Source organism: Mycobacterium gordonae, assembly GCF_017086405.1.
GTDB lineage: Bacteria > Actinomycetota > Actinomycetes > Mycobacteriales > Mycobacteriaceae > Mycobacterium > Mycobacterium gordonae_D.
The window spans coordinates 1037152-1151102 of record NZ_CP070973.1 but is presented as its reverse complement, the minus strand read 5'-3'; the positions used below and the strand labels follow the sequence as shown (position 1 = coordinate 1151102).

115 protein-coding genes and 5 pseudogenes (2 of these 120 only partly in view) are annotated in these 113951 nt (G+C 67.2%); 50 read left to right on the top strand and 70 right to left on the bottom strand.

The features are described from left to right. Positions 1-907 carry the 3' portion of a SulP family inorganic anion transporter gene (locus tag JX552_RS05015; RefSeq protein WP_205876365.1) on the top strand. The gene continues 623 nt to the left of window position 1, outside the view, so 907 of the gene's 1530 nt are visible here — the last part of the coding sequence; the start codon falls outside the window, past its left edge; its stop codon occupies positions 905-907. A gap of 19 nt (positions 908-926) precedes the next feature. On the opposite strand, the gene htpX is transcribed toward JX552_RS05015, so the two are convergent. Beyond that, complete coding sequence (htpX, locus tag JX552_RS05010; RefSeq protein ID WP_205876364.1) at positions 927-1790, bottom strand: zinc metalloprotease HtpX; 864 nt, start codon at positions 1788-1790, stop codon at positions 927-929. Between the two features lie 79 nt (positions 1791-1869). After that, entirely contained in the window at positions 1870-2877 is a 1008-nt protein-coding gene (grcC1, locus tag JX552_RS05005) for a nonaprenyl/(2E,6E)-farnesyl/geranylgeranyl diphosphat synthase (protein WP_205876363.1), read from the bottom strand. A 45-nt stretch (positions 2878-2922) separates the two neighbouring features. On the opposite strand from grcC1, the gene menJ reads away from it, so the two are divergent. The 3 genes from menJ to JX552_RS04990 all read left to right on the top strand — a co-directional run bounded on the left by menJ (position 2923) and on the right by JX552_RS04990 (position 5273). Further along, entirely contained in the window at positions 2923-4137 is a 1215-nt protein-coding gene (gene menJ / locus JX552_RS05000) for a menaquinone reductase MenJ (protein ID WP_241011084.1), read from the top strand. A gap of 79 nt (positions 4138-4216) precedes the next feature. After that, positions 4217-4903 (top strand): class I SAM-dependent methyltransferase, encoded by a 687-nt coding sequence (locus JX552_RS04995; RefSeq protein ID WP_205876362.1) that lies wholly within the window; start codon positions 4217-4219, stop codon positions 4901-4903. A 34-nt stretch (positions 4904-4937) separates the two neighbouring features. Next, positions 4938-5273 carry a DUF732 domain-containing protein gene (locus JX552_RS04990; protein ID WP_205876361.1) on the top strand — a complete coding sequence of 112 codons (336 nt, stop codon included), beginning with the start codon at positions 4938-4940 and terminating at the stop codon, positions 5271-5273. A gap of 97 nt (positions 5274-5370) precedes the next feature. Here the strand turns inward: JX552_RS04990 and JX552_RS04985 are convergent, their stop codons facing one another. Next, positions 5371-6060, bottom strand: coding sequence for a demethylmenaquinone methyltransferase (locus JX552_RS04985; protein ID WP_205876360.1), 690 nt, complete (start codon positions 6058-6060; stop codon positions 5371-5373). A gap of 86 nt (positions 6061-6146) precedes the next feature. On the opposite strand from JX552_RS04985, the pseudogene JX552_RS04980 reads away from it, so the two are divergent. Then, a pseudogene (locus JX552_RS04980) lies at positions 6147-6728 on the top strand (SDR family NAD(P)-dependent oxidoreductase). 4 nt (positions 6729-6732) lie between these two features. Here the strand turns inward: JX552_RS04980 and JX552_RS04975 are convergent. After that, a complete protein-coding gene (locus JX552_RS04975) occupies positions 6733-7869 on the bottom strand; it encodes a glycosyltransferase family 4 protein (protein WP_205876359.1) in 1137 nt (378 codons plus the stop codon). A gap of 82 nt (positions 7870-7951) precedes the next feature. Between JX552_RS04975 and JX552_RS04970 the strand changes: the two genes are divergently transcribed. Beyond that, a complete protein-coding gene (locus tag JX552_RS04970; RefSeq protein WP_205876358.1) occupies positions 7952-8440 on the top strand; it encodes a hypothetical protein in 489 nt (162 codons plus the stop codon). Here JX552_RS04970 and JX552_RS04965 read toward each other — a convergent pair. From JX552_RS04965 to JX552_RS04945, 5 genes are all read right to left on the bottom strand, one after another. After that, positions 8425-8904 (bottom strand): DUF3592 domain-containing protein, encoded by a 480-nt coding sequence (locus JX552_RS04965; protein WP_431195961.1) that lies wholly within the window; start codon positions 8902-8904, stop codon positions 8425-8427. The two genes, JX552_RS04970 and JX552_RS04965, sit on opposite strands and share 16 nt — an antisense overlap. Before the next feature lie 26 nt (positions 8905-8930). Continuing rightward, complete coding sequence (gene menD / locus JX552_RS04960; protein WP_205876357.1) at positions 8931-10580, bottom strand: 2-succinyl-5-enolpyruvyl-6-hydroxy-3-cyclohexene-1-carboxylic-acid synthase; 1650 nt, start codon at positions 10578-10580, stop codon at positions 8931-8933. Positions 10581-10699: 119 nt separating this feature from the next. Next, entirely contained in the window at positions 10700-11488 is a 789-nt protein-coding gene (locus tag JX552_RS04955; RefSeq protein WP_205876356.1) for an alpha/beta fold hydrolase, read from the bottom strand. Continuing rightward, complete coding sequence (locus JX552_RS04950) at positions 11485-12402, bottom strand: o-succinylbenzoate synthase (RefSeq protein WP_241011082.1); 918 nt, start codon at positions 12400-12402, stop codon at positions 11485-11487. The genes JX552_RS04955 and JX552_RS04950 overlap by 4 nt, the downstream gene beginning before the upstream one ends. 50 nt (positions 12403-12452) lie before the next feature. After that, a complete protein-coding gene (locus JX552_RS04945) occupies positions 12453-14057 on the bottom strand; it encodes an amidohydrolase (RefSeq protein WP_205876354.1) in 1605 nt (534 codons plus the stop codon). Positions 14058-14122: 65 nt separating this feature from the next. Between JX552_RS04945 and fadD8 the strand changes: the two genes are divergently transcribed. From fadD8 to JX552_RS04880, 13 genes are all read left to right on the top strand, one after another. Further along, positions 14123-15724 (top strand): fatty-acid--CoA ligase FadD8, encoded by a 1602-nt coding sequence (gene fadD8, locus JX552_RS04940; protein ID WP_205876353.1) that lies wholly within the window; start codon positions 14123-14125, stop codon positions 15722-15724. Positions 15725-15738: 14 nt separating this feature from the next. Next, positions 15739-16185 carry a nitroreductase family deazaflavin-dependent oxidoreductase gene (locus JX552_RS04935; RefSeq protein ID WP_205876352.1) on the top strand — a complete coding sequence of 149 codons (447 nt, stop codon included), beginning with the start codon at positions 15739-15741 and terminating at the stop codon, positions 16183-16185. Then, positions 16185-16868: a hypothetical protein gene (locus JX552_RS04930; RefSeq protein WP_241011081.1), complete on the top strand. Its 684-nt coding sequence runs from the start codon at positions 16185-16187 to the stop codon at positions 16866-16868. Before JX552_RS04935 ends, JX552_RS04930 begins: the two co-directional genes overlap by 1 nt. Next, positions 16865-17767, top strand: coding sequence for a 1,4-dihydroxy-2-naphthoyl-CoA synthase (locus tag JX552_RS04925; protein ID WP_205876350.1), 903 nt, complete (start codon positions 16865-16867; stop codon positions 17765-17767). The genes JX552_RS04930 and JX552_RS04925 overlap by 4 nt, the downstream gene beginning before the upstream one ends. A gap of 95 nt (positions 17768-17862) precedes the next feature. Next, positions 17863-18555, top strand: coding sequence for a DUF4352 domain-containing protein (locus tag JX552_RS04920; RefSeq protein WP_205876349.1), 693 nt, complete (start codon positions 17863-17865; stop codon positions 18553-18555). Positions 18556-18618: 63 nt separating this feature from the next. Then, positions 18619-19500: an SDR family oxidoreductase gene (locus JX552_RS04915; protein ID WP_205876348.1), complete on the top strand. Its 882-nt coding sequence runs from the start codon at positions 18619-18621 to the stop codon at positions 19498-19500. Between the two features lie 13 nt (positions 19501-19513). Further along, positions 19514-20134: a maleylpyruvate isomerase family mycothiol-dependent enzyme gene (locus JX552_RS04910; protein WP_205876347.1), complete on the top strand. Its 621-nt coding sequence runs from the start codon at positions 19514-19516 to the stop codon at positions 20132-20134. 10 nt (positions 20135-20144) lie between these two features. Then, complete coding sequence (locus tag JX552_RS04905) at positions 20145-20531, top strand: VOC family protein (RefSeq protein WP_205876346.1); 387 nt, start codon at positions 20145-20147, stop codon at positions 20529-20531. Positions 20532-20649: 118 nt separating this feature from the next. Beyond that, complete coding sequence (locus JX552_RS04900) at positions 20650-21912, top strand: inorganic phosphate transporter (RefSeq protein WP_205876345.1); 1263 nt, start codon at positions 20650-20652, stop codon at positions 21910-21912. Further along, positions 21909-22196: a hypothetical protein gene (locus JX552_RS04895; RefSeq protein WP_205876344.1), complete on the top strand. Its 288-nt coding sequence runs from the start codon at positions 21909-21911 to the stop codon at positions 22194-22196. The genes JX552_RS04900 and JX552_RS04895 overlap by 4 nt, the downstream gene beginning before the upstream one ends. Positions 22197-22255: 59 nt before the next feature. Continuing rightward, complete coding sequence (locus JX552_RS04890; protein WP_205876343.1) at positions 22256-22564, top strand: DUF3349 domain-containing protein; 309 nt, start codon at positions 22256-22258, stop codon at positions 22562-22564. Positions 22565-22632: 68 nt separating this feature from the next. After that, positions 22633-23703 carry an o-succinylbenzoate--CoA ligase gene (gene menE, locus JX552_RS04885; RefSeq protein ID WP_241010883.1) on the top strand — a complete coding sequence of 357 codons (1071 nt, stop codon included), beginning with the start codon at positions 22633-22635 and terminating at the stop codon, positions 23701-23703. 9 nt (positions 23704-23712) lie between these two features. Beyond that, positions 23713-25065: a hypothetical protein gene (locus tag JX552_RS04880; RefSeq protein WP_205876342.1), complete on the top strand. Its 1353-nt coding sequence runs from the start codon at positions 23713-23715 to the stop codon at positions 25063-25065. Positions 25066-25069: 4 nt separating this feature from the next. Here the strand turns inward: JX552_RS04880 and JX552_RS04875 are convergent, their stop codons facing one another. From JX552_RS04875 to JX552_RS33950, 4 genes are read right to left on the bottom strand one after another with little or no spacing between them, the layout of a single operon-like run. Then, positions 25070-25723 carry a TIGR04282 family arsenosugar biosynthesis glycosyltransferase gene (locus JX552_RS04875; protein WP_205878243.1) on the bottom strand — a complete coding sequence of 218 codons (654 nt, stop codon included), beginning with the start codon at positions 25721-25723 and terminating at the stop codon, positions 25070-25072. Between the two features lie 2 nt (positions 25724-25725). After that, a complete protein-coding gene (locus JX552_RS04870) occupies positions 25726-26376 on the bottom strand; it encodes a glycosyltransferase family 2 protein (RefSeq protein WP_205876341.1) in 651 nt (216 codons plus the stop codon). Positions 26377-26403: 27 nt separating this feature from the next. Further along, positions 26404-27867, bottom strand: coding sequence for a hypothetical protein (locus JX552_RS31845; protein ID WP_241010882.1), 1464 nt, complete (start codon positions 27865-27867; stop codon positions 26404-26406). Continuing rightward, positions 27792-28433, bottom strand: coding sequence for a DUF7159 family protein (locus JX552_RS33950; protein WP_205876340.1), 642 nt, complete (start codon positions 28431-28433; stop codon positions 27792-27794). Before JX552_RS33950 ends, JX552_RS31845 begins: the two co-directional genes overlap by 76 nt. A gap of 308 nt (positions 28434-28741) precedes the next feature. On the opposite strand from JX552_RS33950, the pseudogene JX552_RS04855 reads away from it, so the two are divergent. Beyond that, positions 28742-30401 (top strand): annotated as a pseudogene (locus JX552_RS04855) (DUF7937 domain-containing protein). A 5-nt stretch (positions 30402-30406) separates the two neighbouring features. Here JX552_RS04855 and JX552_RS04850 read toward each other — a convergent pair. Further along, positions 30407-31438 (bottom strand): NAD-dependent epimerase/dehydratase family protein, encoded by a 1032-nt coding sequence (locus JX552_RS04850; protein WP_205876339.1) that lies wholly within the window; start codon positions 31436-31438, stop codon positions 30407-30409. Further along, entirely contained in the window at positions 31435-32229 is a 795-nt protein-coding gene (locus JX552_RS04845) for an S-methyl-5'-thioadenosine phosphorylase (protein ID WP_205876338.1), read from the bottom strand. The genes JX552_RS04850 and JX552_RS04845 overlap by 4 nt, the downstream gene beginning before the upstream one ends. 16 nt (positions 32230-32245) lie before the next feature. Between JX552_RS04845 and JX552_RS04840 the strand changes: the two genes are divergently transcribed. The 3 genes and pseudogenes from JX552_RS04840 to JX552_RS04830 all read left to right on the top strand — a co-directional run. Next, a complete protein-coding gene (locus JX552_RS04840; RefSeq protein WP_205876337.1) occupies positions 32246-33124 on the top strand; it encodes a 1,4-dihydroxy-2-naphthoate polyprenyltransferase in 879 nt (292 codons plus the stop codon). A gap of 60 nt (positions 33125-33184) precedes the next feature. Then, positions 33185-34198 carry a beta-ketoacyl-ACP synthase III gene (fabH, locus tag JX552_RS04835; RefSeq protein WP_205876336.1) on the top strand — a complete coding sequence of 338 codons (1014 nt, stop codon included), beginning with the start codon at positions 33185-33187 and terminating at the stop codon, positions 34196-34198. Positions 34199-35081: 883 nt separating this feature from the next. After that, positions 35082-36245: pseudogene (locus JX552_RS04830) on the top strand (PE family protein); the annotation flags it as partial. A 144-nt stretch (positions 36246-36389) separates the two neighbouring features. On the opposite strand, the gene JX552_RS04825 reads toward JX552_RS04830, so the two are convergent. Next, positions 36390-36734 (bottom strand): DUF4229 domain-containing protein, encoded by a 345-nt coding sequence (locus JX552_RS04825; RefSeq protein ID WP_205876334.1) that lies wholly within the window; start codon positions 36732-36734, stop codon positions 36390-36392. Between the two features lie 46 nt (positions 36735-36780). Between JX552_RS04825 and JX552_RS04820 the strand changes: the two genes are divergently transcribed. Then, the gene (locus tag JX552_RS04820) at positions 36781-36936 is read left to right on the top strand and encodes a hypothetical protein (RefSeq protein WP_205876333.1); all 156 of its coding nucleotides are present in this window, start codon (positions 36781-36783) and stop codon (positions 36934-36936) included. A gap of 7 nt (positions 36937-36943) precedes the next feature. Here the strand turns inward: JX552_RS04820 and JX552_RS04815 are convergent, their stop codons facing one another. From JX552_RS04815 to hemL, 7 genes are read right to left on the bottom strand one after another with little or no spacing between them, the layout of a single operon-like run. Continuing rightward, entirely contained in the window at positions 36944-38263 is a 1320-nt protein-coding gene (locus JX552_RS04815) for a MinD/ParA family ATP-binding protein (RefSeq protein ID WP_431195920.1), read from the bottom strand. A gap of 46 nt (positions 38264-38309) precedes the next feature. After that, positions 38310-39284 carry a c-type cytochrome biogenesis protein CcsB gene (gene ccsB / locus JX552_RS04810; RefSeq protein WP_205876332.1) on the bottom strand — a complete coding sequence of 325 codons (975 nt, stop codon included), beginning with the start codon at positions 39282-39284 and terminating at the stop codon, positions 38310-38312. Next, positions 39281-40900, bottom strand: coding sequence for a cytochrome c biogenesis protein ResB (resB, locus tag JX552_RS04805; RefSeq protein WP_205876331.1), 1620 nt, complete (start codon positions 40898-40900; stop codon positions 39281-39283). The genes ccsB and resB overlap by 4 nt, the downstream gene beginning before the upstream one ends. Then, on the bottom strand, positions 40900-41679 hold the full coding sequence (locus JX552_RS04800; protein ID WP_205876330.1) for a cytochrome c biogenesis CcdA family protein: 780 nt from the start codon (positions 41677-41679) through the stop codon (positions 40900-40902). Before JX552_RS04800 ends, resB begins: the two co-directional genes overlap by 1 nt. Next, positions 41676-42290, bottom strand: a complete 615-nt coding sequence (locus JX552_RS04795; RefSeq protein WP_205876329.1) for a TlpA disulfide reductase family protein — start codon at positions 42288-42290, stop codon at positions 41676-41678. The genes JX552_RS04800 and JX552_RS04795 overlap by 4 nt, the downstream gene beginning before the upstream one ends. Beyond that, entirely contained in the window at positions 42287-42895 is a 609-nt protein-coding gene (locus JX552_RS04790; protein ID WP_205876328.1) for a histidine phosphatase family protein, read from the bottom strand. The genes JX552_RS04795 and JX552_RS04790 overlap by 4 nt, the downstream gene beginning before the upstream one ends. Next, positions 42895-44226 (bottom strand): glutamate-1-semialdehyde 2,1-aminomutase, encoded by a 1332-nt coding sequence (gene hemL / locus JX552_RS04785; protein ID WP_205878240.1) that lies wholly within the window; start codon positions 44224-44226, stop codon positions 42895-42897. The genes JX552_RS04790 and hemL overlap by 1 nt, the downstream gene beginning before the upstream one ends. Positions 44227-44285: 59 nt before the next feature. On the opposite strand from hemL, the gene JX552_RS04780 reads away from it, so the two are divergent. From JX552_RS04780 to JX552_RS04770, 3 genes are read left to right on the top strand one after another with little or no spacing between them, the layout of a single operon-like run. Further along, a complete protein-coding gene (locus JX552_RS04780; RefSeq protein WP_205876327.1) occupies positions 44286-44678 on the top strand; it encodes a nitroreductase family deazaflavin-dependent oxidoreductase in 393 nt (130 codons plus the stop codon). After that, positions 44675-45832, top strand: coding sequence for an enolase C-terminal domain-like protein (locus JX552_RS04775; RefSeq protein ID WP_205876326.1), 1158 nt, complete (start codon positions 44675-44677; stop codon positions 45830-45832). Before JX552_RS04780 ends, JX552_RS04775 begins: the two co-directional genes overlap by 4 nt. Positions 45833-45840: 8 nt before the next feature. Further along, entirely contained in the window at positions 45841-46764 is a 924-nt protein-coding gene (locus JX552_RS04770) for a ketopantoate reductase family protein (RefSeq protein WP_205876325.1), read from the top strand. A gap of 1 nt (position 46765) precedes the next feature. Here JX552_RS04770 and JX552_RS04765 read toward each other — a convergent pair whose 3' ends face one another. Continuing rightward, positions 46766-47605, bottom strand: a complete 840-nt coding sequence (locus JX552_RS04765; protein WP_205876324.1) for a glucose 1-dehydrogenase — start codon at positions 47603-47605, stop codon at positions 46766-46768. A gap of 159 nt (positions 47606-47764) precedes the next feature. On the opposite strand from JX552_RS04765, the pseudogene JX552_RS04760 reads away from it, so the two are divergent. Then, positions 47765-48706, top strand: a pseudogene (locus tag JX552_RS04760) (glycosyltransferase family protein); the annotation flags it as partial. Then, a pseudogene (locus JX552_RS33640) lies at positions 48613-48960 on the top strand (hypothetical protein); the annotation flags it as partial. The pseudogenes JX552_RS04760 and JX552_RS33640, both read left to right, overlap by 94 nt. Before the next feature lie 123 nt (positions 48961-49083). On the opposite strand, the gene JX552_RS04750 reads toward JX552_RS33640, so the two are convergent. Beyond that, complete coding sequence (locus JX552_RS04750) at positions 49084-50619, bottom strand: FAD-dependent oxidoreductase (protein WP_205876323.1); 1536 nt, start codon at positions 50617-50619, stop codon at positions 49084-49086. A 262-nt stretch (positions 50620-50881) separates the two neighbouring features. Here JX552_RS04750 and JX552_RS04745 point away from each other — a divergent pair, with 262 nt between their 5' ends. Beyond that, entirely contained in the window at positions 50882-51151 is a 270-nt protein-coding gene (locus JX552_RS04745) for a WGxxGxxG family protein (RefSeq protein WP_205876322.1), read from the top strand. Positions 51152-51410: 259 nt separating this feature from the next. Here the strand turns inward: JX552_RS04745 and JX552_RS04740 are convergent, their stop codons facing one another. Beyond that, on the bottom strand, positions 51411-52817 hold the full coding sequence (locus tag JX552_RS04740) for an amino acid permease (protein ID WP_205876321.1): 1407 nt from the start codon (positions 52815-52817) through the stop codon (positions 51411-51413). 145 nt (positions 52818-52962) lie between these two features. On the opposite strand from JX552_RS04740, the gene JX552_RS04735 reads away from it, so the two are divergent. Both JX552_RS04735 and JX552_RS04730 read left to right on the top strand, forming a co-directional pair. Continuing rightward, a complete protein-coding gene (locus tag JX552_RS04735; RefSeq protein WP_241011079.1) occupies positions 52963-53790 on the top strand; it encodes an alpha/beta hydrolase in 828 nt (275 codons plus the stop codon). Positions 53791-53793: 3 nt separating this feature from the next. Continuing rightward, a complete protein-coding gene (locus JX552_RS04730; RefSeq protein WP_205876319.1) occupies positions 53794-55935 on the top strand; it encodes an acyltransferase family protein in 2142 nt (713 codons plus the stop codon). A gap of 256 nt (positions 55936-56191) precedes the next feature. On the opposite strand, the gene JX552_RS04725 is transcribed toward JX552_RS04730, so the two are convergent. Then, complete coding sequence (locus JX552_RS04725; RefSeq protein ID WP_205878238.1) at positions 56192-56887, bottom strand: Rv0518 family GDSL lipase; 696 nt, start codon at positions 56885-56887, stop codon at positions 56192-56194. Between the two features lie 108 nt (positions 56888-56995). Next, positions 56996-58225 carry an acyltransferase family protein gene (locus JX552_RS04720; RefSeq protein WP_205878236.1) on the bottom strand — a complete coding sequence of 410 codons (1230 nt, stop codon included), beginning with the start codon at positions 58223-58225 and terminating at the stop codon, positions 56996-56998. A gap of 244 nt (positions 58226-58469) precedes the next feature. Here JX552_RS04720 and JX552_RS04715 point away from each other — a divergent pair, with 244 nt between their 5' ends. After that, positions 58470-58901: an STAS domain-containing protein gene (locus JX552_RS04715; protein WP_205876318.1), complete on the top strand. Its 432-nt coding sequence runs from the start codon at positions 58470-58472 to the stop codon at positions 58899-58901. Here the strand turns inward: JX552_RS04715 and JX552_RS04710 are convergent. The 7 genes from JX552_RS04710 to JX552_RS04680 form a co-directional block, all read right to left on the bottom strand. Next, positions 58885-59127, bottom strand: a complete 243-nt coding sequence (locus tag JX552_RS04710; RefSeq protein ID WP_205876317.1) for a hypothetical protein — start codon at positions 59125-59127, stop codon at positions 58885-58887. The genes JX552_RS04715 and JX552_RS04710 overlap by 17 nt on opposite strands. Beyond that, positions 59124-59678 carry a DUF3093 domain-containing protein gene (locus JX552_RS04705; RefSeq protein WP_205878235.1) on the bottom strand — a complete coding sequence of 185 codons (555 nt, stop codon included), beginning with the start codon at positions 59676-59678 and terminating at the stop codon, positions 59124-59126. The genes JX552_RS04710 and JX552_RS04705 overlap by 4 nt, the downstream gene beginning before the upstream one ends. An 11-nt stretch (positions 59679-59689) precedes the next feature. After that, positions 59690-60670, bottom strand: coding sequence for a porphobilinogen synthase (hemB, locus tag JX552_RS04700; protein ID WP_205876316.1), 981 nt, complete (start codon positions 60668-60670; stop codon positions 59690-59692). Between the two features lie 91 nt (positions 60671-60761). After that, positions 60762-62426, bottom strand: a complete 1665-nt coding sequence (locus JX552_RS04695) for a bifunctional uroporphyrinogen-III C-methyltransferase/uroporphyrinogen-III synthase (RefSeq protein ID WP_205876315.1) — start codon at positions 62424-62426, stop codon at positions 60762-60764. A 22-nt stretch (positions 62427-62448) separates the two neighbouring features. Next, a complete protein-coding gene (gene hemC / locus JX552_RS04690) occupies positions 62449-63396 on the bottom strand; it encodes a hydroxymethylbilane synthase (RefSeq protein ID WP_205878233.1) in 948 nt (315 codons plus the stop codon). Between the two features lie 13 nt (positions 63397-63409). Then, the gene (locus JX552_RS04685) at positions 63410-64771 is read right to left on the bottom strand and encodes a glutamyl-tRNA reductase (RefSeq protein ID WP_205876314.1); all 1362 of its coding nucleotides are present in this window, start codon (positions 64769-64771) and stop codon (positions 63410-63412) included. A 94-nt stretch (positions 64772-64865) separates the two neighbouring features. Next, positions 64866-65144 (bottom strand): glutaredoxin family protein, encoded by a 279-nt coding sequence (locus JX552_RS04680; RefSeq protein ID WP_205876313.1) that lies wholly within the window; start codon positions 65142-65144, stop codon positions 64866-64868. Between the two features lie 84 nt (positions 65145-65228). Between JX552_RS04680 and JX552_RS04675 the strand changes: the two genes are divergently transcribed. Genes JX552_RS04675 through JX552_RS04665 form a run of 3 tightly spaced genes read left to right on the top strand, consistent with a single transcriptional unit; the run spans position 65229 to position 67602 of the window. After that, positions 65229-66122 carry an HAD family hydrolase gene (locus tag JX552_RS04675; protein ID WP_205876312.1) on the top strand — a complete coding sequence of 298 codons (894 nt, stop codon included), beginning with the start codon at positions 65229-65231 and terminating at the stop codon, positions 66120-66122. Between the two features lie 44 nt (positions 66123-66166). Beyond that, positions 66167-66670 carry an FAS1-like dehydratase domain-containing protein gene (locus JX552_RS04670; protein ID WP_205876311.1) on the top strand — a complete coding sequence of 168 codons (504 nt, stop codon included), beginning with the start codon at positions 66167-66169 and terminating at the stop codon, positions 66668-66670. A 20-nt stretch (positions 66671-66690) separates the two neighbouring features. Beyond that, a complete protein-coding gene (locus JX552_RS04665; protein ID WP_205876310.1) occupies positions 66691-67602 on the top strand; it encodes a cyclopropane mycolic acid synthase family methyltransferase in 912 nt (303 codons plus the stop codon). Between the two features lie 118 nt (positions 67603-67720). Here JX552_RS04665 and JX552_RS04660 read toward each other — a convergent pair whose 3' ends face one another. The 10 genes from JX552_RS04660 to JX552_RS04615 all read right to left on the bottom strand — a co-directional run bounded on the left by JX552_RS04660 (position 67721) and on the right by JX552_RS04615 (position 76866). After that, positions 67721-69013 carry an IS110 family RNA-guided transposase gene (locus tag JX552_RS04660; protein ID WP_205876309.1) on the bottom strand — a complete coding sequence of 431 codons (1293 nt, stop codon included), beginning with the start codon at positions 69011-69013 and terminating at the stop codon, positions 67721-67723. Between the two features lie 304 nt (positions 69014-69317). Beyond that, a complete protein-coding gene (locus tag JX552_RS04655) occupies positions 69318-70400 on the bottom strand; it encodes a lysophospholipid acyltransferase family protein (RefSeq protein ID WP_205878231.1) in 1083 nt (360 codons plus the stop codon). A gap of 5 nt (positions 70401-70405) precedes the next feature. Beyond that, a complete protein-coding gene (locus tag JX552_RS04650) occupies positions 70406-71539 on the bottom strand; it encodes an SDR family oxidoreductase (RefSeq protein ID WP_205876308.1) in 1134 nt (377 codons plus the stop codon). Positions 71540-71606: 67 nt separating this feature from the next. Beyond that, positions 71607-71708: a 30S ribosomal protein bS22 gene (locus JX552_RS04645; RefSeq protein ID WP_003402602.1), complete on the bottom strand. Its 102-nt coding sequence runs from the start codon at positions 71706-71708 to the stop codon at positions 71607-71609. Positions 71709-71864: 156 nt separating this feature from the next. Further along, a complete protein-coding gene (locus JX552_RS04640; RefSeq protein ID WP_065044559.1) occupies positions 71865-72116 on the bottom strand; it encodes a cell division/environmental response transcriptional regulator in 252 nt (83 codons plus the stop codon). Between the two features lie 140 nt (positions 72117-72256). Continuing rightward, positions 72257-73135: a pyrroline-5-carboxylate reductase gene (gene proC, locus JX552_RS04635; protein WP_205876307.1), complete on the bottom strand. Its 879-nt coding sequence runs from the start codon at positions 73133-73135 to the stop codon at positions 72257-72259. Between the two features lie 31 nt (positions 73136-73166). Further along, positions 73167-74000 carry a thioesterase family protein gene (locus JX552_RS04630; protein WP_205876306.1) on the bottom strand — a complete coding sequence of 278 codons (834 nt, stop codon included), beginning with the start codon at positions 73998-74000 and terminating at the stop codon, positions 73167-73169. Position 74001: 1 nt separating this feature from the next. Beyond that, positions 74002-74844, bottom strand: coding sequence for a sugar phosphate isomerase/epimerase family protein (locus JX552_RS04625; RefSeq protein WP_205876305.1), 843 nt, complete (start codon positions 74842-74844; stop codon positions 74002-74004). Positions 74845-74860: 16 nt separating this feature from the next. Continuing rightward, entirely contained in the window at positions 74861-75850 is a 990-nt protein-coding gene (locus JX552_RS04620) for a hypothetical protein (RefSeq protein WP_205876304.1), read from the bottom strand. Continuing rightward, positions 75847-76866 (bottom strand): Ppx/GppA family phosphatase, encoded by a 1020-nt coding sequence (locus tag JX552_RS04615; RefSeq protein ID WP_205876303.1) that lies wholly within the window; start codon positions 76864-76866, stop codon positions 75847-75849. Before JX552_RS04615 ends, JX552_RS04620 begins: the two co-directional genes overlap by 4 nt. Before the next feature lie 129 nt (positions 76867-76995). Between JX552_RS04615 and JX552_RS04610 the strand changes: the two genes are divergently transcribed. Together JX552_RS04610 and JX552_RS04605 are read left to right on the top strand one after the other, a co-directional pair. After that, positions 76996-77775 (top strand): DUF3109 family protein, encoded by a 780-nt coding sequence (locus JX552_RS04610; protein WP_205876302.1) that lies wholly within the window; start codon positions 76996-76998, stop codon positions 77773-77775. 122 nt (positions 77776-77897) lie between these two features. After that, positions 77898-79700 carry a PE family protein gene (locus JX552_RS04605; RefSeq protein WP_205876301.1) on the top strand — a complete coding sequence of 601 codons (1803 nt, stop codon included), beginning with the start codon at positions 77898-77900 and terminating at the stop codon, positions 79698-79700. Positions 79701-79724: 24 nt separating this feature from the next. Here the strand turns inward: JX552_RS04605 and JX552_RS04600 are convergent, their stop codons facing one another. Further along, positions 79725-80438 carry a FadR/GntR family transcriptional regulator gene (locus JX552_RS04600; RefSeq protein ID WP_205876300.1) on the bottom strand — a complete coding sequence of 238 codons (714 nt, stop codon included), beginning with the start codon at positions 80436-80438 and terminating at the stop codon, positions 79725-79727. A 74-nt stretch (positions 80439-80512) separates the two neighbouring features. Here JX552_RS04600 and JX552_RS04595 point away from each other — a divergent pair, with 74 nt between their 5' ends. From JX552_RS04595 to JX552_RS04585, 3 genes are read left to right on the top strand one after another with little or no spacing between them, the layout of a single operon-like run. Then, positions 80513-81499, top strand: a complete 987-nt coding sequence (locus tag JX552_RS04595; protein WP_205876299.1) for a tocopherol cyclase family protein — start codon at positions 80513-80515, stop codon at positions 81497-81499. Continuing rightward, positions 81496-81837, top strand: a complete 342-nt coding sequence (locus JX552_RS04590; RefSeq protein WP_205876298.1) for a hypothetical protein — start codon at positions 81496-81498, stop codon at positions 81835-81837. The genes JX552_RS04595 and JX552_RS04590 overlap by 4 nt, the downstream gene beginning before the upstream one ends. Beyond that, positions 81834-83711 carry a GMC family oxidoreductase N-terminal domain-containing protein gene (locus JX552_RS04585; RefSeq protein ID WP_205876297.1) on the top strand — a complete coding sequence of 626 codons (1878 nt, stop codon included), beginning with the start codon at positions 81834-81836 and terminating at the stop codon, positions 83709-83711. Before JX552_RS04590 ends, JX552_RS04585 begins: the two co-directional genes overlap by 4 nt. On the opposite strand, the gene regX is transcribed toward JX552_RS04585, so the two are convergent. The 6 genes from regX to JX552_RS04555 form a co-directional block, all read right to left on the bottom strand. Further along, on the bottom strand, positions 83708-84391 hold the full coding sequence (gene regX / locus JX552_RS04580; RefSeq protein ID WP_055578713.1) for a two-component sensory transduction protein RegX: 684 nt from the start codon (positions 84389-84391) through the stop codon (positions 83708-83710). The two genes, JX552_RS04585 and regX, sit on opposite strands and share 4 nt — an antisense overlap. A 52-nt stretch (positions 84392-84443) precedes the next feature. Further along, complete coding sequence (locus JX552_RS04575) at positions 84444-85679, bottom strand: sensor histidine kinase (RefSeq protein WP_205876296.1); 1236 nt, start codon at positions 85677-85679, stop codon at positions 84444-84446. A 134-nt stretch (positions 85680-85813) separates the two neighbouring features. Next, positions 85814-86569: a phosphoglyceromutase gene (locus JX552_RS04570; RefSeq protein WP_205876295.1), complete on the bottom strand. Its 756-nt coding sequence runs from the start codon at positions 86567-86569 to the stop codon at positions 85814-85816. Positions 86570-86582: 13 nt separating this feature from the next. Then, positions 86583-87092 (bottom strand): type III secretion system chaperone family protein, encoded by a 510-nt coding sequence (locus JX552_RS04565; protein ID WP_205876294.1) that lies wholly within the window; start codon positions 87090-87092, stop codon positions 86583-86585. Next, positions 87089-88408 carry a D-inositol-3-phosphate glycosyltransferase gene (gene mshA / locus JX552_RS04560; protein ID WP_431195919.1) on the bottom strand — a complete coding sequence of 440 codons (1320 nt, stop codon included), beginning with the start codon at positions 88406-88408 and terminating at the stop codon, positions 87089-87091. Before mshA ends, JX552_RS04565 begins: the two co-directional genes overlap by 4 nt. Positions 88409-88474: 66 nt before the next feature. Beyond that, complete coding sequence (locus tag JX552_RS04555; RefSeq protein WP_205876292.1) at positions 88475-89791, bottom strand: ROK family transcriptional regulator; 1317 nt, start codon at positions 89789-89791, stop codon at positions 88475-88477. A 181-nt stretch (positions 89792-89972) separates the two neighbouring features. On the opposite strand from JX552_RS04555, the gene JX552_RS04550 reads away from it, so the two are divergent. After that, a complete protein-coding gene (locus JX552_RS04550) occupies positions 89973-90731 on the top strand; it encodes an SDR family NAD(P)-dependent oxidoreductase (protein ID WP_205876291.1) in 759 nt (252 codons plus the stop codon). Here JX552_RS04550 and JX552_RS04545 read toward each other — a convergent pair. Further along, positions 90709-92010, bottom strand: a complete 1302-nt coding sequence (locus JX552_RS04545) for a L,D-transpeptidase (RefSeq protein WP_205876290.1) — start codon at positions 92008-92010, stop codon at positions 90709-90711. The genes JX552_RS04550 and JX552_RS04545 overlap by 23 nt on opposite strands. A gap of 118 nt (positions 92011-92128) precedes the next feature. Then, positions 92129-93223 (bottom strand): UDP-N-acetylmuramate dehydrogenase, encoded by a 1095-nt coding sequence (locus JX552_RS04540; RefSeq protein WP_205876289.1) that lies wholly within the window; start codon positions 93221-93223, stop codon positions 92129-92131. A 40-nt stretch (positions 93224-93263) separates the two neighbouring features. On the opposite strand from JX552_RS04540, the gene JX552_RS04535 reads away from it, so the two are divergent. Genes JX552_RS04535 through JX552_RS04525 form a run of 3 tightly spaced genes read left to right on the top strand, consistent with a single transcriptional unit; the run spans position 93264 to position 95723 of the window. Continuing rightward, positions 93264-93815 carry a DUF2505 domain-containing protein gene (locus tag JX552_RS04535; RefSeq protein ID WP_205876288.1) on the top strand — a complete coding sequence of 184 codons (552 nt, stop codon included), beginning with the start codon at positions 93264-93266 and terminating at the stop codon, positions 93813-93815. Between the two features lie 28 nt (positions 93816-93843). Beyond that, the gene (locus JX552_RS04530) at positions 93844-94674 is read left to right on the top strand and encodes a carbon-nitrogen hydrolase family protein (RefSeq protein ID WP_205876287.1); all 831 of its coding nucleotides are present in this window, start codon (positions 93844-93846) and stop codon (positions 94672-94674) included. Further along, positions 94671-95723, top strand: coding sequence for an LmeA family phospholipid-binding protein (locus tag JX552_RS04525; RefSeq protein WP_205876286.1), 1053 nt, complete (start codon positions 94671-94673; stop codon positions 95721-95723). The genes JX552_RS04530 and JX552_RS04525 overlap by 4 nt, the downstream gene beginning before the upstream one ends. A gap of 12 nt (positions 95724-95735) precedes the next feature. On the opposite strand, the gene deoC is transcribed toward JX552_RS04525, so the two are convergent. The 6 genes from deoC to JX552_RS04495 all read right to left on the bottom strand — a co-directional run bounded on the left by deoC (position 95736) and on the right by JX552_RS04495 (position 99982). Continuing rightward, entirely contained in the window at positions 95736-96422 is a 687-nt protein-coding gene (deoC, locus tag JX552_RS04520; RefSeq protein ID WP_431195918.1) for a deoxyribose-phosphate aldolase, read from the bottom strand. Beyond that, entirely contained in the window at positions 96422-96859 is a 438-nt protein-coding gene (locus JX552_RS04515) for a DUF2599 domain-containing protein (protein ID WP_205876285.1), read from the bottom strand. The genes deoC and JX552_RS04515 overlap by 1 nt, the downstream gene beginning before the upstream one ends. Positions 96860-96862: 3 nt before the next feature. Then, a complete protein-coding gene (locus JX552_RS04510; protein WP_205876284.1) occupies positions 96863-97153 on the bottom strand; it encodes a DUF2516 family protein in 291 nt (96 codons plus the stop codon). Positions 97154-97290: 137 nt separating this feature from the next. After that, a complete protein-coding gene (gene hbhA, locus JX552_RS04505; protein WP_205876283.1) occupies positions 97291-97929 on the bottom strand; it encodes a heparin-binding hemagglutinin HbhA in 639 nt (212 codons plus the stop codon). A gap of 186 nt (positions 97930-98115) precedes the next feature. Next, on the bottom strand, positions 98116-98532 hold the full coding sequence (locus JX552_RS04500; RefSeq protein WP_205876282.1) for a helix-turn-helix domain-containing protein: 417 nt from the start codon (positions 98530-98532) through the stop codon (positions 98116-98118). Between the two features lie 88 nt (positions 98533-98620). Then, positions 98621-99982 (bottom strand): DUF445 domain-containing protein, encoded by a 1362-nt coding sequence (locus JX552_RS04495; protein WP_205876281.1) that lies wholly within the window; start codon positions 99980-99982, stop codon positions 98621-98623. 139 nt (positions 99983-100121) lie between these two features. On the opposite strand from JX552_RS04495, the gene JX552_RS04490 reads away from it, so the two are divergent. Together JX552_RS04490 and pcaA are read left to right on the top strand one after the other, a co-directional pair. Then, entirely contained in the window at positions 100122-100835 is a 714-nt protein-coding gene (locus tag JX552_RS04490) for a TetR/AcrR family transcriptional regulator (RefSeq protein WP_205876280.1), read from the top strand. Between the two features lie 163 nt (positions 100836-100998). Further along, complete coding sequence (gene pcaA, locus JX552_RS04485) at positions 100999-101862, top strand: cyclopropane mycolic acid synthase PcaA (protein ID WP_205876279.1); 864 nt, start codon at positions 100999-101001, stop codon at positions 101860-101862. Between the two features lie 181 nt (positions 101863-102043). On the opposite strand, the gene JX552_RS04480 is transcribed toward pcaA, so the two are convergent. The 3 genes from JX552_RS04480 to JX552_RS04470 form a co-directional block, all read right to left on the bottom strand. Further along, positions 102044-102907: a 3-hydroxybutyryl-CoA dehydrogenase gene (locus JX552_RS04480; protein ID WP_205876278.1), complete on the bottom strand. Its 864-nt coding sequence runs from the start codon at positions 102905-102907 to the stop codon at positions 102044-102046. Positions 102908-103095: 188 nt separating this feature from the next. Then, entirely contained in the window at positions 103096-104382 is a 1287-nt protein-coding gene (gene aceA, locus JX552_RS04475) for an isocitrate lyase (protein WP_205876277.1), read from the bottom strand. Between the two features lie 294 nt (positions 104383-104676). Continuing rightward, on the bottom strand, positions 104677-105471 hold the full coding sequence (locus JX552_RS04470; protein ID WP_205876276.1) for an acyl-[acyl-carrier-protein] thioesterase: 795 nt from the start codon (positions 105469-105471) through the stop codon (positions 104677-104679). A gap of 163 nt (positions 105472-105634) precedes the next feature. Between JX552_RS04470 and ramB the strand changes: the two genes are divergently transcribed. Beyond that, positions 105635-107062, top strand: coding sequence for an acetate metabolism transcriptional regulator RamB (gene ramB, locus JX552_RS04465; protein ID WP_205876275.1), 1428 nt, complete (start codon positions 105635-105637; stop codon positions 107060-107062). Further along, positions 107059-107625, top strand: a complete 567-nt coding sequence (locus tag JX552_RS04460) for a carboxymuconolactone decarboxylase family protein (RefSeq protein ID WP_205876274.1) — start codon at positions 107059-107061, stop codon at positions 107623-107625. Before ramB ends, JX552_RS04460 begins: the two co-directional genes overlap by 4 nt. Before the next feature lie 2 nt (positions 107626-107627). On the opposite strand, the gene JX552_RS04455 is transcribed toward JX552_RS04460, so the two are convergent. The 3 genes from JX552_RS04455 to lpdA form a co-directional block, all read right to left on the bottom strand. After that, positions 107628-107921, bottom strand: a complete 294-nt coding sequence (locus tag JX552_RS04455; RefSeq protein WP_205878227.1) for a hypothetical protein — start codon at positions 107919-107921, stop codon at positions 107628-107630. A gap of 58 nt (positions 107922-107979) precedes the next feature. Further along, positions 107980-108429 carry a hypothetical protein gene (locus tag JX552_RS04450; protein WP_205876273.1) on the bottom strand — a complete coding sequence of 150 codons (450 nt, stop codon included), beginning with the start codon at positions 108427-108429 and terminating at the stop codon, positions 107980-107982. A 180-nt stretch (positions 108430-108609) separates the two neighbouring features. After that, complete coding sequence (gene lpdA, locus JX552_RS04445; RefSeq protein ID WP_205876272.1) at positions 108610-110004, bottom strand: dihydrolipoyl dehydrogenase; 1395 nt, start codon at positions 110002-110004, stop codon at positions 108610-108612. Between the two features lie 363 nt (positions 110005-110367). On the opposite strand from lpdA, the gene JX552_RS04440 reads away from it, so the two are divergent. Further along, positions 110368-111096 carry a hypothetical protein gene (locus tag JX552_RS04440; protein WP_205876271.1) on the top strand — a complete coding sequence of 243 codons (729 nt, stop codon included), beginning with the start codon at positions 110368-110370 and terminating at the stop codon, positions 111094-111096. A gap of 24 nt (positions 111097-111120) precedes the next feature. Here JX552_RS04440 and JX552_RS04435 read toward each other — a convergent pair whose 3' ends face one another. The 4 genes in view from JX552_RS04435 to exaC are tightly spaced (at most 19 nt apart) and all read right to left on the bottom strand, a layout consistent with a single transcriptional unit that may run on beyond the window. Further along, entirely contained in the window at positions 111121-111750 is a 630-nt protein-coding gene (locus tag JX552_RS04435; RefSeq protein WP_205876270.1) for a hypothetical protein, read from the bottom strand. Continuing rightward, complete coding sequence (locus JX552_RS04430; RefSeq protein WP_205876269.1) at positions 111743-112021, bottom strand: putative holin; 279 nt, start codon at positions 112019-112021, stop codon at positions 111743-111745. The genes JX552_RS04435 and JX552_RS04430 overlap by 8 nt, the downstream gene beginning before the upstream one ends. Positions 112022-112040: 19 nt before the next feature. After that, positions 112041-112514, bottom strand: coding sequence for a DUF779 domain-containing protein (locus JX552_RS04425; protein WP_205876268.1), 474 nt, complete (start codon positions 112512-112514; stop codon positions 112041-112043). Next, positions 112514-113951: the 3' portion of an acetaldehyde dehydrogenase ExaC gene (gene exaC / locus JX552_RS04420; protein ID WP_205876267.1), read on the bottom strand. Its footprint extends 86 nt past the window's final position; 1438 of the gene's 1524 nt are visible here — the last part of the coding sequence; its start codon lies beyond the right edge, outside the window; it ends in the stop codon at positions 112514-112516. The genes JX552_RS04425 and exaC overlap by 1 nt, the downstream gene beginning before the upstream one ends.

Here is a 113951-nt window from a genome sequence, read left to right as displayed (position 1 = left end):
GGCCATCTCGGTGGTGTTCCCGTTCACCGTTTCGCGTATCGCGTTGCAAGGCTCGGTGATCGACGCCTTGCAGTTGCCGGCGATACCGCACGGAAATTGGGGAGCGGTGGTGGTCGGCATCGTCACCGTCACACTGATCACCAGCGTGCAGAGCCTGTTGACGGCGGTCGCCACCGACCGCATGCACACTGGGCCGCGCACCAATCTCGACCGCGAGTTGATCGGGCAGGGCGCCTCCAACATCGTCTCGGGCGCCATCGGTGGGCTCCCTATCGCCGGTGTGATCGTGCGCAGCTCGGCAAATATCAAGGCCGGCGCCAAGACCAGCGCCTCGACAATCCTGCACGGATTCTGGATCCTGCTGTTCGCCCTGCCCTTCGCGGGCCTGATCGAACAGATCCCCAGCGCCGCGCTGGCCGGGCTGCTGATCGTGATCGGAATTCAGCTGCTGCAGCCCGCGCACATCGAAACCGCGGTCAAAACCGGCGATTTCGCCATCTACCTGGTAACCATCGTCGCCGTCGTCTTCCTCAACCTGCTGCACGGCGTCCTGATCGGGCTGGCCCTGGCCATCGCGATGACCGGATGGCGCGTGATCCGGGCCAAGGTCGAAGCTATTGCCGACGGCGATGAGTGGCGAGTACGGATCGAAGGCGCGTGCACCTTCCTCAGCCTGCCGCGCCTGACCCGCGTGCTGGCCGAGGTGCCCCACGGCGCCACGGTCACCCTGCACATCGCCGTCACCTACCTCGATCACGCTGCCCACCAATCGATTACCGACTGGCAGCACCAACATCAGTCCGCCGGCGGAACCGTTCACATCGACGGGCTGCTCGAGCGTGGGCACCCACCACGCACACCCATGGTGTCGCTGGTCAGAACCGAAGCGCCCGAAGCGGCGGCCTAGTCAGCCCGTCATCGCTCAGTCAGCCGCGCGCCATCTGCTCCAACCGGCGGATCCGGTCTTCGATCGGCGGGTGCGTCGAGAACAGCGACCCGATGCGCTCACCGGCCCGGAACGGGTTGGCGATCATCAAGTGGGCCTGGCTGGCCAGCTGCGGCTCGGGCGGCAACGGGGCCATCTGCACGCCGCCGGAGATCTTGCGCAACGCGGACGCCAGGGCGAGCGGGTCGCCGGTCAGCATCGCCCCTGACTCGTCGGCCTGGTACTCCCGAGATCGCGACACCGCCAGCCGCACGACCGTCGCGGCGATTGGTCCGAGCAACGAAACCAGCAGCATCGCAAAGGGGTTGACTCCACCCTCGCGGTTGCCACCGAAAGCGCCGAACCACATAGCCATGTTGGCCAGGGCGGTGACCACCGAGGCGAGCGCGCCTGCCACACAGGAGATCAAAATGTCGCGGTTGTAGACATGCGAGAGCTCATGCCCCAGAACGGCGCGCAGCTCGCGCTCGTTGAGGATCTGCAGAATGCCGGTGGTGCAACAGACCGCGGCATTGCGGGGATTGCGACCGGTGGCGAATGCGTTCGGCGCGTTAGTGTCGCTGATGAACAGCCGCGGCATGGGCTGGTGGGCGGCGGTGGCCAACTCGCGCACGATCCGGTACATGGCGGGGTACTGCAACTCCGATACCGGTACGGCGTGCATGGCCCGCAGTGCCAGCTTGTCGCTGTTGTAGTAGGTGTAGACGTTGATCCCGACGGCGAACAGGGTCGCCAGGAGCAGAGCGGTTCTTCCGAACAGCGCGCCGACGAACACGATCATCGCGGACATACCGACCAACAGCAGGAATGTCTTCAGCCTGTTGGCATGCGGATGCCAGGTCATGGGTGTGTCCTCCTACGACTTGATTACAGTCGGACAACGCCTGGGAGGACGGCTCAGGTTCCGATTTTCCGGGACCTGTTCAGCCGTGCCGGCTGACGGTGTAGTCGACCAGCGCCTGCAACGCGTCGCGACCGGGAGATTGGGGCAGCAGGCTCACCTCCTGATGCGCCCGCTCGGCATATTCCGCCAGCGTCTGCTTGGCCTGGGCCATGCCCGGCGACGCCCGCAACAGGGCCAGCGCCTCCAGTACCTCGTCGTCATCGTGGATGGGTCCGGCCAGTAGCTCGCGCAGCCGCGCGCCTTCGGGATCCGTTTGTTGCAGGACGTACAGCATCGGCAACGTACGCACACCCTCGCGCAGATCGGTTCCGGGCACCTTGCCCGACTCATCGGACTCACTGTCGATGTCGATGATGTCGTCGGCGATCTGGAACGCGGTGCCGACGATAGCGCCCAACCGGCTCAGCCGTTCGACCTGATCGTCGTCGGCGCCGGAGAACATGCCGCCGAATCGGCCGGCCGCGCCGATCAGGCTGCCGGTCTTCTCGTGAACCACCCGCAGGTACTGCTCGATGCGGTCCACCTCCTCGGGAGTCCCGCGGGTCTCCCGCATCTGACCGGTAACCAGCTCGGCAAACGTCTCGGCGACGATCCGCACCGCGTCGGGCCCGAGGCGCGACACCAGGCGCGACGCCGTCGCGAGCAGATAGTCGCCGGCCAGGATGGCGACGTTGTTGCCCCACCGGGCGTTGGCGCTGGCCGCACCGCGGCGGACTTCGGCCTCGTCCATCACGTCGTCGTGGTACAGCGTCGCGAGGTGGATGAGCTCGACCACCGCACCGGCCAGGGTCACATCCGCGTTGTCCGGGTCCGGCCCGGTCTGCGCGGCCAACACCGTGAACAGCGGACGGAACCGCTTGCCGCCGGCCTGGAACAGGTGCAGCAGGGACTCGGTCATCACCTCGTCGGAACCCCGCAGCTCAGCGTCCATCAGCCGCTCGATCCGAGCGACACCATCTCGCACAGTCGCGGCGAATCCGGCGTCGCCGAAGTCAACGCCCGCCACCACCGTCGCCGGAGTACTCATTCGACCAACATACTGGTGGGCGTGAAGAACGAAGTCCCCAGAGCCCTGCGCGCCCAGGTGGTGGTGGTAGGCGCCGGACCTGCCGGGTCTGCGGCGGCCGCCTGGGCCGCCCGGGCGGGCCGGGACGTCCTCGTCATCGATTCCGCCAGTTTCCCCCGCGACAAGGCGTGCGGTGACGGGCTGACACCGCGGGCCATCCTCGAGCTGGAGCGACTGGGGCTGGGCGATTGGCTATCCGGCCACATCCGGCACCGGGGCCTGCGGATGAGCGGCTTCGGCGGTGAGGTGGAGATCCAGTGGCCGGGCCCGTCGTTTCCGTCGCACAGCAGCGCGGTGGCCCGCCTCGAGCTCGACGACCGCATTCGCAAGGCGGCCGAAGAGTCCGGGGCGCGCATGCTGTTGGGCACGAAAGTAGTCAAGGCACATCATGATTCGTCGCGACGTGTGACGTCGCTGACGTTGGCCGACCACACCGAGGTGAGGTGCGATCAGCTGATCGTCGCCGACGGCGCACGCTCCCCGCTGGGCCGCAAGCTGGGCCGGCGCTGGCATCAGGAGACCGTGTACGGCGTGGCCGCCCGCGGGTACCTCGCCACGCCGCGCAGTGACGACCCCTGGCTGACGTCGCATCTGGAACTGCGTTCGCCCGACGGCGCCGTGCTACCGGGCTACGGCTGGATCTTCCCGCTGGGCAACGGCGAAGTGAACATCGGCGTGGGCGCGTTGTCCACCACCAAGCGGCCGGCAGACCTGGCCCTGCGGCCGCTGATTTCCTACTACACCGACCTGCGGCGCGACGAGTGGGGGTTCGAGGGACCGCCGCGGGCGGTGGCCTCTGCATTGCTGCCGATGGGTGGCGCGGTGTCAGGTGTGGCCGGGCCGAACTGGGTGCTGATCGGTGACGCCGCGGCCTGTGTCAACCCGCTCAACGGCGAAGGCATCGACTACGGGCTGGAGACGGGACGACTGGCCGCCGAGGTGCTGGGGGCGCGTGACCTGTCGCGGCTGTGGCCGGCGTTGCTCACCGACCACTACGCCCGCGGTTTCTCGGTGGCGCGCCGGCTGGCGTTGCTGTTGACCTTCCAGCGATTCCTGCCGGCGACGGGGCCGATCGCGATGCGCTCGACGACATTGATGCGCATCGCGGTGCGGGTCATGGCGAATCTGGTCACCGACGAGGACGCCGATTGGGCGGCGCGGGCGTGGCGTGGCGGCGGTTGGGCGTCGCGATTGATCGACCGCCGCCCGCCCTTCAGCTAGGAGTGCCGAGCAGACGGGACGGTCGCGCTCTCATATCAACTTCATTGACATATATCAGCCCGGTTGATATTCTGCAGGCATGACTTCACCCGTGGATTTTCAGTTCGAGCAGGCTTACCGCGGCGAATCGGAGCAACTTGGCCAGGGTGCACGACCGCCGTGGAGCATCGGCGAACCCCAGCCCGAATTGGCGGCACTCATCGAGCAGGGCCGCTTTCACGGTGACGTTCTCGACGCCGGCTGCGGCGAGGGCGCCATCTCGCTGGCGCTGGCCGAGCGCGGGCACACCACCGTCGGCCTGGACGCCTCCCCCACCGCCGTCAAGCTGGCAACGGCCGAGGCGCAGCGGCGTGGATTGACCGACGCGAGCTTCGCGGTCGCCGATATCAGCGACTTCGGCAGCTATCCCGCCGGGTTGACCGGCCGGTTCCAGACGATCGTCGACTCCACCCTTTTCCACTCGATGCCCGTCGAGCTGCGCGAGGGCTATCAGCAGTCCATCGTGCGCGCGGCAGCACCGGGCGCGTCGTACTTCGTGCTGGTTTTCGACCGCGCCGCGCTACCCGACGGGCCGGTCAACGCCGTGACCGAGCACGAACTGCGCGAGGTGGTCTCCAAGCACTGGGCGATCGACGACATCCGGCCCGCGCGCATCTACGCACAGGTCCCGGCGGACGCGCCGGCGATGCCCGGCTTCGTGGCTCGCGACGAACCCGATGGCCGCAAATCGGTCGGCGCGTGGCTGCTGTCGGCCCATCTGGGCTGATAGCGGGCCCGGCCCCAGGTGTATAGTCCGCCTAATGAAGGCATTTAGGCTGGGTGCTTTCGCGGCCATGGCGGTCGCCGCTATCGGGTTGGCGGCACCCGCCCAGGCCGACGACTACGACGCCCCGTTCAACGCTCAACTGCACACCTACGGCATTTACGGCCCGCAAGACTACAACGCCTGGTTGGGCAAGATCAGCTGTCAGCGCATCGAGCGGGGCGTGGACACCGACCCGTACAAGTCGGCCGCGTTCCTGCAGCGCAACCTCCCGCTGCACACCACTCAGGGGCAGGCGTTTCAGTTCCTCGGCGCGGCGCTCGACCACTACTGCCCCGAGCAGGTCGGCTTCCTGCAGCGGGCGGGCACTTAAGCCGCGCCGGAGTAGAGCCCCTGCGACAACGCAGCGTCGGCGAATACCATGGCGCACCCGCTCACCGGCGAAAACCCAGCAGGGGTGAAGCCTCGAATCAGAGCGGCTTGTACGCCGCGTGCAGCGCCACGATTCCCCCGCTCAGGTTGCGCCACCGGACCGCTGACCATCCCGCTCGCGTGATCTCCTGCGCCAGTGCCGCCTGGTCGGGCCAAGCCCTGATCGACTCGGCCAGGTAGACGTAGGCGTCGGGATTACTGGACACCGCGCGCGCCACCCGCGGCAGCGCCTGCATCAGGTACTCCTTATACGCGGTGGCGAACAAAGGGCTTGTGGGAGTGGAAAATTCGCAGACCACCAACCGGCCACCCGGCTTGGTGACCCGCGCCATTTCGCGCAGCCCGGCGGGGAAGTCGGCCACGTTGCGCAACCCGAAGCTGATGGTGACGGCGTCGAACACGTCGTCGGCGAACGGCAGCCGGGTTGCGTCGCCGGCCACCTTGGGCACGTCGCGGGCGCTGCCCGCCGAGAGCATGCCGACCGAGAAATCGGCTGCCACACACCACGCCCCGGACTTAGCCAACTCGACGGTCGACACCGCCGTGCCGGCGGCCAGATCCAGCACCTTCTGACCCGGGCCGATCTTCAGAGCAGAGCGCGTGGCGCGCCGCCAGAACCGGTCCTGGCCCAGCGAGAGCACCGTATTGGTGATGTCGTATCGGCGGGCGACCCCGTCGAACATCGACGCGACGTCCCGGGGATCCTTGTCGAGGTCGGCGCGGCTCACCTCTGAGACGCTACCCGGCGTCCGGATGGGGGAATTCGTCGCCGGTCGCTGCGTTGCACAACCTCGTGAGCGAAAAAGTTTGATTCATCACCGGGACATCGCACGGCTTCGGACGCCAGTGGGCGGCAGCCGCTTTGAAACGTGGCGACAAGGTGGCCGCCACGGCACGCGACACCACATCGCTGGACGACCTGGTCAGCCACTACGGCGCCGGGTTGTTGCCGATCCAGCCCGACGTGGTCGACCGGGCGGCGGACTTCGCGGCGGTCAAGCAGGCCCAGGACCGCTTCGGGCGCCTGGACATCGTCGTCAACGACGCCGGCTACGGGCAGTTCGGGTTCATCGAGGAGGTCTCCGAGCAGCACGCCCGCGACCAGATCGAGACCAACGTGTTCGGCGCGCTGCGGCTCACCCAGGCCGTGTTGCCGTACCTGCGGGCGCAGCGCAGCGGGCACATCATCTAAGGCGAGTGGCGTAAGCAGCGGTGGGCGAGCCCCGGTGATCCGTCGGCGTCGGCACAAGCGCTGTTGAAGGTCGTGGATGCCGACGAGCCGCCACCGTGGGTGTTCTTCGGCGCATCGCCGCTGCAGACGGCCAAGTCCGACCACGAGAACCGGTTGCGCACCTGGGAGCGGCGGCAGCCGGTGGCCGAGTTGGCTCAGGGCTAGATCTTCAGGCGTACCGACGCGCCGGCCGGGCCGGGCCGGCGAGTACCGCCTCGTAGTGCCCGATCAGCTCGTCACAGATCACCGACCAGCTGCGGCCCAGCACGCTTCGCCGCGCCGCCTGCGAATACCGTTGTCGTTCCGCCAGCAGGTGCCCGACGGCCGCGGGCAGCCGCGCCTCGAACTCAGCCACCGGCAGCAGCAGACCGGTGCGGCAGGGGGCAACCAGATCGCGCGGGCCGCCGGCGTCGGGGGCGATGACCGGCAACCCCGACGCCAGCGCTTCCTGCACGACCTGACAAAACGTCTCATGCTCGCCGGGATGAACGAAGACGTCCATGCTCGCGTATGCGGCCGCCAGTTCGGCGCCATACAGCGCCCCGGTGAAAACGGCTGTGGGCATGAGCTTTTCCAGTTTCGCCCGGTCCACTCCATCGCCGACGATGACCAGACGCACGGCGTCGGCGGCCGCCAGCCCGGCCAGCCGTTCGACGTGCTTCTCGGGGGCCAGCCGGCCGACGAATCCGACGATCGGCCGGCCGTCTGCAGACCATCGCCGACGCAGCGCGTCATCGCGGGCAGACGGGGCGAACCGAATCAGGTCGACGCCGCGCGCCCAGCGGTGGACTCGCGGGAAGCCTCGTGCGGCAAGGACTTCCATCGTCGGCGTAGAGGGCGCCAGGGTGCGGTCGGCGCGGCTGTGCAGGTGCCGGAACCAGACCCACGCCGCCCGGGTGGTCATCGGAATGCCGTAGCTCGCCGCGAAACCCGGAACGTCGGTCTGGTACACGGCCACCGTCGGGACGCCGAGTCGGCGCGCAGCCAGCAGGCCACCGTAACCGAGCAGCGCCGGCGAGGCCAGGTGCACCACGTCGGGGTCGAATCCCCGCAGCACGCGCACGAGTCGGGGGGTGGGTACGCCCAGGGGAAGCGTGGTCACTTTGGGGAACATCCGCGACGGCGTCCGATGGATCCGGACACCGTCGTACACGCGGTCGGCAGGGGCCTCATCGGGCGGGTTGTCCGGGGCGATGACAAGGACTTCGTGACCGGTGCGACGCAGGTGCTCGAGAACCCGAACGACCGAGTTACTCACACCGTTGACCTGTGGGAGGAACGATTCGGCGACGATTGCAACGCGCACGCCACCACAGTGGCAGCACCGACTGTCGGCCAGGTAGCCGCCGGGCATACGCGACGCGAAATCTGTTCGCGCTACTGACGAGGTGGCCCTGACCAGCAGAGAACGCTGCTGGTGGCGGCCCGCCAGATCGCCTAACTCAACTCGCCATGAGTCACCTGACCGGAGTGGTCTGCGGGGCTGGGCCCAATGGATCGCGGCCGTCGGCGTTCTCGTCTTCACCGGCATCGGCTTGTGCGCGATCGGATACGGCGGCTACGCGCTGTGGGTTCAGCACTCGGGCACATCTGCTCAGGTCAAGCTCGACCACTGCAAGAAAAACGGTCGCAGGTCGGGCGACTTCAGAACATGCACCGCGGTCTGGCAGCCAAGCGGTGAAACCCCAAGAACCGTAACGGTCCACGGCCGGCGAATCAGCACCCGCCAGACGGTCAACGTCCGTATTCGTGGCAATGGGGCCTTCACAGGCTCCTACAACAGTTGGCCGATCATTGCTGTCGGCATCGTCATGGTCGCCCTGTGGCCTGTTACTTGGTTGATCAGTCGTCGGCGCAAGCGCTACAACCCGGCTTGATTGAGCCGCTTGTCCAGCAACGCAAGCAGGATTAATGCCGCGGCACCGATCAACCAGGCCGCCACCGCGATAGACCCCGCCGGGATGATCGCCAAACCGGCATTGCGGTGCTGTACCCGCACCAGGTTGGGGTCCTTCTTGTTGTATTCCACATAGATCCGCATGCCAGTGGCCAGTTCCGAGGGGTACAGCACGCCGAGTTCCGGCCGGTAGGTGACGCGGTCCGGGGTGACGAACTCGATGGTCGAGCGACGCGGACCGGCGCTCAGCACCTCGGCCTGCGCGACTCCCATGTTGCGTTTGATCGCCAGGTCGTTGCGCCACGCCCCAGCCACCAACAGCACTGACTGCAGTGTGACGAGAAAGATGATGACCAGCACGGCTATCCGCGCCCACCGCACCATCATCCTGGCCCGGGTGTCCGGCAGTTCATCGCCGGTGCCGTGAATCAGCGTGCGCAGCAGCTCTTTCGGCGATCTGGTCAGTCCGGTCACAGAGCGGCCTTGATCGCCGCATGCAGTCGCCGCAGCGACGACCGGTCCGCCTTGACCTCCAAGACCCGCAGGCCGGTCGCGGGCTCGTCGAGAGCGTCGGCCAATTGGTCGACCTCGATCTGCCGGCTGTCCACGTGATACGCGCGGCATAGCGCGCCCACGTCCACGTCGTGCGGGGTGCCGAAGACCCGTGCGGACACGTCGGAGAATCTCGGGTCACCCTGCTCGAGCAGTTCGAAGATCCCGCCGCCGTTGTCGTTGGACACGACGATGGTGAGGTGCCGCGGAATCGGCTCGGTCGGCCCGATCAGCAGCCCCGAACTGTCGTGGACGAAGGTGAGGTCCCCGATCAGGGCAACCGTGCGCGGGGGATTGTCGGGATCGCCGATGCGCTCGAATGCCAGCGCGGCGCCGATGATGGTGGATACGGTGCCGTCGATTCCGGCGACCCCGCGGTTGGACCGCACCTGGATGCCGTCGGCTCTCAGCCCGACCAGTGCGGCGTCGCGCACCGGGTTGGACGCGCCCAACACCAGCTGGTCGCCGGATCTCAGCGCGGCGGCGACCACGGCGGCAACGTGCAGACCGGTGGTGAGCGGGTGCTCGGCCAGCTGGCCACGCACCGCGGCCATGGCCTGCTCGTTCACTTCGCTGCAGCGACGAAGCCAACTGGGGTCGGGGGCGCCGGTGGTGACCGCCCGGGTACCGGTGGCCTGCGAGTTGCCCGAGACGTCGGGCCAGCGCGGCCCCGTTGTCAGCGCGAACACCGGCACCGCCGCGTCGGCCAGCAGCGCCGACACCGGACGGTGCAGGGTGGGGCGGCCCAACATGATGACCTGCTGGGGACGCAGCAGCGGCAACGCCAGCGGATGCAGCGGGTTGGCCGCCGGCGGCGCCGTCGGCTCCGCGACGGTCGGCAACGCCGCGAGGTTGGAGTGCACGCCGGCCCCGTGGCCGGCGATGACGACGGTGTCGGGCGTGAGGTCGATGTCCAGCGGTTGATCGAAGGTGACCGGCGGCGTGTAGGTCCACGGCCTACCGTCGGGGCGCCCGGCCGCCGCGACCGCGTTCAAGGGCTCGGCATCGGGCACCAGCGGTTCGCGCAGCGGGATGTCGAAATGCACCGGGCCGGCGTTGGCGGTGCGAGAACCCGTGGCGGCGGCCAGTACTCGGCACGTCGCCGAACGCCAGGTGGCATTGAGGGCGGGCAACCGTTCGGCCCCGTCCTCCGCCAGCCCCAGGCTGATGGTGGCCCGCACCTGCGAGCCGAAGTAGCCGAGTTGCTCCATGGTCTGGTTGGCGCCGGTGCCCAGCAGCTCATAGGGCCGGTTGGCGGACAGTACGACCAGCGGCACTCGGGCGTAATTCGCCTCGACCACCGCCGGGCCGAGGTTGGCCACCGCGGTGCCGGACGTCATCGCGATGCACACCGGCGCATTCGCCCCGATCGCCAGACCGATCGCGAGGTAGCCGGCGGTGCGTTCGTCGATGCGTACGTGCAGCCGCAGCCGACCTGCCCGGTCGGCATCCTGCAGCGCAAACGCCAGGGGGGCGTTGCGGGAGCCGGGACACAACACCACGTCGCGGACGCCGCCCCGAATCAGCTCGTCGACGACGACGTGCGCCTGGGTCGTCGAGGGGTTCACCTCTACAGGGTGTCACAAACCGGCTCGGGGAACCTGAGCCTGAGCCGGCGGCATCGAGTCTGGGCGGACGGTATCGGCACACCGCGCACGCATGTCTTACCCGCAGAGTCGGCGCCGGATCAGGCCCTTACCCCGGCGAAGAACTTCAGCATCGCGGCGTTGACCGCCTCCGGGCGCTCCAGGAACCCGAGGTGCCCGGTGTCGGGGATCTGCAGGTACCGGCCGTTGGGCAGCGCGTCGGCCACCTCGCGCCCGAGGTAGGGCGGCGTGATTACGTCGTCGGAAAACCCGATCACCAGTACCGGGGCGGCGATGTTGCGATAGGCCGGAAGCCGGTTGCTCTGCGGGGCGATGTCGAGCTGGCAACGGTAACCGGGTGTGAGCTTGGTCGGCCACATGCTGAACATTGCGATCCAGTCGGCGATGGCCGCGTCGTCGTTGAGCGTCTTGCGGGAGAAGTTCTCCAGCAACCGGGTCTTCGCGTCGTAGGTCGCAGGCAGCCCGACACCGGCCGCGTCGAGGTCGGCCTCGGCCTGATGGAAGAACTGGCGGGTGCGGTCGAGTCGGCCGCGGGTGGCCATCAGCACCGCCGAGCTGACCAGTTCGGACCGCACCACCATGAGTTCCTGCGCGATGTAGGAACCCATCGACACCGCAACGATCCGCACCCGACCGATGCCCAGCGATTCGATCAGGGCCGCGGTATCGGCGACCACGGTCGCGGTGGTGAAGCCTTCGGCGTTCTCGGTGGCGCCGATCCCGCGATTGTCGAAGGTGACGCAGCGGTATCCCGCCGCCAGGAACGCCGGGACCTGATGCAGGTGCCAGGTGCGTCCGGCACCACCGCGACCGGAGATGAAGACAACCGGCTCACCGGTCCCCTTGTCGTCGTAAGCCAGGTTGATCACGCGATCGACGGTACAAGCAACGGGTAACACGCCCTGACCCGGTCGATCCACCACTGCCGCCGATCCGCCGGCGCCCGCAACGCTGCGAGCCGGTCAGGATCGGGTGTCACCGGGCCCACCGGAAGAAAGCCGCCGACGGGCGCCACCGGGTCGGCGACGTCGTCGACGAACAGCCGCCCGGTGCCCAGTCCGCAGGCATGGCGCAGTTCCGGCAGTGCGGCCGCGCCCGCCAGACCATGGGCGATTCCCACTGCCGAATCCAGCGCGCTGGACACCACGATCGGGATGTCGATCTGTGCGGCGATCCGCAACATCGCTGAAATTCCGCCCAGCGGAGCGATTTTGAGCACCGCGACGTCGGCGGCGCCGGCACGGACCACCGCCAGCGGGTCCTCGGCTTTGCGGATGCTTTCGTCGGCGGCCACGGGCACGTCGACCCTTTGACGCAGCGCGGCCAGCTCGGCAACGGTGGCGCAGGGTTGCTCGATGTATTCCAGCGGACCGTCGGCGGTCAGGGCGGCGGCGGCGGCGACCGCCTCCTCGACGCCCCAGCCGCCGTTGGCGTCCACCCGGACCGTCGCAACCAGCTCCCGGACCGCGTTGACCCGGTCGACGTCATCGGCCAACGTCTGGCCGGGCTCGGCGACCTTGACCTTGGCGGTGCCGGCCCCAGGAAACCGGGCCAGCACCTCGGGCACCTCGGCGGCCCCCACGGCTGGGACGGTGGCGTTGATCGGAATGCGGTCACGCCGGGCCGGCGGCGGCTCGCGGTAGGCGGCCTCGATCGCCGATGCCAGCCAGTGCGCGGCCTCGGGTGGCCCGTATTCGACGAACGCGCCGAATTCGCCCCACCCGGCCGGGCCCTCGATCAGAGCCAGCTCGCGGGTGATGATGCCGCGGAACCGCACCCGCATCGGCAGCGCCACCACATGCAGGCGGTCCAACAGCCCCTGCAGTTGCGGCGTCACTGCCCGTAGACCTGCTTACCGGCCAGGAACGTCGCGCGCACCTGCAGGTCGGCGATCTGCTCGGGCGGCACCGTGCGGGGGTCGGCCGACAGCACCACGAGGTCGGCGTACTTGCCGACCTCCAGCGACCCGATCACATCGTCGGAAAACAACTGCCAGGCGGCGTCGATGGTCTGCGCACGAATCGCCTGCTCGACCGTGAGCCGCTCCTCCGGGGCCAGCACCCGCCCGCTGGGGGCCACCCGCGTCGCGGCCACGCTGATGTTGCGCAGCGGCTCCTCGGGCGTCACCGGCGGGTCGTTGTGCAGCGAGATGCGCATGCCGGTGGCCACGGCGGAGCCGGCCGGCATCCAGCGGGAGCCGCGCTCCGGCCCGAACAGCCCGTCGACGATGACGTCGCCCCAGTAGTGGATCTGGTCGACGAAGATGCTGCAGGTGACCCCAAGCGCGGCGGCGCGCTGCAACTGCTCGGGACGGATGGCGCCGACGTGCTCTAGCCGCAGCCGGTGATCGTCGCGAGGATGCCGCTGCAGGGCTTCTTCATAGACATCGAGGATGGTGTCGACGCCGGCGTCACCCTGCACGTGACAGGCCAGCTGCCAGCCCAGCGGCAGGTAGGCGCCAACGATCTCGGTCAGCTGCTCACGGGTGTAGTTGGCGCAGCCGCACGAGCCGGGGGTGATGCCGGCCGAGCGGGTAGCGGCGGTGTCCAGGTACGGGAACGACAAGGCGATGTTGCCGATCCACGGCGAGCCGTCCACCCAGATTTTGATGCCGACCTGGCGCAGCATGTCGTCGCCCTCGCCCGGGGTGGCGTCGGTGGACATCTGCGCGTTGGAGACCTCGTAGGTGCGCAGCCGCACGGTCAGGTCGTTGCGCAGCCGCTCGACCAGCGGCTTGAACTTGGGGTCGAAGGCCATCTCCGAACAGGTGGTCAATCCGGCGCGGTTCAGGCGCGCACACTCCGCGCGCAGCATGTCCGGATAGGCGCCGGCCTGAATCGCACCGCCCAATAGCGGGAACACGGCGCCGATCTCCTCGGCGGTACCGTCGAGGTCGCCGTTGGCGTCATGGCCGTACTTGGCGCCCTTGGGGTCAGGCGTGTCGCGGGTGAGACCGTTGAGTTGTGCGGCGCGCGAGTTGAAGTAGGCCTTATGGCCGGAGTTGTGGATGATCACCAGCGGGCCGTCGGGGGCGATGCCGTCCAGCCAGCTCAGTGTCGGGTCGGGAAGTCCGGGCTGCAGCAGGGCGTCCCATCCGTTGAGGTAGGCGCCTTCGGCGCCGCGGCGGGCGGCCTCGCTGCGGATGGTCTCGACGACGTCGTCCGGGTCGCGAATGGTGACGGGCCGGATGTCGATGATTCGGTCGGACAGCGCGATCGCCTCCATCAGCGGATGTCCGTGGGCTTCGATGAAACCCGGCATGAGACAGCCGTCGCCGAGGTCGATGGTTCGGGTGTCGGGTCCCGCGTACTGCGCGACGTCGGTCCGGTCGCCGACGGCGATGATCCGACCGTCGGCGATGGCGAGCGCCTCGGCCGTGGGGCGGCTTTCATCGACGGTGAGAACGGTTCCGGTAATGACGATTTCTGCGGCGCTCATGAGTGCAGACTCTACTGATCAAGGGCGCGGCGAAGCCGAATTGCAACACGTTCTAGTCTTGGTTCATGAGTGTCGATTTGTTGCGCAACCCGACCCACAACGGCCATCTGCTCGCGGGCGCACTCAAGCGCCATAAGAACCGGCCGGTGCTGTTCCTCGGCGACACGACGCTGACCGGTGGTCAGCTGGCCGAGCGGATCAGCCAGTACGTGCAGGCATTCGAGGCCCTCGGCGCCGGTTCCGGCGTCATGGTCGGACTGCTATCACTCAACCGCCCCGAAGTGCTGATGATCCTCGGCGCCAGCCAGACACAGGGCTATCGGCGCACCGCCCTGCACCCACTCGGTTCCCTGGACGACCACGCCTACGTGCTCAACGATTCCGGCGCCAGCGCGCTGATCATCGACCCCAACCCGATGTTCATCGAGCGCGCGCTCGGATTGCTGGAAAAGGTGGACTCGCTCAAGCAGATTCTGACCATCGGCCCGGTGCCCGAGGCGTTGGCCGGAGTGGCCGTCGACCTGAATGCCGAGGCGGCCAAGTTCGAGCCCAAGCCGCTGGTGGTCGCCGACCTGCCGCCGGACAACATCGGCGGCATGGCCTACACCGGCGGCACCACCGGCAAACCCAAGGGTGTCATCGGCACCACCGGAAACATCGCCGCCATGACCCAGATCCAGCTGGCGGAATGGGAATGGCCCGAGCACCCGCGATTCTTGATGTGCACACCGCTGTCGCATGCCGGCGCGGCGTTCTTCACCCCCACCGTGGTCAAGGGCGGCGAGATGGTGGTGCTGGCCAAGTTCGACCCGGCCGAGGTGTTGAGAGTCATTGAGGAACAACGCATTACGGCCACCATGCTGGTGCCGTCGATGCTCTATGCGCTGATGGATCACCCGGACTCGCACACCCGGGACCTGTCCTCGCTGGAAACCGTCTACTACGGCGCGTCGGCGATCAACCCGGTGCGGCTGGCCGAAGCCATCCGGCGCTTCGGCCCGATCTTCGCCCAGTATTACGGTCAATCCGAGGCGCCGATGGTGATCACCTACCTGGCCAAGGCCGACCACGACGAGAAACGGCTGACCTCGTGTGGACGTCCCACGCTGTTCGCCCGGGTGGCGCTGCTGGGGGACGACGGCAAGCCGGTGCCCCCGGGCGAGCCGGGCGAAATCTGTGTCAGTGGGCCACTTTTGGCGGCAGGCTACTGGAACAAGCCGGAGGCCACGGCGGAGGCGTTCAAGGACGGCTGGCTACACACCGGCGACATGGCCCGCGAGGACGAGGACGGCTTCTACTTCATCGTCGACCGGGTCAAGGACATGATCGTGACCGGCGGCTTCAACGTCTTCCCCCGCGAAGTCGAGGACGTGATAGCCGAGCATCCGGCCGTCGCACAGACGTGCGTGGTCGGCACCCCCGACGAGAAGTGGGGTGAGGCCGTGACCGCCGTCGTGGTGCTCCGCGCCGATGCCGCCCGCGACGAAGCCGCGATCGAGACGATGACCGCCGAGATCCAGGCCGCGGTCAAAGACCGCAAAGGCTCGGTGCAGTCCCCCAAGCGGGTGGTGGTCGTTGACGCGCTGCCACTGACCGGGCTGGGAAAGCCGGACAAGAAGGCGGTGCGCGCGCAGTTCTGGGAGGGCGCGGGCCGGGCGGTGGGCTAAGTACGCTGGCGGTCATGAGCGAGCAGATCAAGCCGCCCTGGTGGCTCAAGCCGCTGAATAAGGTCTTAATTCAGATGTCGAAGCTGGGCATGAGCTTCGGCGGTGAGGGCCCGGTCGTGCTCACCGTGCCCGGCCGTAAGTCCGGCAAGCCACGCTCGACACCGATCACTCCAATGACCTTGGACGGCAAGCAGTATGTGGTGGCCGGCTTTCCCGGTGCCGACTGGGTCAAGAACATCCGGGCCGCAGACGAAGTCACACTTACCCGCGGCCGCAGGAGTGAGCGCGTCCGGATGGTGGAACTGTCGGCCACCGAGGCCCGGCCGGTACTGCGCGCGTTCCCTGCCGAAGTGCCGACCGGTGTGGGCTTCATGAAGCGTTCCGGCCTCGTCAAGGACGGCCGCCCGGAGGAGTTCGAAGCACTCGCCGGACGCTGTGCGGTCTTTCGCTTCGACACGTGATGCTGCGCCTACTGATCGCCGTGGTGGTCACCGCGGGCTGTTGGCTGGGCATGGCCCCACCCGCCGCGGCCGCACCGGGATGTGCGCCGGGCGGTGACCCTCCCCCACCCGGTGCCGCGACCCGGCAGATCGGTGATGTCGACGGGGACGGGCTGCCCGACACCCTGTGGGTCGGCAAGTGGCAAGGCCCGGACGGCGCCATGATGCGGGCCGTCGGCATCGCCACGGCCAGCGGGGCCGACAGCGACGTACCAGTACTGTCGGCCAGCCCAATACCGTTGCGCGCGTTGGCTGTCGATGTGCAGGCCGGCCATCAGGTGATCGCCAGCCTCGGCCGCAGCGCGCCCCTGTACGCATTCGCGGACTGTCGGCTGCAACCCGTCGTCGACGAACACTACGGCCGGGCGTTCGTGTTCGATCTCGAGAATCTCGCGGGTAACGGCACCGGCGTAGGGTGCAGCGAGATCGGCGGGGAACGTCACCTCGTCGCACTGCTGGCATTGGGCAGCGGCGACCAGTGGACCGTGCGCCGCACCGAGATCGACCTGAACGGGCTCCGGGCCACCACCGGACGATCCGATACCGTGACGGCCACGTCCGCGCACGCCCCCGCGGTGACGAGCGCCCAGACGATCAGTTGCGGCGAGCGCACCATCGACCAGGATGGAGTCCAAGAGCCTTGAGCGACAATCCCTTTGACGCCGCGCAGTGGAGCCGCGTCGACGGCTTCGACGATCTGACCGACATCACCTATCACCGTCACGTGCGTGACGCGACGGTGCGGGTGGCATTCGACCGTCCCGAGGTGCGCAACGCGTTCCGCCCGCACACCGTCGACGAGCTGTACCGGGTACTCGACCACGCCCGGATGGCACCGGATGTGGGTGTGGTGTTGTTGACCGGCAACGGTCCGTCGCCGAAGGACGGCGGCTGGGCCTTCTGCTCCGGCGGGGACCAGCGCATCCGCGGACGTAGCGGCTACCAGTACGCCAGCGGCGAGACCGCTGACACGGTGGACGCGGCGCGCGCCGGCCGGTTGCACATCCTCGAGGTGCAGCGGCTCATCCGGTTCATGCCGAAGGTGGTCATCTGCGTCGTCAACGGATGGGCAGCCGGCGGCGGGCACAGCCTGCACGTGGTCTGTGACCTCACCCTGGCCAGCCGCGAGCACGCGCGTTTCAAGCAGACCGACGCCGACGTCGGCAGCTTCGACGGCGGCTACGGCAGTGCGTACCTGGCGCGACAGGTGGGCCAGAAGTTCGCGCGTGAGATCTTCTTCCTGGGCCGGGCGTACACCGCCGAGCAGATGCATCATATGGGGGCGGTCAACGAGGTGGTCGACCACGCCGAGCTGGAAGCGGTCGCCGTGCAGTGGGCCGCCGAGATCAACGCCAAATCGCCTCAAGCGCAACGGATGCTGAAGTTCGCGTTCAACCTGCTCGACGACGGCCTGGTCGGTCAGCAGCTGTTCGCCGGCGAAGCGACCCGGCTGGCGTACATGACCGACGAGGCCGTCGAGGGTCGCGACGCGTTCCTTCAGAAGCGGCCGCCGGACTGGAGCCCGTTTCCCCGGTACTTCTGAGCCGTTTCGAGTCTTGATAGCGGAACGAAGTTAGCGCTGCCCGACAACTGGGTAACCACCAGCCGAAGTGGGCCGCAGCTGAGGGGGAAAACGGCATGCCTGACGATCAGGAACAGCAGAATCCTGCCCAGACAGGTCCGCAAACGCGGAGCGCAGCACAGCATCCTGAACGACCGGGTGTTCAGGCGCCGACGACTGGGCAGCACCCCGGTTATTACCCGCCCCCAACCGGTTACTACCAACAACCGCCTCGAAAGCGCAAAGTATGGCCGTGGATTCTGCTCGGCATTGTGGTTCTTTTCTTCGGCGGATGCTTTGCGGTCGTAGGCGTTGTCGGCTCGTCAATCGATAGCGCCTCAAAAAACAACGGGTCCAGCGGCAACTCTACGGCCAGTGGCCAGGGCGCAACTGCTCCGGGAATCGGGCAGGAGGTTCGTGACGGCAAATTTGCGTTCACTGTCACCGACGTCCAGCGAGGACAATCGGCGGGCACCGCGACGGCACGCGGCGAATTCATAATCGTGACGATGACCGTAAAGAACACCGGTAGCGAACCACAGTCCTACTTCACTGAGAATCAGACGCTATTCGACAGCGCCGGCAGAAAATACGCGGCGGACTCGACAGCAGGTTTGTCAATGAACCGAGATTCGATGGTCATCAATCTCAACCCAGGCTTCGACCTAGCGGTCCAAGTGCCGTTTGACGTACCTGTCGGCACGCAGCCCGCCGCGATCGAAGTGCATGACTCGGCGTTCTCGGGTGGTTCCAAGATTCGCCTTTCGTAAGTCGGCCTTCGACCGTCGCCCTGGCGTGCCACTTGCCGAAGGCGCCCCGCCTAGACTCGCGCCGTGAGCAAGAATCCGCTGCGCCGGTTGACCGATCAGATCGTGCTGGCCAGCATGCGCCCGCCGGTGGCGCCACAGGTGCTGCTCAACCGCCCGGCGATGAAGCCCGTCGAGCTGCGGGGCAAGCGCATCCTGCTCACCGGCGCATCGTCGGGCATCGGAGCGGCAGCGGCCGAGCAGTTCGCAGCCCGCGGGGCCACCGTCGTCGTCGTCGCACGACGTCGGGACCTGCTGGACGACCTCGCCCACCGGATCACGACCGCGGGCGGAACGGCGATGTCCATCCCCTGCGACTGCTCCGACATGGACGCCATCGACAACCTGGTCGCCGAGGTCGAACGTCGAATCGGCGGGATCGACATCCTGATCAACAACGCCGGCCGGTCCATCCGCCGGCCGCTCGCCGAATCGCTGGAACGCTGGCACGACGTCGAGCGCACGATGGTGCTCAACTACTACGCGCCGCTGCGGCTGATGCGCGGGCTGGCGCCCGGGATGATCGAGCGCGGCGACGGCCACATCATCAATGTCTCCACCTGGGGTGTGCTGAACGAGGCTGCGCCGCTGTTCTCGGTCTACAACGCGTCCAAGGCGGCGTTGACCGCGGTAACCCGCATCGCCGAAACGGAGTGGGGCCCCAAGGGCGTGCACTCCACGGCCCTGTATTACCCGCTGGTCGCCACCCCGATGATCGCGCCGACGAAGGCCTACGACGGAATGCCCGCACTGACGCCGGAAGAGGCGGGCGAGTGGATGATCGCCGCAGCCCGCACCCGCCCGGTACAGATTGCGCCCCGAATGGCGATCGCGGCCAAGGCGCTCAACACGGTCGGGCCCCGCTGGGTCAACACCCTGATGCAGGCCCGCAACAACCACCACGGCTAGCCGGAGGAATGCCATGACAGACATCTGGACCATCGTCGCCGCCGAGCGCGGCGCCCTCGCCGACGACGTGGCCGCCCTGACCGCGGCTCAGTGGGAGACGCCCTCGTTGTGCTCCCACTGGACGGTCCGCGACGTCGTCGCCCACCTGTCGGCGACCGCCTCGATGAGCCCGGTCAAGTTCTTCGCCGGCATGGCAGCGGCCGGGTTCAGCTTCGCCAGGTTCTCGGCAAACCAGATAGCCCGGCACCGCGGCCCCGACCCGGCCGCGACGCTGGCCGACTTCCGCGGCCTGGTGCACTCGACCTCGGCGCCTCCCGGACCCAAGGTCTCCTGGCTGGGTGAGATCGTCATTCACGGCGCCGACATCCGCCGCCCGCTGGGCATTTCACACGCCTACCCGCCGGACGCGGTCCGCCAGGTGGTCGACTTCTACAAGGGGTCCAACATGCTCAGCGGAGCCAAGAAGCGGATCGCCGGCCTGGCGCTGTCCGCCACCGACGACGACTGGCGGCACGGACAGGGCGAGCCGGTCGAGGGTCCGTTGCTGTCTCTGTTGCTGGCCATGACCGGACGGGCCGCGGCGTGCGAGGATCTGTCCGGGCCCGGCGTGGCAACTCTGCGCAACCGGTGCTAGACACGAACACATGGAGATTCTGGCCAGCCGGATGCTGCTCCGACCGGCGGACTATCAGCGCTCGTTGAGCTTTTACCGCGACGAGATCGGGCTGGCGATCGCCCGTGAATACGGTGCGGGCACAGTGTTTTTCGCCGGTCAATCGTTGCTGGAATTGACCGGTTATGACGAACCGGACCATTCCCGGGGACCCTTCCCCGGCGCGCTGTGGCTGCAGGTGCGTGACCTGGCTGCGACCCAGGACGAGCTGCGCGGCCGCGCCGTACCGATCGCCCGCGAGGCGCGTCAGGAACCGTGGGGTCTGCACGAGATGCACGTGACCGATCCGGACGGCGTCACGCTGATCTTCATCGAGGTTCCCCGGGGCCATCCGCTGCGGGCGGATACCCGGCAGTGAGCACGGACGAACCGAGGGTGAACTGACAGGTAACATCTGGCGACGACTCGCGATATTCCTGCATTTCCCCTAGTCATTCGTTCGACAAGGGATACTCCGACCACAAGAATCAGGGCCTGTGAACATCCAGCTGTTCCTCTTGATCATCGTCGTGATCACCGCACTCGCGTTCGACTTCACCAACGGATTCCACGACACCGGCAACGCCATGGCGACCTCCATCGCCAGCGGCGCCCTGGCGCCGAAGGTTGCGGTCGCGCTCTCAGCGGTGCTGAACCTGATCGGCGCCTTCCTGTCCACCGCGGTGGCGGCGACCATCGCCAAGGGGCTGATCGACGCGAACCTGGTCACGCTGGAGCTGGTGTTCGCGGGGCTGGTGGGCGGCATCGTCTGGAATTTGTTGACCTGGCTGCTCGGCATCCCCTCGAGCTCCTCACACGCACTGATCGGTGGCATCGTCGGCGCGACCATCGCCGCCGTCGGCGGACACGGCGTGATCTGGAAGGGCGTCATCTCCAAGGTGCTCATCCCGGCCGTCATCGCGGCACTGCTGGCCATCGTCGTCGGCGCAGCCGCCACCTGGCTGGTCTACCGGATCACCCGCGGCACCTCGCCCGAGCGCACCGAGGCGGGTTTCCGGCGGGGGCAGATCGGATCGGCTTCACTGGTCTCACTCGCCCACGGCACCAACGACGCGCAGAAGACGATGGGCGTCATCTTCCTGGCGCTGATGTCCTACGGGGCGGTCAGCAAGACCGCGGTCATGCCACCGCTGTGGGTCATCGTGAGCTGCGCCGTCGCGATGGCAGCTGGCACCTACCTCGGGGGGTGGCGCATCATCCGTACCCTGGGCAAGGGGCTGGTGGAGATCAGCTCGCCGCAAGGCATGGCCGCCGAATCATCCTCGGCCGCAGTGATTCTGTTGTCGGCCCATTTCGGCTACGCGCTGTCCACCACGCAGGTCTGCACCGGCTCGGTGCTGGGCAGCGGGGTGGGCAAGCCAGCCGCCGAGGTCCGTTGGGGAGTCGCGGGCCGAATGGCGACCGCATGGCTGGTCACGCTGCCGTTGTCAGGGCTCGTCGGCGCCTTCACCTACGGGATCGTGCACTTCATCGGCGGCTACCCGGGCGCGATCATCGGTTTCTCGCTGCTGATTGCCGTCGCGGCCACCATCTACCTGCGGTCGCGGCGCGTGAAGGTCGACCACCGCAACGTCAACGCCGACTGGGAAGGACACCTGACGGCCGGTCTGGACGCCGAGGACGAGTTGCCGTCGCCACCACCCCCGTCGAGCCCTCCCCCGCCGAGCCCGCCCCCGCCGAGCCCGCCGGCACGTCAATACGGCTCCGACGGCCAGATTCCCGCCCGGAACGCCTCATGAACGCCTGGTTCAACTACGAAGCCACGGGCAAGATCCTCATTTTCAGCCTGCTCGCGGGTGCGGCGTTGCCGGGTCTGTTCGCCGTAGGCGTGCGTTTGCAGGCAGTCGGCAGTGGGAGTGTGGACACCAGCGGGCTCGGGGGCAGGCAGCGGCCGTTGCTGACCGCCGTCGCCTGGCTGATCTACGCCGTCGTCCTGGTGGTGGTCATCCTGGGAGTGCTCTACATCGCCAGAGACTTCATCGCCCACCACACTCACTACCCGTTCCTGGGCGCCAAAACGTAAGGCGGAGATCCTCGTCAACCACGTTTGGGCGCTGGACCGGGGGGTAAGTTGATCGCACAATGAACCGGTTTCTCAGTTCGATCGTCTCGTGGCTGCGCGCGGGGTACCCGGACGGCATTCCGCCGACCGATTCCTTTGCCGTGCTGGCGTTGCTGGCCCGCCGCTTGACCAACGACGAGATCGTCACGGTGGCCAACGAGTTGATGCGCCGCGGTGAACTCAACATCGACAACATCGACATCGGGGTCGCGATCACTCAGCTCACCGACGAGCTGCCCGCCCCGGAGGATGTCGAGCGCGTCCGGCGGCGGCTGGCCGCTCAGGGGTGGCCGCTCGATGATGTGCGCGACAACGGAGATCACGCATAGCCATCCTGCGCGCACTGGGTGTCGCACCGGGTTCGGCGACCCGGCAGCTGCTACCCGCGCTGCATCGGGTGCTCGACGGTACGGACTCCGCACTGGTCGCGGCGCCGGAACACAACCTCGACGCCACGGTGCGTGGCCTGCGCGTCGGGGAAGAGATCGACGAAGACGTCGCCCTGGTGGTGACGACGTCGGGAACCACCGGCGCACCCAAGGGTGCGCTGTTGACGGCCGCCGCCCTGCGGGCGAGCGCGGCTGCGACTTATCAGCGCCTCGGCGGCCCGGGACGCTGGCTGCTCGCCATACCGGCGTATCACATCGCCGGCTTACAGGTCCTGATTCGCAGTCTGCTGGCGGGCACGGAGCCGGTCGAGCTGGATGTGTCGGCCGGCTTTGATATCGCCGAATTGCCTAGGGCGGTAGAACTTTTAGGCTCTGGGCGGCGATACACGTCGCTGGTCGCCGCCCAGCTGGCCAAGGCGCTGACCGAGCCGGCCGCGACGGCGGCACTGGCCGAGTTGGATGCCATTCTGCTGGGCGGTGGCCCCGCCCCCGGGCCGGTGCTCGAAGCGGCGACGGCAGCCGGCGTCACGGTGGTACGTACCTACGGAATGAGCGAAACCGCGGGCGGTTGCGTCTATGACGGCGTGCCGCTGGATGGAGTGAAATTGCGGCTGGTTGCCGACAGCCGGATCGCGCTGGGCGGCGCCACACTGGCCAAGGGCTATCGAAACCCGGTCGTTCCGAACCCGTTCGACGCGGGCTGGTTTCTCACCGACGACCTTGGATCGGTCGATGATTCGGGTGCGCTGACGGTGCTGGGTCGTGTCGACGACGCGATCAGCACCGGTGGTCTGACCGTGCTGCCGGGCCCTGTCGAGGCGGCGTTGTTCACCCACCCCGCCGTGAGCGACTGCGCGGTTTTCGGGGTGGACGACGGCCGGCTCGGCCAACGGGTGGTTGCCGCCGTCGTGGTGCGCGCGGGATGTGCGGTGCCGACCCTGCAGGAGCTCCGGGCGCACGTTTCGCGCACCCTCGATGCCACCGCTGCTCCCCGGGAGTTACATCTGGTCGCCGAGCTGCCGCGCCGGGGCATCGGCAAGGTCGACCGCCGGGCGTTGGCGCGACAGTTCGGTCAATAAGCTGCTGCTGTGAAGATCGCGCGCCGGGAAAGCCTCGCCGTCGCTGCCGCGACCGTCCTGTTGGCTGCCGCGTTCCTACTGCCCCGGATGAACCTCGGCGTCAACCCGCGGTCCGATATCGGGTTGGAGCGGTTCGCCATGCGCGCTGGCGCCGCCCCGATCTTCGGCTACTGGGACGTCCACTTCAGTTGGGGCACCGCGGCGGCGATCGTCATCGCGGCGGCCATAGTTATCTGGGGTCCCGTTGTAGCACAACGGATTTCGTGGCGACTGTTGGTCCTCGGGGGCTGGGCGACGGCGGCGGCCTGGGCGTTTGCGCTGGCCATGATCGACGGCTGGCAGCGCGGCTTCGCGGGCCGATTGACCACCCGGGACGAATATCTGTGGGAGGTGCCCGGGATCACCGACATCCCCGCGACGTTGCGCACCTTCGCCGGCCGGATCGTCGACTTCCAGCCGCATTCGTGGACCACACATGTGTCGGGCCATCCGCCGGGTGCACTGCTGACATTTGTATGGCTGGACCGGATCGGGCTGCACGGCGGCGCCTGGGCCGGCTTGTGGTGCCTGCTGGTCGGCTCCAGCGCGACCGCCGCCGTACTGGTGACCGTCCGCGCACTGGCGGACGAGCGCACTGCACGACGCGCGGCCCCGTTCGTCGCGGTGGCTCCCACCGCGATCTGGGTCGCGGTATCGGCCGACGCTTATTTCGCCGGGGTGGCGGCCTGGGGTATCGCGCTGCTGGCGCTGGCTGTACACGGCGGTGTTCGGTATCCGGCGCTGGCCGGTGCCGCGGCGGGGCTGGTGCTGGGCTGGGGCGTTTTCCTCAGTTACGGCCTGGTGCTGATCGGGTTGCCCGCCCTGGCGGTGTTGATCTCGGCCACGGACTGGCGGGCGGCGTTGCGGGCGCTCGGCCCGGCGGCATTGGCCGCGGTGGCGGTGGCGGCGTCGTTCGCGGTCGCCGGGTTCTATTGGTTCGACGGCTATACCCTTGTGCAGCAAAGATATTGGCAGGGCATCGCCAAAGACCGGCCTTTTCAATACTGGAGTTGGGCCAACCTGGCGTGCGTGGTCTGCTCGATCGGTTTCGGCTCGGTAGCCGGTATCAGCCGGGTATTCGACTGGGCCGCGGTCCGACGGCGCAGCGGCCTGCACCTGCTGGTTCTGGCGGCGCTGGCCGCCATCGCCTGCGCCGACCTGAGCATGCTGAGCAAGGCTGAGACCGAACGCATCTGGCTGCCGTTCACGGTGTGGCTCACCGCGGCCCCGGCGCTGCTGCCCGTGCGCTCTCATCGGGTGTGGCTGGCCGTCAACGCCGCGGGGGCCCTGCTGCTGAACAGCATCATCTTCACCAACTGGTAGTCAGTCAGCCCAGCATGCGGGTGAGCCGGGCGAAACGACTGGTCCGCCCACATGCCTGACGCACCGCCGCGACGTCGTCGATGACATCGATGTCGGCCAGCGGCTGCACCAGCGCTACGTCAATGCCGTTTTCTTGCAATGCTTTACGGGTGAGATCACCGGTGTCGGACTGCGACATCGGCACGCCGCGCAGACATTGCGCGGCGTCCGGGGTGTGTACACCGATCAGCCACCAGCCACCGTCGTGCGCCATTCCGAGGACGGCCGGCGTCTCCAGTAGCCGGCGTGCGCAATTCCCGAGCAGTTCGGGACTCACTTGCGGCGTGTCCATCCCGATCTGCAACACCGGATAGCCGGCGCTCGCCGCGTCGGCATGCGCATTGGCCAGACGGTCGGCGAAGTCGTCGCCACGCTGCTCGAAGACGGTGAACGCGCCCAGCCGCTCCCGGATCTCGGCGGACCCGGCGGCGTTGTCCAGAGTTCCGGTCAGAGCGACCACACGCGCGGCCACCGGCGCCGCGGCCACCGCATCCAACGTGTCCAGCAACGCGGCAGCGGCGATCTGCGCGGCGACGTCGTCGCCGAGGGTTGCTGCCAGCCGCGTCTTGGCGCGCCCCGGCTCGGGCGCCTTGGCGACCACCAGGACAGTCACCAGCAGAGTCACGAGATCACCTTCCAGAAGTCCAGGATCGCGGTGACACTGCCGCGCAGCGACCCACTGACCTTGGATTTACCCCCGGTGCGCGGGCCGTAGCTCACATCGAGTTCGACCACCCGCCAGCCCGCGGCCGCCGCGCGCACCAGGAGTTCCAGCGGGTAGCCCGACCGCCGGTCCGCTACGCCTAGATCCAGCAGCGCCTGGCGGCGGGCCACCCGCATGGGCGCGATGTCGTGGACCGGCAGCTGGTGGCGGGTACGCAGCCGCCAACTCATCACGACGGTGCCCACCCGGGCGACCCAAGGCCAGTGCAACCCGGGCACCGGCCGGCGCCGCCCGGTCACCATGTCGGCGCCGCGGTCCAGTTCGGCGACCAGTCTGGGCAGGTCGCCGGGGTCCATCGAGCCGTCGGCGTCGATCACCGCCACGATCGGTGTGGTCGCGGCCACCACACCCGCGTGAACCGCGGCGCCGTAACCGGCTCTCGACTCGGCGACCACCCGGGCACCGTGCCGGGCCGCCACCGCGGCGGTGGCGTCGGTGCTGTTGTTGTCCACCACCAGAACCTGGTAGCCGGCCGGAATGGCCGCCAGCACCGCCGGCAAGGACTCTTCCTCGTTGAGGCAGGGCAGCACCACGGTCACGTCGGACATGCGAAAGCCTAACCCTTTGAGATCAGATCACCGGGGACCGCTGCCGCCGCTGCCACCGCTGCCGCCCGACGGGGCCTTGGGTGCCTGCTGGGTCGGCGCCTTCGGAGCCACAGTCTGCGGGGCCTGAGTCCTCGGCTGCGGCGCCTGGGTCTGCGGCGCCTGGGTCTGCGGCGCCTGCGTCTGCGGCGCCTGCGTCTGCGGCGCCTGCGTCTGCGGCGCCTGCGTCTGCGGCGCCTGCGTCTGCGGCGCCTGGGTCGGAGCCTGGGTGGGCTGCGGCGCCGCCGTAGTCGGTTGGGGTGCGACGGTGGTCGGAGCGACGGTGGTGGGAGCAACCGTCGTCGTATACGGCGCCTGCGTGGTTGGCGGAGTCGTCACAGCAGTCGTCGGCGGCGTCGTCGGCGGGGTGGTCGGCGGCGTGGTGGGCGGGGTGGTCGGCGGCGTGGTGGGCGGGGTGGTCGGCGGCGTTGTAGTCGGCGGCGTGGTGGGCGGGGTCGTCGGCGGCGTGGTGGGCGGGGTGGTCGGCGGAGTCGTGTAAGGCGTGGTCGGTGGCGTCACGATCGGCCAGGACGGCATGCCCGGCACCCAACCCGGGTACGGCGGAATGAAGATCGGCACCGGTACGGGCGCCGGCACGGGCACCGGTTCAGCCGGCACGGGCACGGGTGCCTGCTGCACGGGCGCCTGTCGCGGAATGTTCTGGACGGCGGGGATGCTTCCGCCCTGGAAACCCGCGGTGGGCAGATCCGGCGGTGGCGGCGGCACCGGTGCCTGCTGTTCGGTGGGCAGCAGCGGCATGAACTTGCCCGGCTGGGCGTTCTGGTGTCCTTCGACGGGCAGCGTGGACGCGGTCGGACGGACGGTGACCGCCACCGCGACGGCCAGCGAGGCGAACCCGAGTACGGCAAACCCCATCACCGCATTGCTGATCAGCAGTCGCCTGAGATTGTGCGGTTTTGCCGCGGCCGCCTCGGGGTCGTCCTCGTCGAAGCCGTCGTCGAATTCGTCGTATTGGTCTCCATATTCACCGATGCCGTCGGTGTCCATCGGCAGGATGTCGTACTCACTGGCCTCCGAGTAGGCCAGTTGCTCACCGCCGGTGCCGGGCTGCCCGGCGTCGGGCGAGGACACGTACGCCGTCGCGTCACCCGGAACCTGCGCGGCCATCGTGGCGTCCGGGGAGGCGGTCGGTGCGGCCATCGTCGCGTCGCCGGCAAATCCCTGGTGCGCCATCGTCGCCCCCAGCCCCGACGCATCCGGGGACGACGTAGGACCGCCACCCGGGCCGCCGGCGGACAATCCCGGGGCATCCGGGGACGACGTGGGAGCAGTCCCCGGTCCACCGCCAGCGAATCCCGGTTGCCCCATCGGGGCGTCGAGCGACGAACCGGCGACGCCCGCCGACCCGTCGGCAGGTATCACCGGAGCCGCCATGGTGGCATCGGCCGCCGCGCCCTGAGCCAGCGCGAAGGTGGCGTCCGGCGGAATCTGCACGCCATCGTCGAGGCGGACTGCAGATGGTCGGCGAACATGGCAGTCTGCTCCGGCGAGCTGCCCACCACCAGCACATCGTTCGGGCTGCCGGCCTGCCCGGGGATCTGGGCCATCAACGTATCGAACGTCGCACCCGGATCGCTTTCCACCGGTGTCGACGCCAGCACCGTCGGCGGCGCGTCCGGATCCCCCGACACCGCCAGGCTCGCTGTCTCGTTGCCGATCAGCAACACCGCCGCGGCGCCCCGCCCGGGTCCCAGCAGCGCGCCGGCCGCCTTCGACTCCGAAACCACCTCGACGTTGGGCACGCGGGCGTAGTCCAGCGCCTGGCGCAGTTGGTCGGCCCGGTACGGGTCCGACCAGACCAACCGGGTGGCAACCAGTCGGTGGCCCTCATCAGCCAGCAGTCGATTGGTGCCGACCACCGTCTCGGTCAGGTCAGCAACAGGGTCTGCCGACAGTTCAACCGTAGACTGGTCGACCACCTGGTTACCGCGGGCGGCCGCCTCGACCAGAGCCAGGCGTGCGACTTGGCCAGTGACGGCCACCCCCAACACGACATCCATTTACGGCTTCCCTTCGGCCGGCCACCCCACAACCAGCAATGTCCCGGTATCACTACACTTCGTACCGTCGGCAATATTCGTCATTCGGGCGTTAAGGCAACCCCCATGAGCGCAGCGTAATCGGATTCCCACCCCCACGGACACTCACCAACGATCCCGCCCACGTTCATAACTTGTTCACAGCCACTGCCGCACATCCGAATGGAGAATATGTTCGCAAGGGAACAACGCAGCGGGACTGGCAGGGGGTTCCCGCGCGACGCCGAAAGACCTGTCTCAGCAATACCCGACCTCGATCCCCGGGGGGCATCGTGAGCCTGAACACCGACGACACGCCGACGGGCCCGATCCGGGCGCGCGACAGGGCCCGCCCGGCCGGCCTGGCGCGAACCGGCCCGGCCCGGGTCCACAGCCGTCAGGTTCTCTCACGCAACGGCGCAACGCATTCCGCGACCTCGCCGCGTTCGCCCTGCTGCTGCTTGCCGTGTTGTTTCCATGGAACCTGTACTTCGGCCTGAGAATCCCTGACAGCAGCATGGTGTGGTGGGGGCTGCTGGCGCTGGTGACGCTGCTATCGGTGGCCTCACTCCTGATAGCAAAGAGACAAACCGATCCGGCCGCCGGCGCGCGGCTCCGGCTCCTGCTCAACATTCCCTATCTGCTGCTGGTCGCGGGTTTCGTCGGTTACGACGTGGTCGAATCGATCCTGTTGGGTGGCACCACCCAGGTGCCTGGCGGTGTGGGGCCGGGCGGGTGGCTGGGCACCGCCGGCGCGCTGCTCGCCGCGCAACCGCCGCTCACTAGCCCCACCACCGACGAAGGACACCACGAAAGGACGTTACGCGGCGCCCGGCTGCTCGGTTATGTCTCGATGTTCGGCGCGTCACTGAGCGCCGGATTCAACCTGTGCTGGCGGGTGCGCTACGCGCTGCAGAACGCCGGCGGCTCGGAGTCTTTCGGCACCCATAACACCACCGTCATCCTCAGCGCGGTCGTCTACGGCCTGGTGCCGCTGGTGGCCGTGCTGGTGGCCTCGCGCTGGATCCTGCGCAACACCCCGGCGTCGCGGTTCGCTGTCTTCGCTCTGGGCGTCTCGTCGCTGGCCGCCGGAATGCTGGTGTGGGTGATTCCGGGCGGGCGCGAGATCGACGCGTTCCACGGCATCGCGCAGAACACGTCGACCGCCGGTTGGGCTACGAGGGATACCTGGCCTGGACGGCGGCAGCGGCCCTGTTCGTGCCGCTGACGCTGTTCAGCCCGCCGCAGGTGCGCAATGACCGTGAGGTGTGGCGCAACGCGATCCGCAAATGCCTGACGCTGATCGTCGTCTGGTGTCTGGGTTCGGCGCTGATGCGGGTCACCGACCTTGTTGTCGCGACGCTGCTCAATTACCCCTCCTTCCCGTACAACTCCCTGACGCTGGCCACCTTCGACGTGACGACCGCCGCGCTGGCGCTGTGGCTTCGCGCCAGACTGAGGTCCGGAACGTTGCAGTCGCGGTTGATCACGGCGTTGAGCGGCCTGGTGGTCACCCTGACGATTTCCCGGGTGATCCTCGGCGTCGTGCTTGCCCCGCGCTTTGAACAGGTTTCCCTCGGTCCGGTCTACGGCAACGACCTCGCCCAGCAGATCACCAGCACTTTCGATGTCACCCTGTGCGGTCTGGCCTTGTTCATCTCGGTGGCGGTCGTCATCGCGGCACAGATCCGGCGGCCGCTGCGCCGGAGGCGGGCGGTCAAGCGCCCGGCGGCGCAAACCCGCCCGCCGGTACCCGTGCCCACCCGCCCCGGCACTCCCCCGCCGCCTTCGGAGGCCAGGACAACCCAGTTCGGAGCCGCGCAGACCCAGCACGAGGCGCCCACCACAGTGTTGTCCGCACCGGGACCTGCACCCCGGATCTTCCGCTCCGGCGAGACCACCGGACCGGTGCGGCCCAGGATTTTCCGGCCGCCGAACAGCCGGCCGTAGGCCGGCTACCGCAGCGGAGCGAACGCGAACTCGCGCAATCCCACCGCCGGTTCCACGGCCGCCCGGAATCCCAGCACCTCGGCCGCTCGGGCGGGGTCGGCGACGATGTGTCGCACGTCCCCGCTGCGGTACTGCCCGGTGACCACCGCAGACAGCTCATCGCCGCGCGCCCGGCACAGGGCGGCGGCCACCTCCCGGATCGCGATGGGGCGCCCCGAGCAGACGTTGGCCGCGATGAAACCGCCCCGATCCGCATTTGTCGCGGCCAGGTTGGCGGCGGCTATGTCGTCGACGTGCACGAAGTCACGCATCTGGCCACCGTCTTCAAAGACCCGCGGCGGTTCCCCCTTTTCCAGGGACGAGCGGAAGATGGCCGCCACCCCGGAGTAGGGCGTGTCGCGCGGCATGCCCGGCCCGTACACATTGTGGTAGCGCAGCGCGACCACTGAACCGCCGGTGGCCTCGGACCACGACAGCGCGTAATGCTCCTGCGCGGTCTTGCTGGCCGCGTACAGGCTGCGGGGCCGCAGCGCCGCGTCCTCGTCCACCAGTTGCCAGCCGACCGGTTCGCCACAGTGCGGGCAACGATGTTCGAAAACCCCGGCATCCAGATCGCTGCGCAGCCGCGGCTGCGGGTCGACCACCCCGTGCTCCGGACAGCGGTAGCGACCCTGCCCGTAGACCACCATCGACGACGCCAGCACCAGCCGCGACACACCCGCGGCGAACATCTGCGCCAACAACACCGTCGTGCCGAAATCGTTGTGGCCGCCATACTCGGGCGCGTCGGCGGCGTTCACCCCGGCACCCACCATTGCCGCCTGGTGACAAACCAGGTCCACTCCCGCCAGCAGCGGAGCGAGGGCATCGCCATCGCGCACGTCGACGAGGTGACAGCCATCCGGCAGCACGGCATCCGGTCCGTGCGCGGCGGGTAGCAACACGTCGACACCCACCACCTCGTGGCCGGCCGCACGCAGCGCCGCATCCACTCGCGACCCGATGAAACCCGCCGCTCCCGTCAGCAGCACCCTCATGGCAGCTCGAAGGGCAACGGGACCCCGGCGTGCCGGAGGCAATGCGTGCAGGTGCGCTCGGCCGCGACGCCGCCGATCGCGGTGCGCACCAGTTGCTTGAACTTCTCGATGTTCTGGCCGAACTCAGCGAACACATCGACACCTTTCACACCTTCGCCGACGGCCACGCCCGCATCCACGTCGGTGATCAAAGCTATTGCTGAATAACATAATTCGAGCTCTCTCGCGAGGATCGCCTCCGGATAGCCAGTCATATTGACCAGGCCGAACCCGGCCGCGGCGAACCACTGGCTCTCCGCGCGGGTGGAAAACCGGGGACCCTGGATCACCACCATCGTGCCACCGTTCACGACGCCGGGCTGGGCGGTGACCGCACCGCGCAGCGTCGGGCAGTACGGATCGGCGAAGCTGGTGTGTACCCCGCCGGTATCGAAGTAGGTGTCCGCCCGGCCGCTGGTGCGGTCGACGAGTTGGTCGGGCACCACCACCGCGCCCGGCCCGAGTTCAGGGTCTAGGCTGCCGACCGCGCAGGGGGCAAACACCCGCCGGACACCCAACGCCCGCAACGCCCACATGTTGGCCCGGTAGGGGACGGTGTGGGCCGAATATTCGTGCTTGGCGCCGTGGCGCGGCAGGAAGGCGACCTCATGACCGCCGACGGCGCCGATCGTGACCGGGGCACTGGGCTCACCCCAGGGGGTGTCCGGGTGCACGGTGCGGGTGCCCGAATCGAAGAACGTATAGAAGCCGGTACCGCCAATCACTCCGAGCACCCGCGCAATCTTATGCATAGGGCAGGATGCGGTGGTGGCCAGTTTTGCCCAATGGGTCTCCGGAGCCCGCCCGCGCACGCTGCCGAACGCGGTAGCCCCCGTGATCGCCGGCACCGGCGCGGCGGCGTGGCTGCACGGCGCGGTGTGGTGGAAGGCGCTGTTGGCACTGGCCGTGGCCCTGTCGTTCGTCGTCGGCGTCAACTACGCCAATGACTACTCCGACGGCATCCGCGGCACCGATGACGAGCGGGCCGGCCCGATGCGGTTGGTGGGTTCGCGGCGCGCGGCCCCGCGGGCGGTGCTGACGGCGGCACTGGTGAGCCTTTTCGCTAGTTGTGTGGCGGGCCTGGCGCTGGCGCTGGCCAGCGCGCCCTGGCTGGTCGCGGTCGGGGCGGTGTCGGTGCTGGGGGCCTGGCTCTACACCGGCGGGTCGCGGCCCTACGGCTACTCCGGACTGGGCGAGGTTGCGGTGTTCGTGTTCTTCGGCCTGATCGCGGTACTGGGCACGCAGTACACGCAGGCCCTGCGGGTCGACTGGGTGGGCCTGGTGCTGGCGGTGGGCATCGGAGCACTGTCGGCGGCGGTGCTGGTCGCCAACAACCTGCGTGACATTCCCACTGACGCCCAGTCCGGCAAGATCACCCTGGCGGTTCGCCTGGGCGACGGCCGTACCCGCGTGCTGTACCACACGCTGCTGATCGTCCCGGCGCTGCTGACGTTGGTGTTGCTGCTCGCGACGCCGTGGTGCGCGGCGGGACTGATGGCCGCGCCGTTGGCCCTGCGCGCCGACCGACCGGTCCGATCCGGCCACGGCGGGCCGCAGCTGATCCCGGTGCTGCGTGACACGGGTCTGACCATGGTGGTGTGGTCGGTCGCCGTGGCCGCCGCGCTGGCGCACAGCGGGCACGCCTAGAGTCGATCACGCCCCGGCGGCATCAGGGACGTTGCGGCGGCGGCGGGAAGGAGGCGGTTAATGACGGAGATCGCCACGGCCAATGGCCCCACGAACATCGGGCTACTCAGTGTCGGGGCATACCGTCCCGAACGTGTCGTCACCAACGACGAGATCTGCCAGAACATCGACTCGTCGGACGAATGGATCTACTCACGCACCGGGATCAAGACCCGACGGTTCGCCGCCGACGACGAATCCGCCGCCTCGATGGCGGCCGAGGCCTGCCGACGGGCCCTGAAGAACGCCGACCTGACCGCGGCCGATATCGACGGCGTCATCGTCACCACCAACACCCACTTCCTGCAGACGCCGCCGGCCGCCCCGATGGTTGCCGCGGCGCTGGGCGCCAAAGACGTGCTCGGCTTCGACATCTCGGCGGGGTGCGCCGGGTTCGGCTACGCGCTCAGTACGGCGACCAACATGATCCGTGGCGGGGGCGCCCGCAAGATGTTGGTCGTCGGCACCGAGAAACTGTCCCCCACGATCGACATGCACGACCGCGGCAACTGCTTCATCTTCGCCGACGGCGCCGCCGCGGTGGTGGTCGGAGAGACACCGTTTCAAGGCATCGGTCCGACCATCGCGGGCAGCGACGGCGAACAGTCCAGCGCGATCAGGCAGGACATCGACTGGATCACGTTCGCGCAGAACCCAAGTGGTCCACGCCCGTTCGTGCGGCTGGAAGGCCCGGCGGTATTCCGTTGGGCGGCGTTCAAGATGGGTGACGTCGGTCGGCGCGCGCTGGAGGCCGCCGGCGTCGGGCCCGACCAGATCGACGTGTTCGTACCCCATCAGGCCAATACCCGGATCAACGATCTGCTGGTCAAGAACCTGCAGTTGCGACCGGACACCGTCGTCGCCAACGACATCGAGCAAGCCGGGAACACCTCGGCGGCGTCCATACCGCTGGCGATCGCCGAACTGATGGACACCGGGGCGGCCAAACCGCGCGACCTGGCCCTGCTGATCGGCTACGGCGCGGGTCTCACCTACGCCGCCCAGGTCGTGCGGATGCCGCTGCACAGCGACTGACCCGTCAGTCCCAACGCCGCGCTGGGAGCGTTGGTGTTGTGCTGTCATGCGTCCAGGATCTCGATGGTGACCGGGTCGCTCAGGGGGCACCGCCTGGGGCTACCTGGGCTGGTCGATGTCATTTCTCGCTCGGTCATTTTTCTCTCGGTCATTTCTCATGTTGAGACGGGCGCCAACCATGCTGTCAGTCATTCGAGCAGGTGGCGGCCGGTGTGTTGAGACTAACCGCCCTGCCCAACCAATGCCGGCCAGTTTCTACTTCTCGCCATCCCCTTGACGAGACGGCCGGGAGCAACTGACGATATTGATGTCCGAGCCTGACAAAGTGTGAACTGACCTAAAATAGGCCAACTAAACATATCGCATGGGTTGCTGCGTTTTCCCGGTTATTAGCCGTGGCTAGAACGCCGTTGAAAGCGGGCAACGATATTGATCTCTAGCTATCCATCCATTCATAGGTGACGACGAGTCCGCGGGTAAGATCTGCAAATTGTTGAGTGAGTGACAAGATAAGTGCTCACTCATGGCAAAAATCGGCTTGAACTCGACATTTGTCGGGAGTGACCTTCGGGGCACAAAGCTGCAGTTTGTTTCGGCCCGCGTCTTGAATCATTCTCCGGCTGAGCGCCAGACGGCGCTATCAGCAAATCGCCGTACGTCTGGGAGAGTCTCCACAAAGTAGTTCTATCCGCGTTGCTAAAGTCCGCGGGTGCGCGGCTGGATGAATTTCAAATTAACGCTTGACCAGCTCTTGCGGTAAAGCTAATCTTCCACCTGCTAAATCGAATTCGGCGCCGCGGACTAAATGCATTGACTGCTGGTCGCAATTTATTGCTAAGGCAGCGACCGTCAGTCGGGTTGCCTACCAATGGGAAGGGGTCTCATGTCGTTTGTGATTGCAGTGCCGGAGTTGCTGACCGAAGCGGCTGCGGATTTGACGGGTCTGAATACGGCGCTACGGCAGGCCAACGCGGACGCGGTCGCGTCGACGACGGGGGTGCTGGCCGCGGCGGAGGACGAGGTGTCGGCGGCGATCGCTGCGCTGTTTTCTGCGCACGGCCGCGCTTATCAGTCGCTGAGCGCCCAGGCTGCCGTGTTTCATGCCCAATTCGTGGATCTGATGAACGCCGGCTCCAGGGCCTACGCCAGCGCGGAGGCCGCCAACGCCGGGCCCATGCAGAACCTGCTGGACGCGATCAACGCGCCCGTGCGGACACTGACCGGGCGCCCGCTGATCGGCGACGGTGCGGCCGGAGCCCCTGGCACCGGGCAGGCCGGCGGTGCGGGTGGGTGGCTCTTCGGGAATGGTGGGGCCGGCGGGTCGGGCGCCGCCGGCCTGCCCGGCGGGGCCGGCGGATCCGCCGGTTTGATCGGCAACGGTGGGGCCGGCGGGGCGGGCGGTATCTCGGCCGTCGCTGAGGGCGGCACTGGGGGTGCTGGTGGGGCCGGCGGCTGGCTCTGGGGGAACGGCGGCGCCGGGGGGGCCGGCGGGGCCACCACGGGAGTCGGCCCCTTTGCCGGGTTCGGTGGGGCCGGTGGCAACGCCGTCTCCCTATTTGGCAGCGGTGGTCGCGGCGGGATTGGCGGGGACGGCGGGGCCATCGCAATCGGAGGATGGGGCGGACGGGGGGGTGTGGGTGGTGCGCTGAGTGGGCTGTTCGGCGGCGGCGGTGGAGCCGGTGGTGCGGGCGGGTCCGGCTTAGTTGGGGGCTGGGGCGGTACCGGCGGGGGCATCAGCTTTGCCGGCAACCCCGGGCTCATCGGTCATGGCGGCGCCGGTGGAGCCGGCGGGACTGGTGTGAACCTTGGGGGCTGGGGCGGTGATGGCGCAAATGCTGGTCTGTTCGGTGACGGGGGCGCCGGGGGGGCCGGCGGGTCAAGCGCCACCGACGTCGGTGGGAGGGGCGGACGCGGCGCTCCGGCCGAACTGTTCGGAAATGGCGGCAACGGCGGAAATGCCGGGACGGGGGCTTTGGGCACCTACGGCGGAGGCTTAGGCGGGTTGGCCGGGATCTTGTTCGGACAACCGGGGCGCAACGGAGTGGGATAGACCTCGTTGGTTCAGTCGCCGAGTGTGAAGCTACCCTCACACTCGGCGACTGTCCCGGTGAAGCCACGATGAAGAGCGGGTCAGCGTCCCAAGCGCCGCACATCGCGATGTCCACCGGCATCACCAGCCCGCTAGTTCTCGCTATTCCTTGTCCGACTCCAAGGCCACGGCCTCGCCGCTCAGCCGGGCCCGCAACCGTTCACGCTCCTGACGCCGCCGCTCACCGGCCACCGCGAGCGTGGCAGTCGCGCGCCGGCGTAGCGGGCTGAACACCCACATGCCCAACGGCATGGCGATGATCAGACCGCCCAACGCGGCTACGAACAGCGGGAAGTCGGTCAGCCCGAGAAGGCGCGCAAGCCCGTAGATCACCGCGGTGACGACCACGAACAACAGCAGCCGGGCCGTCACGTACAGCAGGACTGCGACGACGCCCCGGCCCGCAGCAGAACCGTCACTGATCTTGTCGTTAGGCGCTTCTGGCACAGCCTGAGCCTACGGCGCGGGTATATTTGCTCAAAGGAGGTGTCGAGTGCTTTACCTGCTCGTCGTCCTTGTTCTGGGGACGTTGATCTATCTCGGCTGGCGCGCGGCGCGGTCGCAGGCAAGCCCGCCGAAGACCCGCGTTATCGGGCCCGACGACGATCCGGAGTTTCTGCGCCGATTGGGTGACAACAAGCCGCGCTGATACGCAGCTAGACGAAGTTCGGGTTGGCGCGCCGCTGGTCGGCCGGAAACCCGTCGGCGACCACCGCGGCCAGTTCGGCGACGGCCTCACGGGTGTCCCGTTTCAACCGGTCCAAGCTGATTTCGGCGCCCTCTTCGAGGTGCGCGTCGAACGGCACCACCCGCACCGCGCGGCAGCGCCGTGCGAAGTGGTCGATCACCTTGTCCATGTCGACCTTGCCGGAGCGCGACCGCACCGCGTTGACCACCGCAACGGAATTACGCACCAGATCTTCGTGCCCGTGCGCCTCCAGCCAGTCCAGCGTCGCCGACGCCAGGCGGGCACCGTCGATCGAACCGGACGCGACGACGATCAGCACGTCGGCCTTGGCCAGCACTGCAGGGATCGTCGAATGCAGCAGCCCGGTCCCGCAATCGGTGAGCACCAGGCCGTAGAACCGTTCCAGGATGTCCAGGGTGCGGGTGTAGTCGTCACCGCTGAAGGCCTCGGACACCGCTGGATCGCTTTCGGAGGCCAGGATTTCCAGGCCGTCCGCGTTCTGCGAGGTGTAGCCGCGGATGTCGCTGTACCGGTCGATGCTCTCCGCGTCCCGCAGCAGGTGCCGCACCGTCGCGGGCGTTTCGAGCGGCACCTTCTGGCTGAGCGTGCCGCGGTCCGGGTTGGCGTCCACCGCAACGACCCGGTCGCCCCGCACCGAGGCGAAGGTGGAGCCCAGGGAGGCGGTGATGGTGGTCTTGCCCACACCGCCCTTCAACGACAGCACCGCGATGCGGTAGCACCCACGCAACGGCCGGTTGATCTGGGCGACCAGGTTGTTGTGCCGCATGGCGCGCGGACCCTCGCCGAGGTTGATCAGCTGACCGGAGAGGACGTAGAGCGCCCGCCGCCAGCCCTCCGACGGCGGCGGCTTGACCGGCCGCAGCAACACGGTGGTGGACAACTCCGGGTACGGCGCATGCGGCAGCGGCTCCGGGCGGAACTGGGGCCGCTCCTGGGTGCTGGGGGTCTCGGCCGGTCCCGGGTAGTACGCGCCGTAGGCCGTCGGGTCCACCCGCGTGACACCGGTCACCGGGCCGGTCGTCGGGCCCGCATCCCACTGGGGACGCTCGAGTTCGGCGGTTTGGTGCGGTAACGGGCCCGGCTCGGTGGCGGGAGTCCGCCGCTCGGTGCGGAACCCGCTGAACGCCCGGGTAGGCGCCTCGCCGACGGGGTCGGCTGCCGGTTTGAACTCCGCGGTCGGCTGATCCGGACTGACGTTCGGGCCGCCTTCTCCTGTGCCCGGGTGAACCCGCGGCATTCCCCCGCCCGGCGTTGGATGCTCTGACACTCCGACTCCCCCTCTTTGTGCCCTTGGTGCCCTTGGTGCTATCGGGTCAGCCCACGCCCGCGTAGGAGTGCAGGCCGACCGTCACCAGGTTAACGAAGAACAGGTTGAAGACCATGGCGACGAACCCGGCGACGTTGATCCAGGCCGCCTTGCGATCCCGCCATCCCGCGGTCGACCTGGCGTGCAGGTAAGCGGCGTACACCACCCACGCGATGAAAGACACCGTTTCCTTGGGGTCCCATCCCCAGTAACGGCCCCACGCTTCCTCCGCCCAGATCGCCCCGAAGATGACGCCGAAGCCGAATACGGGGAAAGCGAAAATCGTGGTCCGGTAGGCGATCCGATCCAGCGTCTGGGCGTCCGGGAACCGCTGCACCAGCCTCGGCAGTCGCCCCTGGGCATCCGGTTCGCCGAATCGCGATGTGCGCAGCAGGAACAGGATGCTGGCGATGCCGGCGACCATGAACACCCCCGAGCCGAGGCTGACCACCGACACGTGGATGGGCAGCCAGTAGGACTGCAGGGCAGGCATCACCGGTGCGGCGTTGGCGTAAAGCCAACGTCCGGACACGGTCAGCAGAATCAGGATCGGCAGCAACAGAAACACCCACAGTGGCCGGTACTGCGGGCGGCGCAGTACGACCGCGCCGGCGATCAGCCCCGACATGCAAGTCAGGTTGATGAACTCGTACATGTTGCCCCAGGGCACCCGCATGGTGGCCAGGCCGCGCAGCACGATGCAGGCGAACAGCAGACCGATGCCGAGGTAGAGCACTGCGAGGCCGGCGCGCCCGACGCGTTCGTCGAGCGGCCGCTGCGGTGTCTCAGCCACGATGCCGGGGCCGGCACTGTCGGTGGTCACCGTCCCGGCCGGCACGCCGACGGGTTCGAGCTTGCGCGCGCGGACGTAGGCGAGTTCGTAGGCCAACAGCAGCAGCGCCACCACCAGTGCCACCACCGCTGAGGTGAACGCCCAGTCGGAATACCGGGCCAGGCCGATGTTGATGTGCTGGGTGTTCATGTGACATCCACTTTCGTCTCGGCTCGTTCGGCGTCTGGGACTTCGCCGAAACCGGCCAGCAACCGCTCGGTCAGCCGCTCGAACTCGTCGCCCCATCCGGAGTTGTCGGTACGTGCCAGGCCGCCCAATTCGACGTCAACCGTATCTGGAGTGCCGGCCACGGGTGTCAGGCGAACCCACACCCGGCGACGGCGGACGAGCAGCGAGACCAACAGCCCGGCCATCATGGCGATGGCGAAGACCAGCACCCAGATCTGGCCGGGGTCGTGTGAGACCTGCAGGTTGACGAACGGCACGGCGCCGTCGAAACGGACCGTGGTGCCGGCGGCGGGGCCCTGGTCGATACGCACCAGGTCGCCTACTCGCAGGTTGACCCGCTTCTCCTTGGTCAATCGCCCCTGTTCGATCAATCGCGGATCCAGGTTGAACAGCGACTGGGGCCGCCCGGTGTCCAGACCGGTGTCACCGCGGTAGATGTCGATGGCCACGGCCGGGTCGTTGAGCGCCGGGAACCGCGACGACAGCAGCGTGCCGTCGAGCTGCTCGGTGGGCGCCAGCAGGCCCTGAATGGCGATCTCGTGCTGACGGCGCTCCTCGGCGGTGGGATAGCTGCCGGCGGGCGGATCGATGCGCGCCACCCCGGAAGACAGCAGGGTCTGTGGGTTGTCGGGGCGCCACTGCACGGTCGAGGTGCGGGTCTGACCGTTGGGGAACGTCACGGTGAAGGTGGGGGCGTAGCCGTGCCCCTGCAGATACACCCGGTCGCCGCCGACGCGCAGTGGGTGGTTGACCTCGAGGCGGTAGGGCCGCCAGGTGTTGGACGTCAGGTCGTCCCCGGCCTGGTAGGCGATGTCGGCGGCGAACGAGGTGGCCTGCCCGGACGGCAGATAGTTGGCCTGGAAGTTGTTGACCCGCAGGCAGATCGGGTGCAGCGACGTGCCGTCGACGGTGTTGCCGGCGCGGAACGAGTCGAACGCCGCCGGCGAGGCCGAGCAGAATCCCGGCCCGCCGTCGGCGATGACGATCACGTTGCCCTCGTAGCCGAACAGCTTGCCGGCGGCCACCGCGACCAGCAGGCCAAGCAGCGAGAAGTGGAAGACGAGGTTGCCGAATTCGCGCAGGTAACCCTTCTCGGCGGACACTTCGACGGTTGCGCCGCTGCGCCTGGTGGTGGTGCGCCAGCCTCGCAACCGGTCGGTGACGGTGGCGGCCAGGACGTCGGGGGCGCCGGCGGTTCGGGCTTCGGCGTGCTTGGGCAGCCTGGCCAGGTTGCGCGGCGCGGCTACCGGGGTGGCACGCAGGCTGCGCGCGTGCTCAAAGATCCGTGGAGTCAGGCAGCCGACCAGCGACACGAACAGCAGCACGTAGATGGCGGTGAACCAGAAGCTGGAAAACACGTCGAAGGCCTGCAACTCGTTGAGCCACGGCCCGATCAACGGGTGCGCGTGCAAGTACTCCTCGACCTTGCCGGCGTTGAGGCTGCGCTGCGGCAACAGCGCTCCCGGAATCGCGCCCAGTGCCAGCAGGAACAGCAGCACCAGCGCGGTGCCCATCGAGGTCAGCGACCGCCAGGTGTTGCGCACCTTCCCCGCGAGCGTCCGTGGCGTGAGCGCCATCAGATCGGCAGCCTGACGTCCGAGACGAAGGCGTCGCGCAGCCACGACACGAAGTCGTTCCACACCCCGGTGACCAGTGCGGCCCCGACCGCGATCAGCAGCACCCCGCCGAACACCTGGATCGCCCGGGTGTGCCGGCGCAGCCAGCCCAGCCCGGTCACGGCGCTGGCCGAGCCGAACGCCAACAACACGAACGGGATGCCCAATCCCAGGCAGTAAGCGATCACCAACGCGATCCCGCGGGCGACGTTGGCGCCCTCGGTCGCCGAGGCCACCGTGATCACCCCGGTCAGCGTGGGCCCCAGGCATGGCGTCCAGCCGAGCGCGAACACCGCGCCCAGCAGCGGAGCCCCCGCCACCGAGGTCAGCTGACGCGGGCTGAACCGCGCCTGACGCTGCAGCGCCGGGACGAGTCCGACGAACACCAATCCCATGACGATGGTCAGCACGCCGCCGACCCGCTGCAGCAACAACTGGTTGGTGATCAACGTGGTCGTCATTCCCAGTACGACGACGGTGCCCAGCACGAACACCGCGGTGAACCCGGCCACGAACAATGCCGCCGATCCGGCCACCCGCCAGCGCGCGGCCGGCGGCGCCTTGAGCGTGCCGGGGTTGTCCGCGTCGTCAACGCCCACCACCGCGGCCAGATACGACAGATAGCCCGGCACCAGCGGCACCACGCACGGCGACGCGAATGACAACAGCCCGGCCAGCACGCAGGCTCCCAGGGCCACCACCAGTGGCCCGGCGGAGGCGATGTGGGCGAAACCGGTCACTGCGCTGCCGAACTCGCCCTGGCCGGGGACTCAGCGGCGAGCCGCTGCACCACCGGCTGCAGATCCTCGGCGAGCAGCTCGCGCAGGAACACCGCGGCCACCCGGTGCTGGCGGTCCAGCACCAGCGTGGACGGAATGACGGTGGTCGGATACTTTCCGCCGAACGCGATCAGGGTGCGCATCGGCGGGTCGTAGATCGACGGGAAGGTCACGTGCCGGTCGTTGACGAAATCCTGGGCCGCCTCACGGCTGTTGTCGCGGACGTCGATGCCGAGGAACGAGACGCCCGCATCGCGCGTCGCGTCGTAGACCCGCTGCAGTTGGCCGATCTCGGCCCGGCACGGGCCGCACCACTGGCCCCACACGTTGATGACGACGACCTGACCGGGAAAGTCGTTCAGCGAGATGTTCTTGGCTGGTTCGGTCAGGCTGGGCCCGGACAGCGGGCCGGGTCGGCCGCGGCTGTCCGGCGGGTCGTAGAAGATGTCGGTCTTGCCGCCCGGGGAGACGAATTCGAACGTGCCGCCCTGCGCGACGGCGTCGCGCCCGGAGCAACCGGTCAGCAGCCCCGCCAGGATCGTCGCGACGATCAGATGGAACCGCAGCCTCATCCGGCCGCCGGTTCCGCATATTCCACGTCGACCAACCGGTCGCCGTCGTAGACCAGCGATGTCACCGACGCCAGGCCGCACTCCCGGCGCCGCGGGTCATGCCACAAGCGCCGCCCGGTCACGTGCATGCGCAACGTCCACACCGGCAACTGGTGGCTGACGCAGACCGCCTCATGTCCGGCGGCGCGCGACCGCGCCTTGTCCGCCGCGGCCGCCATCCGGGCGGCGATCTGGTTGTACGGCTCTCCCCAGGACGGGGTGAACGGATTGCGCAATTGCCACCACACCCGCGGGTCACGCCAGGCGCCGTCACCCGGGCTCACCTTGCGGCCTTCGAAGAAGTTGGCCGACTCGATCAGGTCGGGGTCGGTGTCGATCGGCAGGTTGTGCCGCGCGGCGATCGGGGCGGCGGTTTCCTGCGCCCGCTGCAGCGGCGAGGCGATCACCGCGACGATGTCGCGGTCGGCCAGAAAGTCGGCGACGGCGGCGGCCTGCGCGGCGCCGTTATCCGACAGGCGGAAGCCCGGCAGCCGGCCGTAGAGAATGCCGCCGGGATTGTGTACCTCGCCGTGCCGGATGACGTGGACCCGGGTCTGTTCGGCCATCAGGGTTGTTCCTCCTGTGCCGCGGCCGCGGCCGCGGCGGGTAGCGCGTCAGCGATCCGCTCGAAGGCGGTGTCGTCCAGCGCGGCCGAGACGAACCACGCTTCGAAGGCGCTGCACGGCGGGTAGACGCCCGCATCGAGCAGGGCATGAAAGAACGCCGGATAACGCCAGGTCTGGCTGGCCCGCGCGGCGGCGAAGTCGGTCACCGGCGCGTCGGTGAAGAACACGCTGAGCATGTTGCCGCCCCGTGGGATCTGATGTGGCACAGAGGCATTGGTCAATGCGTCAGCCAGCAGCGCGGCCAGGCGGTCGGCGTTGGCGTCCAGCGCGGCGTATACGCTGTCGTCCGCAGCGCGCAGGGTGGCCAACCCAGCCGCCATCGCCACCGGGTTACCCGACAGCGTGCCGGCCTGATACACCGGCCCCAGCGGAGCCAGCCGCTCCATCACCTCGACGCGGCCGCCGAAAGCTGCGGCGGGCAGGCCGCCGCTCATCACCTTCCCGAAGGTGAACAGGTCCGCGTCGACGGGGTCGATTCCGTACCAACCACTTCGGCTCACCCGGAATCCGGTCATCACCTCGTCGGAGATCAGCAAGGCGCCGTGTTCGGCGGTGACGGCGCGCAGCGCCGCGTTGTACCCCGGCGCTGGTGGAACGACGCCCATGTTGCCGGGGCTGGCCTCGGTGATGACGGCGGCGACCTGTTCGCCGAACCGGGCAAAGGTGTCTCGGACGACGTCGATATCGTTGTAGGGCAACACAATCGTGTCGGAGGCGGCCGCGCCGGTGACCCCGGGCGAGGACGGCAGCCCCAGGGTGGCCACCCCGGAGCCCGCATCGGCCAGCAGCGCGTCCGCATGCCCGTGATAGCAGCCGGAGAATTTGACGATCTTGGGTCGGCCGGTGAAACCACGCGCCAACCGGATCGCGCTCATGGTCGCCTCGGTGCCGGAGTTCACCAACCGGATCCGCTCGACGGGGGTGACCCGGCCGATGATTTCGGTGGCCAGCTCGGTCTCGGCGGGCGTCGGGGCCCCGAAGGACAGCCCGCCGGCGGCCGCTTTGGCGACGGCGTCGACGACGGCCGGGTGCGCGTGGCCCAGGATCATCGGCCCCCAGGAGCACACCAGGTCGACATAGCTGTTGCCGTCGGCGTCGGTGAGACGGCAACCGTGGGCCTCGGTGATGAAGCGCGGCGTGCCGCCCACGGCGGAGAACGCCCGCACCGGCGAGTTCACCCCGCCGGGTATCACCGCGCAGGCATCGGAGAACAGCTGCGCCGAGGCGCGCACCTGCGCGGTTGCCTGGTCTGATAGCCGCTCGGACCCCATGGCGACCAGTGTCCCAGCCACGCCGACAGGTTCAACTACAGGGTGTAAGAGTTGAGGTCATGCAATTTCCTCAACGGCTCGCCCGGTTCAACCGGCATGTCACCAATCCCATCCAGCGAATGTGGGCCGGCCGGATCCCGCTGCACGGCATTCTCGAACACGTCGGCCGGCGCTCCGGCACCCCCTATCGCACCCCGTTGGTGGTATTCAACGCCGACATCGACGGCAGGCCCGGCTACGCGATCCTGCTGACCTACGGCCCGAACCGCGACTGGCTGAAGAACATCAAGGCCGCCGGAGGCGGTAGGTTGCGCCGCCACGGCAGGACGGTGGGCGTCACCGATCCGCGGGTCGTCAGCAAGCTCGAGGCTGCGCCGCACGTCACCAGCGCCAAGCGCGTGTTCGCCCGGCTGCCGTTCGAGGAAGCCGTGCTGCTCACCAAAGCCGAGTGACGCATCTCACGGAGATTCGGGAGCAAGCGGTCGCTCTTGCCGGCAGCGCGGCCAACGCGCTGGTGAATTTCGCCGGCCACACCGTCTCGCTGGTCGCACTGATCGGCGTCCACGACGGCCGGCGCGTGGCGGGGGTCGCGTTCGACTCGATCGGGCGATTCGCCCAGAGCGGCATCCTGCGCGACCGGATGATTCCGCGGGTGCTCGCCGCACCCCCGGACACCCTGCTGGATGACTCGGGCCGGCTGAACCCGGCGGCGGTGCTGGCCTGCGCCCTGCGTAACGAGAAGCCCGGCGGGCACGGTGATCGCGCCGCCGCGGCCGCCGCATTGGAACTGGCGTGCTGGGACTTCAACGCCAAACTCGACGGCGAACCCGCCTACGTGACGATTGCGCGGCGGTTCGGGCGGGTCCCGCTGAGCTCGGTCCCGGTCTATGCCGCTGGTGGCTACTACTACCCGAACGGCGACCTCGAGACCCTGCGCGACGAGATGCGGTCCTACCTCGACCTCGGCTACGGCGCGGTGAAGATGAAGATCGGCGGCGCGCCGATGCCCGGGGATCTGGCCCGGATGGAGGCCGTCATCGACGTGGTCGGAGATGGCGGCAGAGTCGCGGTGGACGCCAACGGCAGATTCGACCGGTCCACAGCGACCGAGTGGGCCGCGGTCCTGGCCGGCTATCGGCTGCGCTGGTTCGAAGAGCCGGGCGATCCGTTGGATTACGCACTGAACCAGGCGGTGACGCACTGCTACGGCGGTGCCGTGGCCACCGGAGAGAACCTGTTCTCGGTGCCCGACGTGGTCAACCTGGTCCGCTACGGCGGCATGCGGCCGGGCCGCGACATTTTTCAGATGGACGCCGGGCTGAGCTACGGCCTCACCGAGTATGGGCGGATGCTGGCGGTGCTGGAGGCACACGGTTTCGACCGCCGCTTCGCCTATCCTCACGGCGGCCATCTGATCAATCTGCACATCGCGGCCGGGTTGGGTCTGGGCGGGTGCGAGTCCTACCCGGGCGTGTTCCAGCCCTTCGGAGGGTACTCCGACGCCTGCGTGCTGCACGATGGCAGGATCGCGCCGACGGACGCACCGGGCTTCGGGCTGGAGGGCAAGAAGGGCCTGGCTGAGGCGATCGTCGAGCTGACAGCGTAGGAGCGCAGATGAAGGTTGCGGTAATCGGTTGCGGTGCAATGGGTTCGATCTATGCCGCGAAACTGGCCGACGCGGGCAACGACGTGCTGGTCGTCGACCGCTACCAACCCGGTATCGACCAGATCGCCCGGCGCGGGCTGCGTATCACCGGACCGGGGTATGACCGGACGGTGCAGCTGCGGGCCGGCACCGCCGCACCAGCCGAGACGATGGACCTGATCGTCCTGGCCGTCAAGGCCGCTGACGTGACATCCGCTGCGCAGCAGGCTCTTTCGATGCTCGGCGCGGACACCTCGGTGCTGACCATCCAGAACGGCCTGGGTTCGGCGGAGACCGTCGCGGACATCGTCGGGGAGCAGCGCCTGGCCGTCGGGATCGCCAGCGGTTTCGGCGCTGCCCGGGTGGCGCCCGGTCATGTGCACCACAATGCCATGCGCGCCATGCGTTTCGGCCCCTATTCGGGGCTGTCGCATTCGACGGTCGAGTCGATAGCGCGGGTGTGGGCCGAGGCCGGCTTCGACGCCGCGGCAGTCACCGACATCGCCGCCATGCAGTGGGAGAAGCTGATCTGCAACGTCGCCTACAGCGCGCCGTGCGCGCTGACCGGAATGACGGTCGGCCAGGTGATGGACGACCCGGACATGGGCCCGGTCAGCCGTGCGGCGGCCAAAGAAGCGTGGCGGGTGGCGTTCGCCTCCGATATCGACATCAGCGTCGTCGACCCCGGCGAACACGTCCGTGCCTTCGGCGCCGCAATGCCCGACGCCAAACCCTCGGCGTTACTGGATCACGAAGCGCGCCGGGTCAGCGAGATCGACTTCATCAACGGAGCCGTACCTCGCCAGGGGGCACGGGTCGGTGTCGACGCCCCGGTGAACGCGACACTCACATCTCTGGTCAAGGCAATCGAGAAGCGTTGGACGCAAACGTGACTCACAGAACGGGCCGGCCCCCGGTGACTGCCACCCGGGCACCGGAGATGTAGCTGGCGTCATCGGAGGCCAGCAGCACGTAAACCGGAGCCAACTCCGCGGGCTGCCCCGCCCGGCCCAGCGGGACGTTGTCCCCGAACGACTTCACCTTCTCGGGGGGCATGGTCGCCGGGATCAGCGGCGTCCAGACGGGTCCGGGCGCGACACTGTTGACACGGATACCCTTGGGCCCCAACATTTGGGCGAGACTGGCGGAGAAGTTGGCGATGGCCGCCTTGGTCGCCGTATACGGCGCCAGCGTCGGATTCGGCGAGTCGGAGTTGACCGAGGAACTGCCGATGATCGACGATCCGGCACCCATGTGCGGCAGGGCCGCCTTGGCGAGATAGAAATATGCCCCCACGTTGAGCCTGAACGTGTGATCCCACTCCTCGTCGGAGATCTCGTCGAGGCTCTCGTGCGTCATCTGGAACGCGGCGTTGTTGACTAGCACATCGATGCGGCCGAATTCCGTTACGGCCCGGTCCACGACGGCGCGGCAATGTGCGGGGTCGGAGAGGTCGCCAGGCATCAGGACGCACTGACGCCCGGCCTCCTGCACGTGTCCGGCGGTATCGCGCGCGTCGTCGTCTTCGTTCAGATATGCCAGCAACACATCCGCTCCCTCGCGGGCGAACGCGATCGCGACGGCGCGGCCGATCCCGCTGTCCCCTCCGGTGATGACCGCGCTCTTGCCGGTCAGCTTCCCGGATCCGACATAGCTGTTCTCACCGCAGTCGGGGACCGGATCCATTTGCGCTTGAACGCCCGGCACGGGTTGTTGTTGTTCGGCGAATCCCACGAATCGTTCCTTTCCTCGATCGCAGCGCATAGCCGATACCCGCAGCGATAAACCAATTGAAACTTCTGTTTGACGCGGCGACTCGGGGGTATCTCGGTCAGGCACGTTCTTCAAGCACAGGAGCGCGTTGATCTCCTGACACTCGCGGGGAGGACGTCATTGCTGCGCATCGCCTCGGTACCGGCATCTCATGTCTACGTCCGTCACCTCGCCGATCCGGATGGTGATGGTGTCGTACGACTAAATGATCCAGCGCCTGCAGACGGACGTACGGTACCTGGGGGATGGTGGCCGCCACTCATGCTGGAGCCAGGTTGGGTCACGGACAACCACGACCGATTCGACGTGTTCCACGTTCACTTCGGTTTCGACGCGATCGGGCCCGACGCGCTGAGCAGCGTGATCCAGGAATTGACGATGCACGACAAGCCACTCGTGTACACCGTGCATGATCTGCGTAACCCACACCACCCCGAACCCGACCACCACGCCGGGCAACAGGATGTGCTGGTGGCCGCGGCGGTTGAACTCATCACTCTGACCCCCGGTGCTGCGCAGGCGATCCATCAGCGCTGGCAACGACCTGCGCACGTGCTTCCGCATCCGCGTGTGCTCAGCAGGGACCACATCGAGCGCCCTCGTGCCGACGAAGAATTCGTCGTCGGCATCCACGCAAAGAGCCTGCGCGCCAACATGGATCCGCTGCCGGTTGTCGAAGCGCTGGTCGAGATCTCGTCGACGCTGCCCGGCGCGGTGCTGCAGATCGACTTCCACGACGAGATGTTCGATCCCGGCAATCACTGGTTTGCACCCGAGACGGCGTTGGCGCTGCTGAAATACGATCGCTACGAGCACGTCGACGTGCGGGCGCACCCCTACTTCTCTGACGATCAACTCTGGGACTACCTGGCATCGTTGAGGGTGTCGGTGTTGCCGTATCGGTTCGGCACCCACTCCGGCTGGCTGGAAGCCTGCTTCGACCTCGGAACCGCGGTGGTGGCGCCCCGCTGCGGCTACTACGACCAGCAACGTCCCTGCGAGAGTTTCGGCTTCGGCGAGCAAGGATTGGACCGGGAGTCGTTGGCAGCCGCGTCTCTCACGCACTGTCCTCCCGGGGACATCACGTCTCGCTGTTCGCCGCCGCGGGCTCGGCACCCGGACCGCGATGTCGACAGCTGGTGGTCCGATACCTCGACTTCTCGGAGTCGGCCCGGCGCGACGTGTCCATGCCTGCAGTCGATTTCATGGCCGACCACCACGCCTACCTGTCGCTGATGCTTTGGCTTGCCGGACCGGGAGCCGGCCAGTTCGACGTTATTCACAATCACAGCCTGCATTACCTTCCGGTGGCGATGGCTCCGATGCTGTCCACGCCGATGCTCACGACGGTCCACACGCCGATGGAAGGCTGGTGGGCTCCTTCGAGGACCACGGTCTTATCTACCGCGAAGCCGGTGGGCGTCCCGTGCGGACCGAAATCACTTAGACCGAGTCAGGTCCGTGGTCGCCGGACCCTCAAGCAATGTTCCATCCGGAGCGAACCGCGAAGCATGCAACGGGCACTCCCACGCCTGGTCCGTATCGTTCCAATTCACAATGCCACCAAGGTGGGTGCACACCGGCGACACCACGTGCTCGACACCGTCGACCACGCATCGTGCCTGCAAGTTCCACGGCGGCCCGCTGACTACACCGCCCTCGTCCGGCCTGGGGTCCCGGCGCCCGATTCGCGTTGCCGGAGTGACCCAGCCGCGGGCCAGGTTGAACCCGACCTCCAGGTTGGCGCTCAGAGCCGTTGTCATTCCAGCCAGTTCGTGTGGGCTCCAGCTCGCGAACGCACCTGCCCAGTCCATCCGGCCACCCAGGATGCGGCTGGACAGCGCCAGCGCGGCGGCCGGGCCATTGGTCATCCCCCACTTGTTGAAACCCGTTGCAACGAAGATTTTTTCATTGCTCGGCAGAATCGGGCCCACATACGGCAGCTGATCGATCGGTGTGTAGTCCTGCGCCGACCAGTAGTGCGTCTTCGCCGCACCGGGAAAGTGCCTTCCGGTCCACTCGTCGAGTTCGGCGAGCGCCACCGACGGGCTCTTCTGGCGACCCACCGGATGCCCCGCTCCACCGACGATCAGAAGTTCCCCGTCGTCGGTGGGGGCGTAGCGGACCGAACGGGTCGGCGAGTCGGCCGAGATCATCATCGATCGAGGAATCGACCCTGGCACCTGGTAGGCCATGCAGTAGGAGCGACTCGCTTTCAGTCTGGCGAAGTAGCCGCCGCGGTCGAGAATCGGGATGCCGGTCGCCAGCACCAGCTGTCGCGCGAAGACCTCGGCGTCCGCCTGGGTACCGTCGTCGGTCGGTTCTCCCGCACCGGTGTCGACGTGCAGCCGTAGCCCGTCCCCGCTTCCGGCCACTTTGCGGACCCGTGCGCCCTCCACCAGCCGCCCGCCGCGATCCAGCAGTTCCATGACCAGGCTGTCTAGGAACGGGACCGGATTGAACTGCGCCTGATCTGGTAGACGAACCCCGCCGTAGAACGAGAAAGGAACGTCGGCACGGTCGTCCCATGTGACGGGCAGGCCGACGGCACCGCAGGCCAGCCATTCCGCACGCGCCGACGGCACGCCCCGCGCCGACTGGGCGTAGGTGTAGGCGTCCTCGCGCTGCACATCGATTCCGTGAGTGTCGCAGTGGTGCAACACCCACTCCATCCCCTCGCGATTGCCCTCGACGTAGGCCTTGGCGGTGGCCTTGCCATGCCGCGCAAGAATTTTGCTCAGATGAGTACTCTGCAGCAGGCTGAGCTTCGCGGTCGTGTTCCCGCTAGCTCCGGCCCCGACCGTTCTGGCTTCCAGCACCAGTACGTCCTCACCGGCCCGCGCCAGCAGCACCGCCGTTATCAAGCCGGTGATACCGGCCCCGACCACCACGGCGTCGGCGGATCCTTCGACGCTGCCGGAGGTCCTGCCAGTCCACGGCGGGTTGCCGCGGTCGTCCAACCACAGTGACACCATGGCATACGAAGTACCCCGAGACCCTGGACCGAAACGGCAGGCCGCGAGGCGTTGGCGCGTCCGTCCAAGGTCGTATATTTCACGGAGCGACAGCCTTTTTCGGGTTCGTCGATCTCATGCGCCGATGTTTCAGCGGCGAACTGCCGGGTACCAGTGCACCGCGGCGCCCGAGTGATCTGCTTTGCGTCGCCGTCCAACGGGCCAGATCAAACTGGTTCGAATTCGTTTCCGGTCGTTCGCGGCCGAAAGGAGTACAACCCCAATGCGTAAGACACTTGCAGTCTGCTGCACAACCGCCGCACTCGCCCTTGGTGGCGCAGGCGTCGCGAACGCCTCCGTTGAGCAAGCACCGGTGCCGTCGTCGACGACCACCACGCTGGCCGACACCGACAACAACACTCATGAGAGTGACAACACCGGCCTGTGGGGCCTCGCCGGCCTCCTGGGTCTGGCCGGACTGGCCGGGCTGAAGCGTCGCAACAACACCGACGCCGCCGTCCAACCTGCCGCGACTCGCCGGCCCCCGGCGTAGCCCTGTCGCCAAACGCCCTCTGGCAGCGGTCCACCGCCGCCGGGGGCGTTTGCCTATGCGCCGATCATTTCGAATCGCTCGGTGCGGCTTGATTTTTCAGAACGACGTCGGTTCGCCGGGGCCGACGCGGGTCCTACAGCTGATTGCTGCCTACGGAGGGTGATCCCATCGACGCATTGGCATTCCTTCGCCAAGACCACCAGCTGTCTCGACCCGATCTGGCCGGCTACCCGCGCACCGCCGCTCCAAACCGCCAAACTCAGTCGCTCTCTTCGATTCGTTTGTTTACCAACGCATTACGTCCACGTACCGGTGCCAGGAAATACACGGCAAGCACCACAACCCAGGACAGCAGACTCAGCCACAGCTGACTTCGGGTGGAACGGTCGAAACCCATCTGCACAAGAACCGCGACGATTCCCACCGCGGTCAGCACTGACAACACCGGGAACAGCCACATCTTGACCCGCAATGACTCCGCCGATGCTCTGCGCCGCAACACGATCTGCGAGACAGCGATCAGCAGGTAGACGAACAGGATGACCGCACCGGAAGAGTTGAGCAGAAACAGGAACACGGTGTTGGGCGCCAGCCAGGCCATCAACACGCACAGAAAGCCCACCACCGAAGAACAGACGATAGCGGTCGCGGGCACACCGCGACCGCTGAGCCGCACCAATCGCGCCGGCGCCTCGCCACGGCCGGCGAGCACGAACAGCATCCGAGATGCGGTGTACAAGCCCGAGTTCAGGCAAGACAGTACCGCCGTCAGCACCACCGCATTCATGATCTGATCGGCCCAGGGCAGACCCATGTGCCGCAGCGCCGCCACATAGGGCGAGGCGCCGAGCTCCACCGAGTTCCACGGCATGATGATGACCAATAGCAGCACGGAGCCGACGAAGAAGATGACGATGCGGGCGACCACCGACCGCGTCGCTCGGGTGATCGCCCGCGCGGGATCGCGGCTTTCCGCCGCGGCGATGGTGACGACTTCGGCTCCCACCATCGAAAAGATCACCACCACGATGGCGGCGAATACGGCCGCGACGCCCTTGGGAAAGAAGCCGCCATGGGCGGTCAGGTTGGAGAAATCCAGACGAGCGCCGGGCAGCAGCCCGAAAACGAATGCCGTTCCCACTCCCAGGAAGATCACAATCGTCGCGACTTTGATTCCGGCGAACCAGAATTCGAACTCGCCGAAGGACGACACCGAGAACAGGTTGGTGGCCGTCATCAACACCATCAGGCCCAGAGCGGACAGCCACAGCGGTGCCGGAAACCAGTAATTCAGCACCTTTCCGCCGGCGACCGCTTCGAACCCGACTACGATGACCCAGAAGTACCAGTAGAGCCAGCCGACAGAGAATCCGGCCCACCCGCCCAGCGCGGTTGCGGCGTAATCGGCGAACGACCCGGTCGACGGATTGGCCGCCGCCATCTCCCCCAGCATCCGCATCACCAGGACGATCAGCAGACCGCAGATGGCGTAGGTCATGAACGCGGCCGGACCGGTTTCGGAGATCACCACCCCGGAACCGACGAACAACCCGGCACCGATCACCCCACCGATCGCGATCATGCTGAGCTGGCGCTGCGAAAGTCCTTGTTTCAGCGTGGCGTTGTTGTCTTCCTGGTTGTCCAGGTCGTCCCGGGCGTCCCGCATCTCCGGACGCTAGCAGCTGAGCCGGCTCAGGATCACGCCGTCGTTACGACTGTCTTGCGATACGGCGTGGCAGGGGCGTCAATGCGCGCTCGGCGCGGCATTATTGACCATCGTGGCCGACCTGACCCGACGCTCGGTGCTGCGCATGGGTGCCGGCGCCAGCGCCGCAGCGGCCGGCGGCTGGGCGCTGAGCGCTCTGCTCGACCCGCTCACCACGCTGGCCGCGCCCACGGCGCCGGCTCCGTTCGACCCGCCGACCGCGGGCAAGACGTTGCCGACCAAGCTCACCGGCTCGTTCGTCTCCGCCGCCCGTGGCGGCATCAAGACCAACTGGGTGATCGCGATGCCGCCCGGTCAGACCAAGATGCTGCGACCGGTGATCGCGTTGCACGGCAAAGACGGCGACGCGAACATGATGCTGGACTGCGGTGTGGAGGATGCGCTCGCGCACCTGGTCAACGAGGGCAAGCCACCGTTCGCCGTGGTCGGCGTGGACGGCGGTGCCAGCAGCTACTGGCACCGGCGAGCCAACGGCGAGGACTCCGGCACCATGGTGCTCGAAGAGCTGTTGCCGATGCTGACGTCGATGGGCATGGACACCTCGAGGGTGGGATTCCTGGGCTGGTCGATGGGCGGCTACGGTGCGTTGCTCCTGGGCGCCCGGCTGGGACCGGCGCGTACCGCCGGCATCTGCGCGATCAGTCCGGCGCTGTACATGTCCTATATCGGCACCGCTCCCGGGGCATTCGACAGCATCGACGACTGGAACCGCAACACCGTGTTCGGCTTACCGGTGCTCAACTCGATTCCCGTCCGGGTCGACTGCGGCATCGGCGACCGCTTCTTCTTCGCCTCCAGCCAATTCGTGAGCCAGCTCAAGAAGAAACCGGCCGGCAGCTTCTCCCCGGGCGGGCATGACGTCGACTACTGGCGTGCCCAACTACCGGGCGAACTGGCCTGGATGGCGACCTAACCGATGACCCAGGCGGACCTCCCCAAGCCCCCGTTTCGCCCGGACATCGAGGGGCTGCGTGCCGTCGCAGTTATCGCCGTCGTGCTCTATCACACAGGCATTCCCGGTATCGGCGGCGGCTACATCGGCGTCGACGTCTTCTTCGTGATCTCCGGCTTCCTGATCACCGGACTGCTCCTGCGTGAGGTGCAGAGCAGCAAAACCGTTGCGCTGGGCCGCTTTTACGCGGCACGCGCGCGCCGCCTGCTGCCAGCCGCGGCCACCGTCGGCATCGTCACCGCGGTCGCCGCGGCCGCCGTGCTGCCGCCGTTGCAGGCCCGGCGGGTGTTCATCGACGGCATCGCCAGCATGTTCTACGTCGGCAACTACCGATTCGCCGCCCAGAACACCGATTACATGATCGCCGACCTGCCGCCCTCGCCGTTTCAGCACTACTGGTCGCTGGGCGTGGAGGAACAGTTCTACCTGGTGTGGCCGGCGCTGATCATCGGCACCGCGTGGTTGGCGCGACGCGTCACCCGTGGCGACACCACACACACCCTGCCCTACGCGGTGGTCGTGGCGGTCGTCGGCGCGGCATCACTGGCAGCGGCGATGATCTGGACCCACACCTCGCCACCCTGGGCGTTCTTCTCGCTACCCACCCGGGCCTGGGAACTGGCCGCCGGCGGCCTGGTCGCCCTGACAATCACGCAGTGGAAACGGCTGCCGCTGTTGCCCGCGACCGTGGCGGGCTGGGGCGGCTTGACGCTGATCCTGCTGACCTGCACCCAGCTGGGCCCTCACACGCCCTATCCCGGCACCTCGGCGCTGCTTCCGGTGCTGGGCACCGCCCTGGTTATCGGGGCCGGTTGCGTCACCGGCGGCATGGGCGTCGGACGGGTGCTGTGCCCGCCGGCGATGCGGGCGATCGGCCGCGTGTCCTACTCCTGGTATCTCTGGCACTGGCCGGTCCTGCTGCTGCTGCCGCCGCTGCTCGGCGACCCCGGCGGACTGCCGGGCCGGCTGGCCGCGACCACCGTGTCCGCCGGATTGGCTGTCATCACCATGCACGCCGTCGAGAATCCCGGCCGGTTCGCCGCGGCGTTGCGCCGTTCCGCGAAGGCGAGCCTGGCCGTCGCCGGCGCCGCCAGCGCAGTCGCGGCATGCGCGTGCGCGGTGTTGCTGACGGCCGTACCGGCCCCGGTTGGACACGGCGCCGCCGCCCCGCAAGCGAAGATCGTTGCGTTGCCCCCCGCTCCCGACCCACACCTCAGTCCACAGGAAGCGGCGGTCCGGCAGGCGTTCACCCAAGCCCGCGAGATGCTTGCGGCGGCTGCGAGTCAGCGCGCCGTGCCGTCCAACCTCAATCCGCCACTGGCCGCAGCGCCGGCCGACAAGGCGGCGGTGTTCGTCAACGGCTGCATGCGGTCCTGGCGTGATGTGGGTCAGAGCGAATGCGCTTCGGTGAAAGGGGACTCAAAAGAGGACGGGGCGACCGCAAGCACCGTCGCGCTCATCGGCGACTCCCACGCGGCGATGTGGGACCCGGCCCTTCAGCAGGTAGCCGAGCAGCGGCACTGGCGACTGGAGACCATGGCCAAGGTAACCTGCCCGTTTCTGGACATCCCCATCGTCAGCCCCTATCTGGGTCGTCACTACACCGAGTGCGAGCAGTGGCGCGGGGAGATCGTGGGCCGGCTCGCGGCCGAGCGACCCCGACTGGTGATCTTGAGCATGAGCCGGCGCTACCACGCCGACTTCAGCTTCGCCTCCTACGATCCGGCGTGGATCGACGCCCTGGCCACGGTGGTGGCCCAGTTACGCGGCATGGGCTCGAAAGTTCTAGTGCTGGGTCCGGTTGCCGACCCGCAGTCATCGGCGCCGACATGCCTGTCCGCCCACCTGGACGACGCCGGTGCGTGCGCACCGAAGCGTTCGGTGGCGGTCAACGCAGACGGCGTCGGCGCCGAAGAACGGGTGACGACCGCAGCCGGCGGCTCCTATGCGGACTTGACCGACCTGTTCTGCGACCCGCAGCGCTGCCCACTGGTCGTCGGGGACACCCTGGTGTTCCGCGACGACAACCACATCACCACCGAGTACGCGCGACTGCTGTCCCCGGTCGTCGGCGCGCTGGCCGATCGGGCCATAACAAATGAATGACACTCCAGGGGAATATCTGCGAATGAACCATGCGATGACCCCGAACGTGATACCAATAGAAGGGTTTTGGAGGTTTTGAAATGAGTCCGATGCTGTTGGTGCTGCTCTCCGCAGCCGCGCCGGTCGCCGGGCTTGGTCTGGTGCAATTGCAAGCGCGCCTTGAACGTTGGGATTACGAGAGGCACGCGGAAGACTGAAGCCGCGGCGGCGCAACTGAATACGTTCCAGCGGCGAGCGCTCGGCGTCTCACCTCGACTTACCGAGACAATTGCCAGCGAATGAGCGGCACCATCTTCTCCGCCAGGTACTCATGCCCCGCATCGTTGGGATGTACCCCGTCGGATCCGATCAGATCCGGCCGATCCACGAACCAGCGGTCGCCGATCGGGTCCACGAAGTCCGCTCCCGCGGCCCACGCGGCTCCGGCCAGCACGTCGCGAATCACCAGAATCGGTACCGGTACCTCGGCGGTCGGCCACGGCGGTCCGATCACCAGGAACCGCGCCGACGGCGCCAACCGACGGGCCAGAGCGAACGTGGCGTGTACGCGCTGGGCCAGCAAGACGGGGTCGACATCCTGGTCGTTGCGGGATCCGAAGAACACCACCAGCACGTCCTCGGGTTTGACCACCCTGGCGGTCAGATCCTGGAAGATGCTGCCGTGGTCGCCGACAGCTCCGTACCCGGCTCTGCCCTCGGCGGCCACGTCGCTGGCGATCCGCAGGCCGGGTGCGGTGAGCGTCCGCCAGGTTCGCGCGGTCCACGAGTTCGGTCCCAGTCCGCCCTCGTTGGTGCCTGTGGTGTACGAATCACCGATCACGGCAACCGGTTTGAGCCGCAGGTCCAACGTCAGGGACCGGTACGGCCGCTCTCGGACAGGATCGACCAGCCATGCCGAGGCCACCGCCACCAGCACGGCGACGCTGACGGCGACGGTGCCCAGCCGAGTCACTGCGACCTCCACTGCAAACGCCTGGAACGGGTCTACACGAATCGTACGAGGGTCCCAGCCGAACCAGCGGTCAACTCGCTTGCGGCCCCGATAGTTCGGGGCGCCCCCTCACCCCGCCCGCGAGGCAACCTCGGAAAGCGCCCCGTCGATCGGATGCCGTTTGGTGATGGGCGAGTCATCGGGCTGGGTGCCAGCCGGCGCGGCCCTGGCGCCGATCATCCTGCGCATCCAGCGACGGGCCGGCTCTTCGACGAAGTGGTACATCAGGCTCGACAGCAGCAGCGCGATCACGACCAGCCCGATGACATTCCATTTCCAGGGGTTGTCCTGCGGCGTGAGCTCGAATTGCAGCACCGCCCATCCCCACCCCGTATGCACCAGCTCGTGAACCATGTACAGACAGAACGAGATCTCCCCGCCGTACACCATCACACGCGTCGACAGCACCCACGGCAGGCTGCCCAGACCGATCGCGAGCGTGATCACCAGCGGCACGAACAGCACGTCGACGACACCACCGCTGTCCACGACGCCGCTGATCGGATGTGCGTCGAACCAGTAGAGGATGCCCACCATCGCGACCACGAGCAGCAGCGACAGGTATCCGGCGACATGCCGGGCCCGGGTGCTCAGGCGCAACCTGCGCACTGCGGCACACGCCAGCGCGCCGGCGACGAACTGGGTGACGATGCGGGGCAGCCAGCTCCACGGCGTGTAGAAATAACCGCTGGCCAGTAACAACACCACCGGCGGCAGGCAGGCTGCGAAGGCCAGCACCATCAGGGTGCGCGCCCGGGTCGTCCGCTCCAGCCGCAGCACCACCAGCACGATCACGCCGAACAGCAGGTAGGCCAACCATTCCGCGCTGATCGACCACGCCGGCCCGTCCCAGGAGGTGTTGTCGAAGAACGGCTCGAACCACAACTGGACCAGCAGCACCTGGCGCACGTAGCTGATCGCGGTGAGGTCCCTGACCTCAGGTAACGGCACGTGCCCGACGTGCAGGCTGAGGATCACGATCAGGGCGGCCAGGTGCATGGTGAGCAGGTACACCGGCCACACCCTCGCCAGCCGCAGCCACAGGAAATGCACGGTGGCCCGCGTCGACCATTCCCCTCCCATGCGGTCGAGGTAGTTCCAGGTCAGCACGAAGCCGCTGAGGATGAAGAACAGGTCGACGCCCTGGGCACCGCAATTGAGCACCGGCGCCAGGTTCTCGCGAAACTCGGGCGACGCATCCGTCAGCATCGGGCGGAAGTGGAACAACACCACCCACAGCGCCGCGACAATGCGCAGACCGGTCAGGGCCCTGATCTCCCCGCGGATCTCGGCCTTCATCTCTACGCTGCGCACGAGGTTCTTTCCGCCTGGACTCTTGCTCACTGCTCTTTGTCGCGTCAACCTGCCCCCCGACTAGCAACCGGCAGCCTAACAGCGGGACCGTCGGGGGCGGTCGACGAGCCGCTTCTTAGCAAAGAGTTAGTCGTGGCTACCGGTCCCCTTATGTTTAGCGGGCACTTTAGGGTGCAGGGTTTTGGGTCTTGCACAAGAGGTATGCACCACGGGGAAATGGGGCTCTTTGATGACTACCGCGATCACAGGACGCGTTTCAAGCACCGCCGAGTGTAACGGCGCCCAGATTCGGGCGCACTGCCGCCACCTGGCCACCGTGGTCACCATCGCCGGCGAGATCGATGCCGTCAATGTCGACCAGATCGGCGAGCACATTCGGCGCTTCGTGCTCAGCGACAACCCGGTGGTACTCGATCTGAGCGCGATCACCCATTTCTCGTCGGCCGGAATGGGGCTGTTGTGCGTGCTCGACGAGGAATGCCGCGCCGCCGGTGTGGAGTGGATGATCGTCACCAACCCCGTCGTCGGCATGCTGCTGGGCGACCCCGCCGAGACGGCGTATCCGGTGACCGGTTCTGTTCACGAGGCGCTGCGCTACCTCGCCGACGGCATCAACTGGCGTCGCCAGCTGGTCCTGCCACTGGTCAAGAAGTCCGCTTAGACCGCCATAGCCGAATCACGCCGAGCACGGCGAGAATTCCGGCAACTGTCGCCAACAACAGCGTCAGCACCCATTGCTGCGGGTCGTAGACCACCGACATGGTGGCCGGCTGCCCGTCGGCCACCGGTGCCACCGCAATCGTCGAGCGCGTCTGCAACCAGCTGACACCCGTTGCCACCAGGGCAGCGGCTGCCAACGCCAACTCCACCGTTGCGCGGGCGGTCACAGGATCGACTCGTTGTCGTCGTCGTGGGGGTCCAGTTCGTCGGCGACTTCGGCGACATACGGACCCATCCGCCGCTCCACCAGCGGGGTCAGCGCGTCCCGCAGATGGCGGTGCCGACGCGCCCAGGCCTGCGCGGTGCGGCCGCCGCTCAACTTCAGGCCGATCCCGTACCGGCCGCGCGGCACGCCCACCAACTCGCCCAACGCCCGCGCCGACTGCCACTTGGCCAGCGGCTTGTCGGACTTCACCGAGTTCTCGGCTTCGGGGAATACTTTCACGATCTCGCGCACCAGGATCGTCTCGGTGCCCTGGCGCAGCGCATCCTCGGTCAATTCGACCGAAGTGTGAATCCGCGCCGCCTTGACCTGCAGCGCCACGAACGCCGACACCAACACCAGGAATACGGAGGGAACCAAGAAGGAAATCGGGACGTGGTTGACGTGCTGGATGTAGATCAGCGACGCCGCCGACAGCGGTCCCGCCAACACCCAGTACCAGCTGGCACCGGGTTCGTAAAACAGCGGCTTCTCCCGGGGTGGTGGTGAGCCCATCTGAGCCTCCGTCACGCGAGCCACCTCGCCGCGTCGGCGGCCCAGTACGTCAGCACGAAATCAGCCCCCGCTCGTCGAATACTGGTCAACGACTCCAGCGCCGCAGCACGTTCGTCGATCCAATTATTGGCAGCCGCCGCACAAATCATCGCGTACTCCCCCGAAACTTGGTAGGCCGCCACCGGAACCGGCGAGATGTCAGCGGCCGCCGCCAGCACGTCCAGGTAGCCCAATGCCGGTTTCACCATCACGATGTCGGCGCCTTCATCGAGGTCCAGTTGGACCTCGCGGAGTGCCTCCCGGGCGTTGCCCGGCTCCTGCTGATAGGTGCGCCGGTCGCCACACAGGCTCGAGGCCACGGCCTCCCGAAACGGACCGTAGAACGCCGAGGCGAACTTGGCGGCATACGCGAGGATTGCGACGTCGGAGTGGCCCGCCGCGTCCAGCCCGTCCCGGATCGCGCCCACCTGACCGTCCATCATGCCGCTGGGACCCACCACGTGTGCGCCCGATTCCGCTTGCGCCACCGCCAGTTCCACATATCGGTGCAACGTGGTGTCGTTGTCTACCCGGCCGCGCCCGTCAAGAACACCGCAGTGCCCGTGGTCGGTGAACTCATCCAGACAGGTGTCGGCCATCAGGACGGTCGCGTCGCCGAGATCCTTGGCCAGATCTCGCACCGCCACGTTCAGGATGCCGTCGGGATCGGTGCCTGCCGAACCAACCGGGTCCTTGTCCTGCTCACGCGGCACACCGAAGAGCATCAGCCCACCGACTCCGGCGGCCACCGCATCGGCGGCCGCACTGCGCAACGAGTCGCGGGTGTGTTGCACCACGCCCGGCATCGACGATATCGCCCGTGGTTCGCCGATACCGTCGGCGACGAACATCGGCAGCACCAAATGCCTTGGCTCCAAGGATGTTTGCGCCACCAGCCGGCGCAGAGCCGGGGCGGAACGGAGCCGGCGCGGTCGCTGCCGGGGGTACGCCACGTTGTCTCCTAGCCGCCTACGTTGACTCTGCGTTGAGGACGGAGACCACTCGGGCGGTTGCGCCACTGACGCAGAGTCAACGCACAGTGGGTCACCGTCTGCGGCTCTTCTTGCGCGGCGGCGGCAGGGCGCCTTCGGCGCGCAACCGGGCCGCGTGTTCGGCCAGCGCGTCGACCAGCGGACCCACCGCGGCGGTCTCCGGCTGGACGTCGACCCGCAGGCCGAATTCGGCTGCGGTCTCCGCGGTCTTGGGGCCGATGCAGGCGATGATGGTCCGCGCGTGCGGCTTGCCGGCGATGCCGACCAGGTTGCGCACGGTGGAGCTGGAGGTGAAGCACACCGCGTCGAAGCCACCCGTCTTGATCATCTCCCGGGTGGACGCCGGCGGCGGAGCGGCCCGCACGGTGCGGTAGGCGGTGACGTCCTCGATCTCCCAGCCACGCTCGCGCAGTCCCTCGGCCAGGGTCTCGGTCGCGATGTCCGCGCGCGGCAGCAGCACCCGGTTCACCGGGTCGAAAATGCTGTCGTAGGGCGGGAATTCGTCCAGCAGCCCCATTGAGGACTGTTCACCCGACGGCACCAGTTCGGGGCTGATGCCGAAGGCACGAACCCGGTCTGCCGTCGACTCGCCGACGCAGGCGATCTTGACTCCGGAGAACGCGCGGGCGTCCAGACCGAATTCGCCGAACTTCTCCCACACCGCGCGCACGGCGTTGGTGGAGGTGAACACCACCCATTGGAAGCGGCCGTCCACCAACCCCTTGACCGCGCGCTCCATCTGCGCGGGACTGCGCGGCGGCTCGACGGCGATGGTCGGCACCTCGATGGGCAGCGCGCCGTAGGACGTCAGCCGCTCGCTCATCTCACCGGCCTGGTCCTTGGTGCGCGGCACCAGCACCGTCCAGCCGTATAGCGCCCGGCTCTCCCACCAGTTCAGCTTCGCCCGGCTGGCCACCGTCTTGCCGATGGTCACCACCAGCGGTCCGGTCAACGGACCGGCCGGGTCCGTCCCGCCGCCCAGCACGGCCGGGTCGGTCAGTCCCTGCAGCGTGGTCTCGACCGATCGCTGCTGGCAGGTGGTGCCCTGCGCGGTCACCACACACGGCGTGCCGTCGGACAGCTCGTGGTCGATCAGGGTGCGTGCGGCGTCGGCCAGATGCGACGCCGTGGCCTGCAGGATCAGCGGACCGGGGGCGGCGGCCAGCGCCTCCCAATCCACGTCACCACGGACGTCGGCGACGGTGTGCGAGGAACCCAGCGGCAACCCGGCGTAGGTCGGGACGGCGCTGGTCGCGGCCAGGCCGGGCACGATCTCCACATGCAGGTGCGCGCGGGCGACGGCGTTCACCTCGGTGATCACCGCGTCCACCGACAACGGGTCACCGGCCACCAGCCGGACGACGTCGACGCCCGAGCGGGCCTCGGTCGTCAGCGTCTTGGCGACCTCGGCGGGATCGCCGAGCGCGGGACGGATGTCGGGTCCTTCGGAGATCACCGCGGCGACGGTTTCCGGGCTCGACGAACCGGCGGCGGCATCGGAGCTGGCCGGCGTCGTCTCGGCGGGCGCCGGGCCGGACACCGGCGGCAGGTCCCTGCCGATCAGCGCCAGCACCGCCTCGGGCACATCGGGGTCGGTGAACACCAGGGCTGCGTTCGCCAGCACCGTGGCAGCCCGAGTGGTCAGTAGACCGGGGTCGCCTGGACCGGAGCCCACAAAAGTGATGCGGCCCGGTGTCGGCTTACGCCCTCGCGTCATCGTTGTCGCTCCCAAGTCTCTTTCAACTCCCTCGCGCGGGGTCTTCCCGCGCTCCCCACATCAACTCTGCGGCGCCCAGTTCGAACAACTCCGCGGCAACCGAGAGGCCCAACTCCCGTGCCCGATCGGAGGTGCCGATTCCGGACGCGCGGATCACATCGGATCCGTCGAGTGCCGCCACGCAGCCGCGCAGCGACAGCTCTTCGAAGACCCGCCCCTCCTCATCGATGGACTCGACCACTTCCGCGATCGCGCCCACCGGTGCCGAGCAACCGGCCTCCAGTTCGGCGAGCAGGGCACGCTCCGCGGTGACCGCCGCACGTGTGTCGGCGTCGTCCAGTGCCGCCAACACAGCCGCCAAACGACTGTCGTCGGATCGGCACTCGACGGCGAGAGCACCCTGAGCTGGTGCTGGCAACATCTGCACCGGCTCTAGCGTCTCGGTGACGTCGTCGAGACGACCCAGTCGGGCCAACCCGGCCCGGGCCACCACGACGGCGTCAAGATCACCACTACTCACCCTGTTCAACCTGGTATCTAGGTTGCCTCGTAGGGGGCGGATTTCCAAACCGAGACCCAATGCTCTAAGCTGTGCGGCCCGCCGTGGCGAGGAGGTGCCGACCAGCGAACCGGCCGGCAACTCTCCCAGCACCAGCCCGTCACGGGCCACCAGTGCGTCACGGGGGTCGTTGCGTGGCGGTATGGCGGCAATGGTGAACCGGGGGTCGGGCGCGGTCGGCAAATCCTTGTGCGAGTGCACGGCGGCATCGACGTGACCCTGCTCCATCGCCTCGCGCAGCGCGGTGGTGAAAACCCCCACACCCAACTCTTCGATCGGCGCCGACGATCGGTCGCCGGCTGTGCTGATCGTCACCAACTCGGCGGGATGGCCGCTGGCGATCAAAGCGTCCCTGACGGTCGCGGCCTGGGTGGTGGCCAGCAGGCTGCCCCGAGTGCCTATCCGGATCACGTGTGCCAATCGGTCACTCGGCCGAAGGATTGTCGAATTCCGTTGCCAGAACTTGCAGTTCGCCAGCTGTGGCGACAGCGTCGACAGCGGTCTGTTCCAGTTCGAACAGCTCGCGCAGCGCCTCTGCGTAGCTGTCGCCGCCGGGCGCACTGGCCAGCTGCTTGATCCGCACGGTGGGTGCGTGCAGCAGCTTGTCCACCACCCGTCGCACCGTGCGGGCCACCTCTTCGCGCTCGGCGGTGGCCAGCCCGGGCAGCCGGTTGTCCAGGCGCAGCAACTCGGCCTCGACGACGTCGGCGGCCCGCTGACGCAGAGCGGTGACCGTCGGGGTGACCTCGGCCATCCGCTGCCCGGTCAGATACGCCGCGACCTCGGCGGCGACGATGTGGCGGGCCGCGTCGACGTCGGCGGCCGCCGCGTGGGCCGACGGTTCGTGTTGCACCCGGTCCACGTCGACCACCAGCACACCGGGGAGTCCGGCCACCGCGGGGTCGACGTCGCGGGGCATGCCGAGATCGCAGATGACCAGAGGCTCCTCGGCCTCGTCGCGACGGGCGTTGACCAGGGCGTGATGGACGTCGGCCAGTGACACCACCGGGCTGACCGCCCCGGTGCAGCTGACCACCACATCGGCGTCGCCCAGCGCGTGGGTCAGCCGATCGAGCGTCAGCGCCTCGGCCGGTATGCCCGATGCCTCGATCCGGTCCGCCAGCCGCGCGGCCCGGGCCAACGACCGGTTCAGCACGTGCACCCGGCCGATGCCGGCCCGGGTGAGGTGGGACGCCGCGAGGGCACCCATCGATCCGGCGCCGACCACGGCGGCGGTCTTGCCGGCGAGGGTGCCCAGCTTGCGTTCGGCGATGCCGAGGGCCACCGACACCACCGAGGCGCCGGCGGCGTCGATCGCGGTTTCGGAGTGCACCCGCTTACCCACCGACAGCGCGCGCTGGGCCAGTTCGTGCAGCACTCTCCCGACTGCGCTGTTGGCTTCGGCCGAGGCATAGGCGCGGCGCACCTGCCCCAACACCTGCTGTTCGCCGACCACCGCCGAGTCCAGCCCGCTGGCCACGGCGAACAGATGCTCGACGGCGGCCTCGCTGTAGCGGACGTAGGCATGCTTGGTCAGGTCGCCCATCGGCAACCCCGAATACTCGGCCAGCACCTGCCCGATCACCGACAGCCCGCCGTGAAACGCCTCGACGACGGCATAGACCTCGACGCGGTTGCACGTCGAGAGCACCATGGCCTCGCTTACCAGCGGCGACTGCAGCACCGAGTCGACGATCTTGGTCTGATCGAACTCGTCGATACTGAGTTGTTCCAGCACAGAGACCGGCGCACTGCGGTGCGAAACCCCGAAGAGCAGGATGCTCACGGCAGCATCACCTGGCCCGCTCCCTTGCAGCGTTGGAAAGTGAACTACTACCTACGGTAGACGCTTGTCAGGTGGCCCACCAAATATCCGGCGCTCACGACCGCCGGACGGCGAGGTCAGCCCGCAATCGGGGTTCGTCGACCTCCCAGTAGCTGTGCTCTCGGCCGTCGAGCAGCACCACCGGCAGCCGATCGCCGAATTCGGCCCTCAGCTCGGGCTTTCCGGCCTGCGCGGCGGCGTCGACGTCCGTGCTGAGCAGGTCGAAGCCGAGTTCTTCGGCCAGTTCGGCCAGCTGCGCGTGCATCCGGTCACAGATCGCGCAACCGGCGCGAGTCAGCAGTTGCACCTGCGATCGGCGGGCGGACGTGACCATGGCCACCAGTGTCGCATTCGCCCCGCCTCGGGCGGATAGGGTTGGTATCGGCTCGACAGCGTGCAGCGACTTGGGAGGTTTGGCATGGCTTCCTCTGAATATGTGAGCGGTCGCGTCGATCTGGAGGCCTTGGCCGCCAACGCCAGTGCCGAACGGGCGCTGGAGGGGCTGCGTGCAGATTCCGAAACCGAACGTCCGCAGCCGCCCGTCGATCTGACCGCCGCCGCCTTCTTCGATGTGGACAACACGTTGGTGCAGGGTTCGTCGGCAGTGCACTTCGGCCGGGGGCTGGCCGCCCGGGACTACTTCACCTACCGGGACGTGCTCGGATTCGTCTACGCGCAGGCCAAGTTCCAGGTGCTCGGCAAGGAGAACAGCCAGGATGTCGCCGCCGGCCGGCGCAAGGCGCTGGCCTTCATCGAGGGCCGGTCGGTCGATGAACTGGTGCGACTCGGCGACGAAATCTACGACGAGATCATCGCCGACAAGATCTGGCCCGGCACCCGCGAACTCACCCAGATGCATCTCGACGCCGGCCAGCAGGTGTGGCTGATCACCGCCACCCCATACGAGCTGGCGGCAACCATCGCGCGCCGGCTCGGCCTGACCGGCGCCCTGGGCACCGTGGCCGAATCGGTCGACGGGATCTTCACCGGCAGGCTGGTGGGCGACATCTTGCACGGGACCGGCAAGGCACATGCGGTGCGTTCGCTGGCGATCCGGGAGGGACTCAACCTCAAGCGCTGCACCGCATATTCCGACAGTTACAACGACGTGCCCATGCTGTCCCTGGTGGGCACCGCGGTCGCGATCAACCCGGACGCCCGCCTGCGCAGCCTGGCCCGCGAGCGGGGCTGGGAAATTCGCGACTTCCGCACCGCACGCAAGGCCGCGCGCATCGGGGTGCCGTCCGCCCTGGCGCTGGGGGCGGCCGGCGGCGCGCTGGCGGCTCTGGCATCCCGGCGCCAATCACGCTGATAAGCTGCGCCGCTGAGCTAACTCTTCGATCGGAAAGCGGCGGCATGACTGTTCCCCAGGGGGCCGAAGGAATCATCGGTAAGCACTACCGGCAGGAAGACTACTTCGTGGTCGGACGCGAAAAGGTCCGTGAGTTCGCCCTTTCGGTCAAAGACGAGAACCCGATTCATCACAGCGAAGCCGTCGCCGCAGCGGCCGGCTACGACAAGCTGCCGGCCCCACTCACATTCCTGGCCATCGCCGGTCGGCGCGTTCAGCTGGAGATTTTCACCAAATTCAGCATCCCGATCAACATCGCCCGAGTCATGCACCGCGACCAGAAGTTCAAGTTCCACCGCCCGATCGTGGTCGGTGATGAGTTGCACTTCGACACCTATCTCGACTCGGTGATCCAGTCCCACGGCACGGTGCTGGCCGAAATACGCAGCGAAGTGACCGACGGCGAAGGAAAGCCCGTGATCACCAGCGTCGTCACCATGTTGGGCGAAGCGGCGCAGCACGACGCCGAGGCCGAGGCCACGGTGGCTGCAATTGCATCCATCGGATAGCGGCCGGTAGCGTCGGATCAATGACAGAAGGCACCCAGCTGCAGCCGCCGGTCGAGGCGGTGCAGTCGCACTACGACCGTTCCAACGAATTCTTCAAGCTCTGGCTCGACCCGTCGATGACCTACAGCTGCGCCTACTTCGATGAGAACCCGAACATCGATGAGCCACAGACCAAGACGCTCGAAGAGGCACAGTTCGCCAAGCGCAAGCTGGCGCTGGACAAGCTGAACCTCGAGCCCGGCATGACGCTGCTCGACATCGGCAGTGGCTGGGGTTCGACGATGCGGCACGCCGTCGAGCACTACGACGTGAACGTCATCGGGCTGACCCTCAGCGAGAACCAACTCGCCCACTGCCAGCAGAAGTTCGACGAGATGGACAGTCCACGCCGCAAAGAGGTGCGCCTGCAGGGCTGGGAGCTGTTCGACGAGCCGGTCGACCGGATCGTCTCGCTGGGAGCCTTCGAACACTTTGCCGACGGCGCCGGCGACGCCGGGTACGAGCGCTACGCCACCTTCTTCAAGAAGTACTACAGCCTGCTGCCCGACGACGGGCGGATGTTGCTGCACTCCATCGTGGTGCCGACCGCCGAAGAGGGTAAGGCGATGGGGCTGAAGACCACGATGACCCTGCTGCGCTTCATCAGCTTCATCCTGAGGGAGATTTACCCCGGCGGTAAGCTGCCCCAGGTCGAGCAGGTCGACCGCTACTCGACCGAGGCCGGTTTCAAGATCGAGCGCCACCACTTCATCGGCAAGAACTACGTCCCCACCTTGAACACCTGGGCCGACGCCCTGGAAGCGCACAAGGAGAAGGCCATTGAGCTCAAGGGCGAGCAGGAGTACGAGACCTTCATGAAGTACCTGCGTGGCTGCTCGGACCTGTTCCGCGACGGCTACACCAACGTCTGTCAGTTCACCCTGGTGAAGTAACAGGACATCGCTGCGCGAGCAGGCGCAAAAGCCCCGGTTTCGGTTCGAAATCCGGGGCTTTTCCGTCTCTCTCGAAAATGTGGTGACCCAAAGTTGGTGCGTGATTGGGGTGCCGGTGTTAGGCAGCTCCGGTGAGCGGTTCGAGAATGACGTTGTAGCCAAGATTCTCCAGTTGCTTGATTGCTTTGGCTTTGGTCTGCCCAGGGTTGTGCCGGGTGTAGTAGTCGGGTCCTGGATCCTGGTAGAAGGCGCCATTGATCAGCATGTTGTAGGCGTCGGTGAGCATCTTGTGTTCGAGGGCAACCAAAGCGATCTGGCCGGTTGATGAGCGGCGCTTGGGTTTGTTCTGGTTATGGCGCTTGGGTAGGGGTCGGTGAGTGCCGGCGATACGTCGGTAGCGGACGCTGTAGTAGGTGTCGTTGCTGCGGGCCGCCGACAGGGCCGCAACACCAAGTGCGGCTTTGAGGTGACGGTTACCGGGCAGGATGGACGCCGATTTGACCCGGCCCGCGGATTCGTTACAGCCCGGCACCACCCCGGCCCAGGACGCCAAATGCCCGGCGGTGGGAAACACGCTCATATCGCCGCCGGTTTCGGCGATGAACACAGTGGCGACCAGCTCAGACCACCCCGGGATACTCATCAGCAGTTCCCGGGTCGCGCAAAAAGGTTCGATCACCTCCTCGATGCGCTCATCAAGACGGGCGAGGTCGGCGTCGTGGGCATCGAGGCGGTCAAGGTATAACCGCACCATAAACGCGTGATGGTCGGTGAATCGCCCACGCAGCGCGTCGGTGAGCTGCGGGATCTTCTTGCGCAGGGTCCCTTTGGCTAGATCGGCGAGCGTCGCCGGATCGCGCTGGCCGGCACACAGCGCTTCGAGCATCGCCCGCCCCGAGACGCCGATGATCTCTGAGGCCACCGCGGAGAGTTTGATCCCAGTGTCTTCCAGTAGCTTTTCGAGCCGCTGGATCTCTTTGGTGCGCTCGCGGGTAATCACGGTGCGCGCCCGGGTCAGGTCGCGCAACACCCGAATCGGCGGTGGCGGCACGAACGATGCGCGCAACAGCCCATGGGCTCCCAGATCGGCCAGCCACGCCGCGTCGGAGACATCGGTCTTGCGGCCGGGGACGTTGCGTGCCGCTTTGGCGTTGACCAGGGTCACGTTCAACTGCTCTTCGAGCAGGTAGTAAAACGGTTTCCAGTAGTCCGAGGTGGACTCGATCACCACACACTCAACGTGCTCGGCCACCAGATGCTCGCGCAACGCCAGGATCTCGTTGGTCATCGAGCCCCACGTGGTCACCGTCGTCGACGTCGCCCGTCGGCCCTGCCCCTGAACACGGATACATGCCTTGGCGTCCTTCTTGGAAACGTCGAGGGCCGCGCACCGCGCATAAACGACTTCCATGATTACTCACCTCCAAAACACGTGCTATCAAGGGTGTTTCGGGGAGAGCGAAAACAAAACAGGAGTCTCTCTCGCGTGCTCACAGGCAACAATCCACCGCCCCCGCAACCAACACAGGGGTGCTCTCCAGCCCCAAGCTGCTCGGCGTGCTCAGAGCAACACAGACGCAACGGGGTCAACCGAAACACCCCTCAAGGGTCGACCCGCCCGACTCGCTGCGCAACCACCTCACCAGGCCGAACGCGCCGCACTAATTTTCATCCTCCACCGCGGGGCGCAGCCCCCCAGATAGCTGCTCGCGGACTCAGCCGAAGAAAATGTTGCGACGGCCGGCGAGCAGCCGGTACAGCGTCTGCTGGATCGTCTCGCGCACCTGGTCGGTCAACTCGAAGGTGACCATCGGATCCTCGGCGTCGCTGGGCGCGTAATCGGCGGTCTGAATGGGCTCACCGAACGCGATCCGCCACTTGGACGGCAGCGGCACCAGACCCGCGGGGCCGGCCAGCGGGAACAGCGGCGTCACCGGGAAGTACGGCAGACCGAACAAGCGCGCCAGCAACTTCACATCGGTCAGCATCGGGTAGATCTCTTCCGAGCCGATGATCGAGCACGGCACGATCGGGGCCTTGGTGCGCAACGCCGCCGAGACGAAGCCACCGCGCCCGAACCGCTGCAACCGGTAGCGGTCCTCGAAGCGCTTGCCCAGCCCCTTGTAGCCCTCCGGGAACACCGCGGTGAGTTCGCCGGACGCGAGTAACCGGTGCGCGTCGGCCGTGCAGGCCATGGTGTGACCGGCTTTACGCGCGGCCGACGAGATCACCGGCAGGTCGAACACCATATCGGCGGCGAGCAGACGCAGGTCGCGTTGCGCCGGGTGTTCGTCGTGCACGGCCACCGACAGCATCAAACCGTCGAACGGAAGCACCCCGGCGTGGTTGGCGACGACCAGCGCCGCGCCGTCGCTCGGGATGTTCTCGATGCCGCTGACTTCGACCCGGAACCAGGAGTTGAAGAAAAATCTCAGCAAAGGCCGCACGATCGCGTCGTTGAAGTGCGGATCGAACCCGAATTCGTCGACGCTGTAATCACCGATCAGCCGTTGGCGGAAGAACCCGGCCACGGCGGCGACGCGCTGGGCAAGATCGTTCAGCGGTGGTTCGCCGGCGGAAACCCCTCCGGCCGCGCGGCGGTGCTCGTCGATCTCGCGGACGACGGCAGCGATCTCTTCGGCCGATGCGCGGCCACTGGGGTCGGTTAGCAGCGAGGGGTGCTGTCGCGATGCGTCGGTTCGCTGATCTGCACGGCGTCTTGCCGCTACGCGACCCCGATTGCTGTGCAGTGGAATAACATTCGCTCTGGTTTCACCCGCCACGTTGTTTACCCAAATCTTATCTACGACCCCGCCCACGGCATGGGATTTCGGCTACCCCAGCGCTGCGCCACCGCTATGGCACGACCCTCCCAGGAGCGTACCCGATGCGGGTCGATAATGGGAGTCAAGCTGCGGCCGCGCATGTAGTCGTCGAACGCGTCTGCCGTCGACCATTTCGGCTGGTATCCGAGCTCTGAACGCATCCTGGTGGTGTCCATCACACGGCCGTAACTCAGGTACGCGAATTGGTCGCGACTGATCTCGTTGTAGCGGTTCGCGCGCCGCAGCGAATCGAGGGCCCACACGCCGAATCCCGGTACTGGCAAGGGAATTCGGCCGGCCCGACGAATCGCCTGGGACAACATGATGATTCCGTCCGCGCCGATGTTGAAGGTGCCGGCCCTACCGGCCATCGCGGCGCGCTCCAGCGCGCCCAGCGCGTCCTGCTCGTGCAGCAGTTGCAGCCGAGCGTCGCGGCCGAACATGGTTGGCACCAAAGGCCCCGCGAGATACCGCGACAGTGAGGTGTCCATGGCCGGGCCGATCATGTTGGCCAACCGCAGGATGGTCACCGCGATGTCGGGCCGGCGCCGGCCCAAACCCCGCACGTAACCCTCGATGTCGAGGCTGTCCTTGGCAAACCCCTCGCGGAAGGGTCGGCGGCTGCTGCTGTCCTCGGTGAACATGACCGGGTCGTGCGGGCTCGACCCGTACACCTCCGACGTCGACTTCAACACCACCCGGCGTACCGACGGCGCCTTCTGACACGCGGCGAACAGCTGCATCGCGCCCATCACGTTGAGTTCCTTCAACGCGGCCGTGCCACCCGATCGCGGCGCGTACGAGGCCGCCGCCGCGTGCACCACCGTGTCGACGTCTCCGTTTCGAATCACCTTCGCGATGAAGGGATTTCGGATGTCGGCGCGGACGAACTCGGCGCGGCCCATCCGGCGCAACATGTCTTTGCTCGGCGCTATCGCATCGACCGCGATGACACGGTTGATGAGCGGGTTCTGCACCAGCCGAGCGGTCAGGTATCCGCCCAGGAATCGGCATGCGCCGGTGACCAACACCACCTTCGGGTAGTGCACCGTGTCAGCGTTTGGCTGCTGGCCGCCGGTTCCACCACCGTCCTGGCCGTTCGACGAATCCACCTTGACAGCCTAGCGACGAGGGGAAACGGAGGCGTTACGGACGGGTGACGGTACCCGCGGGCAGAACTTACTTGCCAAGTTTTCTGCGCTGCACCCGAGTGCGACGTAGCAGCTTGCGGTGCTTCTTCTTCGACATACGCTTGCGCCGCTTCTTGATTACTGAACCCATGAACTCCGCTATCTCACCGGCCGTCTAAGACCCCAAAAGGACCAAGCCACCTTACCGAACCCGGGGCCTGCAACACCAAACCGGCCGGATGCCCAGGGCTCACCGCATCTGGTAAAGCGGGCAAAACCGCAGCGTCCTACGCCGTGCGAAGATCGCCTAGCCGGCGTCGAAGTACGACGTCTCCAGCATGTCGTGGACCGCCTTGGCGTGGACCCGGAAGGACCGGCCGACCCGAACCGCGGGCAGCTCACCGTTGTGCACCAACCGGTACACCGTCATCTTCGACACCCGCATCAGCGCCGCCACCTCGGCGACGGTGAGGAATTGTGTCCGGGATTGCGCGGCGTCGGCCGAACCGGCCGCCTTACCTGCAGAATCCCGTGCCGACGGCCCATTCGTTGACGTCATCGCAACCCAATCGTGTCAGGCCCGCGCAATGCCAGCGGCTTCCCCTCCGCTGGCACCCACACGGGCATACAAAGAGGAGAATAGCGGGACTAGTGGGGTTACTGGTACTGGTGAGAGACAATCAGTCGAAATTTCTTGAATTATTCCGATGTAATTCTCAGCTGCTCAGAACGGTTTTTCGCGGCCTGCACGGCGGCGTCTACCGCCACCCGAAATCCGCCTCGTTCCAGCGCCTGCAACCCGGCCGCGGTGGTGCCGCCGGGTGAAGTGACCGACGCCCGCAGCTGCGCCGGCGAGGTGTCGACCCGCAGACCGATCGGCTCGCCATCGGCGGGCCGGCGGCCTTCGTCCATTCGTTCCAGCAGCATCGCCGCCGACCCAGCCATGGTCTGCGCCGCCAGATCCGTGGCAACCTGACGACTCAACCCCACCGCGACGCCGGCGTCCACCAATGCCTCGACCAGGAGGAAGAAGTACGCTGGGCCGGAGCCGGACACCGCCGTCACCGCGTCTAGGTGCTGCTCGGAAACGGTGAGCACCCCGCCGACGGCGTCGAACAGTGCGGACACCTCTTCCAGTTGCGCGGCGCTGACGAACCGGCCCTTAGCCAGGGCGGTCACCCCGGCCCCGACCAGCGCCGCCGCATTGGGCATCGCCCGGATGACCGGCGTCCCGGCCGGCAGCTTGGACTCGAAATAGGTGATGGTGATGCCCGCCGCCACCGTCACGAAGACCTGCTCGGCACTGTCGTGCTCGGCCGCGGCCGCCGCGTCGGCGAGGTCGTCGATCACCGCCTCGACGTCGGCCGGCTTGACCGCGACGACGACGAACGTGGCATTCTCGGCCGCCTCCTTGACCGACGTCACCACCAGCACGCCGTAGGTGTTCGACAGGTACTTGGACCGGTCCGGCATCCGTTCGGCCACCACCAGGTCTTTGACCTGCCGGCCTGCCCGCAGCAGGCCGGACAACAGTGCCTCACCGATGCTGCCGCCGCCGATGATCGCGATTCTTGCCATGCCGGAAAGCATTCCAGACACAGCGGCCGCCCTACCGGGCAGGCGGGACCAGGGCCAGCTGGCGGGACTGCACCACGATGCGCCCCGCGGAGTCCACGACCGTATGGTCCTCGTCGAACCAGTCCTGACCGATCTCGACGCACGTGCAGATCACCCGCAACCACCCGTCGACGGGCAGCGACCGCAGGAAGGCGGTGTATTGGACGGTCGGCGCCCAGCCGGTGCGGTCCACGGCGAAGGTCACCGGCGCCGACAGGTCACCGCACAGCAGGGCGAACAGCCCGTCGGGGGCAACTCCCCGTGGACGCGCCCACATCTGCATCAACGGCGGACGCCCATCGGTTGACGGCTGCATCGTGGACACCAGCGGGCGGATATCGCAACCGGCACCCAGGTGCACCAGACCGGCCAGCGGGTGCCCGGTCCCGATCGGCTCCACATCGTCGGGCGGTTCTGGCGCCATCAGGTCCAGGACCGGGTTCGCTGACAACAGCGGCTCGCTCTTGCCTGGCAGATGATGTTCGGGCTCGCCCAGCGTGACCACCGCATGCACCGCGGTGCGCTCGCCCTGGACCAGCTCGACGTCGGCCACGCTGATCCGGCGGCCGCGCTTGCGAATCGCGGTGACCAGCCGCAGCGGACCCGGATCGGGCGCGGACAGGAAGTTCGCGGACACCGCGACCGGCTGCAGCGTGTCTGCGCCGAAGGCCATTCGGGCAGCTTTGGCGCACAACGCCACCATCACGCCGCCGTGGACCTTGGTGCCGATCGTCCAGTGCTCGGTCAGCTCGCCCTCGAACACCGGACCGTCCGGGCCGGCGCCCACTTCGCGCAGCGCCATGGCCGCGGTGAACAATGCGCTCATATCACCGCAGCAGGTGGGTTCGGGCGAACTGCAACGACTCGACCAGCATGGCTTCGCGTTCAGCGGCCGACCGTGCTCCCGAGGTGGACACTTCCAGCACCACGTGACCGGTGAAGTCACTCGCGGCCAGCATCTGACACACCTCGGCCGTCGGCTGGGTGCCCCGGCCGGGCACCAGGTGTTCATCGGCGGGCAGGCCGCTGCCGTCACACAGGTGCAGATGAGTCAGCCCCGAGCCCATCCGCCGCGCCATCTCCAGTGAGTCGGTGCCAGCCGTAGAGGTGTGCGAGAGGTCCAGCGTGTAGTGGGCGTGGTCGCCGTCCAGCGGGTCGTAGGACGGCGCGAAAGCCGAGATCGCCGGGCCGGGGCCGCCGCCGCGCCGGCGCATCCGTTCGCGGCTCTGATCACTGCCGAAGAATCGGTCGGCGCGGAATGGGAACATGTTCTCCACCGCGACCATGACGCTGCTGGACTCTTCCAGGGACTTGACCTGTTCGCGGAATCCCTCGGCATAGCGCCGCTGCCACCGAAACGGCGGGTGCACGACGACGGTCTGAGCGCCCAGTTGTTCGGCGGCGCGGACGCTGCGGTCCAGTTTCACGATCGGATTGGCGCCCCACACCCGCTGCGAGATCAGCAGGCAGGGCGCGTGCACCGACAGCACCGGCACGCCGTAGCGCCGTGACAGCCGCCCGATGGCATCGATGTCCTGGCTGACCGACTCCCCCCACACCATCAACTCGACGCCGTCGTAGCCGAGTCTGGCCGCGTACTCGAACGCGGCCTCGGTTCGCAGGGGGTAGACCGAGGCCGTCGACAAGCCGACTTTGATTGCTGGGCGCACTGTGTGTCTGGAGCGCCTAACCGGTTTGCAACAGGGCCATCGGTCCGAGGGTGATGAGCGCACCCACTGCGACCGCGATCAACGTGCTGGCGATGTCCTCGGTCTTACGGACCACCCGGACGCCGACCACCAGACCGAGGATCACCAGAACCGAGAGCACCAGGGCCACGATGGAGTTCCAGCGCCAGAGCTGGTCGAACGCGATGAACAGACCGGCGCCGAACACCACGGCCAGGATGGACTGCAGCACGGTCAGGACCGCACGTCCCAGCACCGCGACCGTGCTTCCGGAGCGGCGCGGCGGCGCTTTACCGGCGGTGTCGGGTTCGTCTTCGTCCACCGCTGTGCGCTCGCTGCGTCGCCGGGCTACCTCGTCGGCGATCGATTGTCCGCCGAACAGCGTGTGTTCGGCGCCGTCGTCGGGGTCCTGCAGATAGGAGCGCACGTAGGCGGAGTCCTCGACCGGCGCCTCCGCCTCGCTGATCTCGCTGTCCAGGACGTCAACGGAGGCGTCGGTGTAGTGCCCCACCGGATCCGGGCTCATGCTGTCGGCGCCGGACTGCTGCCCGACAGGGTCGCCTGCGTCGGGTAGCTGGCGAACCGGCCGTGGGTATTCGCTGCGCTCGGGGCCGGTCCGGCGGGTGGCGATCGGCTCCGACTTGGGCCAGCGTGGCTCCGGCTCGGCCCAGTAGGCGGTCTTGGTCTCGGGCTCGGCGGTGGTGGTGACGGCCGGTTCCGGGATCTGCTCGACAACGGGTTCAGCGGGCGGCGGCGGTGCGGCGACCGGAGGCGGCGGTGCCGGTGGTGCGGCCGGTGGCGGCGCCGGCGTGGAGCGGTCATCACGGATGATGGGGATCTCGCCGGTCAGTTCGGCGACGGTCACCGAGTCGTCACCGCGACGGCGCCGGCGGCGACGTGTGACCGCGGGGGCTCCGATAGTCCCATTCCTGGCCAGCAGTTCGGCCACCGAGATCTGCTTGGTGTCCTCGGAGTCTGGTTCGGTCATGCTTTGTTGCCTCTCGATCGGGTAGGCGAATTCCGATCAACTAACTGACGTCCAGCATCCCGCACCGACGTCTCGACCAGTGCCGTCCCGTCGGCTTCGGCATCGAGTTTGCGCAAGATGAGACCCTCCCGTAGCGCCCACGGGCAGATATCCACCTGTTCGATCGACAGCGCTCGCATGCTCGCCTCCGCCACCAGGGCACCGGCGACGATTTGCGGTGCCCGCTCGGCGCTGACTCCTTCCAGTTCTGCCCGGTCAGCGGTCGTCATCCTAGAGATGAAAGATATGAGTTGTCTGAGGCCGTTTGCTGTCAGCGTCCGCTTCACCCGCGGGCCGGCGGCCGACGGGGCGGCGCCGGTGAGGCGCGCCAGCGACCGGAATGTCTTCGAAGTCGCCACGGCGAGATCGGGAGCACCGGCGTCGAGGACCGTCGCCCCGGCCTCAGACAGCTCGGCATCCAGCCAATCGCGCAGCATCGCGACCCTGCGCCGACCGGGCGGATCGTCGGGCAGCCATTCCCGGGTCAACCGGCCGGCCCCCAACGGCAGCGACATCGCGACCTCGGGCTCCTCGTCGACCCCGCTGGAGATCTCCAGCGAGCCGCCGCCGATGTCGAGGTTGACGATGCGTCCGGCACTCCATCCGAACCAGCGCCGCACCGCCAGGAAGGTCAGCCGCGACTCGTCGACTCCCCGCAGCACCTGCAGTTCGACACCGGTCTCCTTACGCACCCGGGCCAGCACGTCGTCGGAGTTCTCCGCATCCCGGACGGCGGAGGTCGCGAAGGCCATCAGCTCGGCACAGCCGGAGCTGACACCGATCTTGGCGAACTCGTCGATGGTGGAAACCAGCTTGTCGGCGCCGCGTTTGGTGATCTTGCCGGAGCTGTCGGTGGCCTCGGCCAGGCGCAGGGTGGCCTTGGTCGAACTCATCGGCGTCGGGTGGCCACCGCGGTGCGCATCGACCACCAGCAGGTGGACGGTGTTACTGCCCACGTCCAACACACCCAATCGCACGGATTCAACCTAGTCGGGGTGCCGACGCCCCCGTCTCTCGACCCGCTGCCCAACGCCGCGCCGACGGCTTGACAGCGGGCGGCCCGACGTGCCCGGTGGTCATCGGGATCGTGGACTAACGTTGCACCCGTGGCGAACTGGCGGCCCGGCCAAGAGGTCGATCTGGATTTCACCCGCGAATGGGTGGAGTTCTACGACCCCGACAATCCCGAACACCTCATCGCGGCCGACATGACCTGGCTGCTGTCCCGCTGGACGTGTGTGTTCGGCACTCCGGCCTGTCAGGGCACTGTCGCCGAGCGCCCGGACGACGGCTGCTGCTCGCACGGGGCGTTCCTCTCCGACGACGACGACCGGGCCCGGCTGGACGACGCGGTGCAGAAGCTGACCGAAGACGACTGGCAGTTCCGTGACAAGGGGTTGGGCCGCAAGGGATACCTGGAGCTCGACGAGAACGACGGCGAGCCGCAGTACCGCACCCGCAAACACAAGAACGCCTGTATCTTCCTGAACCGCCCCGGGTTTCCCGGCGGAGTCGGCTGCGCACTGCACAGCAAGGCCCTCAAACTGCAGGTCCCGCCGCTGACGATGAAACCCGACGTGTGCTGGCAGTTGCCGATCCGGCGCAGTCAGGACTGGGTGACCCGACCCGACGGGACGGAGATCCTCAAGACCACTGTCACCGAGTACGACCGCCGCGGCTGGGGTTCCGGCGGGGCAGATCTGCACTGGTACTGCACCGGTGATCCGGCCGCCCACGTCGGCGCCAAGCAGGTGTGGCAAAGCCTCGCCGACGAACTCACCGAGTTGCTAGGCGAAAAGGCGTACGCGGAGCTTGCGGCAATGTGCAAGCGCCGCAGCCAGTTAGGGCTGGTCGCGGTGCATCCGGCCACCCGCGCCGCGCAGTAGGGGCCTACTCCCCGAGCAGGTTTGCTCAAATGAATCACCGGCCGACCTGTCGGCGTTAATATCGCACGACTGGCTCCGGGCCGATTCGGGTTGCGCCTGGACTAGCAGACAGGGAGTCGACCGTGTCTTTTGTGGTGTCCAGCCCCGATGTGGTGGCCCCGGCAGCGAGCGAGCTGGCTCGGCTCGGATCAACCATCCAAATAGCCAACAGGGCCGCGGCGGCGACGACAACGCGGTTGCTGCCGGCGGCTGCCGACGAGGTGTCGACGGCGGTGGCGGCGCTATTCGGTCAACAAGCACGGAGCTATCAGGCGCTGAGCCTGCGAGCTGCAGCTTTCCATGAGCAGTTTGTCGCGGCCATCACGAGCAGCGCGGCGTCATATGCCACCGCAGAGACCGCCAACGCCGGACCCCTGCAGCTTGTGCTGGACGTCATCAACGCCCCCACCCAGACCCTGCTGGGTCGCCCGCTGATCGGTAACGGCGCGGCAGCGCCGGCAGGCAGCGGGCAAAACGGCGGAGACGCCGGGATATTGATCGGCAACGGCGGAAACGGTGGCTCCGGCACCCTCAACCAGGGTGCCGCCGGCCCCGGCGGCAACGGTGGTGCCGCCGGCCTGCTGTGGGGGCGGGGCGGTAACGGCGGGGCGGGCGCGAACAGCGGGAACCAAGCCCCCGGCGGTGCCGGTGGCAACGGGGCGGCCGGCGGATTGTTCGGCAGCGGCGGTAATGGCGGCGCGGGCGGCAGGGGTGGCCCCGGTGACATCGGAGGCGTCGGCGGTGCGGGTGGTGCCGCCGGATTCTTCGGCACCGGCGGCAGCGGGGGCACCGGAGGCGGCGGGGGTAGTGCCGGTGGGGCCGGCGCCAGCGGCGGTGGGGGCGGCCGGGGCGGCCTGCTGTTGGGCGACGGCGGCGCTGGCGGCAACGGGGGTGACGGACTGACGGTGGGTGACGGCGGCAATGGGGGGGCCGGTGGGCTGGGCGGGAGGTTGTGGGGCAACGGCGGAGCCGGGGGCGCCGGTGGTAGCGGCGGCAACGTCGCCGGCGTCGCCGCCAACGGCGGTGCCGGCGGCGGCGGCGGATTATTGTTCGGCGACGGCGGCGCCGGCGGTGGCGCCGGCATCGGATTCAACGGTTTGCCCGGGGCCGGCGGCAGCGGCGGAACCGCCGGCTTCTTGATCGGCAACGGCGGCGACGGTGGATTCGGCATCACGGGTGGAGCAGCCGGCAAGGCCGGAGTGCTGATCGGCAATGGCGGTGACGGCGGCGTCGACACCGGTCAGTCCGGCACCAGCGCCGGATTCCTCTTCGGCAACGGCGGCGCTGGTGCTAACGCCCTGGCCGGGGGGGTCGGCGGCGGCAACGGTGGCAACGGTGGCTTGATTGGCGACGGTGGCGTCGGCGGCCGGGGTGCCAACAGTAGCGTCGGCGCCGCTGGGGGCAATGGAGGCAACAGCGGACTGCTATACGGCAACGGAGGGACCGGCGGAAACGGCGGCAATGCCTCGGGCGTCGGCGGAGTTGCCGGCGGCGGCGGCCGGGGCGGTGCCGCCACTGGCTTGTTCGGTTCCGGAGGTGCCGGTGGGCTCGGCGGGAACGCACCCGCCAACGGAATTGCCGGTGGCGGCGGAGCCGGCGGGTCCGCCGCGGGCTTCGGCAATGGCGGTCGCGGCGGAACCGGCGGGAACGGCAACTTCGTCGGCAGCGGCGGTGCCGGCGGCGACGCCAGATTCATCGGCAACGGCGGCGCCGGGGGAAACGCCGGGACCGGCGGCAACTTCGACGCGGTGGGCGGCGGCGGCGGCAATGCGTGGTTGATCGGCGACGGCGGCAACGGCGGGAACGGTTTCGGCCTGGCGCCTGGGGGCACCGGCGGAACCGGTGGACTGTTGTACGGCCGGTACGGGACGAACGGTACGCCGTAGGCGACGGGCCTCCGACCTGCCTCATCAGGAACCCCGGTAGGCCATCACCATCCGCCGGGCGCTGGCGTGCAGGTATGCCTCCACAGCTGCAGCGGCGCCGGTCGCGTCGCGGGCGGTAGCCGCGTCGGTGATCGCCTGCAGGTCTGCCACCACGGGCTCGGGGTCGTCGTAAGCACGGGTGAGTTCGTGTTCGCGACCCCCGAACGCGTCCTCGACCCAGCGGTACAGCAAACCTAACGCCCGATTGCGGGTGCTGTGGATGAGCACGTGGAAGTAGGCGAGGTCAGCGGCCTGTCGCGCAGCCGCCGTCTCTGCGGCCCGCACCTCGGCCACGGCTGCGGCCAACGCCCGGTGGTCCTCGGGCGTACCGCGCTGTGCGGCCAGCCGCCCGATCACCGGACCCAGTGCCGCCCGGACTTCGAGTAGCTCGATCAGAAACTCCGGACCCAACTTGCGCACGAGGGCTTCCACCACCGCCGGATGGGTGAGACCCGCGGGATCGCGCACCACGGTGCCGCTGCCCTGCCGGACATCGATCAGCCCCATCTGCTGCAGGCGGGCCAGTCCCTGGCGCAACGAAGTCCTGTTCACACCGAGCTGATCGGCGAGTTCTCGCTCGGGCGGCAGCGTCGATCCGGGCGGGAACACGCCATCGAGGATGGCGTCGGCGATCGACGCGGCGATCTGCTCGTCGACGCGTCGGCGATCTGGCGGCGGAATCGAAATTGATTGGTTCATTGGCTCAACCAATACCGTAAACTGACCGCCAAGCAGGCACAACCCGGTGCGCGTGTCCGAACGGAGGTAACGCAGTGGACGACGAAATGCGATCAGCCGCCGCCCCGCGATGGGGCGGTACGCAAGGGCGTCTGGAGGTCTGGTACGCGACGCTCTCAGACCCGGTGTCACGCGCGGGGCTCTGGGTGCACTGCGAGACGGTGGCGCCTACCGTCGGTGCGCCGTACGCCCACGGCTGGGTGACCTGGTTTCCACCGCAGGGTCCGCCCCGTACCGAGCGCTTCGGCCCCGAACCTGCGCAACCCGCCACCGGCGCGCTGTGGTTCGACGCGGCCGGTGCCGTGGTGGGCCCCGAGCGGCTCACCGGACGTACCGGTTCGCTGGCCTGGGACCTGTCCTGGAAGGACACCGCAGCGCCGCTGTGGACGTTTCCCCGCCTGGCGTGGGAACGAGAGCTGCTGCCCGGCGCTCAGGTGGTGCTGGCCCCCACCGCCGACTTCAGCGGTTCGCTGACCGTCGACGGCGCAGACGTTCCCTTCGACCGCTGGCGCGGCAACGTCGCACACATTTACGGGCATGGCAACGCCAAGCGTTGGGGTTGGATCCATGCCGACCTCGGTGACGGCGACGTGCTGGAGGCCGTCAGCGCCGTGTCGCACAAGCCCGGCCTCAACCGACTGTCCCCACTGGCCTTCATTCGCTTCCGGATCGACGGGAAAGACTGGCCCGCAAGCACTTTGCCGTCACTGCGGATGAGGACGACACTCGGTCTCGAGCACTGGCAGATGGAGGGCCGCATCGGCCGGCGCGAGGTGCTGATCCGGGTCGATCAGCCCAAGGAACGTTGCGTGAGCCTTCAGTACACCGATCCCGACGGCGGCGGGTGCGTGTGCACCAACACCGAGCAAGCCGACGTCCACATCGAGATCAGTCGCCGCCGCGACGGCATTCGAGGCGCTCGGGTGGTCGAACGCAGCTGGTCGGTGATCGGCACCGGCCACACCGAAGTCGGCCTGCGCGGACAGCAGGCGCCGCCCGTCAACGAAAGGATCCCGTCATGAGCTTCGCCCTCGATCCACCACTGCTGTTCGCCTCCGGACTGCTCATCGAACGCCGCCTGCCCCCCGAGCGCCGCGATGTCGCCGAAGCCGCCGTACTCGGAGTGTTCTTCGCCGGATCGTTCGGCCTTTACCACAACGTGCCCGGGCTGGGCTTCTTGTGGCGGCCGTTCCGCGCCCAGAACGGTCGCGACTTCATGTGGAACTCAGGCGCTTTCAACCTGGACACCGCCGAGCTGGACTGGCCGGCACACGCCGCGGCCGGCGGCATCTTCGCCACCTACCCGTTCTTCCTCAAGCTCGGACGCGCACTCGGCCGACGCGTGGCGGCACGGTCATGAGCCGGCTGGCCGATCGCGTCGGCCGGTCCTCGATAGCCTCCTTCGGCACCGCGCTCCTGCCGCCGGAGCACGGCGGGCCTACCGCGGCAGAGTTCGCCCAACGCGTCGACCGATATCTGAAGCGAATGCCGCCCACATCACGAATGGCGGTGCGCGCCGGCCTGGCCTCCCTGGCGGCGGCGAGCTACCTCACCACCGGCCGGTCGCTAGCGCGACTCGAGCCCGGCGAACGCGAACGGTTACTGCACCGCATCGCGGCGCTCAACGCCGATGCCGGTGCCGCGGTCGAAGGCATGAAGGTGATCGGATTGTTGGCCAATGGCGCCGATACCTATGCAGCCGAACTGCTTTCGCGCGCCCAGGACGCCACCGTGGTACGCCCGGATGCGGCGCTGGAGCTCACCCGCTCAGCCGACAGCGCCTCTGTCGTCACCACCGATGTGGTGATCGTCGGATCCGGTGCCGGCGGCGCGATGGCGGCCCGCACCCTGGCCCGGGCCGGTCTCGGGACCGTCGTACTGGAGGAGGGACGTCGCTGGACGGTCGAGGAGTTCCGCACCACTCACCCGATCGACCGCTACGCCGGTCTGTACCGGGGCGCCGGGACCACGATCGCCCTTGGTCGCCCCGCGGTGGTGCTGCCGATGGGCCGAGCGGTCGGAGGCACCACGGTAGTGAATTCGGGCACTTGTTTTCGCCCGCCGGATGCCGTGCAGCGGCACTGGCGCGACGAGTTCGGTCTAGGGTTCGCCGACCCGGACCGGCTGCGAGTGCACCTCGACGAGGTTGAGCGCACCCTGCGGGTCGCACCGGTGCCACTGGACGTGATGGGCCGCAACGGAAACCTTCTGTTGGACGCCGCCGGCGCACTGGGCTGGCAAGCGGCGCCCATCCCCCGCAACGCACCGGGCTGCGAAGGCTGCTGCCAGTGCGCTATCGGCTGTCCGCACAACGCGAAATTCGGGGTGCACCTCAACGTGCTGCCGCAGGCCTGCGCGGCCGGGGCGCGCATCATCTCCGAAGCGCGCGCCGAACGGGTGCTGGTCGAGAGCGGTCGGGCCCGCGGTGTGCGCGCCCGCCGGCCCGACGGCACCGCGATCGATATCCTCGCCGCTACCGTGATCGTCGCAGCGGGTGCGACGGAGACACCAATGCTGTTGCGTCGCAGTGGCATTGGACAACATCCGCGGATGGGTCGCAACCTCGCGCTGCATCCGGCCTCGGTCCTGGCCGGGCGCTTCGACGACGACGTCTATGCCTGGCGCGGTGTGCTGCAGAGCGCGGCCGTCCACGAATTCCATGAGTCCGACGGCGTGCTGATCGAGGCGACGTCCACCCCGCCCGGCATGGGGTCGATGGTGTACCCGGGTTACGGCGCGGAGCTGTTGCGCTGGCTCGACCAGGCACCCCAGGTCGCGACGTTCGGCGCGATGGTGGCCGACCAAGGTGTCGGTTCGGTGCATTCGGTGCGCGGCGAGACGGTGGTGCGCTACGACATCGCGCCGGCCGACATCGCCAAATTGCGGGTGGCTCTGGCGGCCATCGGCAAGCTATTGTTCGCTGCCGGCGCGGTCGAGGTGCTCACCGGCCTGCCCGGTGCGCCGACGGTGAAATCGCAGACCGAGCTGCGGGACCTGCTCGCCCGCACCAACCCGCGCAGCCTGCACCTGGCCGCGTTCCATCCGACGGGGACCGCGGCCGCCGGATCCGACGAGCAGGTCTGCCCGGTCGATTCGACCGGCCGGCTGCGCGGCGTGAACGGCGTGTGGGTTGCCGACGCTTCGATCCTGCCCAGCTGCCCAGAGGTGAACCCGCAGGTCTCGATCATGGCGCTGGCGCTGGCGGTGGCCGACGAGGTGGTCGCGGCGGGCTAACCCTCCAGCTTGTAGCCCAGCCCGCGGACCGTCACCAGGTGTACCGGATTGGCCGGATCTGCCTCGATCTTCGAACGCAGGCGCTTGACGTGGACGTCGAGCGTCTTGGTGTCCCCGACGTAATCCGCACCCCAGACCCGATCGATCAGCTGTCCCCGGGTCAGCACCCGCCCGCTGTTGCGCATCAGATATTCCAGCAGGTCGAACTCCTTGAGCGGCAACGTGATGGCGTCGCCGTTCACCGAGACGACATGCCGTTCGACGTCCATCCGGACCGGACCCGACTCGAGGACTCCGTCACTGATCTCGGAATCGTCGTCGCCGCCGCGGCGCAACACCGCCCGAATGCGGGCGATCAGTTCGCGTGCCGAATACGGCTTGGTCACGTAGTCGTCGGCGCCCAACTCCAGACCGACCACCTTGTCGATCTCGCTGTCCCGGGCGGTCACCATGATCACCGGCACACCGGAGCGCGCACGCAGCTGCTTGCACACGTCGGTTCCCGACATGCCGGGCAGCATCAGGTCCAGGAGCACGATGTCGGCCCCAGACCGATCGAACTCCGCCAGCGCCGAGGGGCCGTCGGTGACCACCGTGGCCTCGAAGCCCTCTTTGCGCAGGAGAAACGCCAGCGGATCGGCCAGCGACTCCTCGTCCTCGACAATCAGCACGCTAGTCATCTGCGCGACTCCTCCTCATCGCCACGTTCGGCATCGTCGTTCACGCTCGTCATCAGCGACTCAGTTCTTCCTCTCGTTGTGGCCTGGGCCTGACCTCACGACCCAGCAACTGCTCAGGTTCTTGATTGATGTCGTCCGGCGCACCATCCCCGCCGAACGCCGGAATGGACAGCGTGAACGTCGATCCGGTCCCCGGTTTGCTCCACACGCCGATACTGCCGCCGTGGTTGGCCGCGACGTGCTTGACGATGGCCAGCCCCAGCCCACTGCCCCCGGTGGCGCGCGACCGCGCCTTGTCACCGCGGAAGAATCGCTCGAAAACCCGCTCCTGGTCCTCCAGCGCGATTCCGATGCCCCGGTCGGTGACCGCCACCTCGATATTGTCGCCGCGCCGGCGCCGGCTGATCGACACCAGGGATCCGCGCGGGGAGTAGGCGATCGCGTTGGACACCAGGTTGGCCAACGCGGTCACCAGCAGGGTCTGGTCGCCCAGCACCCGCAGACCGCTGGGCGCATCGGTACGGATCTCGATGTCGGCGTTCTCCGCCGCCACCTTGTGGCGTGAAATCGCTTCCGACACCACGGTGTCGACGTCGACATCGGTCACGTTGGACAACCGCTCGGCGCCCTGCAGGCGCGACAGCTCGATCAGCTCGGCCACCATGTCACCCAACCGGTTGGCCTCGATCAGGACTTTCTCGGCGAAGCGCCGGACCGTCTCGGTGTCATCGGCGGAGGCGAGCAGTGCCTCGGCGAGCAGGGTCATGGCGCCGACCGGCGTCTTGAGTTCGTGGCTGACATTGGCCACGAAATCGCGCCTGGTCGCCTCCATGCGCGCGTAGTCGGACTGATCGTGGACGAACACCACGGCGAATCGGCGGTCTTCCTCGCTCAGCAGCCGGGCGTGCCCGTGTACCGACAGTCCGGACCTGCCGCCCGCCCGCTTGACCGGCGCGAGGTCGAACTCGACATCGTCACCACCTAGGGCCTGCTGCGCGGCCTTCCAGGCAGCGTCGTCAAGCTGCCGGTCGCGCACCAAACCGAGTTCCTTGGCACGATCGTTGAGATAGACGACATCGCGGTGAGTATCCACCACTGCGGCACCCATCGGCATCAGGGCGACGATGCGTTGCAGCATCTGGGCGACGGTGATACCCGTCCCGTCGGTGGCGGCGCCGTGGCGGTGTTGCCCTGCCTGCCTCGACAGCCGGGCGCCCACCACGATGCCTACGGCCAGTGCCAGTCCGGACAGAACCCCGGCCAGCAACAGTGCCGAGAACACAGTCACATCCAAAATCCTACAAATCGGGTGAACACCGCCCTAGCGGAGCGCGGCCAAATTCGGACAAGTCACACGTCGCGGTGCAGGTGTTCCGCTGCCGTTAACGCGGTGTTCAGCCGACGGTCCGTTGCGGGCCGCAATCAGCCTTTCGCCGCGCCCTGGCTGGCCACGGCCGCGGCACCCGCGGCAGCCGCCTCCGGGTCCAGATAGGTACCACCTGGCACCTTCGGGCGCAGCTGCGCGTCCAGGTCGTAGCGCAACGGAATACCGGTGGGAATGTTCAGGCCCACGACGTCCTCGTCGGACATCTGGTCCAGATGCTTGACCAGCGCCCGTAGCGAGTTGCCGTGCGCGACGATCAGTACCGTCTTTCCGGTGCGCAGGTCCGGAACGATGACGTCGGTGTAGTACGGCAGGAAGCGCGCCACCACGTCGGCCAGGCATTCGGTGAGCGGCCCGCCGTTGATGTTCGCGTAGCGAGGGTCGGCGTCCTGACTGAACTTGCTGCCCTTCTCGATGGGCGGTGGCGGCGTGTCGTAGCTGCGCCGCCAGGCCATGAACTGATCTTCGCCATAGCGCTCTTTCGTCTCCGCCTTGTCCAGGCCCTGCAGCGCGCCGTAATGGCGCTCGTTGAGTCGCCAACTGCGATGAACCGGGATCCACAATCGGTCGGCGGCATCCAAGGCCAGATGCGCGGTACTGATGGCGCGGCGGAGCAACGAGGTGTAGAGCACGTCGGGCAGCAGGTCCTGCTCGACCAACAGCTCGCCGCCGCGCACCGCCTCGGTGCGCCCTTTCTCGGTCAGTCCGACGTCGACCCAGCCGGTGAAAAGATTGAGGGCGTTCCATTCGCTCTCGCCATGGCGAAGCAGCACCAGCGTGGCAGTGTCTCCCATGCCGGCAAGTCTCTCACGCGGTCTCGTCGTCTTCGTCGATCAGGTGCGCGAACGCCTCCAAGTTCTTCAGCGACTCACCCCGCGATACCCGCCACTCCCATTCCTTTTGAATGGAAGAGCGAAAACCCAACTCCAGCAACGTATTGAAGTCCGAATCCACCGCCTCGAGCACCTGACCCAGCACCCGGTCGAGCTCGTCGGCGTCAACCGAGGCCAGCGACATCCGGCCGATGAGGTAGATATCGCCGACCTTGTCCAAGGTGTAGGCGACCCCGTACAGGCGACGGTTGCGCTTGAGCAGAAACCGGTACACGCCCTCGTGGTTTTCGTCGGGTTTGCGGCACACGAACGCCTCGACCCGCACGGAATGCTCGCCGATGCTCAGAATCGTGTTCGTCTTGAGTTTGCGCTCCCCCGGCAGCTCAACGATGATCCCCGCCAACCCGCCGTGCGCGCCGGAGTGTTTGGAGTAAATGAGCTCGCTGGCCCGCAGCGCGTCCTCGATCACCTGTTCCACACTCATGCGCCCACCCCCCGCCGGGCCGACCAGCGCCTCGGCTTGCGCTTGGAGACGAGATCGCGTACCCGGCGCTGACGTCCAGCGCGGAAGTCGTCGATCGCGCGCCGATAGCTGCCCAGCAGCGCGTCCGTGGTGTTGTCCCAGGAAAAGCCGGCGGCATGCTTGACCGCGGCCCGGCTCATCGCCCAGCCCTGGGGTCCGGAATTGACGCGCAGCAGGTGACCTATGGCGTCGGCCCACTGCCCGACGTCATGCCCCGACACCAGCGTGCCCGTGACGCCGTCGCGCACGGCCACCGGCAGCCCACCCACCGCGGCCGCCACCACCGGCGTGCCGCACGCCTGCGCCTCCACCGCGACCAGGCCGAACGATTCCGAATAACTCGGCACGGCAACCAGATCCGCCGCATGAAACAACGCGGCCAGATCTGTACGGGACTGCGGCGGCAGGAAGGTCACCCGCGAGGCGATGCCGAGTTCCTCAGCGAGGCGCGCCAAACCATCCGGTGACGCCAGGCCGCTGCCGGATGGTCCGCCGGCCACGACGATGCGCACGCCCGGCAGGCGCGCTGCCGCCCGCAGCACGATATCGGGCGCCTTGAGCGGTTGGATGCGCCCGACGAAGGCCACCACCGGCTCTCCGGGCGCAAGTCCCAGCCCGGCCCGGGCGGCCGCCCGGTCACCCGGCCGAAAGACTTCCAGGTCAACCCCGGGATGCACCACGTCGATCCGGGCCGGATCCGCACGGTGCAACGAAATCAGTTGTCGTGCTTCGTCTTCGGTGTTGACGATGAGCCGATCCGCCTCGTCGACGACCTGCTGTTCGCCCACCGTGCGCAACGGCGGCTCGGCAGTGTCCCCCTCGGCCAGCGCTGCGTTCTTCACCGCGGCCAACGTGTGCGCGGTGTGCACCAGCGGCACCGCCCAGCGCTCTCGGGCCAGCCAGCCGACCTGACCGGACAACCAGTAATGAGAGTGCACGATGTCGTAGTAGCCGGGCTCGTGCGCGGCCTCGGCGCGCAACACGCCCGCGGCGAAGGCACACAGTTGAGTCGGCAGGTCGTACTTGTCCAAGCCCTCGAACGGCCCGGCGACGACATTGCGCACCAGCACGCCAGGCGCGGCCCGCACCACCGGCGGATCGGCGGATGCGGTGGCCCGGGTGAAGATCTCCACCTCGATGCCGCGCTTGGCCAGATGCAATGCGCTCTGCAGCACGTAGACATTCATGCCGCCGGCGTCTCCGGTGCCGGGCTGCGCCAGCGGCGAGGTATGCACCGCGAGCAGGGCTACCCGGCGTGGTTCGTCGTCGTAACGCACACTGTCATCTTTACAGGACGCACCGAAGCGTAAGCCGGGGCACATGGCTTGCGCAGGTCAGAACCCCTACTTGGCGATGGCCTCGGACTCGGTCACGACGAGCCGGGTACCCAATGCTCCAGACCGCCGCATCGCCCCCAACGGGTCGGCGTAGATCCCGTCAAGTGACACGATCCCCGCGCCGGCCTCCTGCACCCGGTTACCGAAGGCGGTGACGCGGAGGTCGCGGGGCGCCAGCACCGAACGCTCGGCAAAGGCGGCCTCCACGTCCGTCATCCCCTCCGGATATTCGGTGAACGCCTGGCCGCCGACCACCACTTCGTCGGGATTGAGCATGTCGCGCAGGAGAGCGACGGCCCCACCGAGCACCCGCGCCCGCTCCGACAACAGCTCCCTGGCCTGCTCATTGCCCGCCCGTGCCACTCGCAGCAGGTCGGTCATCGCGGTCGTCGACACCCCGGAGCGGTTGGCCGGAGCGACTCCCTGCACGATCCGGAGCCGACGAGCGGCCGCCAGGACGCCCTCGTCACTGACGGTGGATTCCAACTGCCCGGAGCCGCCCAGCAACTCCGATTGCACCGGCAACGGCGCAATGGTGCCCGGACCGCTGGCCGGGCAGTGCACCCGCCCCCCGATCACAAGGGCATAGCCCACGGTCTCGCGGGCATACACGTACAAGCTGGTCGACGCGCCGGGTGCAAACCTGCGCATGCCCAGCAGCAGTTCGGCTCCGGCCATGGCGTCCACGTGGGAGGCCACCGAGACCGGCAGACCGAGCGCATCGGCCAGTACCGGCCCGACCGGCGCCTGCCGCCAGCCCAACCGGGGATGGTCGACCAGCCCGGTCGCGCTGTCGACGGTGCCGCCGATCGCCACTCCGACCCACAACGCCCGGCGCCGGTGCCAACGCTGCAAGTAGCGGCTGGCGCTGTGGGCCAGCGACGTCAGCGCGGGGCCCGCGGCGTTGAGCGGCGTCGGGGTCTCGACCGTATCGAGGGTGCGGCCGAACAGGTCGGTGGCCACGATGCTGGTGGTACGCGCGCCGACGTGGATACCGAGTGTCACGAACGGCTCGTGGTTGACCTCGACCGGAACCCGCGGGCGTCCGATCGCCCCGGAAACCGCGAGGTCGGCTCGTTCCCGCAACAGTCCCGCGTCGAGCAACGCGATGACCTGGCGGTTTACCGTGGCGATGCTGAGCGAGGTGACCTTGGCGATGACGTCGCGGCCGACAGGCCCCCGCAACCGTACGGCGCGGAACACCGATGCCGCCGCCGAGTCGGCAAGGTGCAGCGCCGGCGGCACGACCTGGCGGTAGGCCCGCAACGGTCCGTCATGCCCCGTGCGGCTGTGAGATTGGTGGGTGAGAGTAGTCGAGTGCACTGGCAGTCCTTTTACGAGTTCCTATGGCCGGGTCCCTGGCCACACCCGCGACTTGCGTCAGTTCAGGCGCGGCGAAGAGCGCGACAACAACACGCACCCGCGTAGAAACACGCGGTCGTCGTGTGGAACGAGGCACTGCAGTACACACGGAAAATCTAGCACGTTCACTAGAGTTGTCCCGATGAGTTCCCCTGAACCGCACCGACCCGTCGCGGTGGTGACCGGAGCCAGTTCCGGCATCGGTGCAGCCACCGCGAAAAGACTCGCAGCACAGGGCTTTCAAGTCGTTGCCGTGGCACGCCGGGCGGACCGGATCGACGCGCTGGCCACCGAGATCGGGGGCACCGGCGTTGTGGCCGACGTCACACAAGACGCGGATGTCGCCGCGCTGGCCGCCGGATTGGATCGAGTCGACGTGCTGGTTAACAACGCCGGTGGCGCGAAGGGCCTGGCGCCGGTGGCTGACGCCGACCTGGAGCACTGGCGCTGGATGTGGGAAACCAATGTGCTGGGCACCTTGCGGGTGACGCGGGCACTGCTACCCAAACTGATCGAGTCCGGCGACGGCCTGATCGTGACGGTGACTTCGATTGCGGCCCTTGAGATTTACGACGGTGGGGCGGGCTACACCGCGGCGAAGCACGCCCAAGGCGCACTGCACCGCACGCTGCGCGGCGAACTACTGGGAAAGCCGGTGCGCCTCACCGAGATAGCCCCCGGCGCGGTGGAGACCGAATTCTCGCTGGTGCGCTTCGACGGGGATGAACAACGCGCGGACGCGGTCTATGCCGGGATGACACCGCTGGTCGCTGACGATATCGCCGAGGTCATCGGGTTCGTCGCGGCACGGCCCTCGCATGTGAATCTGGACCAGATCATCATCCGGCCCCGCGACCAGGCGTCAGCGACCCGGAGGTTCAACCACCTGGCCCAGAACTAGGTGACGTGGTCGTCGAGGTAGTCGTGGGGGTGCCCGACAAGCTGGGCGCCGTCGACGGCGTCGCGGGCGCGGTCACGGGGATCTGAGTGCCCGGTGGGCGCCCGGACGGTGCGGGCAGCGCCGACATCGACACCCAGGTGTCCCAGTCCACGGCCCAGTCCCAGATGTCGCCATCGGAGTAGGAGAGCTGGATGGAGCTGCCGGTCACTTCGACCGGGTCGCCGTACATCGCCGTCGGGAAATACTCCGCCGCGTCGGCCGTCGACAGGTTGATGCAGCCGTTCGTGACATTGCTGTTGCCCTGGGCGCCGGCACTCGAGGGGTTGGCATGGATGAACTCGCCGTTGTTGGAGATCCGCACCGCCCAGCGCTCATGGACGTTGCTGTATCCCGCGGCGGGGTTGGACATGTAGAAGTCGGCGTACTTCTCGGTGACCACGTGGATGCCGTTGCGCGTCACATTGCGGGCCTTGTCGGCCTCGCCGTAGCTGCACGGGAAGTCCATGATCACGCCGGCGTCGGTGACCACCTGGATGCGGTGCGAGGTGACCTCTGCCTTGACGATCTGCCGCCGGCCGATCTGGATGTTCAACGACATGTCCTGCAGGCCGTAGGCGCCATCACCGAACGGCAGCCCGTAGAACTTGGCGTCGACGTTGACGGTGGTGCCGGCCGGGTAGTACTCCTTGGGCCGGTAGTGGATGCGGGCGCCCTGCGCCTCATCGGGTAACCACGCCCAGCTGCCCTCGACCGGCGGGTTGGTCTTGATGGTCAGCGCCCGCTCGACGGCGGCCTTGTCGCTGATCGGGGAGTCGAACTGGATGATGATGGGTGCCGCGATGCCCACGGTCTGGCCGTCGGCCAATTGGAATCCGCCGTCGATCTTCTTCTTCGGCGTCACGGTGATGAACTTGCCCGTCACCGGGATGGCCTTGCCGTCGTGGCCGACCGCCGACCCGCTCCAGGTGTAGGTGGTGTCGTAGCCCAGCGGCTCGGTGGTCATGAAGACGGTGCGGTCCTGATTGAACGTGCCGGCGACCGGCTTGCCGGCAGAGTTCGTCAGAGCAACCTTCTGGAACCAGCCATCGGTGACGCTGACGCTGATCGGCGCGATCGGCACCACGTCTTCGGTGGCGTTCGTGGGCTGATAGGTCAGGCGGGGCGCCGCCGGCGGCTTCTTCTCGGATTGCGGGGTGATCTTTCCACCGGCGCACGCGGCCAGCAGGCCCGGCGCGAACACCCCGAGTCCGATAGCCGCCAGGGCCGCGCGCCGAGTCATCGGCCCTTGGCTCGAAGGGGTGCTAGAGGTGGTCACAACCGTCAAAGATACCGGGCCAAAGGCGCTCTCCCCCACAGCAAAGACGTGCGCCTGGGTCTCTGGCGCACGAAAACAGCACCTATAAAGCGCATCCGACCAGGACAGGCTCGGGTTCCAGTGTGATACCAAACACGTCACGAACTCCGTCTCGAACCGTGCGCGCAAGTAATATCACGTCCTCCGCGCTCGCGTCACCCCGGTTGGTGAGGGCCAGGGCGTGCTTGGTGGACAGTCGGCAGGGCGCCTTCGCGTCGGGGAAACCCTTCCCGAAACCGGCGCGTTCCACCAGCCAGCCCGCGGCCAGCTTGACGCCGTCCGGCGCCGGATAGTTGGGCACCGGCCCATCGACCGTTGCCGCCAACCGCTCGTAGTCCTGCGTTGACACCACGGGGTTGGTGAAGAACGAGCCCACACTCCAGGTGTCGTGGTCGCCAGCGTCCAGCACCATGCCTTTGCGCGCCCGCAGTGCCAGCACGGCCGCACGAACCGCGCGCGGGTCGCCACGATCCCCGCTGGCCGCGCCCAGCGCCGTCGACAACTCTCCGTAGCGCAGCGGCGCGCTGCGCCCGGTGGCGTCCAACTCGAACTCGACCTCCAGAACGACCGCGGGCAGCCGCAGCCCGTCGGCCCGCTTGAGCACGCTGGTGCGGTACCCGAACCCCAACTCCTCGGCCGGCGCCCAGCGCACCTCGCCGCTGTGTCGATCCAGCAGCCTGACCCGGGTGATGGTGTCCGATACCTCCACCCCGTACGCACCGACGTTCTGGACCGGTGTCGCCCCGGCCGAGCCGGGAATGCCCGACAGGCACTCCAGCCCGCCAAGGCCCTGTTCGATCGACCGGACCACCACTTCGTCCCACACCGCGCCCGCCTCGGCCCGGACCAGGTTTCCGTCGACGGCGATGCCGTCATTGGCCAGTCGGACTACCGTGAGGTCCCGGAGGCCGTTGCCGATCACCACATTAGAGCCGCCAGCAAACACCAAGACCGGACCACTGTCGAAGCCGTGGGCTCGAGCGTCCAGCGCCCGCAACACCGCAACCACCTGATCGGTGCTCGCGCAGGTGATTACGCGCCGCGCCACCGGCCCCACCCGCAGCGTGGTCAACGGCGCAAGCGGCACCGACTCGGCCACGCGTGCCCCGGCAAAGAACGAACCGACTTCCCGTTTCATGTGCTCCGTTTCCTGGCCCGTAACGGTAGCGTTTTCGACTATGCCGCGTTCATTCGACATGTCGGCCTCCTACGAGGGAACGGTCAGAGACGTTCACGGGGCCTTCCATGACATGGCCTACTGGCAGGGCAGGCTCGCCGAAACCCCGGTCGACGTAGCCAGTTTGGAGTCGATGCGGATCGGCGGCGAATCCGGTGACGACGGCACCATCGAGGTGATCACGCATCAGACGATGCTCAGCCAGAACCTGCCCGCACTGGTCACGCAGCTGCACAGGGGCGATCTGTGCGTGCGCCGCGAGGAGACGTGGGGCCCGATCCGGGACGGCATCGCCACCGCGTCGATCGCGGGATCGATCGTCGGGGCGCCCGTCAACCTGTGGGGCACGGCAATGCTGCAACCCGTCGCCGATTCGCGCACCGCCCGAATGACGCTGCAACTCACCATCCAGGTGCGCGTCCCGTTCATCGGCGGGAAGCTGGAGCGGCTGATCGGCAACGAACTGGGCCAGCTGGTGAGCATTGAGCAGCGCTTCACAACGCTATGGCTCAACAGGGCGGGCGGATCGGCGGCGCGAAACCACACTGGCTGACCACGGTCCGGTGCCTAAGCTGGCGTCCATGCGAATCGCGTCGGCCCAGATCCTCAGCGGCACCGACCCGGCCGCGAATCTGGCGCTGGTCCGCGAGTACGCCGGGCGCGCCGCGGCCGCGGGCGCCGGTCTGGTGGTGTTCCCGGAAGCGACCATGTGCCGATTCGGGGTTCCGCTGAGACCGATCGCCGAGCCCATCGACGGCCCCTGGGCCACTGCGGTCCGCGGCATCGCAACCGAGGCCGGGATCACGGTGATGGCCGGCATGTTCGTGCCGTCTGGCGACGGGCGAGTCACCAACACTCTCCTTGTGGCCGGTCCGGGCAGGCCCAACGAGCCGGATGCGCGTTACGACAAGATCCACCTCTACGACGCGTTCGGCTTCGCCGAGTCGCGCACCGTGGCGCCCGGCCGGCAACCGGTGGTCATCGAGATCGACGGTGTCCCGGTGGGTCTCACGCTCTGTTATGACATCCGGTTCCCGGCGCTGTATACCGAGTTGGCCGACCGCGGCGCCCGGCTGATCGTCGTGTGCGCCTCCTGGGGCTCCGGGCCCGGCAAACTCGAGCAGTGGACGCTCCTGGCCCGGGCGCGGGCATTGGATTCGACCTGCTTCGTCATCGCCGCCGGTCAGGCCGACCCCGGTGAAGCCCCGAGCGGTTCGGGCGCGCCCACCGGGGTAGGGGGCAGCCTGGTGGTGTCGCCATGGGGAGAAGTCCTGGCTTCGGCCGGTTCTGAGCCGCAACTGATGGTCGTCGACATCGACCTCGACGAAGTGGTCAAGGCCCGCGACAGCATCGGCGTGCTGCGCAACCGCTCCAACTTTGTTCGCATCGATAGGGCAGAATCGCGGAGGTGACGACTCCGCAGGGACCACGCAACGAAGGCCCATCCGGTTGGGCACGCCCTGGCGATCAGGGACCGCTCGGCCGACCCCCGGCTCCCGCGGATCCCTCCACCGGCCGGCTGCATCCCGGCGACGCACCTGGCGGCGGATTCGGACAGCAGCAGCCTCCGCCCGCTCCGCCGCCACCACAGACCGAACATTTGGCCGGCGCCAACGCCGACACCCGCCGAATCGCCCCGACACCGCCGCCCATGCCCGGCGGGGACCGCACCACCCCGATTGCCCAGCCGCCGGACGAGCCCGGCGAGGTCAAGAAGAAAAAGCGCTCGCGTCGCGATCCGCTGGCCATCCTGCTGGTGCTGATCATCGTCTTCTCACTGGTGATCGCGGGGCTGATCGGCGCCGAGCTCTACGTCCGCCACGAAGCCAACAACAGGGTCGCCTCCGCGACCGCCTGCGTGGTCAAAGACCAGGCCACCGCCTCCTTCGGCGTGACGCCGCTGGTGCTGTGGCAGGTAGCCACCGACCACTACACGAACATCAAGATCGAGACCGCGGGAAATCAGATCCGCGACGCCAAGGGCATGAAGCTCCAACTCAACATCCAGGACGTCAACATCAAGAAGACGTCCGAGTCCAAGGGGACGATCGGCGCGCTGGAAGCGACCATCACCTGGACCGCCCAGGGCATCAAGGAGTCGGTGCAGAACGCGATCCCGATTCTCGGCGAATTCGTCACCAGCAGCGTGATCACCCACCCCAAGGACAACACGGTGGAGCTCAAGGGCATGCTCAACGACATCGTCGCCAAGCCGGTGGTCACCAGCAATGGCGGCATCGAGCTGCAGATCGTCAGTTTCAACACGCTGGGCTTCTCGCTGCCGAAGGAGTCTGTGCAGTCGACGCTGAACGAGTACACCAACAATCTGACCAAGAACTACCCACTGGGCGTGAAGGCCGAGAGCATCGAGGTCACCAACAGCGGCGTGGTGGCGCGCTTCGCCGCCCGCAACGCCACCATCCCGACCGGCAATACCGATCCCTGCCTGGCCGATCTGTGAGTTAGGCCAGTATTAGCCCAAGCCGTCCAGGACGGCCCGGGTGCCGGACAGACCCAGGCGGGTCGCCCCGGCGTCGAGCATGGCGAGCGCGTCGGTGGTGGTACGAATGCCTCCGCTGGCCTTGACGCCCAATCGTCCGCCCACGGTCGCGGCCATCACCTCGACGGCGCGCACCGAGGCGCCGCCGGCGGGATGGAATCCCGTTGAGGTCTTGACGAAGTCGGCGCCGGCTTCTTCGGCTGCCCGACAAGCGGCGGCCAGCGCCCGCTCGTCGCCGAGAGCCAGCAACACGGCCGACTCCACGATCACTTTCAACACCGCCCCTTTTGCGGCCGCGCGTACCGCCGCGACGTCATCCCGCACAGCATCGAACCGGCCGGTCAACGCCGCGCCGACGTCGATGACCATGTCGATCTCGACGGCGCCGGCGGCAACCGCCGCGGCCGCCTCCTGCGCCTTGACCGCCGACAAGTGCTTGCCCGACGGAAATCCGGCGACGGCGGCAACTCGAACTTCGTCTTGCTCCCGAGCTTCTCGGACGGCGACCGGCACCATCGATGGCGAGACGCACACGGCGTAGACGCCCAGGTCGACGCCTTCGGCGACCAGTGCCGCAATATCGGCGGCTGTGGACTCCGGCTTGAGCAGGGTGTGGTCGACCAGCGCGGCCAGCTGCTGCCGGGTGAGCGGGCTGTCCATCAGAAGGGTTCTTCCGATGCGCCCGGATTGCAGCGCGACGCAATCATCTCGGAGTCGTCGACGACGGGTCGCCACGGCTCCAGATTCCAGCTGGTCTTGCCCGGTTCCGCGATTTCGGCAAACTGCCAGTGACAGACGAACTGTGCACGCATGCCCGGCGTGTCGGCGTCGGGTGCCCGCGCCAGCACCTCGGACCATGCCTCGTCGGCTGCTTGCGGATAGGCGCCGGCGGTTCCCGACGCCCGGGCCGCGGCACGCCCCGAAGAGGTCGGATAGACACGCAGGCTGGACCGCACGCCCCAGACCGCCCATGCGGTGTGGTCCACGAAGGGTGGCGTCGCGCCGCTGGCGACGTCGCCGCCGGGACCAGCAGCCGCGGGAACCGCACCAAGCAGCGAAATGAGCGCCGCCGCCGGCGCAATGAACACGAATCTCATCGGCTAGCGGGACTTACCCTGCACTTCGAGAAGCTTGGGACGGACGTCGACGAGATACACGCCGGTGGCGACCGCGGCCGCCGCGATCGCCATCACGCCGAAGATGCCGTACAGGATGGTGATCAGCGCGATAGCGCCTCCGAGGATCACCAACCACAGGGGCTTGGTCTGCTTGTCGGCGGCGGTATATGCGTCGGACCGCTGCAACGCGGCGTGCACAAACGCGTACACCGTCGCCACCGCGACGGCGACCCACAGAACGAACATGACGGTACCTACGGCTTGCACGCCCATAAGACTAGGCGGGCCGCCGCAAATACGTCGACTCCAAGTCGCCGACCTGCGGCGACTTGGAGTCGAGTGGTGCTTCTCTCTGGTCCAAGTCGCCCGATCCTGCGGCGACTTGGAGTCCGTGGTCCGGATACCCGGACTTACTTCTGGGTGACCTTCTTGGCCGGGGCCTTCTTGGCGGGAGCCTTCTTGGCCGGAGCGGCCTTCTTGGCCGGAGCGACCTTCTTGGCCGGGGCTGCCTTCTTGGCCGGAGCCTCCGCCTTCTTCGGCAACTCGATGCCGACCAGCTTGGCGGCACGCTCACCCACGGCGCGGGTCTGCGAGGCAACGGTGCCGAGTGCTTCCTGGGTCAGCTCGACCGCCTGGTCGACGTAGCCCTCGGCACGCGCCGACGCGTCCTCGAAAGCCGACTGGCTACGCAGCCGCTCGAGGGCGGCCTCGCCACGCTCGACCAACTCGTTGTACCGGCTGGTGGCAGCCTCGACATAGCCCTCGGCCGCCTTGCGCAGTTCCTCAGCGGTGAAACGCTCGCGCAGCTCGGTGATCTGCTCGGGCAGGTCCTCCTGGAGCTTGGTCAGGCGTGCGCGGCTCTCCTCGACCCGGCTGCGGGTGTCGGTACGGGTCTCCTCCGCGCGCTCGCGCAAGTTGCTACGGGTCTCCTCGGCGCGCTCGCGCAGGTTGACGATCAGGTCGTTGACGGTGGCCAGAGCCAGGTCAGCAGCGCCCAGCGCGGCGAGCAGCGGCGCTTTCAGGTCCTCGATGTTGGTGTTCTCAGCCATGATGATTCCTTTCCTCAGATATTCGATATCGGTGTTACAGGTGAATGATTGAAATTTGCGCAAGTCCGGCTCCTGTGGACAGGAAATGTCAAGACCCGCGGATTGACATTGGTGCGCGACTTGCCGGAAACCTCCTGGTGGTCGGGTCAGTCGGGACCGTCGACTTCCGTATCAGCCAGATCGCTGTCAGTCGTCGTCGGATTCGCTCGGACACTCCTCACGGTTAGCCTCGTTCTGCTGGGTGAACGACGTGTAAATCTCCAGCAGAACCTGCTTCTGACGCTCGGTGATGGCGGTGTCGGTGACGATGGCGTCACGCACCTGGCTCGCCTCTCTGGGCTCGAGAATGCCGGCCCGCACGTAGAGGACCTCTGCGGAGACCCGCAGCGCCTTGGCGATCTGGGCCAGGACGTCGGCGGACGGCTTGCGCAGTCCCCGCTCGACCTGACTCAAGTACGGGTTGCTGACACCCGACCGCTCGGCGAGCTGCCGCATCGAGACCTGTGCCGTCTCGCGCTGCGACCTGATGAAGCTCCCGATGTCGGAGGCCACGTCAGAGGCTTTTGTGGACACCTTGGTGCCCAGCTTCTCCTCCGGCGACATCGGACACTCCCTACGTCAGAATTTGTTTGCTTACGCTCATCAGGGTACGGAGGAGTGCTTGCTATTGCAAGCAGTTAGTTAGCACTCGTCAGAAGAGCAACTGCGCGATGGCGTAGATGGCAAGGCCGGCAAGGGCGCCCACAACCGTGCCGTTGATACGAATAAACTGCAGGTCACGGCCCACATGCAGCTCGATTCGGCGGCTGGCTTCCTGGGCGTCCCAGCGCTCGATCGTCTCGGTGATGATCGCTGTGATCTCCACCCCATATTGCGAAACCAGGTGCTGAGCGGCTCGTACCATCCAGCCGTCGACCTTTTCACGCAGCCCCGCATCGTCGCGCAGCGAGGCCCCGATCCGGATCACGGTGTCGGCGATGCGGGTGCGCAGTGTGCTCGACGGGTCATCGACTCCCTCGAGCACCAGGCGCTTGAGCGTCGTCCACGCCGTCTCGGCGGCTTTCGCCACCTCGTCCCGCGCCATCAGCTGCTCCTTGACCGCGTCGGCGCGCGCGATGGTGTCGGGGTCGTTCTGCAGGTCGTCGGCGAATTCGAACAGGAACCGCGTCGCCGACCGACGCAACTCATGATCGGGGTTGCGGCGCACCTTGTCGGTGAAGTCCATCAACTCCCGGTGGATGCGGTCACCGACGAGATGGTCGACGAAGCGGGGGGACCAGGTCGGGGAATCACGCTCGACGACCCGCTGAATCACCACGCCGGCATTCAGCGACCATTGAAACGCCCGGTCCGCAAGCAGCTGGATTAGGGCTTCCTGGCGGTTCTCGACGAGCAGCGTCTGCAACACCCTGCCCACCGGCGGGCCCCACTGCGGCTCGGCGATGCGGCGCACGATCATCCGGTCGATCACCTGTTGGACGTCCTCGTCGCGCAACAGCTCGACCAGCACGCGCAACACAGTCGCCACCTCGCCTGCCACCCGCTGCGCGTGAGCGGGCTCGGACAGCCACTTGCCCAGCCGACTGGGCACCTGGGCATCGCGCAGCTTGGTCTCCACTACCTCAGCCGACAGGAAGTTCTCCCGGACGAAGGTGCCTAATCCCTCTCCGAGCTGGTCTTTCTTGCGCTTGATGATGGCGGTATGCGGAATCGGGATGCCCAGCGGATGCTTGAAGAGCGCGGTGACCGCGAACCAGTCCGCCAGGGCGCCCACCATGCCCGCCTCCGCCGCGGCACCGACGTAACCGACCCAGGCCGGCGCGGAGCCGTGCGCGTTGGCCCACCGGCACACCAGGAACACCACAGTCGCGCCGATCAGGAAACCCAGCGCCACCGCCTTCATCCGCCGCAGCGCGGCACGCCGCTCGGCGTCGGCCTCGGAATCGGCACCGGCCAACGACTCCGCCAAGGAGGTACGGCCGCCCCGGCCCCCGCCTGAACCCGGCGTCGAGGCCGGAGGTGCCCCTGTCGGGAAGGCTCTGTGTGCCACCACACCATCATCCGCTATCGCAACCACCGGTTAGTGTTACCCACACTGTTCGGAAGCCTCACGCAGTCCGGCCGCTCAGCCATCGAGGCACCCGCAAGCCGTAGTATCGATGCGTCTAGGTAGTGAATGGGAATCGGCGACAGTGGCACAACACATCCCGGCTCGGACCGTCAAAACCGATGGTCGTAAGCGGCGTTGGCACCAGCACAAGGTGGACCGCCGCAATGAGTTGGTCGACGGCACGATCGAGGCAATTCGTCGGCAGAGCCGTTTTTTGAGCATGGACGAGATCGCCGCGGAGATCGGCGTCTCCAAAACCGTGCTCTACCGCTACTTCGTCGACAAGAACGACCTCACCACCGCGGTGATGATGCGGTTTGCGCAGACCACATTGATTCCCAATATGGCCGCGGCGCTGTCATCGAATCTCGACGGCTACGACCTCACCCGCGAAGTCATCCGGGTGTACGTCGAGACCATGGCCGCCGAACCGGAGCCGTACGGATTCGTGATGGCGAACAGTTCCGGCAGCAAGAGCAAGGTGATCGCCGACTCGGAACGGATCATCGCACGCATGATCGCGGTGATGCTGCGTCGCCGCATGCGTGAGGCCGGGGTGGACGTCGGAGGCGTGGAGCCGTGGGCCTACCTCATCGTCGGCGGTGTGCAGTTGGCCACACATTCCTGGATGTCGGATCCGCGGATGAGCAGCGACGAGTTGATCGACTACCTGACGATGCTCAGCTGGAGCGCCCTCTGCGGGATTGTCGAGGCAGGGGGATCGCTGGAGAGGTTCCGGGCACAGCCGCACCCCTCCCCGACCGTTCCTGCCTGGGATCAGCTGCAACAGGGGTGAAAGCTCCCGCCCGTCAGCTGTCCCCGCTGCCGGTGTGAGGCAAGGAGTGCAACCGCACGGCACTGCAGCGGTTAGCATTCATGGAATGCATCGGGGGCGCTGCAGGTATTACTGACGGATTTTGTCCGGGAGCACCCCGACAAACAGAAAGGCTGACATCGCAATGGCAGTGCAGCTCACGCCCCATTTCGGCAACGTGCAGGCGCACTATGACCTGTCCGATGAATTCTTCCGCCTGTTCCTCGACCCTACCCAGACCTACAGCTGTGCGTACTTCGAGCGCGAGGACATGACGCTGGAAGAGGCGCAGCTCGCCAAGATCGACCTGGCACTGGGCAAGCTCAACCTGGAGCCCGGGATGACGTTGCTGGACATCGGCTGCGGTTGGGGCGCGACCATGCGACGTGCGATCGAGAAGTACGACGTCAACGTGGTGGGCCTGACGCTGTCGGAGAACCAGGCCGCGCATGTCCAGAAGAAGTTCGACGAGCTGGACACGCCTCGCACCAAGCGGGTGCTGCTCGAGGGTTGGGAGAAGTTCCACGAGCCCGTCGACCGCATCGTCTCGATCGGCGCCTTCGAACACTTCGGCCGTCAGCGCTACCCCCGCTTCTTCAAGACGGCCCACCAGGTACTGCCCAGCGACGGCATCATGTTGCTGCACACGATCGTCCGGCCGACCTTCAAAGAAGCCAGGGCCAAGGGCCTGCCGCTGACCCACGAAATCGTGCACTTCAGCCAATTCATCCTGGCGGAGATCTTTCCGGGCGGTTACCTGCCGACGGTTCCGGTGGTCGAGGAGCAGTCCGAAGCGGCGGGGTTCTCGATGAAGCGGATTCAATCCCTGCAGTCGCACTATGCGCGGACACTGGAAATCTGGGCGGCCGCCCTCGAGTCCAAGAAGGATCTGGCCATCGCGATCCAGTCGGAGAAGGTGTACGACCGCTACATGAAGTATCTGACCGGCTGCGCAAAGCTGTTCCGTGAGGGATACACCGACGTCTGCCAGTTCACGCTGGCGAAGTAGGGCCGTCGACCCACGTGCTGCGGGCCGACAGTCCTCACCATCGCCGCAGCGGGTGTGGTGTAGCTCGTCCCGCGCACGCAGGCGCCACTGCGCCGGCACCGCGTGGCGGTCGCCGTTGTGCAGGAGAATCCCGATGGCCTCGGCCGTGGACAGGACCTCGGCAGGACGCACCCAGCGGACTTCAGTAGGTGTAGAACCCCCGGCCGGACTTCTTGCCCAGCAGGCCCGCCTCCACCATGCGCTGCAATAGCGGCGGCGGACCGTAGAGCGGCTCCTTGAATTCCTCGTACATCTTGTCGGCGATCAGCTTCAGCGTGTCCAGCCCCACGAGATCGGACAGCTTGAGCGGGCCCATCGGGTGGGACAACCCGGCCACCACGGCCTTGTCGACGTCTTCGACGGTGGCGAATCCCGCCTCGACCATTCGGATCGCCGAAAGCAGGTAGGGCACCAGCAAGGCGTTCACCACGAAACCCGAGCGGTCCGAACAGCGCACCACCTGTTTGCCCAGTACCGCACCGGCGAACTCCTCGGCGCGGGCGGCGGCTTCCGGGTCGGTGACAAGCGTGCTCACCAACTCCACCAGAGGCAGCACGGGGACGGGGTTGAAGAAATGCAATCCGAGCACCCGCTGCGGGTTTTTGGTGGCGGCGGCGATCTTCATGATCGGGATGCTGGAGGTGTTCGACGCCAGCACTGCCTGCGGGTCGGTGACGACGCGATCCAACTCAGCAAATACCTGAGCCTTCACTGACTCGTCTTCGACAATAGCCTCGATGACCAGTTGACGGTCCGCCAGGTCGGCGAGATCGGTGGTGAACGTCAGCAGGCTCAACGCCCGGTCACGCTCGCGCTCGGTCACCTTGCCCGCGCTGACGCCGCGCTCCAGCGACTTCATGATGCGGTTGCGGCCCGCGGTGATCAGCGCGTCGGTCGTCTCGAAGACCGTTACGGCGACACCGGCCCGTACCGACACCTCGGCAATACCGGAACCCATCTGCCCCGCCCCGATCACGCCTACTCGCTGGATTGCTGCGTCACTCACTTGTTTCTCTCCCGAGTCGGATTGTGGTTGCACCGCAATAGGCCCCGCCCAGTCTGACTGGGCGGGGCCTACGCTACTTCATCTCAGCGGACCGCCGAGCGTGACGTCATGGCGAGGATTCGCTGGAAAACTCGCCGTCAGTTCACGTTCGGCGCATCCCGATCAGTTAGTGACTGAACCTACCCGGCTCAGTGGAACTGACCCTCTTCGGTCGAGCCGGCCAACGCGGTCGTCGACGAGGTCGGGTCGACCGTGGTGGCGATCCGGTCGAAGTAGCCAGCGCCCACCTCGCGCTGGTGCTTGGTCGCGGTGTAACCGCGCTCCTCGGCCGCGAACTCGCGCTCCTGCAGCTCGACGTAGGCACTCATCTGCTTGCGGGCGTACCCGTGGGCCAGATCGAACATCGAGTAGTTCAGGGCGTGGAAGCCGGCCAGCGTGATGAACTGGAACTTGAAGCCCATCGCACCGAGCTCTTTCTGGAACTTGGCGATGGTGTCGTCGTCGAGGTGCTTCTTCCAGTTGAACGACGGCGAGCAGTTGTAGGCCAGCAGCTGGTCCGGGAACTCGCTCTTGACGCCTTCGGCGAACTTCTTGGCGAGCTCGAGGTCAGGCGTACCGGTCTCCATCCAGATCAGGTCGGCGAACGGCGCGTAGGCCTTGGCCCGGGCGATGCAGGGCTCCAGACCGTTCTTGACCCGGTAGAACCCTTCGTTGGTGCGCTCACCGGTGATGAACGGGCGGTCCCGCTCGTCGACGTCGGAGGTGATCAGCGTGGCAGCCTCGGCGTCGGTGCGCGCGATGACGACCGTGGGAACACCGGCGACGTCGGCCGCCAGCCGGGCCGAGGTCAGGGTGCGGATGTGCTGCTGGGTCGGGATCAGCACCTTGCCACCGAGGTGGCCACACTTCTTCTCCGAGGCCAGCTGGTCTTCCCAGTGCGAACCGGCGACACCGGCGGCAATCATCGCCTTCTGCAGTTCGTAGACATTGAGCGCGCCACCGAAGCCGGCCTCACCGTCGGCGACGATCGGAGCCAGCCAGTTGTCCACCGAGCGGTCGCCCTCGACCTTGGCGATCTCGTCGGCGCGCAGCAGCGCGTTGTTGATGCGACGCACGACCTGCGGCACCGAGTTGGCCGGGTAGAGGCTCTGGTCGGGGTAGGTGTGGCCGGAGAGGTTGGCGTCACCGGCGACCTGCCAACCGGACAGATAGATCGCCTTCAGACCAGCGCGGACCTGCTGGACGGCCATGTTGCCGGTCAGCGCGCCCAGCGCGTTGACGAAGTCCATCTCGTGCAGCTGCTCCCAGAGCACCTCGGCGCCCCGACGGGCCAGCGTGTGCTCCTCGACAACGTGACCCTGCAGCGCCACCACGTCTTGCGGGGTGTAGGTGCGCTTGACGCCCTCCCAGCGGGGGTTGTGGTCCCAGTCGTGCTGGATCTGCTCAGCGCTCTTCGGGGTGCCGACTTCGGACATGGGGCTGCTCCTTACGGTCATTCTTTGACTGAAATTTGCTTCCGATGAGTCGAGGCACCGCTGCGCGGATGAAAGCTAGAGACTCAACCTCACCTCGACTTCACTGATGTGCTAACTCGACCATGGCACAGCGCATTCCCGCTGGTCCACCCATTTCACTTGCGAATTTCGGCTACGGCTCGGGGTCATTTTGCGAACTTTGCGAAGCTGGCGAACTACTGAAACGGTTCAGAAGCTACCGACCAGTAACCGAAATCTGCAGGTCATCGGCAATTTACCGGGACGCTTGTCCTGTTAGCGAGTGAACAGCGCGGCGACGGCTTTGGTCTCATCGCCGACCGCATATGTGAGCGTTGTAACAGTCCGATCGGCGAGTTCGGGACCGAACTCATCGGTCGATCCAGCCGGGTGCACGTGCGAAATGATCTCTAGCTTGTCGCCGAGAGCCACCGGCGCCTCGTGCTCGATGGTGACGCGCAGCGGAAGAACCAGCAGCTCTGGTTGGGCTGCCAGGTAGTCCTCGACGACGCTCCAGTACACCGAGTTGTTCATGTGGTCGAACAGGTCGATGTCGGTCACCCGGACGGGGAACTCGTGGATCTCGGTGGCGTCTTCGCGGCTACCCGGCTTCAGGTACCCCTTCCACCGCAGCCGCTCGACCGTGGTCGTCTTGTGCAGACCCGCGAGAAAGTCGTCGGCGATGCGTGCCGGCATCTCGGTCTCTTTGTTGACGTGGATCCAGAACGCCTCGGACTCGATCAGCCCGCCCTTGCGTCCGTCGATGCGAACCCGCATTTCGCACCACCGGTTCGAGGTGCCCGAGCACCAGCGCCGGCACCGTAGCAGGTCCTGGAACTCGATCGGTCGGATCAGGTCGACCATGGTTCGGCGGACGATCCACAGCGGATGCGTCTCTTCGAAACCCATCTCACGCAGCTGGTCCTGGCCGATGTCCTGGATGTGCCGGCACGCCGCGTCCAGCCGCAGCCGCCCCGTGCGGTCGATGTCGCCAACCCGCAGCGGCCACTCGCGATCGAAGACGTCGGGGCTACCGTCGGGCACCGGCATTAACTTTTTGTCCAGGCTCACGGCGCTGTTCCCCGTTTCCTCCTCGTGCGAAAACCAGGTCGATACCTGGGGCCGTCGAAGCGAATCATGCCAACGACGCATCGCAAATACCAATCCCACCACGCCTGCCAAGCCTGCCAAGCCTGCCAAGGCAGCCTTCGCAAGGCCGACTACGCTGGTCAGCGTGTCTAAGACGTTCGTCGGCGCGCGCGTCCGGCAGCTTCGCAGTGAACGCGGATTCAGTCAGGCGGCGCTGGCCCAGATGCTCGATATCTCACCGAGCTACCTGAACCAGATCGAGCATGACGTGCGCCCGCTGACGGTGGCGGTGCTGCTGCGGATCACCGAGGTGTTCGGGGTGGACGCCACCTTCTTCGCCTCCCAGGACGACACCCGCCTGGTCGCCGAGCTGCGCGAGGTGACCATGGACCGTGACCTGGACATCGACGTGGACCCGACCGAGATCGCCGAGATGGTCAACACCCACCCGAGCCTGGCACGGGCGGTGGTCAACCTGCACCGCCGCTACCGGATCACCACCGCACAACTGGCCACCGCCACCGAGGAACGGTATTTCGACGGCAGCAGTGGCAGCGGGTCCATCACCATGCCCCATGAAGAGGTGCGCGACTACTTCTACGAACGCCAGAACTATCTGCACGAGCTGGATACCGCTGCCGAGGAGCTGACCGTCAAGATGCGGATGCACCACGGCGACCTCGCCCGCGAGTTGACCCGCCGGCTCACCGAGGTGCACGGGGTGCACATCACCAGGCGCATCGATCTGGGCGACACAGTCCTGCACCGCTACGACCCGCAGACCAAGACGCTGGAGATGAGCAACCACCTGGCCTCCGGGCAGCAGGTTTTCAAGATGGCCGCCGAACTGGCCTATCTCGAATACGGCGAGCTGATCGACAGCCTGGTCACCGACGGCAAGTTCACCAGTGACGAGTCACGAACCCTGGCCCGGCTGGGGCTGGCGAACTACTTCGCCGCCGCCGCGGTGCTGCCCTACCGCCAGTTCCATGACGTCGCCGAGAACTTCAGCTACGACGTCGAACGACTGTCGGCCTTCTACCAGGTCAGCTATGAGACCATCGCGCACCGGCTCTCCACCTTGCAACGCCCCTCCATGCGCGGAGTGCCCCTGTCCTTCGTCCGGGTCGACCGGGCCGGGAATATGTCAAAACGACAGTCCGCCACCGGTTTTCACTTCTCTTCCACCGGCGGCACCTGTCCGCTGTGGAACGTCTACGAAACCTTCGCCAACCCCGGCAAGATTCTGGTGCAGATCGCTCAGATGCCCGACGGGCGCAACTACATGTGGGTGGCCCGTACCGTGGAACGGCGCGCGGCCCGGTATGGTCAGCCCGGAAAAACCTTCGCGATCGGGCTCGGCTGCGAACTTCGCCACGCGCACCGACTCGTCTACTCAGAGGGGCTGAGCTTGTCTGGGGACTTGGAAATGATTGCTACGCCGATCGGCGCGGGTTGCCGGGTCTGCGAACGCGACAACTGTCCGCAGCGAGCGTTCCCGGCGCTGGGGCGCGCGCTCGATATCGACGAGCATCGCAGCACCGTCTCGCCTTACCTGGTGAAGCAACCGTGACCGGCGATCAGGTAGCCCGCATCCCATCCGGGGGGCTTCGCCAACTGGGGCCGGTCAACTGGGTGGTCGCGAAACTGGCCGCGCGCAAGGTACGGGCGCCCGAAATGCATCTGTTCACGACACTCGGCTCCCGTCAGGGCCTGTTCTGGACGTGGGCGATCTACTCCGGACGGCTGCTCCGGGGTCGGCTACCCAGCATCGACACCGAGTTGATCATCCTGCGGGTCGCCCACCTGCGGTCTTGCGAGTACGAACTTCAGCACCATCGCGGGATGGCGCGCAAAGCGGGCTTGGACGCCCAGACGCAGGCCACGATCTTCGCCTGGCCCGACGCCCCTCCCGGCGACGGCCCCCGCAAGGTGCTGAGCGCGCGCCAGCAAGCCCTGCTGAACGCGACCGACGAGCTGATCAGGGACCGCACCATCACCGAGGCGACCTGGCAGCAGCTGGCTCGCTACCTCAATAGGGCGCGGTTGATCGAGTTCTGCATGCTGGCAACGCAGTACGACGGACTGGCCGCGACGATCACCGCGCTGAGAATTCCGCTGGACAACCCGCGGTAGCCTCAGAAATAGAGGTTGGCGAGCACGGCCAGCGTCAACACCACCGGCAGCACCGGGACGCCGAACGCGAACGCTGACCAGCCGTACCGGCGACGCCAGCGCATCAGTAAGCCACAGATGACCGCACCGACCGCCAGGGCGCCGGAGACCAGCAACACCGCCACACTCCACCTGCTCACGGTGGTGAGATCGTCGCCGATGGTGATGGCGGCCAGCCAGAGGACGTAACCGGCGAGCAATCCACCGATCGCGCCGATCACGACAGCCGCGTGCCGCGGCTCCTCGTTGCGGGACATGAACACCCCGCGATGGTATCCCCCGCGGTCGAGTCCACCGCTCCCGGAACCGTTGCGACTAGCCGATTCGGGTGAGGGTGAACCTGTCGTGATGATCATCGAGGGTGCAGGGCACCACCGACGAGGGGTGTGCGAAGTCCACTTCGCCCGCGAGCGTCGTCGGGTCCCACCATTGCGTGACGTTCACCGGATGGCTTCGAGCGCCGAGGACGAGTTCACCGATGAAATAGGGAGGGCATTCCAGCCCGTCCATGATTGTCCGGGAACTGACGTAGCGGCCGTTTTCCAGCCGGGCGTCGAAGCTCCGGCCCGACCCGGTGGTCACATGGGCGACGCAATGCGGGCTGCAGGTGTTGTTGATGGTCCAGGTCCCCACGTCGCCGTCCTCATCGGCGTAGTGGTAGACACCGTTCATAGTCGGAACTTCGGCCTCGGCGCGTGGTGGCGCCGCGCTCAGCCCCAGTCCGACCAGAACAGCGATTGCCGCGGGAAATGCCTTGCTTGTCATCAGTTTCCGCCCTCCGGTCGCCCGACTACCGGCAGCGCGGTTGAGGCGGTCACCGATCGGCGAGTTTCCTCACCGCCGAGCCCGCGCCGCCCCACCTAATACGAAAACTAGATCACGAAAAATTCTTCGTCAATGACGTTGTGCGGTTGCTGGGCCGTTTCATAGAAAACCCGCGCATCGCTAGAAATTGATCATGTGCCCGATCAGGCCGTGGAAGCACTCCTGCAGCGCCTCGGACATGGTCGGGTGGGTGTGCACGTTGCGGGCCAGTTCGGTGGCGGTCAGGTCCCACTTCTGCGCCAGGGTGAGCTCTGGCAGCAGTTCCGACACGTCGTGCCCCACCAAGTGCCCACCGATCAGCTCGCCGTACTTGGCGTCGGCTATCAGCTTGACGAAGCCGCTCGGATCGCCGACACCGTGCGCCTTGGCATTGGCGGTGAAGGGGAACTTCGCCACCACCACGTCGTAGCCCTCGTCGCGAGCCTGCTCCTCGGTGAGACCGAAGCTGGCGACATTGGGCTGACAGAACGTGGCGCGGGGCAACATGCGATAGTCACCCAGCGCCAAAGTCTCAGCGCCGGCGATGGTTTCGGCCGCCACGACGCCCATGGCCTCGGCGACGTGCGCGAGCATCAGCTTGCCGGTGACGTCTCCGATGGCGTAGATGTGCGGCACGGACGTCTGCATGTAATCGGTGATCCCGATCGCCTTGCGATCGGTCAACGCAACCCCGGCCCTGTCCAATCCGTAGCCCTCGACGTTGGGCGCAAAACCGATGGCCTGCAACACTTTCTGGGCCTTGAGTTCCTCGGACTTACCGTCCTTGCTGACGCTGACCGTGACCTCGGAGCCATCGTCGGTGATGGACTCGACCTTGGTACCGGTGAGGATCTTGACACCCAGCTTCTTGAACGCCTTCTCGATCTCCTTGGAAGCGTCGGCGTCCTCGTTGGGCAGCGCGCGCGGCAGGAATTCCACGATGGTCACATCGACGCCGTAATTCTTCATCACGTAGCCGAACTCCATGCCGATGGCGCCGGCACCGGCAATGACGATCGACTTGGGGAGTTCCCGGGTCATGATCAGCTTCTCGTAGGTCACCACGTTCTCCGACAGCGACGTGCCGGGGACGAGTCGGGTGCTACTGCCGGTGGCGATGATGGCGTTGTCGAACGTGACCTCCTCGGTCCCACCGTCGTTCAGTTCGACCGCGATGGTGTTCGCGTCCGTGAACCTGCCGTAGCCGTGAATCTCGGTGATCTTGTTCTTCTTCATCAGATAGTGCACGCCGGCTACCCGGCCGTCGGCCACTTTGCGGCTACGGTCGAACGCGGCCCCGAAGTCGAACGTGGCCTCGCCGCCGATGCCGAAAACTTTGGCTTCCTTGGTAAAAATGTGGGCGAGTTCGGCGTTGCGCAGCAACGCCTTTGACGGGATGCAGCCGACGTTGAGGCAGACGCCACCCCAGTATTTCGGCTCGATGATTGCGGTATTCAACCCGAGCTGGGCGGCTCGAATGGCCGCTACATATCCGCCGGGACCTGCTCCGAGAACGACGACGTCATAGTGGGTCACGGAACTCACCTTATATGGCTGTAACACCTAGATCCGGTCCGAGGAAGGACAGTCGGACACCGCGCCCGCGGCAGCACGGATCGCGCCCGCGACCACAAGGATGAGGGCGCCGGCGTTATGGCGACCCGGAGGCGCGTCAAGTAAACCTACGCAGCAGTCCGGCCGAGTTTGCGCCGAGCCAGAGGTTCACCGAAAAAAATTCACAATTTCAGGCGTGGCGCCTGCAGAAGTGGCTCTAGAATCTGCACAGCTGAAGGAAGCGGATCAACGATGCGAACCGAGCCGGGCCAAGCACGACCATGAACGACGATTCCCGCCTGCCGAATGAACGCATAGCCAGCGGATGCTGAGGCTCGTACCGACATGGTTGAATTGTGCGCCTTAAGCGACAGATCGACGCCGAATTCGTTTTTTTCAATCAAAAACATCATTGAGAAACTTCCACCCATCGAAGAACTTTGGACGGCACTTCCCGCCATAGCAGCAGTAGAACAGATGACCCGGCGAGAAAAGGCGCTGGGCGCGGGCACACTTTCCTGCAGTGCGTTTCAATTACTGCACGAGATAGTAGCCGAGCTCGGTATACAGACGAAGATCATCCGCCATCCGCCGTCCATCGCGGCACGCACCAAGCAAGAACTGATTGCCGGTAATCTTGACGGCACGCCAGTACTGGTGCATAAGACATTGACGGTACGGCTCGGCGGACTGCATTTCCTATTCACGGGCGCAGGCGACTTCACCATCCACCGGCACCTGTTGCAGCGCGTGGCGAAGGAACTGAGCCTGGCCAGCAGGATAGTGCGGACATGCCGCATCAATCCCACGAACTATCCTTCGGAATCCGAACTGGGACTGCTGGCGGGTATAGTTTCGCCTTTCATCTCGCCCATGGCGCCGCGCCACCGGTTACAGGGCGTGGTGCTGCGCGCCGCAGCAGACAATGACACCGCGGAGCACGTGCTGGTCGCGATATCCCTCTCGCCATTCGAAAGTCTGGTCGTCCAAATGGTCGATTTCGAAAGGCTCCTACCGCAATATGCAACACGGGCATATCCCGATGTCCGGTTAATAAAAGTCAGCGCCTGCTGACTGCCCTCAGCGGGGAGCGGTTACTCAGTACGGTATAACCCCGACGAGGCAGGGACCCATTCTCTCGCAGTAGTAATAACCGTGCAGCGTCGCCGCAGCGACGACGGAGGCGAACGGCGCCGACATCACAGCGATCGACAGGGCGGCCATCATGGGTTTGGACTCCACCATCGCCGATATCAGGCCGGCGACGGCACACGCCACGACATACACGAACGTCGCGAACACCGGCGGCGTCTTGTCGATGGTGTGGTACCACCAATAGAACAGGCTCAGTCCGAACACCGCGGCGAAGAACCACACGCCGAACAGCACCAGCACGAACTTCCACCATTTCAGGTAGAGGTAACGGCCCGGAACGGCCACTGGCCCGGGCGCTTCGACCGCCGCGTCGGGCGCGGCTGCGACCACGGGTGTCACCGGCGCGGGCCGCTCCTGCGCCGGCGCCGGCGCCGGCTCCGATTTCGGCTCGGTGAGGCCGGCCAGCGGCAGAGATGGTTGGGAGTCGGTATCGAAATCGGGCACGAACGGCACGGATGGTTCACCGGCGTCGTAGGTGGGCGCGACGGGCAGCTCCCCGGAGTCGAAATCCGGCACGAAAGGTTCGGTGCCCGGACTCGACTCGCGGTCCTGCGCCGACTTGTTGTCAGCCATGGGAGACCACCTGCAAGGCGGCCAGCATGCCCAGCCAGCCCGGTCCCACCGCCACAATCGCCGCGCCGACCATGGTCACCCATCGGCGTCCGGAGAACAGGATCAGCGACAGGCCGACCACGGCGGGTACGCCGACCACCAGCGCGATGGTGATGTCGGGACGAATCCGGGCGTGTATCAGCAGGCTGGACACCACCGCCAGCACCTGCCCGAGCGCACTACCCACGAGCATGCCGCTGGCCAGCAGCCACGCGCGCGGAAGGGGGATCACGGAACACGACCTTACTGAACTACCGAGGCGGTGCTGGGCACGTCCCCGGCGAGTTCTCGGTCACAAGATGGCCTCGTATCGACGGCCGCTCGCCACGTTCGTACGCGGCGCCGGTGATCACGGGTTGAGCTTGCAGCAGTTCACTTTCGGCCTCGGTGAAGACCCGACCCCGGCTGAGGAATCGCATCCCCTCCGGCGCTTCCAGGCTGAAGCCGCCGCCGCGGCCGGGCACCACATCGATAACCAGCTGGGTGTGCTTCCACGTCTCGTACTGGGGACCGGATATCCATACCGGCACACCTTCTTCACCGACGTCGAGCACCCCCAGCAGCACGTCGCGGTCCCCCACCAGAAAGTCGCCTCGCGGATAACACATCGGCGACGAACCGTCGCAGCAACCGCCTGACTGGTGGAACATCACCGGACCGTGCCGGTCCTGCAACCGCACCAGCAATTCGGCGGCGGAGGCGGTGATGAGCGCCCCCGGGATCATCAGAAGAAGCCCTGGGCCTTCTCGGAGTAGGACACCAGCAGATTCTTGGTCTGCTGGTAGTGCTCGAGCGCCATCTGGTGACCCTCGCGACCGAAGCCGGACTGCTTGTAACCGCCGAAAGCCGAGTGCGGCGGGTACACGTGGTAGCAGTTCACCCACACCCGCCCGGCCTTGATGTCGCGCCCGGCCCGGTAGGCGGTGTTACCGTTGCGGCTCCACACCCCTGCCCCCAGTCCGTACAGGGTGTCGTTGGCGATACCGATCGCGTCGTCGTAGCTGTCGAACGGCGTCACCGCCACGACCGGCCCGAAGATCTCCTCCTGGAAGATCCGCATCTTGTTGTTGCCGGAGAAGATCGTCGGTTGCATGTAGAAACCACCGGACAGGTCGCCGCCCAGTTCGGCGCGCTCGCCGCCGGTAATGATCTTGGCGCCCTCCCCTTTGCCGATCTCGATGTAGGACAGGATCTTTTCCAGCTGGTCGTTGGAAGCCTGCGATCCCAGCATGGTCTCCGAGTCCAGCGGGTCGCCCTGTCGGACGGCCTTGGTCCGGATCGCCGCCAGCTCCAGGAACTCGTCGTGAATGTCGGACTGGATCAGGCTGCGCGACGGGCAGGTGCAGACTTCGCCCTGGTTCAGGGCGAACATGGTGAACCCTTCCAGTGCTTTGTCCTGGAAATCGTCACCGGCGGCCATCACGTCGGAGAAGAAGATGTTAGGGCTCTTGCCGCCGAGTTCGAGGGTGACCGGGATCAGGTTTTGCGAGGCGTACTGCATTATCAGTCGCCCGGTGGTGGTCTCGCCGGTGAACGCGACCTTGGCGATCCGGTTGCTGGAGGCCAACGGCTTGCCGGCCTCGGCGCCGAAACCGTTGACGACATTGAGCACCCCGGCCGGCAGCAGGTCACCGATGAGCGACATCAGATACAGGATCGAGGCCGGGGTCTGCTCGGCCGGCTTGAGCACGATCGCGTTGCCGGCCGCCAGCGCCGGGGCCAGCTTCCAGGCGCCCATGAGAATCGGGAAGTTCCACGGGATGATCTGCCCGACGACGCCGAGCGGCTCGTGGAAGTGGTAGGCCACGGTGTCGTCGTCGATCTGGGAAAGCGCACCTTCCTGCGCGCGGATCGCGGCCGCGAAGTACCGGAAATGATCAGCGGCCAGCGGAATGTCGGCAGCCAGCGCCTCGCGGATCGGCTTGCCGTTGTCCCACACCTCGGCCACCGCGAGTGCGGTGGTGTTCTCGTCGATGCGGTCGGCGATCTTGTTCAGGATCGCGGCCCGTTCGGCCGGGGACGTCTTGCCCCACGCCGGCGCCGCGGCATGCGCGGCATCCAACGCCTTCTCGATGTCGGTTTCGTCGGACCGCGGAATTTCGCAAAATGCCTGGCCGGTCACCGGTGAGGGGTTCTCGAAGTAGCGGCCCGCGACTGGCGCG

Excerpts from the sequence above, each read along its gene's own strand:
- JX552_RS04620 (WP_205876304.1), bottom strand. The coding sequence starts at position 75,850 with ATGACCGAACCAGACTCCGAGGACACCAAGCAGATCTCGGTGGCCGAA.
- JX552_RS04450 (WP_205876273.1), bottom strand. The coding sequence starts at position 108,429 with ATGACAAGCAAGGCATTTCCCGCGGCAATCGCTGTTCTGGTCGGACTG.
- JX552_RS04645 (WP_003402602.1), bottom strand. The coding sequence starts at position 71,708 with ATGGGTTCAGTAATCAAGAAGCGGCGCAAGCGTATGTCGAAGAAGAAG.
- JX552_RS04515 (WP_205876285.1), bottom strand. The coding sequence starts at position 96,859 with ATGAGATTCGTGTTCATTGCGCCGGCGGCGGCGCTCATTTCGCTGCTT.
- JX552_RS04890 (WP_205876343.1), top strand. The coding sequence starts at position 22,256 with ATGAACCGGTTTCTCAGTTCGATCGTCTCGTGGCTGCGCGCGGGGTAC.
- JX552_RS04895 (WP_205876344.1), top strand. The coding sequence starts at position 21,909 with ATGAACGCCTGGTTCAACTACGAAGCCACGGGCAAGATCCTCATTTTC.
- JX552_RS04435 (WP_205876270.1), bottom strand. The coding sequence starts at position 111,750 with ATGGCTGACAACAAGTCGGCGCAGGACCGCGAGTCGAGTCCGGGCACC.
- JX552_RS04905 (WP_205876346.1), top strand. The coding sequence starts at position 20,145 with ATGGAGATTCTGGCCAGCCGGATGCTGCTCCGACCGGCGGACTATCAG.
- proC (WP_205876307.1), bottom strand. The coding sequence starts at position 73,135 with ATGGCAAGAATCGCGATCATCGGCGGCGGCAGCATCGGTGAGGCACTG.
- JX552_RS04585 (WP_205876297.1), top strand. The coding sequence starts at position 81,834 with ATGAGCCGGCTGGCCGATCGCGTCGGCCGGTCCTCGATAGCCTCCTTC.
- JX552_RS04930 (WP_241011081.1), top strand. The coding sequence starts at position 16,185 with ATGCTGCGCCTACTGATCGCCGTGGTGGTCACCGCGGGCTGTTGGCTG.
- JX552_RS04950 (WP_241011082.1), bottom strand. The coding sequence starts at position 12,402 with ATGCGGGTGCGGTTCCGCGGCATCATCACCCGCGAGCTGGCTCTGATC.
- JX552_RS04455 (WP_205878227.1), bottom strand. The coding sequence starts at position 107,921 with ATGTCCCGCAACGAGGAGCCGCGGCACGCGGCTGTCGTGATCGGCGCG.
- JX552_RS04670 (WP_205876311.1), top strand. The coding sequence starts at position 66,167 with ATGACTGTTCCCCAGGGGGCCGAAGGAATCATCGGTAAGCACTACCGG.
- JX552_RS04910 (WP_205876347.1), top strand. The coding sequence starts at position 19,514 with ATGACAGACATCTGGACCATCGTCGCCGCCGAGCGCGGCGCCCTCGCC.
- hemL (WP_205878240.1), bottom strand. The coding sequence starts at position 44,226 with ATGGGGTCCGAGCGGCTATCAGACCAGGCAACCGCGCAGGTGCGCGCC.
- JX552_RS04600 (WP_205876300.1), bottom strand. The coding sequence starts at position 80,438 with ATGAACCAATCAATTTCGATTCCGCCGCCAGATCGCCGACGCGTCGAC.
- ccsB (WP_205876332.1), bottom strand. The coding sequence starts at position 39,284 with ATGAACACCCAGCACATCAACATCGGCCTGGCCCGGTATTCCGACTGG.
- JX552_RS04565 (WP_205876294.1), bottom strand. The coding sequence starts at position 87,092 with ATGAGTGTGGAACAGGTGATCGAGGACGCGCTGCGGGCCAGCGAGCTC.
- grcC1 (WP_205876363.1), bottom strand. The coding sequence starts at position 2,877 with ATGAGTACTCCGGCGACGGTGGTGGCGGGCGTTGACTTCGGCGACGCC.
- JX552_RS04795 (WP_205876329.1), bottom strand. The coding sequence starts at position 42,290 with ATGAGGCTGCGGTTCCATCTGATCGTCGCGACGATCCTGGCGGGGCTG.
- JX552_RS04740 (WP_205876321.1), bottom strand. The coding sequence starts at position 52,817 with ATGCGGGACGCCCGGGACGACCTGGACAACCAGGAAGACAACAACGCC.
- JX552_RS04945 (WP_205876354.1), bottom strand. The coding sequence starts at position 14,057 with ATGAGCGCCGCAGAAATCGTCATTACCGGAACCGTTCTCACCGTCGAT.
- resB (WP_205876331.1), bottom strand. The coding sequence starts at position 40,900 with ATGGCGCTCACGCCACGGACGCTCGCGGGGAAGGTGCGCAACACCTGG.
- JX552_RS04790 (WP_205876328.1), bottom strand. The coding sequence starts at position 42,895 with ATGGCCGAACAGACCCGGGTCCACGTCATCCGGCACGGCGAGGTACAC.
- JX552_RS04745 (WP_205876322.1), top strand. The coding sequence starts at position 50,882 with ATGCGTAAGACACTTGCAGTCTGCTGCACAACCGCCGCACTCGCCCTT.
- fabH (WP_205876336.1), top strand. The coding sequence starts at position 33,185 with ATGACGGAGATCGCCACGGCCAATGGCCCCACGAACATCGGGCTACTC.
- JX552_RS04735 (WP_241011079.1), top strand. The coding sequence starts at position 52,963 with ATGGGTGCCGGCGCCAGCGCCGCAGCGGCCGGCGGCTGGGCGCTGAGC.
- JX552_RS04870 (WP_205876341.1), bottom strand. The coding sequence starts at position 26,376 with ATGTCCGACGTGACCGTGGTGCTGCCCTGCCTCAACGAGGAAGAGTCC.
- JX552_RS04845 (WP_205876338.1), bottom strand. The coding sequence starts at position 32,229 with ATGCATAAGATTGCGCGGGTGCTCGGAGTGATTGGCGGTACCGGCTTC.
- JX552_RS04705 (WP_205878235.1), bottom strand. The coding sequence starts at position 59,678 with ATGGGCTCACCACCACCCCGGGAGAAGCCGCTGTTTTACGAACCCGGT.
- JX552_RS04720 (WP_205878236.1), bottom strand. The coding sequence starts at position 58,225 with ATGAAGGCCGAGATCCGCGGGGAGATCAGGGCCCTGACCGGTCTGCGC.
- JX552_RS04665 (WP_205876310.1), top strand. The coding sequence starts at position 66,691 with ATGACAGAAGGCACCCAGCTGCAGCCGCCGGTCGAGGCGGTGCAGTCG.
- hbhA (WP_205876283.1), bottom strand. The coding sequence starts at position 97,929 with ATGGCTGAGAACACCAACATCGAGGACCTGAAAGCGCCGCTGCTCGCC.
- JX552_RS04425 (WP_205876268.1), bottom strand. The coding sequence starts at position 112,514 with ATGATCCCGGGGGCGCTCATCACCGCCTCCGCCGCCGAATTGCTGGTG.
- JX552_RS04510 (WP_205876284.1), bottom strand. The coding sequence starts at position 97,153 with ATGGGCGTGCAAGCCGTAGGTACCGTCATGTTCGTTCTGTGGGTCGCC.
- JX552_RS04660 (WP_205876309.1), bottom strand. The coding sequence starts at position 69,013 with ATGGAAGTCGTTTATGCGCGGTGCGCGGCCCTCGACGTTTCCAAGAAG.
- deoC (WP_431195918.1), bottom strand. The coding sequence starts at position 96,422 with ATGGACAGCCCGCTCACCCGGCAGCAGCTGGCCGCGCTGGTCGACCAC.
- JX552_RS04780 (WP_205876327.1), top strand. The coding sequence starts at position 44,286 with ATGCAATTTCCTCAACGGCTCGCCCGGTTCAACCGGCATGTCACCAAT.
- JX552_RS04990 (WP_205876361.1), top strand. The coding sequence starts at position 4,938 with ATGAAGGCATTTAGGCTGGGTGCTTTCGCGGCCATGGCGGTCGCCGCT.
- JX552_RS04545 (WP_205876290.1), bottom strand. The coding sequence starts at position 92,010 with ATGACTCGGCGCGCGGCCCTGGCGGCTATCGGACTCGGGGTGTTCGCG.
- JX552_RS04850 (WP_205876339.1), bottom strand. The coding sequence starts at position 31,438 with ATGAGGGTGCTGCTGACGGGAGCGGCGGGTTTCATCGGGTCGCGAGTG.
- regX (WP_055578713.1), bottom strand. The coding sequence starts at position 84,391 with ATGACTAGCGTGCTGATTGTCGAGGACGAGGAGTCGCTGGCCGATCCG.
- JX552_RS04440 (WP_205876271.1), top strand. The coding sequence starts at position 110,368 with ATGGTTGAATTGTGCGCCTTAAGCGACAGATCGACGCCGAATTCGTTT.
- JX552_RS04590 (WP_205876298.1), top strand. The coding sequence starts at position 81,496 with ATGAGCTTCGCCCTCGATCCACCACTGCTGTTCGCCTCCGGACTGCTC.
- JX552_RS04540 (WP_205876289.1), bottom strand. The coding sequence starts at position 93,223 with ATGAAACGGGAAGTCGGTTCGTTCTTTGCCGGGGCACGCGTGGCCGAG.
- JX552_RS04695 (WP_205876315.1), bottom strand. The coding sequence starts at position 62,426 with ATGACGCGAGGGCGTAAGCCGACACCGGGCCGCATCACTTTTGTGGGC.
- JX552_RS04995 (WP_205876362.1), top strand. The coding sequence starts at position 4,217 with ATGACTTCACCCGTGGATTTTCAGTTCGAGCAGGCTTACCGCGGCGAA.
- JX552_RS04500 (WP_205876282.1), bottom strand. The coding sequence starts at position 98,532 with ATGTCGCCGGAGGAGAAGCTGGGCACCAAGGTGTCCACAAAAGCCTCT.
- JX552_RS04770 (WP_205876325.1), top strand. The coding sequence starts at position 45,841 with ATGAAGGTTGCGGTAATCGGTTGCGGTGCAATGGGTTCGATCTATGCC.
- JX552_RS04535 (WP_205876288.1), top strand. The coding sequence starts at position 93,264 with ATGCCGCGTTCATTCGACATGTCGGCCTCCTACGAGGGAACGGTCAGA.
- JX552_RS04935 (WP_205876352.1), top strand. The coding sequence starts at position 15,739 with ATGAGCGAGCAGATCAAGCCGCCCTGGTGGCTCAAGCCGCTGAATAAG.
- JX552_RS33950 (WP_205876340.1), bottom strand. The coding sequence starts at position 28,433 with ATGGATGTCGTGTTGGGGGTGGCCGTCACTGGCCAAGTCGCACGCCTG.
- JX552_RS04530 (WP_205876287.1), top strand. The coding sequence starts at position 93,844 with ATGCGAATCGCGTCGGCCCAGATCCTCAGCGGCACCGACCCGGCCGCG.
- JX552_RS04630 (WP_205876306.1), bottom strand. The coding sequence starts at position 74,000 with ATGAGCGCATTGTTCACCGCGGCCATGGCGCTGCGCGAAGTGGGCGCC.
- JX552_RS04750 (WP_205876323.1), bottom strand. The coding sequence starts at position 50,619 with ATGGTGTCACTGTGGTTGGACGACCGCGGCAACCCGCCGTGGACTGGC.
- htpX (WP_205876364.1), bottom strand. The coding sequence starts at position 1,790 with ATGACCTGGCATCCGCATGCCAACAGGCTGAAGACATTCCTGCTGTTG.
- pcaA (WP_205876279.1), top strand. The coding sequence starts at position 100,999 with ATGGCAGTGCAGCTCACGCCCCATTTCGGCAACGTGCAGGCGCACTAT.
- JX552_RS04680 (WP_205876313.1), bottom strand. The coding sequence starts at position 65,144 with ATGGTCACGTCCGCCCGCCGATCGCAGGTGCAACTGCTGACTCGCGCC.
- fadD8 (WP_205876353.1), top strand. The coding sequence starts at position 14,123 with ATGAGTGTCGATTTGTTGCGCAACCCGACCCACAACGGCCATCTGCTC.
- JX552_RS04715 (WP_205876318.1), top strand. The coding sequence starts at position 58,470 with ATGACTACCGCGATCACAGGACGCGTTTCAAGCACCGCCGAGTGTAAC.
- JX552_RS04675 (WP_205876312.1), top strand. The coding sequence starts at position 65,229 with ATGGCTTCCTCTGAATATGTGAGCGGTCGCGTCGATCTGGAGGCCTTG.
- JX552_RS04730 (WP_205876319.1), top strand. The coding sequence starts at position 53,794 with ATGACCCAGGCGGACCTCCCCAAGCCCCCGTTTCGCCCGGACATCGAG.
- aceA (WP_205876277.1), bottom strand. The coding sequence starts at position 104,382 with ATGTCCGAAGTCGGCACCCCGAAGAGCGCTGAGCAGATCCAGCACGAC.
- JX552_RS04640 (WP_065044559.1), bottom strand. The coding sequence starts at position 72,116 with ATGACGTCAACGAATGGGCCGTCGGCACGGGATTCTGCAGGTAAGGCG.
- JX552_RS04550 (WP_205876291.1), top strand. The coding sequence starts at position 89,973 with ATGAGTTCCCCTGAACCGCACCGACCCGTCGCGGTGGTGACCGGAGCC.
- JX552_RS04570 (WP_205876295.1), bottom strand. The coding sequence starts at position 86,569 with ATGGGAGACACTGCCACGCTGGTGCTGCTTCGCCATGGCGAGAGCGAA.
- JX552_RS04920 (WP_205876349.1), top strand. The coding sequence starts at position 17,863 with ATGCCTGACGATCAGGAACAGCAGAATCCTGCCCAGACAGGTCCGCAA.